113 protein-coding genes and 2 pseudogenes (2 of these 115 running past the window's edge) are annotated in these 111,525 nt (G+C 72.6%); 43 read left to right on the forward strand and 72 right to left on the reverse strand.

Features of this window, described 5'->3' with window-relative positions; all coding sequences use genetic code 11:
* The 9 genes from ABD976_RS05525 to ABD976_RS05565 all read right to left on the reverse strand — a co-directional run.
* Window positions 1–590: the beginning of a PLL family lectin gene (locus ABD976_RS05525; protein ID WP_486374961.1), read on the reverse strand. The gene continues 772 nt to the left of window position 1, outside the view; the window shows 590 of its 1,362 coding nt (coding positions 1–590); its start codon is at window positions 588–590; its stop codon lies off the left edge, out of view.
* Between the two features lie 98 nt (window positions 591–688).
* Window positions 689–1,816 (reverse strand): sensor histidine kinase, encoded by a 1,128-nt coding sequence (locus tag ABD976_RS05530; RefSeq protein WP_345358110.1) that lies wholly within the window; start codon window positions 1,814–1,816, stop codon window positions 689–691.
* Window positions 1,813–2,553: a response regulator gene (locus tag ABD976_RS05535; protein ID WP_345358112.1), complete on the reverse strand. Its 741-nt coding sequence runs from the start codon at window positions 2,551–2,553 to the stop codon at window positions 1,813–1,815. Before ABD976_RS05535 ends, ABD976_RS05530 begins: the two co-directional genes overlap by 4 nt.
* A gap of 249 nt (window positions 2,554–2,802) precedes the next feature.
* Window positions 2,803–3,591 (reverse strand): C40 family peptidase, encoded by a 789-nt coding sequence (locus tag ABD976_RS05540; protein WP_345358115.1) that lies wholly within the window; start codon window positions 3,589–3,591, stop codon window positions 2,803–2,805.
* 466 nt (window positions 3,592–4,057) lie between these two features.
* Window positions 4,058–5,194 (reverse strand): sialidase family protein, encoded by a 1,137-nt coding sequence (locus tag ABD976_RS05545; protein WP_345358118.1) that lies wholly within the window; start codon window positions 5,192–5,194, stop codon window positions 4,058–4,060.
* A gap of 53 nt (window positions 5,195–5,247) precedes the next feature.
* A complete protein-coding gene (locus ABD976_RS05550) occupies window positions 5,248–5,961 on the reverse strand; it encodes an N-acetylmannosamine-6-phosphate 2-epimerase (protein ID WP_345358121.1) in 714 nt (237 codons plus the stop codon).
* Window positions 5,958–6,869: an ROK family protein gene (locus ABD976_RS05555; protein ID WP_345358124.1), complete on the reverse strand. Its 912-nt coding sequence runs from the start codon at window positions 6,867–6,869 to the stop codon at window positions 5,958–5,960. Before ABD976_RS05555 ends, ABD976_RS05550 begins: the two co-directional genes overlap by 4 nt.
* Window positions 6,866–7,795, reverse strand: a complete 930-nt coding sequence (locus ABD976_RS05560) for a dihydrodipicolinate synthase family protein (protein WP_345358127.1) — start codon at window positions 7,793–7,795, stop codon at window positions 6,866–6,868. The genes ABD976_RS05555 and ABD976_RS05560 overlap by 4 nt, the downstream gene beginning before the upstream one ends.
* Window positions 7,796–7,822: 27 nt before the next feature.
* A complete protein-coding gene (locus ABD976_RS05565; RefSeq protein ID WP_345358130.1) occupies window positions 7,823–9,304 on the reverse strand; it encodes an MFS transporter in 1,482 nt (493 codons plus the stop codon).
* Between the two features lie 167 nt (window positions 9,305–9,471).
* Here ABD976_RS05565 and ABD976_RS05570 point away from each other — a divergent pair, with 167 nt between their 5' ends.
* Window positions 9,472–10,206: a FadR/GntR family transcriptional regulator gene (locus ABD976_RS05570; protein ID WP_345358133.1), complete on the forward strand. Its 735-nt coding sequence runs from the start codon at window positions 9,472–9,474 to the stop codon at window positions 10,204–10,206.
* A gap of 12 nt (window positions 10,207–10,218) precedes the next feature.
* On the opposite strand, the gene ABD976_RS05575 is transcribed toward ABD976_RS05570, so the two are convergent.
* Window positions 10,219–10,848, reverse strand: coding sequence for a TetR/AcrR family transcriptional regulator (locus ABD976_RS05575; protein WP_345358135.1), 630 nt, complete (start codon window positions 10,846–10,848; stop codon window positions 10,219–10,221).
* Window positions 10,849–10,997: 149 nt separating this feature from the next.
* Here ABD976_RS05575 and ABD976_RS05580 point away from each other — a divergent pair, with 149 nt between their 5' ends.
* Window positions 10,998–12,782, forward strand: a complete 1,785-nt coding sequence (locus tag ABD976_RS05580; protein WP_345358137.1) for a flavin-containing monooxygenase — start codon at window positions 10,998–11,000, stop codon at window positions 12,780–12,782.
* Entirely contained in the window at window positions 12,779–14,326 is a 1,548-nt protein-coding gene (locus ABD976_RS05585; RefSeq protein WP_345358139.1) for a hypothetical protein, read from the forward strand. The genes ABD976_RS05580 and ABD976_RS05585 overlap by 4 nt, the downstream gene beginning before the upstream one ends.
* Before the next feature lie 37 nt (window positions 14,327–14,363).
* Here the strand turns inward: ABD976_RS05585 and ABD976_RS05590 are convergent, their stop codons facing one another.
* From ABD976_RS05590 to ABD976_RS05600, 3 genes are read right to left on the reverse strand one after another with little or no spacing between them, the layout of a single operon-like run.
* Window positions 14,364–14,522 carry a hypothetical protein gene (locus tag ABD976_RS05590; RefSeq protein WP_345358140.1) on the reverse strand — a complete coding sequence of 53 codons (159 nt, stop codon included), beginning with the start codon at window positions 14,520–14,522 and terminating at the stop codon, window positions 14,364–14,366.
* 51 nt (window positions 14,523–14,573) lie between these two features.
* Complete coding sequence (locus ABD976_RS05595) at window positions 14,574–15,218, reverse strand: response regulator (RefSeq protein WP_345358142.1); 645 nt, start codon at window positions 15,216–15,218, stop codon at window positions 14,574–14,576.
* A gap of 9 nt (window positions 15,219–15,227) precedes the next feature.
* A complete protein-coding gene (locus ABD976_RS05600; RefSeq protein ID WP_345358144.1) occupies window positions 15,228–16,367 on the reverse strand; it encodes a sensor histidine kinase in 1,140 nt (379 codons plus the stop codon).
* Between the two features lie 298 nt (window positions 16,368–16,665).
* On the opposite strand from ABD976_RS05600, the gene ABD976_RS05605 reads away from it, so the two are divergent.
* Both ABD976_RS05605 and ABD976_RS05610 read left to right on the forward strand, forming a co-directional pair.
* Window positions 16,666–16,923 (forward strand): PLDc N-terminal domain-containing protein, encoded by a 258-nt coding sequence (locus ABD976_RS05605; protein ID WP_345358147.1) that lies wholly within the window; start codon window positions 16,666–16,668, stop codon window positions 16,921–16,923.
* A 180-nt stretch (window positions 16,924–17,103) separates the two neighbouring features.
* Window positions 17,104–17,934 carry a S1 family peptidase gene (locus tag ABD976_RS05610; protein WP_345358150.1) on the forward strand — a complete coding sequence of 277 codons (831 nt, stop codon included), beginning with the start codon at window positions 17,104–17,106 and terminating at the stop codon, window positions 17,932–17,934.
* Window positions 17,935–18,211: 277 nt separating this feature from the next.
* Here ABD976_RS05610 and ABD976_RS05615 read toward each other — a convergent pair whose 3' ends face one another.
* Window positions 18,212–19,447, reverse strand: coding sequence for a LacI family DNA-binding transcriptional regulator (locus tag ABD976_RS05615; protein WP_345358153.1), 1,236 nt, complete (start codon window positions 19,445–19,447; stop codon window positions 18,212–18,214).
* 459 nt (window positions 19,448–19,906) lie between these two features.
* Here ABD976_RS05615 and ABD976_RS05620 point away from each other — a divergent pair, with 459 nt between their 5' ends.
* Both ABD976_RS05620 and kamB read left to right on the forward strand, forming a co-directional pair.
* Window positions 19,907–21,097 carry an MFS transporter gene (locus ABD976_RS05620; protein ID WP_345358155.1) on the forward strand — a complete coding sequence of 397 codons (1,191 nt, stop codon included), beginning with the start codon at window positions 19,907–19,909 and terminating at the stop codon, window positions 21,095–21,097.
* Between the two features lie 504 nt (window positions 21,098–21,601).
* A complete protein-coding gene (gene kamB, locus ABD976_RS05625; RefSeq protein WP_345358157.1) occupies window positions 21,602–22,252 on the forward strand; it encodes a 16S rRNA (adenine(1408)-N(1))-methyltransferase KamB in 651 nt (216 codons plus the stop codon).
* On the opposite strand, the gene ABD976_RS05630 is transcribed toward kamB, so the two are convergent.
* The 4 genes from ABD976_RS05630 to ABD976_RS05645 all read right to left on the reverse strand — a co-directional run bounded on the left by ABD976_RS05630 (window position 22,239) and on the right by ABD976_RS05645 (window position 26,351).
* Window positions 22,239–23,336: a DUF371 domain-containing protein gene (locus ABD976_RS05630; RefSeq protein WP_345358159.1), complete on the reverse strand. Its 1,098-nt coding sequence runs from the start codon at window positions 23,334–23,336 to the stop codon at window positions 22,239–22,241. The two genes, kamB and ABD976_RS05630, sit on opposite strands and share 14 nt — an antisense overlap.
* A 2-nt stretch (window positions 23,337–23,338) precedes the next feature.
* Window positions 23,339–23,620 (reverse strand): metal-sensitive transcriptional regulator, encoded by a 282-nt coding sequence (locus ABD976_RS05635; RefSeq protein WP_345358162.1) that lies wholly within the window; start codon window positions 23,618–23,620, stop codon window positions 23,339–23,341.
* A gap of 191 nt (window positions 23,621–23,811) precedes the next feature.
* Window positions 23,812–26,079, reverse strand: coding sequence for a heavy metal translocating P-type ATPase (locus ABD976_RS05640; RefSeq protein WP_345358165.1), 2,268 nt, complete (start codon window positions 26,077–26,079; stop codon window positions 23,812–23,814).
* Window positions 26,080–26,141: 62 nt separating this feature from the next.
* Entirely contained in the window at window positions 26,142–26,351 is a 210-nt protein-coding gene (locus ABD976_RS05645) for a heavy-metal-associated domain-containing protein (RefSeq protein WP_345358168.1), read from the reverse strand.
* A 200-nt stretch (window positions 26,352–26,551) separates the two neighbouring features.
* On the opposite strand from ABD976_RS05645, the gene ABD976_RS05650 reads away from it, so the two are divergent.
* A complete protein-coding gene (locus ABD976_RS05650; protein ID WP_345358171.1) occupies window positions 26,552–28,183 on the forward strand; it encodes a hypothetical protein in 1,632 nt (543 codons plus the stop codon).
* A gap of 14 nt (window positions 28,184–28,197) precedes the next feature.
* Here ABD976_RS05650 and ABD976_RS05655 read toward each other — a convergent pair whose 3' ends face one another.
* Window positions 28,198–29,409, reverse strand: coding sequence for an RNA-guided endonuclease InsQ/TnpB family protein (locus tag ABD976_RS05655; RefSeq protein ID WP_345358174.1), 1,212 nt, complete (start codon window positions 29,407–29,409; stop codon window positions 28,198–28,200).
* A gap of 128 nt (window positions 29,410–29,537) precedes the next feature.
* On the opposite strand from ABD976_RS05655, the gene ABD976_RS05660 reads away from it, so the two are divergent.
* Entirely contained in the window at window positions 29,538–29,921 is a 384-nt protein-coding gene (locus ABD976_RS05660; RefSeq protein WP_345358177.1) for a hypothetical protein, read from the forward strand.
* A 3-nt stretch (window positions 29,922–29,924) separates the two neighbouring features.
* Here ABD976_RS05660 and ABD976_RS05665 read toward each other — a convergent pair whose 3' ends face one another.
* The 8 genes from ABD976_RS05665 to ABD976_RS05700 form a co-directional block, all read right to left on the reverse strand.
* Complete coding sequence (locus ABD976_RS05665; RefSeq protein ID WP_345358180.1) at window positions 29,925–31,133, reverse strand: macrolide family glycosyltransferase; 1,209 nt, start codon at window positions 31,131–31,133, stop codon at window positions 29,925–29,927.
* A 19-nt stretch (window positions 31,134–31,152) separates the two neighbouring features.
* Entirely contained in the window at window positions 31,153–31,980 is an 828-nt protein-coding gene (locus ABD976_RS05670; protein WP_345358183.1) for an ABC transporter permease, read from the reverse strand.
* Between the two features lie 14 nt (window positions 31,981–31,994).
* On the reverse strand, window positions 31,995–32,939 hold the full coding sequence (locus tag ABD976_RS05675; RefSeq protein ID WP_345358186.1) for an ATP-binding cassette domain-containing protein: 945 nt from the start codon (window positions 32,937–32,939) through the stop codon (window positions 31,995–31,997).
* Entirely contained in the window at window positions 32,932–33,555 is a 624-nt protein-coding gene (locus ABD976_RS05680; RefSeq protein WP_345358189.1) for a TetR/AcrR family transcriptional regulator, read from the reverse strand. The genes ABD976_RS05675 and ABD976_RS05680 overlap by 8 nt, the downstream gene beginning before the upstream one ends.
* Before the next feature lie 95 nt (window positions 33,556–33,650).
* Window positions 33,651–33,989, reverse strand: coding sequence for a hypothetical protein (locus ABD976_RS05685; protein WP_345358192.1), 339 nt, complete (start codon window positions 33,987–33,989; stop codon window positions 33,651–33,653).
* Between the two features lie 62 nt (window positions 33,990–34,051).
* A complete protein-coding gene (locus ABD976_RS05690; RefSeq protein ID WP_345358195.1) occupies window positions 34,052–34,288 on the reverse strand; it encodes a DUF397 domain-containing protein in 237 nt (78 codons plus the stop codon).
* Window positions 34,289–34,783: 495 nt separating this feature from the next.
* Window positions 34,784–35,650 carry a helix-turn-helix domain-containing protein gene (locus ABD976_RS05695; RefSeq protein WP_345358198.1) on the reverse strand — a complete coding sequence of 289 codons (867 nt, stop codon included), beginning with the start codon at window positions 35,648–35,650 and terminating at the stop codon, window positions 34,784–34,786.
* A gap of 127 nt (window positions 35,651–35,777) precedes the next feature.
* Complete coding sequence (locus ABD976_RS05700; protein WP_345358201.1) at window positions 35,778–35,981, reverse strand: hypothetical protein; 204 nt, start codon at window positions 35,979–35,981, stop codon at window positions 35,778–35,780.
* 159 nt (window positions 35,982–36,140) lie between these two features.
* Between ABD976_RS05700 and ABD976_RS05705 the strand changes: the two genes are divergently transcribed.
* Together ABD976_RS05705 and ABD976_RS05710 are read left to right on the forward strand one after the other, a co-directional pair.
* On the forward strand, window positions 36,141–36,815 hold the full coding sequence (locus tag ABD976_RS05705) for a response regulator transcription factor (protein ID WP_345358204.1): 675 nt from the start codon (window positions 36,141–36,143) through the stop codon (window positions 36,813–36,815).
* Between the two features lie 13 nt (window positions 36,816–36,828).
* The gene (locus tag ABD976_RS05710; protein ID WP_345358207.1) at window positions 36,829–38,154 is read left to right on the forward strand and encodes a sensor histidine kinase; all 1,326 of its coding nucleotides are present in this window, start codon (window positions 36,829–36,831) and stop codon (window positions 38,152–38,154) included.
* A 1-nt stretch (window position 38,155) separates the two neighbouring features.
* On the opposite strand, the gene ABD976_RS05715 is transcribed toward ABD976_RS05710, so the two are convergent.
* Entirely contained in the window at window positions 38,156–38,584 is a 429-nt protein-coding gene (locus ABD976_RS05715) for a VOC family protein (RefSeq protein ID WP_345358210.1), read from the reverse strand.
* Between the two features lie 95 nt (window positions 38,585–38,679).
* Between ABD976_RS05715 and ABD976_RS05720 the strand changes: the two genes are divergently transcribed.
* The 4 genes from ABD976_RS05720 to ABD976_RS05735 all read left to right on the forward strand — a co-directional run bounded on the left by ABD976_RS05720 (window position 38,680) and on the right by ABD976_RS05735 (window position 41,494).
* Window positions 38,680–39,477: an exodeoxyribonuclease III gene (locus ABD976_RS05720; RefSeq protein WP_345358213.1), complete on the forward strand. Its 798-nt coding sequence runs from the start codon at window positions 38,680–38,682 to the stop codon at window positions 39,475–39,477.
* 68 nt (window positions 39,478–39,545) lie between these two features.
* Window positions 39,546–40,022 carry a permease-like cell division protein FtsX gene (locus ABD976_RS05725; RefSeq protein WP_345358216.1) on the forward strand — a complete coding sequence of 159 codons (477 nt, stop codon included), beginning with the start codon at window positions 39,546–39,548 and terminating at the stop codon, window positions 40,020–40,022.
* Window positions 40,023–40,065: 43 nt separating this feature from the next.
* On the forward strand, window positions 40,066–40,374 hold the full coding sequence (locus ABD976_RS05730; RefSeq protein ID WP_345358219.1) for a nucleotidyltransferase family protein: 309 nt from the start codon (window positions 40,066–40,068) through the stop codon (window positions 40,372–40,374).
* A gap of 124 nt (window positions 40,375–40,498) precedes the next feature.
* Window positions 40,499–41,494 (forward strand): DUF2332 domain-containing protein, encoded by a 996-nt coding sequence (locus ABD976_RS05735; protein WP_345358222.1) that lies wholly within the window; start codon window positions 40,499–40,501, stop codon window positions 41,492–41,494.
* Here the strand turns inward: ABD976_RS05735 and ABD976_RS05740 are convergent.
* The 6 genes from ABD976_RS05740 to ABD976_RS05765 are packed head-to-tail and all read right to left on the reverse strand — an operon-like array spanning window position 41,491 to window position 47,775.
* Window positions 41,491–42,378, reverse strand: a complete 888-nt coding sequence (locus ABD976_RS05740) for an OmpA family protein (RefSeq protein WP_345358225.1) — start codon at window positions 42,376–42,378, stop codon at window positions 41,491–41,493. The two genes, ABD976_RS05735 and ABD976_RS05740, sit on opposite strands and share 4 nt — an antisense overlap.
* Window positions 42,375–44,906, reverse strand: coding sequence for an Hsp70 family protein (locus ABD976_RS05745; protein ID WP_345358228.1), 2,532 nt, complete (start codon window positions 44,904–44,906; stop codon window positions 42,375–42,377). Before ABD976_RS05745 ends, ABD976_RS05740 begins: the two co-directional genes overlap by 4 nt.
* Window positions 44,887–45,348, reverse strand: coding sequence for a hypothetical protein (locus ABD976_RS05750; protein ID WP_345358231.1), 462 nt, complete (start codon window positions 45,346–45,348; stop codon window positions 44,887–44,889). Before ABD976_RS05750 ends, ABD976_RS05745 begins: the two co-directional genes overlap by 20 nt.
* On the reverse strand, window positions 45,345–46,892 hold the full coding sequence (locus ABD976_RS05755; protein ID WP_345358234.1) for a hypothetical protein: 1,548 nt from the start codon (window positions 46,890–46,892) through the stop codon (window positions 45,345–45,347). Before ABD976_RS05755 ends, ABD976_RS05750 begins: the two co-directional genes overlap by 4 nt.
* Window positions 46,889–47,344 (reverse strand): hypothetical protein, encoded by a 456-nt coding sequence (locus ABD976_RS05760; RefSeq protein WP_345358237.1) that lies wholly within the window; start codon window positions 47,342–47,344, stop codon window positions 46,889–46,891. The genes ABD976_RS05755 and ABD976_RS05760 overlap by 4 nt, the downstream gene beginning before the upstream one ends.
* 41 nt (window positions 47,345–47,385) lie before the next feature.
* Window positions 47,386–47,775, reverse strand: coding sequence for a hypothetical protein (locus ABD976_RS05765; RefSeq protein WP_345358240.1), 390 nt, complete (start codon window positions 47,773–47,775; stop codon window positions 47,386–47,388).
* A 224-nt stretch (window positions 47,776–47,999) separates the two neighbouring features.
* Between ABD976_RS05765 and ABD976_RS05770 the strand changes: the two genes are divergently transcribed.
* Window positions 48,000–49,943, forward strand: a complete 1,944-nt coding sequence (locus ABD976_RS05770; RefSeq protein WP_345358243.1) for an AfsR/SARP family transcriptional regulator — start codon at window positions 48,000–48,002, stop codon at window positions 49,941–49,943.
* Between the two features lie 121 nt (window positions 49,944–50,064).
* On the opposite strand, the gene ABD976_RS05775 is transcribed toward ABD976_RS05770, so the two are convergent.
* Window positions 50,065–50,442, reverse strand: coding sequence for a VOC family protein (locus ABD976_RS05775; RefSeq protein WP_345358246.1), 378 nt, complete (start codon window positions 50,440–50,442; stop codon window positions 50,065–50,067).
* 307 nt (window positions 50,443–50,749) lie between these two features.
* Window positions 50,750–50,944: a helix-turn-helix domain-containing protein gene (locus tag ABD976_RS05780; RefSeq protein ID WP_345358249.1), complete on the reverse strand. Its 195-nt coding sequence runs from the start codon at window positions 50,942–50,944 to the stop codon at window positions 50,750–50,752.
* A 59-nt stretch (window positions 50,945–51,003) separates the two neighbouring features.
* Between ABD976_RS05780 and ABD976_RS05785 the strand changes: the two genes are divergently transcribed.
* Window positions 51,004–51,285 (forward strand): hypothetical protein, encoded by a 282-nt coding sequence (locus ABD976_RS05785; RefSeq protein WP_345358252.1) that lies wholly within the window; start codon window positions 51,004–51,006, stop codon window positions 51,283–51,285.
* A 10-nt stretch (window positions 51,286–51,295) separates the two neighbouring features.
* Here the strand turns inward: ABD976_RS05785 and ABD976_RS05790 are convergent, their stop codons facing one another.
* The 5 genes from ABD976_RS05790 to ABD976_RS05810 form a co-directional block, all read right to left on the reverse strand.
* A complete protein-coding gene (locus ABD976_RS05790; RefSeq protein WP_345358257.1) occupies window positions 51,296–51,886 on the reverse strand; it encodes a hypothetical protein in 591 nt (196 codons plus the stop codon).
* Between the two features lie 13 nt (window positions 51,887–51,899).
* Window positions 51,900–53,090, reverse strand: coding sequence for a hypothetical protein (locus ABD976_RS05795; protein ID WP_345358259.1), 1,191 nt, complete (start codon window positions 53,088–53,090; stop codon window positions 51,900–51,902).
* A gap of 10 nt (window positions 53,091–53,100) precedes the next feature.
* Window positions 53,101–53,397, reverse strand: a complete 297-nt coding sequence (locus ABD976_RS05800; RefSeq protein ID WP_345358262.1) for a hypothetical protein — start codon at window positions 53,395–53,397, stop codon at window positions 53,101–53,103.
* A complete protein-coding gene (locus tag ABD976_RS05805) occupies window positions 53,394–53,759 on the reverse strand; it encodes an SAV_915 family protein (RefSeq protein WP_345358265.1) in 366 nt (121 codons plus the stop codon). Before ABD976_RS05805 ends, ABD976_RS05800 begins: the two co-directional genes overlap by 4 nt.
* Before the next feature lie 623 nt (window positions 53,760–54,382).
* Window positions 54,383–54,556: a helix-turn-helix domain-containing protein gene (locus tag ABD976_RS05810; RefSeq protein ID WP_345358268.1), complete on the reverse strand. Its 174-nt coding sequence runs from the start codon at window positions 54,554–54,556 to the stop codon at window positions 54,383–54,385.
* A 146-nt stretch (window positions 54,557–54,702) separates the two neighbouring features.
* Here ABD976_RS05810 and ABD976_RS05815 point away from each other — a divergent pair, with 146 nt between their 5' ends.
* Complete coding sequence (locus tag ABD976_RS05815) at window positions 54,703–54,969, forward strand: hypothetical protein (RefSeq protein WP_345358739.1); 267 nt, start codon at window positions 54,703–54,705, stop codon at window positions 54,967–54,969.
* A gap of 27 nt (window positions 54,970–54,996) precedes the next feature.
* On the opposite strand, the gene ABD976_RS05820 is transcribed toward ABD976_RS05815, so the two are convergent.
* The 9 genes from ABD976_RS05820 to ABD976_RS05860 all read right to left on the reverse strand — a co-directional run bounded on the left by ABD976_RS05820 (window position 54,997) and on the right by ABD976_RS05860 (window position 62,592).
* The gene (locus ABD976_RS05820; protein ID WP_345358271.1) at window positions 54,997–55,305 is read right to left on the reverse strand and encodes a hypothetical protein; all 309 of its coding nucleotides are present in this window, start codon (window positions 55,303–55,305) and stop codon (window positions 54,997–54,999) included.
* 3 nt (window positions 55,306–55,308) lie between these two features.
* Window positions 55,309–57,075, reverse strand: a complete 1,767-nt coding sequence (locus tag ABD976_RS05825) for an alpha/beta hydrolase (RefSeq protein ID WP_345358274.1) — start codon at window positions 57,073–57,075, stop codon at window positions 55,309–55,311.
* Between the two features lie 6 nt (window positions 57,076–57,081).
* The gene (locus ABD976_RS05830) at window positions 57,082–57,354 is read right to left on the reverse strand and encodes a hypothetical protein (RefSeq protein WP_345358277.1); all 273 of its coding nucleotides are present in this window, start codon (window positions 57,352–57,354) and stop codon (window positions 57,082–57,084) included.
* 248 nt (window positions 57,355–57,602) lie between these two features.
* Complete coding sequence (locus tag ABD976_RS05835; RefSeq protein ID WP_345358280.1) at window positions 57,603–57,884, reverse strand: type II toxin-antitoxin system Phd/YefM family antitoxin; 282 nt, start codon at window positions 57,882–57,884, stop codon at window positions 57,603–57,605.
* Between the two features lie 120 nt (window positions 57,885–58,004).
* The gene (locus ABD976_RS05840; RefSeq protein ID WP_345358283.1) at window positions 58,005–58,496 is read right to left on the reverse strand and encodes a hypothetical protein; all 492 of its coding nucleotides are present in this window, start codon (window positions 58,494–58,496) and stop codon (window positions 58,005–58,007) included.
* 168 nt (window positions 58,497–58,664) lie between these two features.
* The gene (locus ABD976_RS05845; protein ID WP_345358286.1) at window positions 58,665–58,979 is read right to left on the reverse strand and encodes a hypothetical protein; all 315 of its coding nucleotides are present in this window, start codon (window positions 58,977–58,979) and stop codon (window positions 58,665–58,667) included.
* Between the two features lie 140 nt (window positions 58,980–59,119).
* The gene (locus ABD976_RS05850) at window positions 59,120–60,139 is read right to left on the reverse strand and encodes a trypsin-like serine peptidase (protein WP_345358289.1); all 1,020 of its coding nucleotides are present in this window, start codon (window positions 60,137–60,139) and stop codon (window positions 59,120–59,122) included.
* Between the two features lie 34 nt (window positions 60,140–60,173).
* Window positions 60,174–61,901, reverse strand: a complete 1,728-nt coding sequence (locus ABD976_RS05855) for a sensor histidine kinase (RefSeq protein ID WP_345358292.1) — start codon at window positions 61,899–61,901, stop codon at window positions 60,174–60,176.
* Entirely contained in the window at window positions 61,891–62,592 is a 702-nt protein-coding gene (locus ABD976_RS05860) for a response regulator transcription factor (protein WP_345358295.1), read from the reverse strand. Before ABD976_RS05860 ends, ABD976_RS05855 begins: the two co-directional genes overlap by 11 nt.
* On the opposite strand from ABD976_RS05860, the gene ABD976_RS05865 reads away from it, so the two are divergent.
* From ABD976_RS05865 to ABD976_RS05885, 5 genes are all read left to right on the forward strand, one after another.
* Complete coding sequence (locus ABD976_RS05865) at window positions 62,581–63,579, forward strand: NAD(P)-dependent oxidoreductase (protein ID WP_345358298.1); 999 nt, start codon at window positions 62,581–62,583, stop codon at window positions 63,577–63,579. The genes ABD976_RS05860 and ABD976_RS05865 overlap by 12 nt on opposite strands.
* Window positions 63,580–63,871: 292 nt before the next feature.
* Window positions 63,872–64,204, forward strand: coding sequence for an SAV_915 family protein (locus ABD976_RS05870; RefSeq protein ID WP_345358301.1), 333 nt, complete (start codon window positions 63,872–63,874; stop codon window positions 64,202–64,204).
* A gap of 16 nt (window positions 64,205–64,220) precedes the next feature.
* On the forward strand, window positions 64,221–64,505 hold the full coding sequence (locus ABD976_RS05875) for a hypothetical protein (protein ID WP_345358304.1): 285 nt from the start codon (window positions 64,221–64,223) through the stop codon (window positions 64,503–64,505).
* 65 nt (window positions 64,506–64,570) lie between these two features.
* Window positions 64,571–65,698 carry a hypothetical protein gene (locus ABD976_RS05880; protein ID WP_345358315.1) on the forward strand — a complete coding sequence of 376 codons (1,128 nt, stop codon included), beginning with the start codon at window positions 64,571–64,573 and terminating at the stop codon, window positions 65,696–65,698.
* Window positions 65,695–66,363: a hypothetical protein gene (locus tag ABD976_RS05885; protein WP_345358318.1), complete on the forward strand. Its 669-nt coding sequence runs from the start codon at window positions 65,695–65,697 to the stop codon at window positions 66,361–66,363. The genes ABD976_RS05880 and ABD976_RS05885 overlap by 4 nt, the downstream gene beginning before the upstream one ends.
* Window positions 66,364–66,383: 20 nt before the next feature.
* Here the strand turns inward: ABD976_RS05885 and ABD976_RS05890 are convergent, their stop codons facing one another.
* The 3 genes from ABD976_RS05890 to ABD976_RS05900 form a co-directional block, all read right to left on the reverse strand.
* Window positions 66,384–66,956, reverse strand: coding sequence for a dihydrofolate reductase family protein (locus tag ABD976_RS05890; protein WP_345358321.1), 573 nt, complete (start codon window positions 66,954–66,956; stop codon window positions 66,384–66,386).
* 423 nt (window positions 66,957–67,379) lie between these two features.
* Window positions 67,380–68,609, reverse strand: a complete 1,230-nt coding sequence (locus ABD976_RS05895) for an NAD(P)/FAD-dependent oxidoreductase (RefSeq protein ID WP_345358324.1) — start codon at window positions 68,607–68,609, stop codon at window positions 67,380–67,382.
* Between the two features lie 170 nt (window positions 68,610–68,779).
* Window positions 68,780–70,246, reverse strand: coding sequence for a S8 family peptidase (locus ABD976_RS05900; RefSeq protein ID WP_345358327.1), 1,467 nt, complete (start codon window positions 70,244–70,246; stop codon window positions 68,780–68,782).
* Window positions 70,247–70,443: 197 nt separating this feature from the next.
* On the opposite strand from ABD976_RS05900, the gene ABD976_RS05905 reads away from it, so the two are divergent.
* From ABD976_RS05905 to ABD976_RS05920, 4 genes are all read left to right on the forward strand, one after another.
* Window positions 70,444–73,014, forward strand: a complete 2,571-nt coding sequence (locus tag ABD976_RS05905) for a bifunctional FO biosynthesis protein CofGH (protein WP_345358330.1) — start codon at window positions 70,444–70,446, stop codon at window positions 73,012–73,014.
* Window positions 73,015–73,282: 268 nt separating this feature from the next.
* Window positions 73,283–73,522 carry a hypothetical protein gene (locus ABD976_RS05910; RefSeq protein ID WP_345358333.1) on the forward strand — a complete coding sequence of 80 codons (240 nt, stop codon included), beginning with the start codon at window positions 73,283–73,285 and terminating at the stop codon, window positions 73,520–73,522.
* A 47-nt stretch (window positions 73,523–73,569) separates the two neighbouring features.
* A complete protein-coding gene (gene trpS / locus ABD976_RS05915) occupies window positions 73,570–74,592 on the forward strand; it encodes a tryptophan--tRNA ligase (protein WP_345358336.1) in 1,023 nt (340 codons plus the stop codon).
* Window positions 74,593–74,784: 192 nt separating this feature from the next.
* Window positions 74,785–75,795, forward strand: a complete 1,011-nt coding sequence (locus ABD976_RS05920) for a YhjD/YihY/BrkB family envelope integrity protein (protein WP_345358339.1) — start codon at window positions 74,785–74,787, stop codon at window positions 75,793–75,795.
* 136 nt (window positions 75,796–75,931) lie between these two features.
* Here the strand turns inward: ABD976_RS05920 and ABD976_RS05925 are convergent, their stop codons facing one another.
* Window positions 75,932–77,206 (reverse strand): D-alanyl-D-alanine carboxypeptidase family protein, encoded by a 1,275-nt coding sequence (locus ABD976_RS05925; protein WP_345358342.1) that lies wholly within the window; start codon window positions 77,204–77,206, stop codon window positions 75,932–75,934.
* 84 nt (window positions 77,207–77,290) lie between these two features.
* Between ABD976_RS05925 and ABD976_RS05930 the strand changes: the two genes are divergently transcribed.
* Window positions 77,291–77,524: an SCO4848 family membrane protein gene (locus ABD976_RS05930; RefSeq protein ID WP_345358345.1), complete on the forward strand. Its 234-nt coding sequence runs from the start codon at window positions 77,291–77,293 to the stop codon at window positions 77,522–77,524.
* 52 nt (window positions 77,525–77,576) lie between these two features.
* Here the strand turns inward: ABD976_RS05930 and ABD976_RS05935 are convergent, their stop codons facing one another.
* From ABD976_RS05935 to sdhC, 4 genes are all read right to left on the reverse strand, one after another.
* Window positions 77,577–78,365 carry a succinate dehydrogenase iron-sulfur subunit gene (locus tag ABD976_RS05935; RefSeq protein ID WP_345358348.1) on the reverse strand — a complete coding sequence of 263 codons (789 nt, stop codon included), beginning with the start codon at window positions 78,363–78,365 and terminating at the stop codon, window positions 77,577–77,579.
* Window positions 78,365–80,152 carry a succinate dehydrogenase flavoprotein subunit gene (gene sdhA, locus ABD976_RS05940; protein ID WP_345358351.1) on the reverse strand — a complete coding sequence of 596 codons (1,788 nt, stop codon included), beginning with the start codon at window positions 80,150–80,152 and terminating at the stop codon, window positions 78,365–78,367. The genes ABD976_RS05935 and sdhA overlap by 1 nt, the downstream gene beginning before the upstream one ends.
* Before the next feature lie 76 nt (window positions 80,153–80,228).
* Window positions 80,229–80,645: a succinate dehydrogenase hydrophobic membrane anchor subunit gene (locus tag ABD976_RS05945; RefSeq protein WP_345358354.1), complete on the reverse strand. Its 417-nt coding sequence runs from the start codon at window positions 80,643–80,645 to the stop codon at window positions 80,229–80,231.
* A gap of 3 nt (window positions 80,646–80,648) precedes the next feature.
* Window positions 80,649–81,083: a succinate dehydrogenase, cytochrome b556 subunit gene (gene sdhC, locus ABD976_RS05950; RefSeq protein WP_345358356.1), complete on the reverse strand. Its 435-nt coding sequence runs from the start codon at window positions 81,081–81,083 to the stop codon at window positions 80,649–80,651.
* A 440-nt stretch (window positions 81,084–81,523) separates the two neighbouring features.
* Between sdhC and ABD976_RS05955 the strand changes: the two genes are divergently transcribed.
* The 6 genes from ABD976_RS05955 to ABD976_RS05980 all read left to right on the forward strand — a co-directional run bounded on the left by ABD976_RS05955 (window position 81,524) and on the right by ABD976_RS05980 (window position 88,684).
* Window positions 81,524–82,693, forward strand: coding sequence for a BMP family lipoprotein (locus ABD976_RS05955; RefSeq protein WP_345358359.1), 1,170 nt, complete (start codon window positions 81,524–81,526; stop codon window positions 82,691–82,693).
* A gap of 312 nt (window positions 82,694–83,005) precedes the next feature.
* Window positions 83,006–84,556 carry an ABC transporter ATP-binding protein gene (locus tag ABD976_RS05960; protein ID WP_345358362.1) on the forward strand — a complete coding sequence of 517 codons (1,551 nt, stop codon included), beginning with the start codon at window positions 83,006–83,008 and terminating at the stop codon, window positions 84,554–84,556.
* Window positions 84,553–85,623 carry an ABC transporter permease gene (locus tag ABD976_RS05965; protein WP_345358365.1) on the forward strand — a complete coding sequence of 357 codons (1,071 nt, stop codon included), beginning with the start codon at window positions 84,553–84,555 and terminating at the stop codon, window positions 85,621–85,623. The genes ABD976_RS05960 and ABD976_RS05965 overlap by 4 nt, the downstream gene beginning before the upstream one ends.
* Complete coding sequence (locus ABD976_RS05970) at window positions 85,620–86,867, forward strand: ABC transporter permease (protein WP_345358369.1); 1,248 nt, start codon at window positions 85,620–85,622, stop codon at window positions 86,865–86,867. Before ABD976_RS05965 ends, ABD976_RS05970 begins: the two co-directional genes overlap by 4 nt.
* Before the next feature lie 148 nt (window positions 86,868–87,015).
* Window positions 87,016–87,396 (forward strand): cytidine deaminase, encoded by a 381-nt coding sequence (locus ABD976_RS05975; RefSeq protein ID WP_345358372.1) that lies wholly within the window; start codon window positions 87,016–87,018, stop codon window positions 87,394–87,396.
* A gap of 10 nt (window positions 87,397–87,406) precedes the next feature.
* Entirely contained in the window at window positions 87,407–88,684 is a 1,278-nt protein-coding gene (locus tag ABD976_RS05980; protein ID WP_345358375.1) for a thymidine phosphorylase, read from the forward strand.
* A gap of 185 nt (window positions 88,685–88,869) precedes the next feature.
* On the opposite strand, the gene ABD976_RS05985 is transcribed toward ABD976_RS05980, so the two are convergent.
* Entirely contained in the window at window positions 88,870–90,069 is a 1,200-nt protein-coding gene (locus tag ABD976_RS05985) for a hypothetical protein (protein WP_345358378.1), read from the reverse strand.
* Between the two features lie 299 nt (window positions 90,070–90,368).
* On the opposite strand from ABD976_RS05985, the gene ABD976_RS05990 reads away from it, so the two are divergent.
* The gene (locus ABD976_RS05990; protein WP_345358380.1) at window positions 90,369–91,457 is read left to right on the forward strand and encodes an adenosine deaminase; all 1,089 of its coding nucleotides are present in this window, start codon (window positions 90,369–90,371) and stop codon (window positions 91,455–91,457) included.
* A gap of 69 nt (window positions 91,458–91,526) precedes the next feature.
* On the opposite strand, the gene ABD976_RS05995 is transcribed toward ABD976_RS05990, so the two are convergent.
* Window positions 91,527–92,750, reverse strand: a complete 1,224-nt coding sequence (locus tag ABD976_RS05995; RefSeq protein ID WP_345358383.1) for a primosomal protein — start codon at window positions 92,748–92,750, stop codon at window positions 91,527–91,529.
* A 271-nt stretch (window positions 92,751–93,021) separates the two neighbouring features.
* Here ABD976_RS05995 and ABD976_RS06000 point away from each other — a divergent pair, with 271 nt between their 5' ends.
* The gene (locus ABD976_RS06000) at window positions 93,022–93,600 is read left to right on the forward strand and encodes an SMI1/KNR4 family protein (protein WP_345358386.1); all 579 of its coding nucleotides are present in this window, start codon (window positions 93,022–93,024) and stop codon (window positions 93,598–93,600) included.
* A gap of 231 nt (window positions 93,601–93,831) precedes the next feature.
* Here the strand turns inward: ABD976_RS06000 and ABD976_RS06005 are convergent, their stop codons facing one another.
* The 3 genes from ABD976_RS06005 to deoC are packed head-to-tail and all read right to left on the reverse strand — an operon-like array spanning window position 93,832 to window position 97,135.
* Entirely contained in the window at window positions 93,832–94,701 is an 870-nt protein-coding gene (locus tag ABD976_RS06005; protein WP_345358388.1) for an aldehyde dehydrogenase family protein, read from the reverse strand.
* Window positions 94,694–96,130 carry an aldehyde dehydrogenase family protein gene (locus ABD976_RS06010; protein ID WP_345358391.1) on the reverse strand — a complete coding sequence of 479 codons (1,437 nt, stop codon included), beginning with the start codon at window positions 96,128–96,130 and terminating at the stop codon, window positions 94,694–94,696. The genes ABD976_RS06005 and ABD976_RS06010 overlap by 8 nt, the downstream gene beginning before the upstream one ends.
* Window positions 96,131–96,163: 33 nt before the next feature.
* Window positions 96,164–97,135 carry a deoxyribose-phosphate aldolase gene (gene deoC, locus ABD976_RS06015; protein ID WP_345358394.1) on the reverse strand — a complete coding sequence of 324 codons (972 nt, stop codon included), beginning with the start codon at window positions 97,133–97,135 and terminating at the stop codon, window positions 96,164–96,166.
* Window positions 97,136–97,298: 163 nt separating this feature from the next.
* Between deoC and ABD976_RS06020 the strand changes: the two genes are divergently transcribed.
* On the forward strand, window positions 97,299–98,432 hold the full coding sequence (locus ABD976_RS06020; RefSeq protein WP_345358397.1) for a glutathione-independent formaldehyde dehydrogenase: 1,134 nt from the start codon (window positions 97,299–97,301) through the stop codon (window positions 98,430–98,432).
* A 97-nt stretch (window positions 98,433–98,529) separates the two neighbouring features.
* Complete coding sequence (upp, locus tag ABD976_RS06025) at window positions 98,530–99,153, forward strand: uracil phosphoribosyltransferase (RefSeq protein ID WP_345358400.1); 624 nt, start codon at window positions 98,530–98,532, stop codon at window positions 99,151–99,153.
* 227 nt (window positions 99,154–99,380) lie between these two features.
* Here upp and ABD976_RS06030 read toward each other — a convergent pair whose 3' ends face one another.
* Window positions 99,381–99,965: a TetR/AcrR family transcriptional regulator gene (locus ABD976_RS06030; protein ID WP_345358403.1), complete on the reverse strand. Its 585-nt coding sequence runs from the start codon at window positions 99,963–99,965 to the stop codon at window positions 99,381–99,383.
* Between the two features lie 54 nt (window positions 99,966–100,019).
* Between ABD976_RS06030 and ABD976_RS06035 the strand changes: the two genes are divergently transcribed.
* Window positions 100,020–100,226: a type II toxin-antitoxin system VapB family antitoxin gene (locus tag ABD976_RS06035; protein WP_345358406.1), complete on the forward strand. Its 207-nt coding sequence runs from the start codon at window positions 100,020–100,022 to the stop codon at window positions 100,224–100,226.
* 14 nt (window positions 100,227–100,240) lie between these two features.
* The gene (locus ABD976_RS06040) at window positions 100,241–100,621 is read left to right on the forward strand and encodes a type II toxin-antitoxin system death-on-curing family toxin (RefSeq protein WP_345358409.1); all 381 of its coding nucleotides are present in this window, start codon (window positions 100,241–100,243) and stop codon (window positions 100,619–100,621) included.
* A gap of 61 nt (window positions 100,622–100,682) precedes the next feature.
* Here the strand turns inward: ABD976_RS06040 and ABD976_RS06045 are convergent, their stop codons facing one another.
* The 8 genes and pseudogenes from ABD976_RS06045 to ABD976_RS06080 all read right to left on the reverse strand — a co-directional run bounded on the left by ABD976_RS06045 (window position 100,683) and on the right by ABD976_RS06080 (window position 107,665).
* Window positions 100,683–101,018 carry a hypothetical protein gene (locus tag ABD976_RS06045; RefSeq protein ID WP_345358412.1) on the reverse strand — a complete coding sequence of 112 codons (336 nt, stop codon included), beginning with the start codon at window positions 101,016–101,018 and terminating at the stop codon, window positions 100,683–100,685.
* Window positions 101,019–101,303: 285 nt separating this feature from the next.
* A pseudogene (locus ABD976_RS06050) lies at window positions 101,304–101,548 on the reverse strand (flavodoxin family protein); the annotation flags it as partial.
* Between the two features lie 34 nt (window positions 101,549–101,582).
* A complete protein-coding gene (locus ABD976_RS06055) occupies window positions 101,583–102,251 on the reverse strand; it encodes a DUF4241 domain-containing protein (RefSeq protein WP_345358418.1) in 669 nt (222 codons plus the stop codon).
* 524 nt (window positions 102,252–102,775) lie between these two features.
* Window positions 102,776–102,919: pseudogene (locus tag ABD976_RS06060) on the reverse strand (IS5/IS1182 family transposase); the annotation flags it as partial.
* A 48-nt stretch (window positions 102,920–102,967) separates the two neighbouring features.
* A complete protein-coding gene (locus ABD976_RS06065; RefSeq protein WP_345358421.1) occupies window positions 102,968–103,420 on the reverse strand; it encodes a flavodoxin family protein in 453 nt (150 codons plus the stop codon).
* Window positions 103,421–103,422: 2 nt separating this feature from the next.
* Window positions 103,423–105,096, reverse strand: coding sequence for a phospho-sugar mutase (locus ABD976_RS06070; protein ID WP_345358742.1), 1,674 nt, complete (start codon window positions 105,094–105,096; stop codon window positions 103,423–103,425).
* A 2-nt stretch (window positions 105,097–105,098) separates the two neighbouring features.
* Window positions 105,099–105,908 carry a purine-nucleoside phosphorylase gene (locus ABD976_RS06075; protein ID WP_345358424.1) on the reverse strand — a complete coding sequence of 270 codons (810 nt, stop codon included), beginning with the start codon at window positions 105,906–105,908 and terminating at the stop codon, window positions 105,099–105,101.
* Window positions 105,909–105,988: 80 nt separating this feature from the next.
* A complete protein-coding gene (locus ABD976_RS06080) occupies window positions 105,989–107,665 on the reverse strand; it encodes a serine/threonine-protein kinase (protein ID WP_345358427.1) in 1,677 nt (558 codons plus the stop codon).
* A gap of 539 nt (window positions 107,666–108,204) precedes the next feature.
* Between ABD976_RS06080 and mbhE the strand changes: the two genes are divergently transcribed.
* The 3 genes in view from mbhE to ABD976_RS06095 are tightly spaced (at most 17 nt apart) and all read left to right on the forward strand, a layout consistent with a single transcriptional unit that may run on beyond the window.
* A complete protein-coding gene (gene mbhE / locus ABD976_RS06085; RefSeq protein WP_369774722.1) occupies window positions 108,205–110,574 on the forward strand; it encodes a hydrogen gas-evolving membrane-bound hydrogenase subunit E in 2,370 nt (789 codons plus the stop codon).
* Window positions 110,571–111,116, forward strand: a complete 546-nt coding sequence (locus ABD976_RS06090) for an MnhB domain-containing protein (RefSeq protein WP_345358433.1) — start codon at window positions 110,571–110,573, stop codon at window positions 111,114–111,116. The genes mbhE and ABD976_RS06090 overlap by 4 nt, the downstream gene beginning before the upstream one ends.
* 17 nt (window positions 111,117–111,133) lie before the next feature.
* A protein-coding gene (locus ABD976_RS06095) for a Na(+)/H(+) antiporter subunit C (protein WP_369774727.1) crosses the window boundary here: on the forward strand, window positions 111,134–111,525 show its 5' portion. It continues 7 nt past the right edge of the window; the window shows 392 of its 399 coding nt (coding positions 1–392); it begins with the start codon at window positions 111,134–111,136; its stop codon lies off the right edge, out of view.

A 111,525-nucleotide genomic window follows, 5' to 3' on the forward strand; every position in this document is an offset into this window, starting at 1 on the left:
AGGCCCCGCCACTCGCCGGGCCGCTCGGCGCCCGGGTCGACCTGCGGGTTGTAGCTCAGGCCGCCGTCGGTGCCGACCGCGAACGCCGCCATCCTGCCCTGCACGTCGGTGAGCACCACCGGATCGCCCGCGACGCTGCCGCCGAGGTCGGTCCACCCGGCGCCGGCGTCCGCGGCGGGATCGCTCTGGTGGGTCCGGACCACGGTGCCCAGCTCGCTCCTGGCCACGTGGGTGATCCGCCACGCGTTGTCCGGCATCGCGGCGGCCGCGTGCTGCTCGGAGTAGCCGTTCATCACCCCGCCGCCCGGGACGGAGGGCGTGGGCGCCGATTCGGCCGCGGGCGGGGACGCGGACCCGGGCGCGGCCGCGTCGGTGCCGCGGAAGAAGCCGACCAGCGCGATCGGTGCGGTGATCAGCAGCGCACCGACCAGGCAGACGACCAGCAAGCTCCGGCGTTCGACGCTGCGGGAGCGGACCTTGGGGATCGGGGCCGTCGGGAAGTCGTCGGGTTCGGGGGATCGCTGGGCGTGGGGAGGGCGGGACCCACCGGAGGAACCGCCGGACTGATCGTTGACCGAGTACAGAGGCACTCGCAACCTCCACCTTGCGTCACAAGATCATTGAACGTGAAACTACCACCGCCGCGCGGGGCGCGGTCCTGGACATCGCGTCCTCCCGGGCCCGGACGCTACTCGGACCTCCCGCCCACTCCGGCCAGCGGCAGCCGCACCTCGAAGCAGCACCCGCCGGGCACGTTGCGCACCGACACGTGGCCCCGGTGGGCCCGCACCACGCCCTGCGCGATGGACAACCCGAGCCCGCCGCCCCGCTCCGCGCCGGGCGTGCGGGGCGCACCCCGCCAGCCCACGTCGAACACCGAGCCGAGGTTCTCCCGGGGAATCCCGCCGCACCGGTCGGAGATCGCGATCACCGCCCAGCCGCGTTCGGCCCGCACGTCGAGCGTCACCGCCGTGCCCGTCGGGCTGTACTGGAGCGCGTTCGACAGCAGGTTGGTGAGCACCCGGGTCATCATCCGGTCGTCCACGGCGGCGGTGACCGGCTCGACGCGGTTCGGCCGGAGCTCGATGCCGCGCTTGCCCGCGAGGTCGTCGAAGTCCGCCACCGCGTCGCTGACCAGGTCGTCGAGGGCCACCTCGCGCAGCGTCAGGCGCAGCGTGCCGGACTGGAGCTGGGAGAGCTCGAAGAGGTCGTCGACCATGCCGGTCAGCCGGTCGGCGTCGCCGCGGATCTTGCGGCAGTAGTGCGGGAGGTCCTCGGCGACGCCGTCCTCCAGGGACTCGGTCATCGCCCGCAGACGGGCCAGCGGGCTGCGCAGGTCGTGCGAGATCCAGGCGACGAGCTGCCGCCGGGACGCCTCGATGGCCTGCTCCCGGGCCCGCGACTCCGCGAGCTTGTCGCTGGTGCGGCGCAGTTCCTCGGCGAGCTCGGCGAGCTCGGCGGTCGGCGGGTCCTCGGCCAGCCGGAACCGCTGGTTCCGGGCGAAGGCGCGGGTGGCGTCGGCGAGCTGCCTGCTGCCGCGCACCACCGAGCGGCCGAGCAGCAGGCCGATCCCGATGGAGACCAGCCCGGCCGCGGAGTTCACCGCCAGGATCGTCGACACCGGGAGCTGGACCGACGGTCCGACCAGCACGAGGGTGATCGTGCTGGCGTTCAGCGCGCACACGGTGATCACCACGACGGCGACCAGCGACACGTCCACCGAGTACCGCCGGAGGGCGCGCAGCACGACCGCGCCGATCAGCCCCACGCCGGCCGATTCGCACACCGCGATGAGCGCGACCAGCGCGGGGTTCACCGCGGGTCCCCCGGCGGGTCGAACCGGTACCCCACGCCCCACACGGTCACCAGCATCGCCGGCCGCGACGGGTCGTCCTCGATCTTCGACCGCAACCGGCGCACGTGGACGGTCACCGTGGAGGCGTCGCCGAAGTCGTAGGACCACACCTCGCGCAGCAGCTCGTCGCGCCGGACCACCCGGCCGGGGTGGTCCAGCAGGAAGACCAGGAGGTCGAACTCCTTGTTCGTCATGGTCAGCGCGCGCCCGGCCTTGGTGACCACCCGCGCGGCCTGGTCCACCACCAGGTCGCCGACCCGCCGGACCTCGTCGACGGGGGTGGGCGGCATCGCGGTGGTCCGGCGCAGCACCGCCTGCACCCGCATGACCAGCTCGCGCGGGCTGAACGGCTTGGTCACGTAGTCGTCGGCGCCGACCTCCAAGCCGCGCAGCCGGTCGTCCTCACCGCTCTTGGAGGTCAGCATGATGACCGGGGTCCGGCTGCTCGCGCGGAGCTGCCGGAGGACCTGGATGCCGTTCAACCCGGGCAGCACCACGTCGAGGATGACCAGGTCGGGGCTGGTCTGCCGGGCCAGCTCCAGCCCGACGGCACCGTCGGAGACCACCACCGCGCCGTACCCCGCGCGGTGCAGGTAGTCGGAGATCACCTGGGCCACCGAGTGATCGTCCTCCACGACGAGGATCCGCTCGGCGCGCGAACTGCCGTCCGCCGACCGGCCCGGCTGCGTCATCGTCATGTTCTGGACCTGTTCCCGCTCTTCGATCTCGCCGCGCACCGCTCGTCGCGGAGTGGTGACGCAGCGCAGCGACGATTCGCCATACGGGGCCGATCTTCCTCCTGCCGGGTAACGGGCAGCCGACCGGGTAGCAGCCGTTTCGTCACGGTGGTGGCATCCGCGCAGGTCGCCTCGAACACGACGGAGCCCCCACCGGTGGTCCGGTGGGGGCTCTCGTCGCGCGTCGCCGCGCTCAGCGGGTGGCGGGGATCACCAGGGGCTCACGCCGCCGTAGAAGGTGTCGGCGGAGAGGTCGCGCTGCTTGCGGTAGACCCCGTCGCCGTCGTTGCTGCCTTCGCCGTTGGTGTTGCCCTCGATGGTGGTCACGGTGCCGTCACCGTTGACCTTCTCGACGATGGCGATGTGGGTGCTGCTGCTGGCGGAGTTCGGGCTGGTGCCGAACAGCAGCACGTCGCCGGGCTGGGCCTGGGCGAGCTGGTCGCTGCCGTAGGCGGTGCCCTTCTGCTCGCCGGTCTTGTAGACGTTGCCGGTGAACGCGAACTCCTCGTTGTCGACGTCCACGCCCGCCTGCTGCCACATCTCCATCGCGAACAGCGAGCACCAGACGACGCACTGCTCGGAGTACTTGGAGCAGTTGTCGCCGGTCTCCTTGGTGCCGATCTCGGCACGCGCGACCTGCAGGATGCGCTCGCGCTGGGCCTGCTTGGCCGCGGCGGCCTGCTCGGCCGGGTCCGGGGCCTGCTGGGCCTCGGCCGGGGCGGGGGCGGCGGCCTGGGCCGGCGCCTCGGGCTTCTTCTCGTCCTGGCCGCCGAACAGGTCCCACAGCCAGGAGCCGAAGGACACGCCGGCCGCGGCGCCGGCCGCGTGCGTGCCGGTCTCGGGGGTCTGCGCCTCGGCGGCACCGGCGGTCAGGGGCTGGCCGACCGCGGCGAACGCACCGGCGGCGGCGAGGACCGTGACGGCCTTGCGCACGGGCTTGCGGTTGCGGGTCGGGGAGGTCCGCAGCGCGGAGGTGCGCTCCTCGTTGAAGTCAGTCATGAGCCACTTTCGTCTCGGGGGGCGTCCGGGCACGTGCTCCGCCGGGGGATGCGGAGGTGCCTCCGATGGGGTCCGGAGGCCCGGCCGTGACCGAACCGTGACATGGACAAAGGTAGCGGTGGGTAATCGCTGCATCAAGCAACCACCTGATCAGGTCGACATGTTGCCGAGATCAACCCCGAGATCAACACGCTGCGTGTTGGGATCTGGCTGCTGCCTCCCCCCGCCCTTCCGGGAAGCGGAACGACCCGAAGATCGGCTCGATGCCCATGGGGAATCGGGTTCCCGCTGGTCAGCAGTGCGCGGCGGCGTCGGCGGACGGGCGCGGCACCCGGCCCCGCGGGAGCCGCCCGGGATCGGACCCGCCCGCGCCGGAGCGGACGAGCGGGTCCCGCGGTGACCTCGCGCACAGCCCGGCGCGGGGCGGCCCCGCCGGTGCTCGTGGGCAGGGCCGCCGCGCGGTCCGTCAGCAGCGCCCGGCGAGCTCCAGGGGGACGGAGCGGAAGGTCAGCTCGTCGAAGCTGCCGCTCGTCCCGTTCTCGGCGAAGACGCCGACCCGGCCGTCGGGCAGCATCGTCAGCGCCGAGTACCCGGCGGGCCCGTCGTGGAGCACCTCGCCGTCGCTCCAGGTCTCGCCGTTGTCGCAGCTCAGCCGCAACGTCAGGGTGCGCCGTTCGGCGGGGTCGGCGGGGTTGCTGAACAGCAGCCAGTCGCTGCGCGCACCACCCGGCGAGGGGTCGACCCGGATCTCGTCGGCGTTGACGCCCGGATCGGGCAGGGCGGGGATCGGCGTCGCCTCGCCGAAGGTCGCACCGCCGTCCTGCGAAACCGAGCGCATCCGGGTGCCGCCGCCGACGGCCCTGCTGTTGTGCACGACGCGGCCGTCGGAGAGCTCGGTCACCTTGGTCTCGTCGGTGCCCGGGGACAGCAGTTCGCCGGTGCGCCAGGTGCGGCCGTGGTCGTCGCTGATGATGTTGCCGCTGCGGTGCCTGCCCTGGGCGTCGCGGACGACGATGGGCTGGAGCAGCCGGCCGTCGGCGGTCTGCACGCCGTGCCCGGAGGAGGCGAACACCCCGGCCCAGGCCACGTCCTTGATCTGCGAGGTGATGTCGACCGGGTCGCTCCAGGTCCGGCCGTCGTCCTCGCTGGTGCTGACCCGCACGTGCAGCGTGCGCGGATCGCTGTCGTCGGCGCTGCCGGGTTCGGAGCTGCCGAAGCCCACCTCGCCGTGGCTGAACGTGCAGAACAGCAGGAGCCGGTCGGCCACGCGGTCGGCGAGCAGGCTCGGGTCGCCGCAGCCCTGCGGCGCCGGGTAGTCGACGACGGTCCGCGGCTCGCTCCAGGTGGCGCCGCTGTCGGTGCTGCGGCGCACCACCGTGTCGATGTTGCCGGGCAGGTCACCCGCACCGTCGTTGCGCTGGTCGTAGGCGACGACGACGGTCCCGCCGGAGGTCGTCGTGATGGCCGGGATCCGGTAGGTCGTCGAGGAGTCGCTGACGGCGAGGTCGACCGCCCGGGGCGCGGCCTGGGCGGTGGTCGGGGTCAGCACCAGCGCGCTCAGCGCCAGCAGGACGATCGGCGTGCGGCGTGGTCTTCGGGCCATGACGCTCCTCCTTCTCCGGTGGTCCCGCCCGGGTGGCGGGACCGGGCAGGTGTTCAGCGCCCCACGTGCTCACCACCGGCGGTGGTGACCGCTTCCGCGAAGGAGCGGGTGATCCAGGTGGGGTCGGTGATGGCGGTGCCGACGACGACGGAGGCGGCCCCGGCGCGGATCGCCTCGGCCGCCTGCTCCGGCGCGTGGTACCGGCCTTCGGCCACGATCGGGACCTCGGGGAGCGCGGCGGCGAGCTCGCCGACCAGCGCGAGGTCCGGGCCTTCGGTCCGCCGGGAATTCGGGGTGTACCCGGACAGGGTCGTGGCGACGAGGTCGGCCCCGGCGTCGGCGGCGGCGATCCCTTCGGCCGCCGTGGACACGTCGGCCATCGCGAGCTTGCCGAGCTCGTGCACCGCCGCGATCCCGTCCCGCAGGGCGGAGCCGTCCGGGCGGGGGCGTGCGGTGCCGTCGAGCGCGACGACGGCGGCGGGCGTGGCGGCCACGGACCGGGCGGCCTCGACGGTCGGCGTGATGAACACCCCTTCGCGGCCGGACTTGGTCAACCCGATCACCGGCACGTCCACGGCCTCGGCCACGGCGGTCACGTCCGCCACCCCGCCGACCCCGCCGCACCGGATGGCGGCGGCGCGCCCGTCCGCGGCGGCCCGCGCGACCCGGGCGAGGGTGCCGGTGTGCCGGAGCGCGTGGCCCTCCGAGGCCTGGCACGAGACGATCAGCCGACCGGTGATGGCGCTGAGCAGGGCGCTGAGCTTCATCGGTGTTCCCCTTCGATCGCGGTGGTGAGCAGGGCCGCGCCGAGGACCGGACCGTCGCGCTGGAGCAGCGCGGGCAGGACCGGGGTGCGGCGCTGCGGCGGGCGGGTCTCGGCGTCCAGGGCGCGGGCCACCGGGTCCAGCAGCGCCGCGCCGAGCCGGGCGGCGCCGCCGCCCACGACGACGGCGTCCAGGTCCAGGGCGGTGACGAGGCCGGAGAGCACCCGCCCCAGGAGCGCTCCGGCCGCGGTGACGGCCTGCCGGGCCCGGTCGTCGCCCGCCCGCATCCGCCGCTCCACCTCGGGCAGCTCGACCGGCTCGCCCCCGGCGAGCGCGGTGTAGGCGGCGGCGATGGCGGGACCGGAGGCGACCGCTTCGAGGTGGTCGTCGCGTCCGCACCCGCAGGGCTTGGCCCCGCGCGTCGGCACCAGCAGGTGCGCGATCTCGCCCGCGGTCGCGCGCTCGCCGCGCACCGGAACGCCGCCGCGGCTGAACGCGCCGCCCACCCCGGTGCCCACCGAGACGTGCAGCACGAGGTCGTGCCCGCGGGCGGCGCCGAGCCGGCATTCGGCCAGCGCCATCGCGCGCACGTCGTTGTCCACCGCCACCGGCAGCCCGGTCCGGCGCGCCAGCTCGGCGCGGACCTCGGCGCCGTGCCACCCGGGGACGGTGTCGGTGGCCGAGCGGACCGTCCCGGTGACCGGGTCGACGATGCCGGGTGCCCCGATGCCCAGTGCCGTGACGGGCGGGCCGTCCGCGCGCAGCTCGGCGACGGCCCCGGCCACGGCGTCGAAGATCGCCGCGCTGCCCAGCCGCGGTGTCGCCCGCCGGGTGCGCCGGACGATCGCGCCGTCCACCACCAGCCCGGCGGCGATCTTGGTGCCGCCGATGTCCACCCCGATCGCGGTCACAGCAGCCCCGCCGAGATCAGCCGTTCCTTCACCAGCAGCACCTCGTCGGCGGTGAGCGGGAGCTGCGGGGGAGCGGTGACCGGGCAGTCGATCACCCCGCGCAGGTGCAGGGCCGCCTTGAAGGCGCCGAGCGCGGCCGAACTCGCCCCGATCCGCGCGGGGTCGCCCGCCTCCACCAGGCCGAACAGGTCGAACAGCCGCTCCTGCTCGGTGCCGGCCGCGTCCCACCGCCCGTCCGCGCAGTGCCGGAACAGGCGCGCGTAGCCGTCCGGGTCCACGTTGGCCAGTCCGGGGACGACGCCGTGCGCGCCGGTGCGCAGCGCGCTGTCCACGGTCAGCTCCGAACCGGTGAGCACGCTGCACGAGGTGATGCCGCGGTGGCGCAGGGCCAGCAGCAGCCGCCGCATCCCCGCGTCGTCCCCGCTGGAGTCCTTGACCCCGGCGAGCACGCCGTCCCCGGCCAGCCGGACCAGCAGGTCGGCGTCGAGCTTGGTGTGGACCGACACCGGCAGGTCGTAGGCGTACAGCGGCAGCTCGGTGCGCTCGGCCAGCAGGCGGAAGTGGTGCTCGACCTCCGCGGGGTGCGTCCGGGTGTAGAACGGCGCGGTGGCCACGATCCCGTCGCACCCCGCCTCCTCGGCGGCGCGCACGTGGTCGAGCACCCGCAGCGTGGTCATGTCGATCGCCCCGGCCAGCACCGGCACCTGACCGGCGACCGCGGCGGTGGTCGTGCGGAGCACTTCCGCGCGGTGCCGGTCCGGCAGGTACGCGGTCTCGCTGGTGGAGCCGAGCACGAACAGCCCGTCGACGCCGCCGTCGAGCAGGTGCGCCACGAGCCGTTCCAGGGACCGGTGGTCGACCTCCAGGTCCGGGGTCAACGGCGTGCACACCGGCGGGACGACGCCGCGGATCGGTCGGGAGTGCATGGTGCTTCCTCGTCTTTCTCGGTCGGGTCAGGTCTTGGCGCGGGACAGCGCGGCCCCGTCGAGGGCGTCGGCGGAGCGCACCGCGTCCGGGCGCAGCAGGCGCTGCAACCGGGTCGGGGCGTCGATGCCGATGAGCAGCAGGACGACGAAGGTCAGCCCGAACGACAGGACCGCCAGCGAGGTGCCCAGGCTCATCGAGGCGCCGAGCGTGGCCCCGAGCGCGGGCGCCACCGCGCCGCCGAGGGCGCCGACGTTGTAGCTGAAGCCCAGGGCCGCGGCGCGCTGGTGCACGTCGAAGTACCCGCCGATCCACTTCGGCAGCAGCCCCGAGATGCCCTGGCCGAAGACCTGCTGCACGAACAGCAGCACCCCGAGCAGCAGCAGGCTGTCGCCGCCCACCGCGAACACCGGCAGCACGACGACCTGGGAGATCAGCAGGCTGATCCAGTACGCGCGGCGGGTGCCCAGCCAGTCACCGGTGAACCCGGCGACCCAGCAGCCCACGGCGGCGCCGAAGCCGGAGAAGAACAGCACGTTGGCGACCTCGGCGGGGTCGTAGCCCAGGTCGATCTTGAGGTAGGTCGGCAGCAGCGACTGGATGGGCCAGGAGTACAGGAACGCGGCGAACACGATCAGCATCACCATGATCCCGGTCGGCCAGCGCGGTCCGGCGAACTGGACGACGTAGGAGGTGAACACCGCAGCGCACACCAGCGCCAGCGCCGCGATCAGCCAGGTCCGGTCGACGATCGGGGTGAAGATGAGCACCAGCGCGAGGAAGGTGATCGCCGCGGTGGTGAAGTTCAGCGGCGCGCGCTTGCCGGTGAACAGGGTGCCGAGCACCGAGGGCGCGGCGTCGTCGGCCCCGGCTCGGTTCGCCTGCTCCCAGTCGTCGGATTCGGGCAGCGCGCGCCGCAGCCACAGCGCGACGGCGATCGGCAGGATGCCCAGCAGGAACAGCGCGCGCCAGCCGAACGCGGGGACCACGACGCTGTAGGTCATGGCCGCCACCACGGTGCCGATCGAGTACCCGGAGATCAGGAAGCCGCTGGCCTTGTTGCGCAGGTGGCGCGGCCAGCTCTCGATGACGTAGGTGGAGCTGGCGGTGTACTCGCCGGCCATGCCGAGGCCGATCAGCAGCCGCGCCACGAACAGCACGCCGTAGGACGGGGCCAGGCCGCAGGCCAGCGTGCCGACGGAGAACAGGACGATGCTGAGCACCATCGCCGACCGGCGCCCGTAGCGGTCGCCGAAGCCCCCGAGGGCCAGCCCGCCGGCCCACCGCGAGATGAACGCCGCCGAGACCAGCGTCGCGGCCTGCACGGTGGTCAGCCCGAACTCGGCGCTGATCTCGGTGAGCACGAGGGTGATGAGGATGAAGTCGAAGCCGTCGAGCAGGTAGCCGACCCACGCGGCGACGAACGCCTTCCACTGCTGCCTGCTGATCTGGCGGTACCAGGGGCCCGGTGGTCTCCCGCCCGCCTCCGGCCGCGCCGACGCCGATCTCATGGGCCGCACCTCCGCTCCGGGCTGCGCTGCCCGAGTCGCGTGTCCAAGACGTTGGACGTCCAACGTCCATTGGCGGATGAACATAAAGTAGGATCGGATCGCTGTAAAGACCGCAGGGGCACGACCGCCGTGGTCGGAGTCGCCGGGCGGAAGAGAGGCGGGAACACGTGCGGGCGGCGGAAACCGGTGCTTCGGAGCCCTACCCTTCGACGCCCTACTCCTCGACGCTGGGGCCGCTGTCGCGGCGGATCCTCGACCTCATCCGCGAACGCGGGCTGCGCTCGGGCGATCCGATGCCCACGGAGGTGGAGCTGATCGACGTGCTCGCGGTGTCCCGCAACAGCGTCCGCGAGGCCCTCCGGTCACTGCGCACCCTGGGCATCATCGAGGTCCGGCACGGGTACGGCACGGTCGTCGGCGAGCCGTCGCTGCACGTGCTCTCCCCGTCGCTGGTCTTCCGCACCGTCACCACCACCTCGGGCGTGCTCGACGAGCTGCGCAACCTGGTCGAGATCCGCGAACTCATCGAGACCGGCGTCGTCGAGCGGTTGGCGGGGACCGTGCCGGAGTCCACGTTGGACGCCCTCGACGAGCTCTGCGACACGATGGCCCGCTCGCCGCTGGACCCCGAGACCGACCGCGCGTTCCACCGCCGCCTCTACGCCGAGGTGGACAACCCGCTGGTCGGCCAGCTCATCGACGTCTTCTGGGACGCCTACCACGCGGGCGGGGCCGCCCTGGACGCGCCGAAGGGCAGCGAGACCGCGCAGACCCTCCGCAGGCACCGGGCGATCGTCGCGGCGCTGCGCTCCGGCGACGGCACCGCGGCGCGCTCGGCGATGACCGACCACTTCGCCGAGATCAAACGCCGCCTCGACGCCGCCTGCTCCGCCGCACCGTGACGCGGCGCCCCGTCACGCCCGGCGGCGGACGGGGGCGAGGATGAGGCCGGTCAGGGCGTCGGAGAGGAAGGTGCCGACGCCGTCCCAGGCGGGGGTGCGGTCGCGGACGTGGATGTCGGCCTCGTGGTCGGCGCAGACATGGGCGACGGTGAGGCCGGCGAGCTGGGCGCGCTTGCGGACCAGGGACGGGTCGAGGTGCCGGGTGGTCTCCATCAGCCGCCGGGACGCCTCCAGGATGTGCGGGGACCGGGACAGCTCCTCGGCGACCAGGTCGCGCCACGGCGGGTCGACCATGACCTGCAGCGTGAACCGCGCGTACCAGGTGGGGGCGCCCAGTTCGTCGAGCAGCGCGACGATCGGCAGGTTGAGCGAGTCGATGTGGTCCTGCGGGTCGGTCGAGCCTGCGGTGCGCTCCAGCATCCGCACCCGGTGCGGCTCGGTCTGCTCGTTGCGGTGGCGCACGATGGCGAGCACCAGGTCGGTCTTGCCGCCGAAGTGGTAGCCGACCGCGGAGTTGTTCGCGGTGCCCGCCTCGGCCGCCACGGTCCGGTTGGACACGGTGGTGATGCCCTGCTCGGCGTAGAGGCGTTCGGCGGTGCGCAGCAGCGCCTCGCGCGTCGTCCTCGCGGTCTCGTCGCTCACCGGTACATCCTCTCGCAGGTCGTGGCGTCGCCGTCGCCCGGTTCGCCGGGAATCGGGCGGGATCGCTATCCTCGGGTTTTAAGTCAGGTGACTTCGGCGTCGTCGCGGTCGGCGGCCGGTGTCCGAGCACCCCCGTCGAAAGGATCCGCATGTCCGACGAGTCCGCACTCCTGGAGCAGCTCGAATTCGACCCGGACGAGCTCCGCGCCCGCTACCGGGCCGAGCGCGACCGGCGGATCCGGCCCGACGGCAGCAAGCAGTACCACCGCGCCACCGGTGAGTTCGGCTACTACGTCGAGGACCCGCACGCCGATCCCGCCTTCACCCGCGAGCCGCTGCACGACACCGTCGAGGCGCTGGTCATCGGCGGCGGCTTCGGCGGTCTGCTCGCCGCCGCGCGGCTGCGCCAGGCCGGGCTCCGCGACATCCGCGTGGTGGAGAAGGCGAGCGACTTCGGCGGCACCTGGTACTGGAACCGCTACCCGGGCATCCACTGCGACATCGAGTCCTACGTCTACCTGCCGCTGCTGGAGGAGGTCGGCTTCGTGCCGTCCTGGAAGTACTCCCCCGGCGAGGAGATCCGGCAGCACGCGCGGGCCATCGGGCGCACCTTCGACCTCTACGGCCAGGCCTGCTTCCAGACCGAGGTCACCGGCCTCACCTGGGACGACGACGCCTGCGAGTGGGAGGTGGCCACCGACCGCGGCGATCTGGTGCGCGCCCGCTACGTGGTCATCTCCAGCGGGCCGTTCAGCCGGCCGAAGCTCCCCGGCATCCCCGGCATCGAGGACTTCCGGGGCCACACCTTCCACACCAGCCGCTGGGACTACGACTACACCGGCGGCGGCCCCGACGGCGGGCTGCACCGGCTCGCCGACAAGCGGGTCGCGCTGATCGGCACCGGGGCGACCGCGATCCAGGTGGTGCCGCACCTCGGCCGCGACGCCGGGCACCTCTCGGTGTTCCAGCGCACCCCGTCGCTGGTCGACGTGCGGGACAACCGCCCCACCGATCCGGAGTGGGCGGCCTCGCTGCCCCCGGGCTGGCACCGCCGCCGCCGGGACAACTTCCTCACCCTGGTCACCGGCGGGCAGGCCGAGGAGGACCTGGTCGCCGACCGCTGGACCAGCAGCGCGCGGTTCCTGCAGGACCTGATCCCCAACGGTGCCGGCCGGGAGCAGGGCCTGGCCGCCGAGATCGCCGACTTCCGCAAGATGAACGAGATCCGCGCGCGGGTGGACGAGATCGTCGCGGACCCGGCGACCGCCGAGGCGCTCAAGCCCTGGTACCGCTACATGTGCAAGCGGCCCACCTTCAGCGACACCTACCTGCAGACCTTCAACCGGCCCACCGTGTCGCTGGTCGACACCGGGGGCCGGGGCGTCGAGCGGATCACCGCGAACGCCCTGGTGGTCGACGGCGTGGAGCACGAGGTGGACTGCATCGTCTTCGCGACCGGCTTCGAGGTCGGCTCCTCGCTGTTCGACCGCACCGCCATGCGGATCGCCGGTCGCGGCGGCACCACCCTGCTGGAGCACTGGCAGCGGGGTCCGCGGACGCTGCACGGCTTCTACAGCCACGGCTTCCCGAACCTGTTCCACCTCGGCGCGATGCAGAACGCCTCGTCGGTGAACTTCGTGCACGTGCTCGACGAGCAGGCCGTCCACGTCGGGGAGGTCGTCGCCGAGGCCGAGAAGCGGCAGGCCGCGCGGGTCGAGCCCAGCGCCGAGGCCGAGCAGCGGTGGGTCGCGCGGATCGACGCCCAGGACACCAGCGCCCAGCACGCCTTCCACGCCGAGTGCACCCCGAGCTACTACAACAACGAGGGCGCCCCGACCGGCCGCTCCTTCCAGTATGCGGGCGGACCGGTCGAGTTCTACGACCTGGTGGCCCGCTGGCGCGCCGAGGGCGGCATGGACGAGGTGCTCGCGTGACCGCCGCGGCGAGCCGGTTCGGACGTCCCGTCCAGGCCGGGGTCACCCGGGTGACGCCGCCGAGCCGGCTGTGGGGTTCCAACGGCGTGGCGTTCGGCCCGGACGGGCGGCTGCACGTCGCCCAGTTCCTCGGCGGCCGGATCAGCGCCGTCGACCTGGCCTCCGGGGATGTCGAGGTCGTGGTGCCGGTGGACGGCCCGGTCCGGGCACCGGACGACCTCGCCTTCGGCGCGGACGGTTCGATGTACATCGCCGACCTCGTCCCGGGGAAGGTGTGGCGGCGGACCCCCGCGGGCGAGTTCTCGCTGGTCTCCGACGAGCTGATCGCGCCGAACGGCATCACCTGCGTCGGCGACCGGCTGTTCGTCAACGAGATGCGCCCCGGCGGTCGGCTGCTGGAGCTGACCGCGGCCGGTCCCGCGCTGCTGGCCGAGGAGCTGGCCTGGGGCAACGCGATGCAGCTCGGGCCGGACGGCCACCTGTACTACCCGCACATGATGACCGGGCAGGTGTGGCGGGTGCCGGTCGACGGCGGGGCGGCCGAGCTGGTCGCCGAGGACCTCCCGCAGCCGGTGGCGGTGCGGTTCGACCGGGCCGGGACGCTGGTCGTGCTGTCCTCCGGCGCCGCGGGCGCGGTGACCCGCATCGACCTGGACACCGGGGGCCGCTCGACGTTCGTCACCGGCATCACCGGGCTGGACAACGCGGCGTTCGACGCCGGGAACCGGATGTTCGCCTCCAGCTTCGCCAGCGGCGGCATCGCGGAGGTGCGCGTGGACGGGCGGTTCCAGGAGGTGGTGCCGCGCGGGTTCAACGGCCCGTTCGGCGTGGCGGTGGACCGGGGCGGCGCGGTGCACGTCGCCGACCACTTCAGCCTCGCGCGGCTCGGCGAGGAGGTGACCCGCGAGCTGCTGGTCTTCTCCCGCGGGGTGGCGACCGAGGCGGAGCTGCTGCACGTGACCACCGGGCGCGGGGAGGTCCGCAGCCACGACCCGGCCACCGGGACGAACCGGGTCCGGGCCACCGACCTGCGGGAACCCACCGGCATCGCGGTCGCCCCGGACGGCGCGCTGGTGGTCGCCGAGACGGGGGCGGGCCGGGTGCTGCGGATCGACTCCGCGGACGCGGTGTCGGTGCTCGCGGAGGGCCTCGGCGGGCCCGTCGACGTGGCCCTCGACGCCGACGGCCGCTGCTACGCCGCCGACGAGGCCACCGGTGCGGTGCTGCGGCTCGACGCCGAACCCGTGGTGGTCGCCGACGGGCTCGACGCGCCGCACGGCCTGGTGGTGCGCGGCGGCGAGCTGGTCGTGGTGGAGACCGGGCGGCGCAGGCTGCGCGCGATCCCGCTCGACGGCGGCCCGGCGCGGACGGTGGTCGAGGACCTGCCGGTCGGACCGCCGCCCGGCACCTCGCCCCCCGAGCCGGACCCGTCGTCGGGCGTGACGATGCAGCCGCGCGCGTTCGCCGGTCTGGCGCTGGACCCGTCGGGCGACCTGCTCGTCGCCGCCGACGGGGAGGGCAGCGTGCTGCGCGTGCCGCGCTGACCGCCCGGGGAGCGCGGGTTCCGCCGCGCTCCCCCGGTCACGGCAGCCGCAGCGGCTCCCGGGCCGGCCGGGAGAGGCCCTGGTCGGTGGCGGCGGGGTCGAACGGCTCCCCGCCGAGCCGGTCGAGGTAGTCGTCGTGGTCGGGGTGCGCCGGGTGCACGACCTCGATCCGGAAGACCTCCGCGTTCGCCGTCACCCTTCCCGCCACCACGCCACCGTGCTGCCAGCGGCGACCGGCCGCGCCGCCTCACGCCAGTCCGGCGTCGTGGGTGATGATCGCGACCTGGGTGCGGTTGGCGGCGTCGAGCTTGGCCATGATCCGGCTCAGGTGCACCTTCACCGTGGATTGGCTCATGAACAGGTCGCTCGCGATCTCGGCGTTGCTGTGGCCCTGGGCGACGGCGACCGCCACCTCGCGCTCGCGGGCCGTCAGCTCCGCCACCCGCGATCGGGCCTGCGGCGCGGCGGTACTGGCGGAGAAGGTGGCCAGCAGCTTGGTGGTGATGCGCGGGGAGAGCATCGCCTCGCCGCGCGCCACGACGTGCACCGCGTTCGCCAGCTCGCGCGGCGGGGTGTCCTTGAGCAGGAAACCCGCCGCGCCGTGCTGGAGCGCGGCGTAGACGTACTCGTCGAGGTCGAACGTGGTGAGCACCGCGATCGCCGGTGGCTCGGGCAGCGCGGCGAGCCGCCGGGTGACCTCCAGGCCGCCGACGCGCGGCATCTGGATGTCGGTCAGCACCACGTCCGGGCGGTGCTTGGTCACCAGGTCCACCGCCACCGAGCCGTCGCCGCCCTCCGCGACCACCTCGATGTCCGGATCGGCGTCGAGGATCAATCTGATGCCGCCGCGCACCAGTTCCTCGTCGTCCAGCAGGACCACCTTGACGGCCACGCCATCACCTCATCCGAGCGCCGGGAACACCGCCCGCACACGGTATCCGCCGTCCTCGGTGCGCCCGGCGCGCAGTGCCCCTCCGGCCAGCGTCACGCGTTCCCGCATCCCGATCAGGCCGTAGCCGGAACCCGGGACGGCCTCGGTCCCGTCGTCGCGCCCGGGACCGTTGGTCACGGTCACCTCCACGTCGTCGTCGGCGGTGATGTCGACGCGCACCGGGGCGCCCGGGGCGTGCTTGCCCGCGTTGGTCAGCGCTTCCTGCACCACGCGGTAGGCGGCCCGCCCGACCTCGGTGGAGGTCTCGGGCATCGGGTCGGGCCGGGTCAGCCGGACGTCGGCGCCCGCGGCCGCGGCGTCCTCGACCAGGCTCGCGATGCCCTCGGCGGAGGCGTCGTCGGCGAGGTCCCCGGTCGCCTCGTGGCCGTCGTCGCGCAACACCTGCAACATGCTGCGCAGCTCGGTGAGCGCCGTGGCGCTGGTGCTGCGGATGACCTCGGCGACCTCGCCGGTGCGCTCGTCCGGGGCGGTCATGGTGAGCGCCCCGGCCTGGAGGGTGATCACGCTGCACCGGTGGGCGACCACGTCGTGCATCTCCCGGGCGATGCGCCTGCGCTCGGCGGTGACGGCCCGTTCGGCCAGCAGGTCCCGCTCGCGCTCGGCCTGCTCGGCGCGTTCCCGCAGGCTGGCCAGCAACTGCTTGCGCTGGAACACCCACAGGCCCAGCAGCAGCGGGAACGCGGTGATGAGCAGCAGGCCGAGCACGACGGGCACGACGTCCATCGGTTCCAGGTTCTTCGCGCCCAGCATGGAGGCGCCGAAGGCCACCGCGTAGGCCGCCCAGAGCTGCACCGACGGCCCGCGGTACCGGGCCATCGTGTACACCGCGACGAAGACGGCCGGGCCGGGGTCGCTGACGATCGACAGCGGCACCAGCAACGCGATCGGCACCCACGGGAACCGCCTGCGCACGAGGAACGCGGCGAGCACCACGAGGATCTGCGCGGCGTTGCCGACCACCGAGTCGGTGGGGATGCCCCAGTCCCCGGTGGGGATGCAGAGGAACGCCACCGCGAGGTCGAACAGCAGGGACCGGATCCGGCCGTCCCACCAGGACAGCCATCGCCGTCGGGACTTCAGGAAACGCACGGCCCCACGGTAGTGCTCCTCCACGCCGCCTCCTGGCAGAGCCCGGTACCCGTGGCCGGGACCGGACGTGTCGTGCGCGTTCGCGCGCTGCGGTGGGCCGGGAACGGCCCGCTTGCCCCGCCATGGTCGGCCGGGCGGTGCCCCGGGCGCGTCCGGAATCCGGCCGGTGCGCCCTAAGACTTTCGGCCAAGTCGGCCCGAGCGGGAAGGGTGACGTGCGGTCGGGGCCCGCGGGGCAGGATGGAACGCGTCGGGGCCGGAGGGTTCCGATGTGGACTGACGAGAGGACAGTGGGAACGATGTCGATGCTGCTCGCGCACGGCGGCGCCGCCGCGGAGGCCGGGGGCCAGATCTTCGGGATGGCGCTCCTCGGCGCGCTCGCGCTGGGGCTGCTCGCCTACGCGGTGCTGTTCATCGCGGCGCTGATCAGCATCGTGGCTTCCCCGCACGGGATGGGGATGAAGGTGGTGTGGATCGTCTTCGCCTTCATCGCCCCGTTCATCGGGAGCGTCCTGTGGTTCGCCCTCGGCAGGCGGGACGCCTTCCGGACGGCCTGACCGATCGGCCGAGGCCGGACGTCGCCACCTGGCCGGAAGTACGAGACCGAACCCGGCCCCGCGGCTGAGGCGGGGCGCGGGGTGACCCGCATACGGTCGGCAGCACCGAATCGCACGACGGTCGGCGTCCGAGGCGCGCCGCCGCGGAACGCTTTTTCGCACGCAATTCAGGAGGACGACATGATGGTGGACTTACCGAGCAGCGGTCCTTCCCGGCACCGGTCGCCCCGCGGCGGTCGGCACCGGTCGTGGCTGTACGGCCTGCTGGGTGCGTTCGCGCTCACCGGGGCGCTGGTGCCCACGGCCGCGGCGGACGTCGGGGCGAAGATCATCGGCGGGGACGACGCCACCGAGCCGTACCCGTTCATGGTGTCCCTGCAGCAGGCGAGCAACGGGATGCACTTCTGCGGCGGCTCCCTGGTGGACGACGAGTGGGTCGTCACCGCCGCGCACTGCGCGGCCGGCTGGGCGCCCGGCGACATCACGACCCGCATCGGCAGCAACGACCGCTCCAGCGGCGGCACGGTGACCGGCGTCAGCGAGATCGTGGTGCACCCGGAATACAGCACGTCGCCGTTCCACGCGGACATCGCGGTGCTGAAGCTCGACCGGCCGGTCGAGCACGAGCCGATCGCGATCGCCGAGGAGACGGGGCCGGTCGGCACCCCCACCCGCGTCCTCGGCTGGGGGACGACCTGCGAGAACGGCGCGGAGTGCCCGGAACCGCCGGAACGGCTCCAGCAGCTCGACACCGAGCTCGTCGCCGACGAGAACTGCACCACGGACTTCGACGGGGCGACCGAGCTGTGCACCGACAGCCCGCGGGAGAACGCCCAGGCCTGCTACGGCGACTCCGGCGGGCCGCAGCTCCAGGGCAGGCCCGGCCAGTGGGAGCTGATCGGCGCTACCAGCGGCGACGGTGACGACAACCCGATCTGCGCCACCGGGCCCGGGATCTGGACCGACGTGACCGCCTACGCCGACTGGATCGAGCAGCACGTGGCGGCCTGACCCGGCGACGGACGCCGCGCCACCTCCCGGGTCAGTCGATCCGGGAGGTGGCCCCCACCGCACCGACCGGCGGTGTCCCGGGGGTCGTCGACAAGCGCGTCGACGACCCCCGGGACACCACCGGCGTTGCGGTACAGCTCCCGCTTGCGCCACAGCTCGGCCCGGGTCCGCCCGGTCGGTCAACGTGAGCACCGAGCACGGGCGACCGTCCACCCGGGAGTCCGCGACCGTGACGGGGGCCCGCCCCGCGCGGCAGTCAGCGCCGCGCGGGGCCGGGTCACCGCTCGTGGTCGCCGTTCCCGTGGCTCTTGCTCTCGTGGTCCCTGCCCCCGTGGTCCCTGCCCCCGTGGTCCCTGCCCCCGTGGTCACCGTGCCCGTCCCCACCGGGTGCGGCGGCGTCCGGGGGCGGGCCGGTGCTGCTGCGCACGGCGAGGGTGGGCGCGAGCACGATCGCCTCGGTGTCCGTCCGCCCGTCGTCGAGCCGCTCGGCCGCGGCCCGCACGGCGCGTTCGGCCATCGCGGTGGCGTCCTGGCGAACGGAGGTGAGGGACAGGAACGACAACCGGGCGGTCCTGCTGTCGTCGTAGCCGACCACCGAGAGGTCCTCGGGGGCGTGGACCCCGGAGCGCACGAGGGTCTCCAGCAGGCCGCAGGCGCAGAGGTCGTTGCCCGCCACCACGGCGGTGGGCAGCGTCGGCTCGGCGAGCAGCGTCCGCGCCGCGCGGGCGCCGGACTCCTCGGTGTAGTCGCCGGGGAGCACCCGGAGGTGCGCGCCGAGACCGCGCGCCCGCATCTCCCGCAGGTAGGCCTGCCGCCGCTCGGCCGCGCCGGGGAGCTCACCACCGTCGACGTGCACGATCTCGCGGTGCCCGAGCTCGACGAGGTGGTCCACGGCGAGCCGGATGCCCTCGGAGTCGGAGGTGCGGACGCTGTCGGCGCCCGCCGCTCCGGTGCGCTGCCCGATCTCCACCACCGGTACCTGCTGGGACACCGTGGCCAGGTGCGCGGGTGCCTCGGCGGACAGGCCGATCAGGATGAGCGCCTCGCACCGGAGACCGAGCAACTCGTCGATCGCCTCGCGGACACCGCGGCTGGGCAGCATCGCGCTGAGCACGATGCTGTAGTCCAGGCGCGCGGCGGCCGGGTAGAGCGCCTCGACCAGGTGCGGGTCGAGCGAGTGCTCCATGGTGAACAGCACCCCGAGCTGTCGGGTGCGGGCGCGGCGCAGCAGCCGGGCGGCGGTGTCGGCGTGGTAGTCGAGGTCCTCGGCGGCGCGCAGGATGCGGTCGCGGGTGCCCGCGTTCGGGCCAGGTCGGCCGGCCAGCACCAGGGAGACGAGCTGGCGGGACACCCCGACGCGCGCGGCGACGTCGGCCATCGTCGGGCGCTTGCCCCGAACCGGCCCCTCGCGCTCCGGCGCCTCGCGGTCGGGCGCCTGGCGGTCTGGGGGCGGGCCGTCCGATCGCGCGCCGCCCGGTCGCGCGGGGTCCGGACCTCCCGGCGGACTCGACATCTACGTCCCTCCTGCTCCCGGAACCCGGCGTTTCCCACCGCGGGAACCGCCCCGATCCGGTGCCCGCGCCGTCCCGGCGCCAGGCCCGCACGCGACGGCCCTGCGCCGACTGCCCGGCGCCGCCCGGTCCTGCGCCGCCCGGCTCGGGTTTCCCCGGTCCGTGCGCCGCCCGGTCCGGCGCCGACCGCTCCCGCGCCGTTCGGTCCGTGCGCCGGCCGATCGCGGGTCCGGCCCGCCAGGCGGGCGGTGTTCGGCACCAGTTCTACCGCGTTCCCGGTCGCGGGACGGCGAGGTGGTGCGGGTCAGCTCACAACGCCGACCGATTGAAGGCGCGGGGGACGCCTGCGACCCTGGATTTAGCACGTGCCAAACGGGATGCCTGCGGGCTCCGGGCGCGTGCGTTCTCCGGCGAGCGCCGATGCCGCCACCCCGTTCCCACGTCTGAAAGGTCCGCGCGTCATGGCCTTGGCCCTGTTCGCTCTCGCTCTCGGAGCGTTCGCCATCGGCACCACCGAGTTCGTCATCATGGGCCTGCTGCCCGAGGTGGCGGTCGGTCTCGACGTCTCGATCCCCGCCGCGGGCAGCCTGATCTCGGCCTACGCGGTCGGTGTGGTGCTCGGCGCTCCGCTGCTGACCGCGCTGAGCACGCGGCTGCCGCGCAAGTCGGCCCTGCTGCTGTTCCTGGGCGTGTTCATCGCCGGGAACCTCGTGACCGCGCTCGCCCCGTCCTACCCGACCGTGTTCCTCGCCCGGCTGCTCGCCGGTCTCCCGCACGGCGCGTTCCTCGGGGTCGGCACGCTCGTCGCCGCGAACCTGGTCGGCCCGGCCGGGAAGGCCACCGCGGTCTCCCGGGTGCTGCTGGGGCTGACCGTCGCCAACATCGTCGGCGTCCCGGGCGGCACCTTCCTCGGCCAGGTCTTCGGCTGGCGGGCGGCCTTCCTGGTGGTCGCGGCCATCGGTGCGGTCGCGGTGCTCGGCGTGCTCGCCTACGTCCCCCGGATGCCCGCCCCGGAGGGGGTCGGCCTGCGCCGGGAGATCGCGGCCCTCGGCCGCCGCCAGGTGGTGCTCGGCCTGACCACCGGCGTGTTCGGCTTCGCGGGCGTGTTCGCCGTCTACAGCTACATCTCGCCGATGATGACCGAGCTGGCCGGGATGCCGGCGGGCGCCGTGCCCGTGGTGCTGGCGCTGTTCGGCGTCGGGATGACCGCCGGGTCGCTGGTCGTGGGACCGCTGGCCGATCGCGCGCTGCGCCCGACGATCTACGCCTCGCTGGCGCTGCTGGCCGTCGTGCTCGTGCTGTTCACCTTCGCGGTGCACAACCCGTGGACGGCGGCGATCGGGGTGGTGCTGCTCGGCGGGGCGGGCTTCGGCGTCACCGCGCCGCTCCAGGTGCTGGTGATGAACGAGGCCCGCGACGCCCCGACGATGGCGGCGGCGTCGAACCACTCCGCCTTCAACCTCGCCAACGCCGGGGGCGCGTGGCTCGGCGGCGTGGGCATCAGCGCCGGGCTCGGCCTGATCTCCCCGGCCCTGATCGGCGCCGTGCTCACCGTCGTGGGCCTGGCCCTCGCGCTCACCGCCGGACGCAGCGCCCGGCGCCCCGGCACCACCGCCACCCCGGACCGAGAACCGGTCGAAGCCACGCGCTGACCTCCCACCGGACACGACCACCCACCGACAGGCCACCCACCGGCGCGCCACCTCGTATGGCCACCCCACCCGCTCGATCAGGTGGTCTCGATCCAGGTGAGGGGCACCCTTGTCCCAGTAACTTGGGCAAGGGTGCCCCTCACTCACTCCCCTTCCGGGTGAAACGCGGCACCCGCGCCCAGCCATCGCGTTCGGTGGGCGCGATCGTTCGCGGGTGACCGGAGGGCGCCGAGCGCCGGGGCGGTCCCGGCGGAGTCCGGTGTGGACGGACGGGGCGGTGTTTCGGTCGCCTCGTCGAACCCCGTCCGGTCGATCCGGGGCGCCCTGCCGGGCCGACCCGGCCGGGCTGTCCTCGGCCGGGCCGATCCCGGGCCGCCGACCTCGGGCGGCTGGTCCGTCCGGGCGTCGACCCGGGTGGTCGGCCCGTTCGGGCGATCCGGGGTGTCCCGGTGCGGAGGTGTGCGCGCGTCCGGCTCGGGTGGGGGCCGCACGTAGACTGCGCCGGTGCGACGCGTGACCGGTAAGCAGGTGGTCGAGGTGGGGGCCGCCGAGTTCGACGCGATGGTGGAGCGCCACGACGGCGTGGTCCTGGACGTCGGCACCGGCGACGGCAAGCACGCGTTCCACCTCGCCCGCGAGCGGCCCGGCGAGCTCGTGGTGGCGCTGGACGCCGCGAAGGACAACATGCGCAAGGTCGCGACCAAGGCGGCGGCGAACCCGAAGAAGGGCGGGCTGCCGAACCTGCTGTGCGTGTGGGCCGCGGCGGAGCGGTTGCCCGCCGAGCTGCGCGGCGTGACGGAGCTGCACGTGCTGATGCCGTGGGGCAGCCTGCTGCGCGGGGTGCTCGGTTCCGATCCGGCGATGCTGTCCGGCCTGGCCGGGGTGTGCGTGCCGGGCGCGAAGCTGCTCATCACGCTGAACCTGCACGCGTGGCGACCGCCGGTGCCGGAGGTGGGGGAGCACCCGGAGCCGACGCCGGAGTCGGCGCTGGTGGACCTCGCGCCGCGCTTCGCCGCCGCGGGGTGGCGGCTCGACGACGCCCGCTACCTCGACGCCGAGGCGGTCGCGGCGCTGTCGACCTCGTGGACCCGGCGGCTGAACTCCTCGCGCGAGCGGTTCGACGTGCTGGAGCTGACGGGGGTCATCCCTTCTTGAGGGCGAGCACCGCGTCGTAGGCCAGGCGCCGGGTCCAGCCGGGTTGCGCGGCCAGCGCGGCGGCCAGCGTCTTGGGGGAGACGTCCTGGTCCAGCAGCGATTCCAGCAGGGCGGGCCACCGCGCGTCGGGGTGCTCGGCGGTGCTGGTCGCGGTCGCCACCGGTTCGAGGCAGCAGACCAGCGCGCCGCCGCCCGGCTCGGCGTCCTCGACCGGAGCGCGCCGGGGGCGTTCGGCGCGGCCCGGCGCGGTCGGGGCGAGCACGGCGGTGCGGGTGCCGAGCAGCCGGCGCGCCTGGTTGAGCAGCTTGGGCAGTTCGGCCGCCGTGGTGCGCAGCACGATCCGCGCGGCGTGGTGGGTGCGCAGCAGGTCGGGCAGGGTCCGGCGGTCGACGGCTCCGGCGAGCACGACCGGTGCCGGGGTCGGTGCGGCGGCGGCGACGGCGAGCTCGGTGGGCACGCCGAGCAGTTCGACGTGCTCGGGCGCGTCGGCGGGCAGCGGGGTGGTCGGGTCGACGCCGGTGACCACGAGCGTGCGGCCGGGCGCGGGCGCGCGGTGTTCGGGGGCGTGGTCGCGGACGGCCTGCTCGGCGATCGGGTCGGCGCTGATCACCTCGTCGGCGGCGGCGAGTTCGGCGGTCAGCCGGGGGTCGGCGCCGGGTCCGGCGTGGTAGCGGATCAGCGCCGGTGCGGCGTCGGGGTCCCGGCGCACCGCCACGTCGATCTCGGCCGCCGGGTCGGCCAGCAGCTCGACCAGGTCGCGGGGCAGCGCCGAGGCGGCGAGCCCGGCGTCGGTGGCGAAGGTGGTGGGCAGCCGTTCGGCGCTGCGCCGGACGATCGCGGTGCCGCCGGGGCGCCAGCCGGAGTGGGCGAGCGCGCGGAACTCGGTGCTCAGCGCGCCGCAGCGGATCTCGATGCGCACCGGTCCGGCGACCGGGTGGGCGGGCGCGGCGGTGGTGCCGACCCCGAGGACGCAGGTGGCGCGCGCGGTGATCTCGGCGTCGGTGGTGAACTCCAGGGTCTTGCCGTGGGTGGCCCGGACGTCGTGGTGGCCCCGGGCGCGCAGCCGCAGCAGTTCGGCGGGCATGGTCAGGAGCGCACCAGCCGGGCGATGGCCTGGTTGGCCTCGCGGAGCTTCTCGTCGGCGACCTCGCCGCCCTCGGCCAGCGCCTCGGCCACGCAGTGCTCCAGGTGGTCTTCGAGCAGGCCGAGCGACACCGCCTGCAACGCCTTGGTGACCGCGCCGACCTGGGTGAGCACGTCGATGCAGTACTCGTCCTCGTCGATCATCCGCTGCAGGCCGCGGATCTGGCCCTCGACGCGGCGCAGCCGCTTGAGGTAGGCGTCCTTGTCCTCCGCGTATCCCCGCATCAGCCCTCCGATCGGTTCCGGCGGTCCACGATACCGGCGCGCCCGCCGCTGCCCGGCCAGGCGCCTCCCGGGCCTCGCCACGACGAGCCCCGCGAGCGCCCCGGCAGCCAGCACCTGAGTGAGGGGCACCTTCATCCGACTGTGCCGGATGAAGGTGCCCCTCACCTGGAACGGGTTACCCGACGGGGGTATCAGGTGTCGGTGTTGCCCGGGAGGGGGCGGAAGCTCCGCAGCCGGAGGCTGTTGGAGACCACGAACACCGAGCTGAACGCCATCGCGGCCCCGGCGATCATCGGGTTGAGCAGCCCGGCCGCCGCCAGCGGCAGCGCCGCGACGTTGTAGGCGAACGCCCAGAACAGGTTGCCCTTGATGGTGCCGAGGGTGCGCCGGGACAGCCGGATCGCGTCCGCGGCGGCGCGCAGGTCGCCGCGCACCAGCGTCAGGTCCCCGGCCTCGATGGCCACGTCGGTGCCGGTGCCCATCGCCAGCCCCAGGTCGGCCTGGGCGAGGGCCGCGGCGTCGTTCACGCCGTCGCCGACCATCGCCACCGCGCGGCCGTCGCGCTGCAACCGGGCCACCGCCTCGACCTTGTCCTGCGGCAGCACCTCGGCGATGACCTCCTCGATGCCCACCTCGGCGGCCACCGAGCGCGCCACCGCCTCGTTGTCGCCGGTGAGCAGCACCGGGCGCAGGCCGAGGTCGCGGAACTGCCGGATCGCCCGCGCCGAGGTCGGCTTGACCACGTCGGAGACCACCAGCACCCCGCGCGGCACGTCGTCCCAGGTCACCACGACGGCGGTGGAGCCGGCGCGTTCGGCGGCCGACTTGACCTCGGCCAGCGCGGCGGGCAGCTCCCGGGCCGCGCCCGGAGCGGTGCGGCCGACGACCACCGCGCGGTCCTCGACGGTGCCGCGCACGCCCAGGCCCTCGTCGTTGCCGAACCCGGTGACGGCGGGCAGCGCCCCGACCTGGTCCCGCCCGCCGGTGGCGATGGCGCGGGCGATCGGGTGCTCGGAGGCGTCTTCCACGGCGGCGGCGAGCCGCAGCACCTCGTCGGCGTCCTCGCCGTCGGCGGCGTGCACCTCGGTCAGGGTCATCCGCCCGGTGGTGACGGTGCCGGTCTTGTCCAGCACCACGGTGTCCACCCGGCGGGTCGACTCCAGCACCTCCGGGCCCTTGATCAGGATGCCGAGCTGCGCGCCGCGACCGGTGCCGACCAGCAGCGCGGTCGGCGTGGCCAGCCCGAGCGCGCACGGGCAGGCGATGATCAGCACCGCCACCGCCGCGGTGAACGCCGCCGTGGCCGTGCCCCCGGTGAACAGCCAGAACGCGAGCGTGCCCAGGGCGAGCACGATGACGATCGGCACGAACACCGCGGAGATCCGGTCGGCGAGGCGCTGCACCGCGGCCTTGCCGTTCTGCGCCTCCTCGACGAGGGCGGCCATCCGGGAGAGCTGGGTGTCGGCGCCGACGCGGGTCGCCCGCACCACCAGCCGCCCGCCGGAGTTGACGGTGGCGCCCACCACGGTGTCGTCCGGGCCGACCTCCACCGGCACCGATTCGCCGGTGATCATGCTGGCGTCGACCGCCGAGCTGCCGTCCTCGACCACGCCGTCGGTGGCGATCTTCTCGCCCGGGCGGACCACGAAGCGGTCCCCGACGGCGAGCCGCTCCACCGGGATGCGCTCCTCCCGGACCTCGCCGTCGGCCCCGGTGCGCAGCACCGCGACGTCCTTCGCGCCGAGTTCCAGCAGCGCCCGCAGCGCCGCCCCGGCGCGCCGCTTGGACCGGGCCTCGAAGTAGCGGCCGGCCAGGATGAAGGTGATGACGCCCGCCGCGACCTCCAGGTAGATCGCGCTGGTGCCGGACATCGCGTCGGCGCCGAACTCGAACCCGTGGGTCATGCCCGGGTGCCCGGCGGTGCCGAAGAACAGCGCGTAGAGCGACCAGGCGAAGGCGGCCAGGGTGCCCATCGAGATGAGCGTGTCCATCGTCGCCGCGCCGTGGCGCAGGTTGGTCCAGGCGGCGCGGTGGAACGGCAGCCCGGCCCACACGACGACCGGCGCGGCCAGCGTCAGCGACAGCCACTGCCAGTAGGTGAACTGCAGCACCGGGATCATCGCCAGCAGGATCACCGGGATCGACAGCGCCGCGCTGACCAGCAGCCGGGTGCGCAGCCCGGTCTCGTCGCGGTCCTCGGCGGCGGGTTGCTGCTCCGGTTCCTCCGGTTGCGGGAGGGCGGCGCCGTAGCCGGTCTTCTCCACCACGGCGACCAGGTCCTCGGGCGCGACGGACCCGGGGTAGCTGACCTTGGCCTTCTCGGTGGCGTAGTTGACGCTGGCCTCCACGCCGTCGAGCTTGTTGAGCTTGCGCTCGATGCGGGCGGCGCAGGAGGCGCAGGTCATGCCGGTGATGGCCAGCTCGATCCGCTGGTCGGTGCGCTCGGTGACCGCGCTCATCGGTTCTCCTCCAGGTCGGGTGGTGCGGTCGGCGGTGCGGGCCGCCGACCCGGTCGCGCCCGTCACGATCGTCCCACCAGTTCGTATCCGGCCTCGGCGACGGCCTCCCGCACGGCGTCCTCGTCCGGGGTGGTCTCGCTGGTCACGGTGACGGCCCCCGAGGGCAGGTCGACCGCGACGCCGGTGACGCCGGGGACCTCGCCGACCTCGGAGCGCACCGCCGACGCGCAGTGGTCGCAGGTCATGCCGGTGACGGTGTAGGTGATCTCCACGGTTGGCTCCTTCGTCGGTGTGCTACTGCGTTCATACCATACCCCCCTAGGGTATGAAGTCAACCCGCCGCGCCGGACGACCGCCGCCCCCGATGTTGGGCCGTTCGAGCGAATTCCGCCGGACCGGGGCCCGCGGCGGCCCGGCTCCGGCAAGCTGCGTGACCAGCGGGGCGGACCGCCCCGGGACCAGGAGGAGCACCGTGGCCGTCCAGCACGCCGGCAGCGGGCCGGTGCAGGCGCCGGCGGAGGAACACGACACCACCCGCCACCTGTCGGCCGCCGTGCACGTCGACGAGGTCTTCGCCGACGCGCTCATCGAGGAGTGCCTCGCCGAACCCACCCGGGCCATCCCGCCGTCGCCGGGCATCGACCCGGTCGCGGTGCTCGCCGAAGCGCTCGCCGGACGCCGCACCCGCGTGCTCCGGGACTCGGTGCTGCTCGGCCTGTTCGGCTTGGCGCTGCTGACCAACTTCCCCCTGGTCCTCGGCTGGGCCGTCGTGGGCGGCTTCGGGTACGGCACGTACCGGGCGTTGCGGCGCCTGGGCGGCCGGGACCGCCTCCGGCCCGGCGCGACGGTGCTGGTGGGCGTCCTCAGCGGTCAGCTGGTGCTGGCGGTGCTGGTGTTGTCGCTGCTGATCACGACGCTGGCCTACCTCGACGGCGCGGCCTTCGGCGCGGCGGTGGTGGGCACCCTGGCGGCGCTGGCGGTCGCGGCGATGCTGGGCGTCGACCGGTTCCAGGTGCGCGCGCTGCTGCGCGACCGGTTCGCCCCGGAGAAGTACCCCGCCCAGGGACCGGCGATCCCGTGGCCCCCGGCGCCGGACGCCTGGTACGCGCCCCGGCTCGGCCTCATCGCCGCCACCGCGAACCGCTCCAACGTGCTGGTCCACGACGGCTTCGACCCGTTCGTCGGGTCCGGTGAGCTGGCCCACGCCTGGTCCATCGCGATCCAGCTCCGGCCGGCCGGTTCGGCGACGCCGACCCCGCTCACGGCGGGCGCGATCCTGGAGAAGGTGCGCACCGAGATCGCCGACCTGGCGCATCCGGGCACGCTCGCCCCGGGCGGCCGGTTCAGCGGCCTGCAGCATTCGGAGGAATACCTCACCTCGGCGACCTCGCTGCTGCGGCACGGCCGCGAACCGGCCGGGACCGTGGTGCTGCCGGACCCGGAGCAGCCGCCGCGCGCGTGGGTCGACCCCGACCAGCCGCCGGTCGGCGCGGCCTCCGAGTGGCTCCGGCCGTACCAGGTCTTCCGGGTGGCGTCCTGGCAGCAGGACCTGGTGGTCTCCAGCTACCTGCACGTGGCCTGCGACGACCGGACGCTCTACCTGGAGTGGAACGCCTGCGCGCTGAACCCGATCAAGGAGGAGTACCGCTACGAGCGGATGTGGCTGCGCGGCGGCGGGTTCGCGCTGCTGAGCGGTCTCGCCGACGCGGTCGCCTTCCCGGTGACCGTGCCCCGGCGGGCGCGCACCCTGTTCCGGGCGGCGCGGGACGCGGCGGGGTGGCGGCGCCGCACGCCGGACGACCCGTCCCGCTACGGCGCCCGGTTCAGCGTCCGCGAGCTCGCCGCCGACGAGCACCGGCACACCTACCTCCAGGAGGTCGACGGCCTCCGCTACACCAAGTTGATGGAGCGCCGCACGCTGGCCGCGGTGGACCACGTCCTCGCCGAGCACGGGCTGGAGACCGAGGAGTTCGCGAACCAGGCGACCACGGTGGTGCAGTCGACGGTGATCAACGGCGGTCAGTTCTCCGGCACCACCGTCGTCGGCCAGGACAACACCACCCGCGTCGACAAGGGCAAGGAACAGCGCAGGGAGCAGCGTTGACTTCCTCCCCACGCCTAGAGGTGGGGGATTCCAACCCTCACAGGTTGGGTTTCCTGCTTCCCGGCCGGTTGCGTCGCCGAGTTTCCTCGGTTCGGTCTCACACCGGCTCCACAGGCCGACACCGCCAGCCCGGCGGCCAGAATGTTGCGGGCTGCGTTGACGTCCCGGTCATGCCGGGCGTGGCAGCCGCCGCAGGTCCATTCACGAATGTTCAGCGGCATCGACTTGGCGAGCCTGCCGCAGGACGAGCACGTTTTGCTGGACGGGAACCACTGGTCGACCGCGATCACGTCACGGCCGTACCAGGCGGCCTTGTACTCCAGCATCGTGCGGAACTCCGACCACGAGGCGTCGGAGATGGCGCGTGCGAGCTTGCCGTTGGACAGCATGCCGCGCACGTTGAGGTCTTCGATCACGACCGTTTGGTTCTCGCGGACGAGTCGAGTGGTGACCTTGTGCAGATGATCCCGCCTGCGGTCGGTGATGCGTGCGTGCACGCGGGCGACCTTGCGGCGGGCCTTGTCCCGGTTGTTCGAGCCCTTCTGCTTGCGGGCGAGTTCCCGCTGGGCTTTCGCCAGACGCTTGCGGTCCCGCTTCTCGTGCTGGGGGTTGGCGATCTTCTCGCCGGTCGACAGGGTGGCCAGCGAGTTGATGCCCGCGTCCACGCCCACGGCCGTGCCGGCCGGGACGTGCTGCTCCACGCTGGTTTCGACGAGGATGGACACGAACCACCGGTCGGCCGCGTCGCGGGACACGGTGACCGTGGACGGCTCCGCGTCCTCCGGAAGGGGGCGCGACCACACGATGTTGAGGGGTTCGGGCATCTTGGCCAGCGTCAACGTGCCGTTGCGCCACTTGAACGCGGACTTGGTGTACTCCGCCGACGCCCGGGACTTCTTGCGGGACTTGAAACGCGGGTACTTGGCGCGCTTGTCGAAGAACGACGTGAACGCGCCCTGAAGGTGCCGCAACGTCTGCTGCAACGGCACCGACGACACCTCACCAAGGAACGCCAGGCCGTCGGACTTCTTCCACGCGGTGAGCATCGCGGATGTTTCGTTGTAGTTCACGCGGCGTTGCCCGGTGAACCACGCACGTGTCCGTGCTTCCAACGCGAGGTTGTAGACCTTGCGGACACAGCCGAACGTGCGCAGCAGCTCGCTGCGCTGCGCATCGGTCGGATAGAAGCGGTACTTGTACGCCCGCTTCACCTGCGCCCCGCCCATGTCTCACAATCTATCACGCTGGTTTGTGAAGGATGCGTGGTGGTGGTGACCGCTGGGCACTTGACCAGGCATTTAATGTGCTTCCTCCCCACGGCTAAAGCCGGGGGTCTCCGCACTACGGAGGAAAGATGAGCGACGGGACCGAACCGACCCCGGCCACCCCGGGCCAGTCCGCCTCGGTCAGCGGCGGCACCTTCCACGGCGTCACCGTGGTCGGCCAGGGCAACCAGGTGCACGCCGCGGTGGGCGGCGACGGCGCGCCGGACCGCGAGGAGCTCCGGCGGCTGGTGGCCGAGCTGGCCGAACGCCTCGGCGACCCGGAGCCGGTCGACGCCGAGCGCGCCGTGGCCCGGGACCGCGCCGAGCAGCTCGTCGAGGAGCTCGACGGCGACGCCGAACCCCAGCAGATCGGCAAGCTGTGGAACCGGTTGTCGCTGGCGTTGCAGGCGGTGCGGGTGAGCATCGACGTGGCCCGGATCGGCGACCTCGTCGCGAGCGTCACCGGCGGCTGACCGTCACCCGGGCGTCGCGACCGGACCGGTCGGCTCGGGAGCCCGGGCGAACCGCTCGATCGCCTCGGCCGCGGCCGGTGGTCCGCCGGTGGCCCGCACGACGTCGCGCATCGCCGCGGTGCGGGCCCCGATGGCCGGGTCGGCCGCGACCTCGTCGACGGTGTCGCGCAGCACCGCGGCGTCGAGCCCGGTGGCGGGAAGTTCCACGCCGAGGCCGAGTTCGACGACGCGGCGGGCGTTGGCCGCCTGCTCCGGCATCTGCGGCACGGCGACCAGCGGCACCCCGAAGTGCAGCGATTCCATCGTGGAGCCCATCCCGGTGTGGGACAGGAACACCGTCGCCCGCCGCAGCACCGCGGGCTGCGGGAAGTACGGGCGGATTTCCACGTTGTCCGGGACCGGGCCGAGGTCCTCGGCGGTCACGTGCTCGCCGATGGCCATCGCCACCTGCCACCGGGTGTTGCCGAAGGCCTCCAGGCACAGCCGGAAGAAGTCCGGGCGCGCGTTGAACGCGGTGCCCAGGGAGATGAACAGCACCGGGCCGTCCCCGGCGGGCCACCAGCTCGTGTCCTCGCCGCGCGCGCCCAGCGACGGCCCGACGAACCGGAACCGCTCGTCGAAGGTCGCACCCTCGTACTGGAACTCGCGCGGCAGGAACACCACGTTGTGCTCCGCGGGGCGGCCCAGGTCCGGGGCGGACACGCCGCACTCGGCGGCCAGCCCGGCCAGTTGCGCCTGCAACGCGCCGAGCAGCCCGAGCGCCGGGTGGTCCGCGCCGCCGGGCGAGATCCGCTCCAGCAGCTTGAACTCCTCGTTGCTGGCGTGCGACGGGTGCAGCGCGATCGAGCGCGTCCCGGTCCGCTCGGCGGCCATCCGCCCGGCCTCGGTCATGGTGTCGTAGCACAGCGCCTCGGCCGGATCGCGCCGCAGCAGCGCCTCCAGGGTGCCGAAGTCCTCCCGGGCGCCGGCGATCATGGTGTCCAGCGCCTCGCGGAACAGCGCCGGGTCCGGTGCCGAACCGGTGGTGGGCGGCGGTCCGGGCAGGTGGGTGGCCAGCGGCAGCAGGGTGGCGCCCGCGGCCTCCACGGCCCCGCGCCACTGCTCGCCGGTGCCGTAGGTGACGCGGTGGCCGGCGCGGACCAGTTCCGCGACGACCGGCAGCGTCGGGTTCACGTGCCCGGTCGCGGGCACGCTGGCGAAGACGAAGTGCACCGTTCTCCTCCCAGGGGAATCACAGCGGACGGCGGAAGCCCTTGACGGCCAAGGCGATGGCGAGCGCGCACAGCGCACCGCTGGTGATCACCGCCGAGAGCACCCCGGTGCCCAGCGGCAGCGCCAGCGAGAGGTTCCGGGAGGCGTCCACGGCGTAGGTCAGCGGGTTGACCGTGGCGACCGCCCCGAGCCAGGCGGGCAGCGAGTCGATCGGCACGAAGGCGCTGGAGGCGAACATCAGCGGGAACATGGCCAGGAAGCCGATGCTCTGCATCACCTCCTCCTTGCGCACCCACACCGCGATGGCGAGGAAGACCCAGCTCAGCGCCCAGCTCACGAACACCGACAGCAGCAGCGCGCCGAGCGCGCCGGTGATGCCGCCCGCCGGGGAGAAGCCGAACAGCACCGCGCCGACCAGCAGCAGGAAGGCCAGCTGCACCGCGGTGCGCACCAGGTCGGAGAGGCTGCGCGCGAGCAGGATCGAGCTGGGCCGGATCGGCATCGTCCGCAGCCGCCGCAGCACGCCGTTCTTCAGGTCGGTGATCAGCCCGACGCCGGATTGCAGCGCCGCGCCGATCCCGGTGGTGACCAGGATCGCGGGCATCAGGTAGTTGATGTAGCTGCCGCTGTCGGTGGCGACGCTGCCCATCATCGCCTTGCCGAAGACCTGGCTGAACAGCGCGAGCATGATCAGCGGTTGCAGCAGGCTGAAGATGAGCACGCGCGGGTCCTTGACCAGCGCCCGCAGCGAACGCCCGGTGAGGACGAGCACCTGGGTGCCGAATCCGGCGCCGCGCCAGCTCCTCGGGTGGCTCGTCCGGGCAGGCGGGGTCGCGGTGGTGGTCATGGCCGTCCTCTCCGTCAGGCCGTGGTCGGCGCGGGGTGGGCGAGGCTGAGGTAGACGTCGTCCAGCGTCGGTTCGCCGAGGCCGAGGTCGCCGACCTCGACGCCCGCTTCGTCGAGCGCCCGCACCACGCCCGCCAGCTCCCGCGAGGCGCCGACCGGGATGGTGAAGGCGCCGCGCTCGGCGTCGTGGGCGGGGTGGAACCCGGCGCCGGACAACGCCCGCGACGCCCGGTCGGCGTCGGCCGGTTCGGCCAGCCGCGCGGTCACCGTCCGCTGCCCGACCTGCGCCTTGAGCTCCGCCGACGTGCCGGAGGCGACCACCCGGCCCGCCGAGAGCACGGTGATCGAGTCGGCCAGCCGGTCGGCCTCGTCGAGGTACTGGGTGGTCAGCAGCACGGTGGTGCCGTCGACGACCAGCGACTCCACGATCGACCACAACCCCATCCGGCTCACCGGGTCCAGCCCGGTGGTGGGCTCGTCCAGGAAGATCACGTCCGGGTGGCCGACCATGCCCGCCGCCAGGTCCAGCCGCCGCCGCATCCCGCCGGAGTAGGTGCGGGCCTGCCGCCCGGCCGCCTCGCTGAGGTCGAACAGCGACAGCAGCTCGTCGGCGCGCTCCCGCGCCTCGCGCTTGCCCGCGCCGAGCAGCCGGGCGATGAGCACCAGGTTCTCGATCCCGGAGAGCTGCTCGTCGACCGAGGCGAACTGGCCGGTCAGGCCGATCCGGGAGCTGACCTCGCGGCTGCGGCGCACCACGTCGAACCCGGCGATCCGCGCCGTGCCGCCGGTCGGCGGGCGCAGCGTGCTCAGGATGTCGATCAGGGTGGTCTTGCCCGCGCCGTTGTGCCCGAGCAGCCCGAGCACGGTGCCCGCCGGGACCTCCAGGCTCACCTCGTCGAGCGCGAGCACCTCGCCGAAGCGCATGCTCACGCCCTCGACCTCGATGATCGGGTCAGCCATCGTCGTCCTCCTCGTGCCGGGCCAGCGCCCCGCGCAGCAGCACGTCGATGCGGCGGCGCACGGCGTTCCGGCGGTCCTGGTCCTGGTCGAGGTGCAGGCCCATGAGCTGCCCGAGCAGCATCGCGGCGAGCTCCTCCGGCTCGATCCGCAGCGCGGCGGCCTCGGTGCCGGTGGCCTCGGCCAGCGCCGCGCGCATCTCGCGGAAGTAGGCGGTCCGGGCGCTGCCCGGATCGTCGTCGGGGTCCAGCTCCCGCAGGTCCTGGCCGGTGGTGACCAGGGCGTGCATGAGCTGCCCGGCGCGTTCGAAGTGCGCCAGGAACAGCTCGGCGGCGTCGGTGAGCCGGTCGGCGAGCGCCGCGTCGGCGGGCAGCGCGCGGATCTCGGCGGTCACCGCGCCGGTGTCGAGCAGGGCGCCGACGCAGGCGCGCAGGATGGCTTCCTTGTCGGGGAAGACGCGGAACAAGGTGCCCTCGGCCACGTCGGCGGCGAGCGCGATTTGGCGGGTGGTGACCGTGGCGCCGTGCTCGGCGAGCAGCGGCAGCGCGGCGTCCACGATCGCCGCGCGGCGCTTGTCGGCGCTCATCGCGGGGGAGCGCCGCCGACGTGCTTCGGTCACGCTCGCCAAGATATGAGTGAGTGCTCGCTCAGGTCAATGAGCGAGCACTCACTCATTCGGGGGCGCCAGTGCTGTCTCGTGGTCGCGGGGCTCCGTCAGGCGGAGGCCGCGAGCATCGCTGCGGTGTCCCTGGTGCCGGTGACCCACAGGCCGTGGTCGTGGTTGCCCAGGTGCAGCATCTCGTGGATCACGTCGAGCGCCCGGCCGCTGGTCCGCCACAGCGGGCGGCGCGGCGAGAGCACGTCGTGCTCGTCGGCGGAGACCCGGGCGGCTTCCGCGTCGTCCTCGGCGAAGAGCTGCAGGACGTCGATCGTGCCTCGCCGGTGCACCCGGAGGCCGAGCACGGCGACCAGCTCGCCCGCGTCGTCGCGCGGGTGGGCGAACTGGAAGCCCGTGGCCACGAGTGCCTGCAGACCGTTCGTAATCTCTCTCATCAGCGCCACCGGTTTCTTTCGAGGGCGGGCCGCCGGCCGTGCGCGCCGGGCCCGGCACGAGCTCAGACGATCAGGTCGTCGAATTCGCCGTCCTTCGCTCCGCTGAGGAACGCGGCCATCTCGTCGCGGCTGTAGACCAGAGCCGGACCGTCGGGGTAGCGCGAATTGCGGACTGCGATCCCGCCGTCGATCAGCGGGGCCACTTCGACGCAGTTGCCCACCGATCCGCTGTACCGGCTCTTGCGCCACGAGAGGCCCGGAAGGTGCTGCGCGGGCATCCCGTTGTGGATCTTCGTCATGCTCGGCGTTCCGCCCTTTCCCCCGACGTGTTGCTGCACGGCCATCTGCACGTGCAGATGATCGTGCGGTCACCGTATCAGGCGATCTTGCACGCGTGAATGCACGTGCATCTGCCCAGGATGTTGATCACTCAGCCGGTCGATCAGGGAAAACGCAGCGTGATCGACCCACGACCCAGCGCAGAGGAACCCGGGAGAGCGGCACCCCGACGGCCGTCCACCACGAGCACCAGCACCCGCACCGGCCGCGCCGTCACCGGCCCACGTCACCCGTCGGTGTGCTGAGTGAGGGGCACCTTCATCCGGCTATGGTCCGGATGAAGGTGCCCCTCACTCGGAAAAGGGACCACTCGAACGTGTGGGACCAGCGCGCGTCACCCGGTCCGGCCCCCGGCGCGTCACCCGGAAGGGAATTGAGTGAGGGGCACCCTTGCCCAAGTAACTTGGGCAAGGGTGCCCCTCACCTGGATCGCCTGGGTCGGCGTGTCGTCCGGGTCAGAGTTCGCGGAGGGCGGCGCTGAGCGAGCGGCGGGTGGCCTCCGGGGTCAGGGCGTCCACCGCGAGGCGGTGGCTGACCTTGCTGTAGACCTCGACGTCCTCCTGCTTGTCGAGGTACAGGGCGCCGCAGAGGTGTTCCAGGTAGACGATGTCCGGGATCTCCGGCTCGGCGAAGCGCAGGACGGTGAACGCGCCCTCGGCGGCCGAGCGGCCGAGCTCGAACGGCACGATCTGCAACGAGATCGTCGGCAGCGCGGTCACCTGGAGCAGGTGCTCGATCTGCGCCCGCAGCACGGCGCGACCGCCGATCGGCCGGTGCAGCACGGCTTCGTCGATCACCGCCCACAGCCGGGGCGCCCGCGGCTGGGTGAGCAGCCGCTGCCGGTGCAGCCGCAGCCCGACGCGGCGGTCCACCTCGGCGTCCGGTGCTTCGGGGCGGCCCTGCGAGGCGACGGCGCGGGCGTAGGTCTCGGTCTGGAGCAGTCCGGGCACGAACTGGATCTCGTAGGTCTGGATGCGCGAGGCCGACTCCTCCAGGCCCACGTAGTCCTGGAACCAGCTCGGCATCAGGTCGTTGTAGCTGTTCCACCAGCCGGGCTCGTTGGAGCGGCGGACCAGGTCGAGGAACGGTTCGCGCTCGGACTCCTCGGTCACGCCGTAGAGGCTCAGCAGGTCGGCGACGTCGCGTTCCTTGAACCCGACCCGGCCCAGTTCCAGGCGGCTGATCTTCGACCCGGAGCCGCGGATCGAGTAGCCCGCCTCGTCCCGGCTGATCCCGCTGGCTTCGCGCAGTCGCCGGAGCTGGGCGCCGAGCACCAGCCGACGAGCGGTGGGGCCGCTGCCTGCGGCACCATCCGTGGCCACGTCGAGACCTCCTGGGCTTTGTTCGGCGTGCTGTCGGGCGACAGCGGTCGGTCAACGTCGGGGGATCTTAGTAGAACGCGAATCCGCGTCCACCACGTCCGCGCGACCACGCGTCCGACCACGGCTTCTACGCCTCGATTTCACCCGTTCGTGAGGCGCTGACCGGCGCGTTCGCCCCCTCGCCGAGCGCGACCGCCGGGCCGAGCGGTGCGGACGGGAGCGGCGTGTCGCCGGTGCCGTGCACGAGGTCGCGCACGCCGAACCAGACGAGGGCGATCGCCACCGCGGTGGCGGCGAGCCAGGCGGCCAGGTAGCCGAGGACGCGTGTCACGGATGGGTGATCCTGACCTAGTGCGGTGCTCCGGCGCAAGTCCCGATCGGTCCGGCGCATCGGTCGGGGTGAAGTCGCCGCGCCGCCCGGCGGTGTGCTCCGGTTCACCCGCCGCAGGAAGGTGAAAATCGTTCAAGGAGCCCTGTAGCGTCGGTCCACATGGCTGTGGTTCTGGTAGTCGAGGACGATCCGGTCGTGCGGGCGGCGATGATCCGCGACCTGAGCGCCCGCGATTGGGTCGTGCGCAGCGTGGGCACCGCCCTCGAATCGCTGCGCGAGGTCGCCGAGCACCCGCCGGACGCGATCATCCTCGACCTCGGCCTGCCCGACCTCGACGGCGGCGAGACGCTGAAGATGATCCGGGGCATCTCCAACGCGCCGACGATCGTGGCCACCGCCCGCGACGACGAGTCCGAGATCGTCCGGCTGCTGCGCGCCGGGGCCGACGACTACGTCGTCAAGCCGTTCTCCAGCGAGCACCTGCACGCCCGGATCGAGGCCGTGCTGCGCCGCTACCGGGGCGCCCAGCCGTCGAAGGTCGTCGAGGTCGGCGGGCTGCGCATCGACCTGGACAGCCGGGTGTCCACGTTGGACGGGGTCGAGCTGGAGCTGACCCGCCGCGAGTTCGACCTGCTCGCCTACCTCGCCGCGCGGCCGGGCAAGGTGGTGCCGCGCCGCGAGCTGCTCGCCCAGGTGTGGCGGCAGTCCTACGGCGACGACCAGACCATCGACGTCCACCTGTCGTGGGTCCGCCGCAAGCTCGGCGAGACCGCCGCCGCACCCCGCTACCTGCACACCGTGCGCGGGGTCGGCGTGAAGCTGGTGGCGCCGTGACGCGGGCCCGCCGATGAGGCGTGCGCTGGTCCTGGTGGCGCTCGCGATCACCTCGGCGGTGGCGCTGGCGTTCCTGGTGCCCTTCGGCGCGGTCCTCCGCGAGCTGGCGCGCGACCAGGCGTTCCAGGACGCCGAGCGGCAGGCGGTGGCGCTCGCCCCGGTGCTGGCCACCGGCGGCGACCACCAGCGCGTCCAGCGCGCCATCGGCGGGACCGAGGCCGGTCGCGCGGGCCGGCTCGCGGTGTACCTGCCCGACGGCGGGGTGGTCGGCCCGGCGCGCGCCGGAGCGGGGGACGTGCACCTGGCGACCGCCGAGGTGCGCACCGCGGTGCTCCCGCTCGACGGCGGATCGGCGCTGCTGCGCCCGATCCCGCTGGCCGGTGGGCGCACCGCGCTGGCCGAGGTCTTCGTGCCCGCCGAGGCGCTGCACCGGGGCCTGCTGCGCTCCTGGGCGGTGCTGGCGGCGGTGGGGCTGCTGCTGGTCGGCGGCTCGGTGCTGGTGGTCGACCGGCTCGCCGCGCGGGTGGTGCGCTCGGCGACCCGGCTGGCCGACGCCTCGGCCGCGCTGGGCGGCGGGGACCTCACCGTCCGCGTCGATCCCAGCGGACCCCGCGAGCTGGTCGAGGCCGGGCGGGCGTTCAACGCGATGGCCGACCGGGTGCGCCAGCTCCTCGCCTCCGAACGGGAGCTCTCCGCCGACCTGTCGCACCGGCTGCGCACCCCGCTCACCGCCCTGCGGCTCAACGCCGAAGCGCTCGGTGACGACCCGGCGGCCGAGCAGACCCGGCAGGCGGTGGACCGGCTGGAACGCGAGATCGACCTGGTGATCGCCAGCGCGCGGCGCACCGGCCCGTCCGAGGACGTCGACACCGACGTGGCCGAGCTGCTGCGCGAGCGCGTGGAGTTCTGGTCGGCCCTGGCCGACGACCAGCTCCGGCCGTGGAACCTGCGCGGTGCCGACGAGCCGCTGCCCGTGCCGGTGTCGCGCGCGGAGCTGGCGGCGGCGATCGACTCGGTGATCGGCAACGTCTTCCGGCACACCCCGGAGGAGACCGAGTTCGTGGTGTCGGTGCAGCGCAACGACGGGGTGGTCGGCGTGGTCGTGGAGGACGCCGGGCCCGGGGTGGCCGAGCTGTCGCAGGCGGTGCGGCGGGGCAGCAGCAGCGCCGGATCGACCGGGCTCGGGCTGGACATCGCCCGCCGGGTCGCCGAAGCGACCGGCGGCCGCCTGTCGGTGGACCGCTCCAGCCTCGGCGGCGCGCGGGTCTGCCTGTGGCTGTGGCAGCGCCCGGCCGCACCGAACCGGGCCCGCCGCCGCCACCGCAGGCGCCGCCGCTGAGCTAGCCGAAGCCGACGACCTCGCCCCGGGGACCGAGTTCGGCGACGGCCGCGTAGGCGATCTCCCATCGGTTGCCCTCCGGGTCGGCGAAGTACGCCGACCGCCCGCCCCACGGGCGTTCCTGCGGCTCGGCCACCGCGCGGGCGCCCGCGTCGAGCGCGGACGCGTACGCCTCGTCCACCGCCGCCCGGCTGTCGACGTTGATCGCCAGGGTCACGCCCCGCCACGCCCCGGCGGTCTCGCCCGGTGCGGCCTCCGCGGCCAGCGACTGCTCCGGGTAGAGGGCGAGCACGGCGCCGCCGAGCAGGAAGCCCGCCCACCGGTCGCCGCTGCCGGGCACCTCCGGCCAGCCCAGCCGTCCGTAGAACGCGCGGAGTTCGCCGACGCTGCCCGCCGCCAGCGTCACCACCGAGAGCCGAGCCGGGACCATGCCCGGAGACTACTGGTCCCCGCCGCTGAGCCGGGCGTCACGCCGCGCGCCGCCGGTGCCGGATCGCCCGGCCGGTCGTCGTTACCCTCGGCGGCGTGCTGACTGTGTCGACCGCGAACGTCAACGGCCTGCGCGCCGCCGCCAAGAAGGGCTTCGTCGAATGGCTGGCCGCCACCGGCGCCGACGTCGTCTGCCTGCAGGAGACGCGCGCCGAGGCCGACCAGCTCACCGCGGCGGTGCGCGAACCCGAGGGCTGGTACCCGGTGCTCGCGCCGAGCAACGCCAAGGGCCGGGCCGGGGTGGCGCTCTACACCCGCGCCGAGCCGGAGGCGGTGCGGATCGGGTTCGGCTCGGCGGAGTTCGACGAATCGGGCCGCTACGCCGAGATCGACCTGCCGGGGTTGGTGGTCGGCAGCCTCTACCTGCCCAGCGGTGAGGTCGGCACCGCCCGCCAGGACGAGAAGGAACGCTTCATGAAGGAGTTCCTCGCCTACCTGGTGGACCGCCGCGAGCGCGCCGCGGCCGACGGCCGGGAGGTGCTCGTCTGCGGCGACTGGAACATCGCGCACCGCGAGGCCGACCTGAAGAACTGGAAGGCCAACCGCAAGGAAGCCGGGTTCCTGCCCGAGGAGCGCGCCTGGCTCGACGAGGTCTTCGCCGCCGGTTACACCGACGTCGTCCGCGCCCTGCACCCCGACGTCCAGGGCCCGTACTCCTGGTGGAGCTACCGGGGCAAGGCCTTCGACAACGACAGCGGCTGGCGCATCGATTACCACATGGCCACCGGGGGGCTCGCCGCGCGGGCCACCGAGGCGCGGGTGGAGAAGGCCCCCAGCTACGACCAGCGCTGGTCGGACCACGCCCCGGTGACGGTCGTCTTCGACGAGGGCTGAGCAGGTCCGGACGTTTCGGGCGCGGTCGCCCCTGTCCTCGCCGCGCCGGACGTGGAAGTCTTCCGGCCGTGAAGAACTCGATGAGGGCGCTCGGCACGCTCGTGGTCGGTGCTGCGTTGGCGGCCTGCACGGTCCAGGGATCGGCGCCGCAGCGCCCGCCGGCCCCGACCGTGCCGCTGGCCGGACACGACCTGTGCGGTGACCACGTCGGGGTCTTCTTCGACACCGACGAGGAGATGCACCGCCGGGCGGCGGCCGTGGCCGCCGACGACCGGGTGCGCCAGGTCTACACCGAGACCAAGGAGCAGGCGTACGTGCAGTTCAAGGAGATGTTCGCCGACGACCCGCACCTGGTGGAGCTGGCCAGTCCGGAAGCCCTGCCCGCCGGTCTGCAGGTGCTGCCGCTGGCGGGTGCGGACGTGCGCGCGTTGGCCGATGACCTCCGGCAGGAGCACCCGGGGGCGCGGATCGAGGTGTTCGTCCGGCCTCCCTTCGTGCCGGGCCAGCCGCCGTGCCCGCCGAACGGGCTGTGGCCGACCCGGTGACCGGCCGGATCGGATCGCACGATCAGGTCGGGAGGTGGGGGTGGTGCACGAGCTGATCGAGGCGAACAGGCACGAGATCGAAGAACTGTGCCGCACGCTCCCGGTGCGGCGGCTCGATCTGTTCGGCTCCGGTGCGGACGACTCGTTCGACGCCACGACCAGCGACGTCGACGTGCTCGTCGAGTTCGACGTCGGACCCGGGTTCGACCACTTCGGCACCTACTTCGACCTGAAGGAGGGGCTCGAAGGCATCCTCGGCCGCCCGGTCGACCTGGTCAGCGCGGACAGCGTCCGCAACCCCTACCTCCAGCAGCGGATCCTGGACACCAGGGAACTCCTCTACGCAGCGTGACACCCGGGCGGTACGCGACCGTCGACGCGCTCTGGTCCGGCAGGTGCTCACCGAGGGGCTGCCGTCCACGGTCGTTCGGTGGGGCGGATGGACGGGCGGGTGGTGGCTCGGCAGGATCGTCGGGGTGGGCGACGATGCTGAGGGCTCCGCCGGGGCGATGCGCGGGCTGGACTCGCGCTTGGGGACCGCCGAGAACTTCCGGCGGTTCGGGGAGGCGGCGCGCGGGCGGTCGCCCGCGTACGGCCGCCTGGCCGAGGCGGTCGCCGCGGACACCGGGGTGCTGGACTTCCTGGACGGGTTGCCGGTGGCCAAGCGGCAGCCGAACCTCCTGTTCGCCGCGGCCCGCTACCTGCTCGGGACGCCGCCGGGGATCGACGCCGTGCGCCGCCTGGTGCGCGAGCGCGCCGACGAGCTGGCGGCGGTGCTGCGGGCGAGGCGGACCCAGACCAACGAGCCCGCCCGGTGCGCCACGCTGCTGCCCGCGCTGGCCGGGTTGCCCGAGCCGCTGGCGCTGCTGGAGGTCGGCGCCTCGGCCGGGCTGACGTTGCTGCCCGACCACTACTCCTACGACTACGCCGGGCATGCGCTGGCGGGTGATCCGGGGGCGCCGACGCTGGCGTGCCGCCCGCACGGGCCGGTTCCGCTGCCGGACCGGCTGCCGACCGTGGCGTGGCGCAGGGGGCTCGACGTGAACCCGCTCGACCCGGCCGACGCCGACGACGCCCGGTGGCTGGAATGCCTGGTGTGGCCGGGGGAAGGCGACCGCGAGGCGCGGTTGCGGGCGGCGCTGGACCTCGCCCGCCGCCACCCGGTGCCGGTCCACCGCGGGGACCTGGTGGACGACCTGGCCCGCGTCGCCGCCGACGCGCCGTCCGGGGCCACGCTGGTGGTCTACCACTCGGCGGTGCTCGCCTACGTCGACGCCGGGACCCGCCGCGCCTTCGCCGCCGCGGTGCGCGACCTGGGCGCGGTGTGGCTGTCCAACGAAGCGCCCGGGGTGCTGCCGGGCACCGAGGCGACCGGGCGCCACGAGGACCCGTTCCTCCTGGTCCGCGACGGGCGCGAGGTCCTCGCCGCCACGGATCCGCACGGCACGTGGATCGACTGGTCGGCGCGCTAGCGGGGGCGCAGCACGACCGTGACCGTCCGGTTCCGCGCTCGGCCCTCCGGGGTCGCGGTGGGGAACGGGCGGTCGGCGGTGCCGGAGCTGAGCAGCGCGAACACCGACAGCGGCAGGCCGCCGGCTTCGGACATCCGCTCGGCGGCGGTGCGCGCGCGGGCCAGGCCGAGTTCCGCGTCGGTCGGGGAGCGGGACGTCTGCACGTCCGCGGTGTGCCCCACCACGGTGATCGACGTGTCACCGGTGAGGGGGCCGAGCCGGCGGGCGAGGTCGCCCAGCGCCGCGGACCCGGTGCGCGACAACGACGTCCCGCTGCGGAACACGCCGGTCGGGAACGTGACCACCACCGCGTCCGCGTCCACCCGGGCGAGGAACGCGGGATCGCCCGCGAGCACCGCGCCGAGGGCGTCGAGCGCCCGCTGCCGGTCGAGCCGTTCGCCGCGGGAGCCGAGGCGTTCGGCCTGGTCGCGCTGGCCGTCGCGGACCTGGGCGAGCGCGGCGAGCACGGTCGGGTCCGGGCCGGGCGGCTGCTCGACCAGCACGCCGACGGCCACGCCGGTGCCGGTGAACAGGACCGCGGCCAGCGCCGCCAGGGCGACCCGACCGCCGCGCGGGCGCATCCGGCGGGCCACCAGCGCCGCGATCCGCTGCCGACCGGCGCGGGCCGGGGCGAAGTCGGCGTCCAGCCGCAGCGCCAGCGCCCAGCATTCGTCGGCGTCGAAGAGCTCACCGCGCTGCGCGTGGATCCGCGCGAGCAGGTCGAGCACCGCCGGGTCGGTGCTGCCGCGACCACCCAGCTCCCGCAGCAGCTGCTCGGCCTCGGCGTAGTCGCCGTCGCCCGCCAGCCCGGTGGCGCGGGTGAGGGTGGTCGGTGCCCCGCTCACCGGTCGCCCGCCCGGACCGTGCTGCCGAGCCCGCCCGCGGCGTCGGCGCCCTCCACCGCGCGCGGCGCGGCCTGCTCCAACTGGGCGTTGACGCTGGTGAGCAGGGCGTCGTCGCCGCGGTCCAGGCCGCGCCTGCCCTGCTGGAGCAACTCCTGGACGCGCGGGTCGGGGTGGTCGGCGAGGGTGCTCTCCCGCACCGCGAAGATCACCGCGGCCAGCTGACCGCTGTCCTGGAGCACCTCCCGGAAGATGTCGCGGAGCACGTCGATCCGGCGTTGCAGCACCGTGCGGTCGCCGGCGGCGATGGCCGACTCCACGGCCCGCGCGGCGTCGTGGAACGCGCTCCGGTGCCGCGCGGTGCCCGACTGGGCGACGAGCCCGCGCAGGTCCGCCACCATCGCCCGCCCTTGGTCGACCAGTGCCGGGAACTCCAGCGCCGCCTCGATGTCGTCCAGCGCCGTCTGCGCGTCCCGCAGCCGGTTCTCGCAGGTCGACGCGGCGTCCGCGTCGACGCTGGCCGCGTCGGCGAGCCGCCGGACGTCGGCCACGACGTCCTCGTCGCGGAACCGGTCGGCCAGCTCGCCCGCCTCGCCCGGGTCCACGCCGCGCGAGCGCAGCTCGTCGAGGCGGTCGGCCAGCTCCTGGAACCGGCCGGTCAGGTCGTCGGCGGCGCCGCGGAAGTCGGCGCCCGACCCGGTCCGGCCGAGCTCCACCTGGATCGGGAACTCCTCGTCGAGCAGCGGCACGTAGGCGTCGGCGCGCGGGCTGAAGCTGGTGTCGATCCGCAGCGCGACCTCGACCTCGCTGCCCGCGGGCACGTCGCGGTCGACCTGGGTCGGCACCAGGTCGAGTTGGCCGATCAGGGTGTTGCGGTCGGCCTTCGGCCGTTCACCCTCCACGATGGGCACCCGGACCAGGCCGGTCCGCTCGTGGCGCCGCACCGCCACGGTCGAGTGCAGGACGGCCCGCGCCTTGGCCGGGAGCTCGGCGCCCTTGCGCACCAGCCACAGCACCTCGTTGTTGTCCAGGGCGACGCCGAGGGAATGGCTGAGCGTCGGCGCGGTGCCCATCTTCGCCGCGTGCCGGTAGGAGATCCGTTCCGGCTCGGTCGTGACCAGGGTGCCCCGGGCGTCCCGCAGTGCGAGGTCGTAGGTGTTGACCGCGTGCTCGTCGGCGCGCAACCGGGTGGTGAACGTGCCGTCCGGGTTGAGCGGGACCTGCCCGCTGCGCCAGGGCGGTTTGCCGTCCGGGTGGACGAACTCGACGGTGGCGCCGGTCCAGTCCCGGGGCTGGGCGGTGCGCGGCGGCAGGCCGCCCACCAGCGGTTCGACGTCCGAGCCCGCCGCCGGGTACCGCAGGTCCAGCACCACCCGCCCTTCGCTCAGCGCCTGCTCGGCGCGCTGCGGCCGGGCGGGCAGCCGCTGGATGCCCGCGAAGATCGCCGCTCCCTTGGCGACCACCGCGACGGGGTCGAGGCCGTGGTCCAGCGGGATGCCGAGGCCCTCCTCCGGGTCGGCGAGCAGGTCGCGCAGGGCCGGTGCGATCGTGGCGCCCCCGACGAGCAGGACGCGATCGATGTCGCCGGTGTGCAGGCCGGCCTCGGTGATCGCCCGGCGGCACAGGTCGATCGACCTCCGGTAGTGCGCCAGCGCGTACCGCTCGACGTCCGCCCTCGTCAGCTCGTGCTCGAAGTCGAACGCGGGGGTGCCGTCGGCGTCGTTGAGCAGCAGGTTGATCGGCGCGCTCGTGGTGTGCGACAGCGCGATCTTCGCCTTCTCCGCCGCCGTCTTGAGCTTCGCCAGGTTGCCCGCCGATCTGCGGTGGCCGCGGGCCAGGTCCGGCAGCGGGAACTGGTCGCGCACCGCCGGGATCAGCACGCCCTCCACCAGGCCCCAGTCGATCAGCTTGCCGCCGAGGAAGTTGTCGCCGGCGTGGTTGATGGTGCTGAACTCGCCATCGGCGACCTTCACGATCGCGGCGTCGAAGGTGCCGCCGCCGAAGTCGTACACGAGCCAGAAACCGCGGTCGGTCGCGAGGTGCGCGCTGTAGGCCCACGCCGCCGCGCTCGGCTCCTGGATCAGCGGCGCGAGGCCGAGGCCGGCGAGTTCGGCGGCCTTGCGGGTGGCGTCGCACTGGTCGAGCTCGAAGGCCGCGGGCACGGTGATCACCGCGGCGCCGATGTTCTGGCCCCTCTCCCGCTGCACGTCACCGCGCAGCGACTTGAGCACCTCGGCGGACATCTCCACCGGTGTCATCCGCCGACCGGAGTCCTTGAACTCCCGAAGCGCGTCGCGGTCCCCCATCTGGAGCTTGAACTCCGCGTGCGCGTTGTCGGGCTTCTCCTCCAGCAGGCCTTTCGCGGGCTCGCCGACGTGCACCGCGCCGGAGCGGGTGATGTGGACCGCGGATGGCGTGGTCGCCGACCCGTACACGGTCGGGATCACGGTCGCGTCGTCGGCGGTGGCCGCCGCGATGATGCTGGTGGTGGTGCCGAGATCGATGCCGAAGTCAATGGTTTCCGGTGCCATCGCCCTGTCCTTCCTCCGGTACTCCGATGATCACGTGGCCGAACTGGATGCACCGCTCGCCGCGGTAGATCGTCGGCCGTTCGGTTTCCACCACGGTTTCCCGCTCCAGGTGCGGCCGTGGCTCGTAGGCGAGGGCTTTCAACGACATCCCGGGGTCCCACGAGATCCCGTCGTGGCCCTGCACGTGGACCCCGGCCTCGCCCAGCCGGTCCGAGATCGCGGTGAGGTCCCGGACCGCCATGCGCTGCGCCCTGGACTCCTCGTCGCCGCTGAACCTCTTGAGTACCCGCCACATCCGGGTGGCGACCTCGGCGACCGTCCGGTCGTCCAGGTCCGCCGGAGCGGGCTCCGGCTCGCCCACCGCCGCCGTCGGCTGCTCCTGCGGCGGGTGGATGCGGAATTCGGGCGGGAAGCGCCGCTGCCTGCGACGGGGGCCGGTCACGTGTCGACCCGCGCGGCGGCCCACGCGGTGAGCCGGTACCGGCGCAGCCCGAGGACGGCGGCACCACCGGCCACGACCGCGAGGAAGACCAGCAGCCGCGGCGCGCTCGGGAACGGCTGCACGAGGGCGAGGGCGAGCAGCAGGGCCGCCACCAGCCGCCACCACCTCGCCGCCCGGCTCAACGGCACCTTCCCGTAGAGGTAGTCCGCGTCCCGCAGGTAGGCCGCCATCGGGAAGACCGGGATGAACAGCGCCGTGAGGTAGTGCGTCGTGACGTACGTGCCGGGCTCGGTCGTCGCCCTCGCCCCGTACAGGTAGGCGCCCCAGCCGAAGACCGACCCCTGGAAGGGCATCCCGTTCGGCGGCGTGCGCAACGCCTGATCGGCGAGCACCGCGTCGATCCGCCGCCGCAGCGCCTCGTCGTCGGTGCGCCCGCGCCACGCGCGGAGCCGGTCGGCCGCCGCGTCCACCTTCCCGGCCGCGCAGAGCTCGTCGACCTCGCCCAGGATCTCCTTCCCGCCGAGCACCGCGGTGTTCTGGTCGATCAGCTCGATCGCGGTGCGTTCGCGGGCCAGCTCCCGCGCCGAGCGCAGCAGGTCCAACGCCGGGTCGCACGCGCCGGAGTCGTTGTGGTGGGCCACCGCGCACAGGTTCACCGACCTGGCCACCTCATCGTGGGCGGCGGTGGTGACCGGGTGGTCCGCGCTGAGCAGCCCGGCGATGGTCCGCAGCGGCGCCGCGGTCCGCTCCAGCAGCGCGTGGCCCGCCTCGGCCGCGTCGCGCGGCGCGGTCTCCGCGATGCGGTCGGCGGTCTCGCAGGCGGCGCGCACCCGTTCCTCCGCGGGGCGCACCGCGTCCCGCAGCGCCGCGTCGACGAGGTCGTCGTCGAACGACGAGTCGTCGAGCACCCGGAGGTGCCGGTCCGCGGCGTCGCCGCCGAGCTCTTCGGCCGCCGCCGCCGCGAGCGCCAGGTGCACGTCCACGAGGTGCCTCGGCAGCCGGTCGCGCAGGCGCCGGACGGTGCCCGTGGTCAGCCGGGGGTCGTCGATCTCCCGCACCCGCTGCCGCGCCCGGTCCCAGATCCGCTCACCGGAGAGCACCTGCGCCCACGCCTCGACGGCCGCGAGCCACCGCTGCCCGAGCGGGTCGCCGGGCACCTCCGGACCGGTGAGCGGCTCGCCCTCCAGCACGGCGCAGTGCCGGCGCACGGCGGAGTCGTGGTCGTCCTCCGCACCCCACGGCCACAGCAGCTCGTGCACCAGCCGCAGCACGGGGCTGCGCAGCGACTCGAACGCGGCATCGACCGCGTCCCAGTCGGGCGCCGGTGCGAGCGGGAGCTCGTCGGACGCGGCGGGCGGGGTGCCGAGCTGCGCCAGCAGCGCGGCCTCCTCCCGGCGGCGCCGGATCTGCGTCGGGGACGCGGTGACCGGCAGCGCGGTCAACCGGAACACGTTGTTGCGGTACAGCCGGGTCCCGCCGAGGCCCCGGAGGACCTCGTCGAGCTCGTCGTCCTGCACCGCGCCCTCCGGCGTCCCGGTCCTCATCGCGGTGCGGGGGTGAGGACGACGACCGTCGTACCGTCGTCGAGCGATTCCAGCTTCACCTGGACCGTGGTGTGGCCCCGGGACCCGAAGGACCCGCCGCCACCCGGGCCCAGCCTGGACAAGATCGCGACGCCGCCCGCCGGGGAGGTGACGTCGTAGGCCAAAAAGTCCGGCGTGACGGACCGGACGGACATCTCCGGGTAGTGGAAGCGGGCCGGGTCGAGCGGAATGGTGATCGGGCCGGTCACCGCCAAGGTGCAGTCGGCGTCGAAGCACTCGGCGACGTCCGTGCTCGGCGGCTCCGGCGTAGGCGGCGGCGCGGGGGCTTCGGGCGCGGCCGGAGCGGTCGGCGGCGACTCGACGGGTCGCGGGGCGCCTGCCTCGGGCTGGGCGCATCCGGTCAGCGCCCAGGTGACGGCGCAGGCGCCGAGAACGGCGGTTCGGGACGGCATGTCTTCCCCTTCGGCTCGTGGTGGTCAGCGGATCGGCGCGATCACTCGTCCACCGCGTCCCGGTGGTAGAGGTGGGCGAACACGAACAGCCCCGCGAGCAGGGGAGTCAGGCCCACCATCGACCCCCGGTACAGCGCGTACGCGCCGATCGCCATCGCGAACACCTGGGTGACGGCGGTGGGCACCGCGGCCGTCGCGGAGCCGCGCGCGGTCAGCAGCGCGCAGGCGCCGGACGCGACCCCGACCGCGACCACCACCACGGGGGCGAGGTAGTCCACCGCCCCGTAGCCCTGGTCCGCCGCGTCGGCCAGCATCAGGGCGAGCCACAGCCCGCCCAGCCCGATTCCGAGCACCGCTTGGAGCCCGAGGAAGCAGACCGCGTTGATGACGCGTCGGCGGCCCGCTCCCCGCTCGTCAGTCGTGGTCCTCATCCGAACCCTCCGTTCCTCGTGTGCGTGCGGTCCACCGGCCCGCCTCCACCCCCAGTCGCGGAGGCGGGCACCGGTGGCCGGACCGAGTTTCCGGACGCGGGGTTCAGCGCAGGTCAAAGCCGGTTCATCAGCGGTACATCCGAAGAATCGGGTATTCGGTACACGCACGGTGATCGCCCGCTTACACTGCTCTTGCCCGTCCGGAGCCGTGCGGAGGAGCGGACATGTCCGAACCCGAGACCAGGCACGTCAGGTACTTCGTGCTCGGTCCGCTCCAGGTGCGCGATGCCGACGACGCGGTGGTCGCGGTCAACGCGGAGAAGCCCCGCCTGCTGCTCACCGAGCTGTTGGCGCGCCGCAACCGCTGGGTCGACACCGACGTCCTGGTCGACGCCCTCTGGAACGGGCGCACCCCGCCCGCTTCGGCGCGCGGCAACCTGAAGACCTACGTGCACCAACTGCGGCAACTGGTGGCCAGGGACGGCGCGGAGTCGCCGATCTCCAGCCGGCGCGGCAGCTACCAGCTCGCGGTCGACCGGGGCGAGCTCGACTGCGACGTCTTCGAGGACCTGATCGAGCGGGGCCGGGAGGCGCTGGGCGGAGGTGACGGCGCCGCCGCCGAACAGGCGCTGCGCGCGGCGCTGGAACTGTGGCGCGGCGATCCGGGCCGGGTCGCCGCGAGCCAGGGGACCGCCGCCGAAGCGACGCGGCTCCGCGAACTGCGCTGGGTGGCCCGGGACGCCCTCGCCGACGCCCTCATCGCCGACGGTCGCCCCGAGGAGGCGGTGGCCACGCTGCGGGCGCTCAGCGTCGAGGAGCCGCTGCGCGAGGCGACGTGGGCGCGGTTGGTCACGGCGCTGCGGGACGCCGGGCGACCCGCCGACGCGCTGGCCGCGTACCAGAAGATCCGCGACGACCTCGTCGCCGAGTTCGGGGCCGAACCCGGGAGCAGGCTTCGCGGGCTGCACGCGGAACTGCTCGCCGAGACCGAGGGCGACCCCGAGCCGCCGCCCCGGCGCTTCGACGATCCCGCCGAGGGCCTGGCGGTGTCCGCGCCGGTCCCGGCGCGGGTCTCGGCCGGTCCGGCGCGGTGGTTCCGGAGCCGGTCGCTCGCCGTCCGCGCCGCGGCCGTCGTCAGCGCGCTGGCCCTGGTCGTCGTCGGCACCGTCCTCGTCAACCGCACGACGGTGCCGGCTCCTCCCACCGAGGTGGCCGCGCACCTGCGGCTCGACGCGATCGCCCCGAAACGCCCGGTCCCGGGAATTCCGGCGGGGACCAGCGAGCACCCGAAGCTGTTGTTCGGGTTGGGCGACGAGGCGACCGAGGCGGCCCGGCAACCGCTGGTCCACCAGGCTCCCGTCGGCATGCTGACCACCTGGTACGACGGGCCGGACGAGCTGGCCCAGTACGAGAGCTGGGGTCCGCAGGTGATCCCCGGGCACTACGCCGCGGGCACGGCGCTGCACCTCATCCTGATCCCCACCTACGACGACCCGGAACCGGTCGACACGAAGTACGGGCCGGGCTGCGGCAAGGCCTATCCGCTGTCGCCGGAATTCCTGGACCACGTGCGCGTGCTGGCGAAGGCGTTCGCGGGCGAGGCCGACGGCCCGCCGCTCTACGTGTCGGTGTTCAACGGCATGCTGAAGGTCGTCTGCACCGAGGAGGGCTACCACGCCGATCCGCTGACCACGAACTACTACCGGGCGCTCAAGGACCGCTACCTCGAAATCCGGCAGGTCTTCCACCGGCACGCGCCCAACGCCAGGGTGGCGCTGAACTGGGACGGCTGGCAGGCGGAGAAGGACGATCCGCAGCTCGGTTCGGGCCGGTCCCTGATGGACCTCTTCTCCGACGCGCTCGCCGTCTCGGACTTCCAGAGCTTCAACGCCTTCCAGGACGAGGACAACGCCGCCGACGTCGAGCGGATGGTCGCCGAACTGGGCAAGTACGGGCCGGTCATGGTGTCGAACTTCGGCCCGTACAAGGACCCCGCGGGGACCCGCCTGCGCAGCGACCTGACCAAGGTCTTCGCGCCGGAGCAGATCGCGGACCTGGCGTCACGAGGACTGTTCGCCTGGAGCTTCTGGACCCACGACTACGTGGACGTCACCCCGGAGTCCTACGCCCTGGTCAAGGACGTCGTGACCCGCTACGGACGACGCTGACCGGCAGTGGTTCCCAGGTGAGGGGCACCCTTGTCCAAGTAACTTGGGCAAGGGTGCCCCTCACTCACTGCACCAATGGGTGACCAGAGGTGGGTGGGTGATCAGAGGTAGGGCTGGGTGATCAGAGGTAGGGCTGGGTGATCATCTCGAAGAAGTGGCCCGCCGGGTCGCGGAAGTAGACGCCGCGCCCGCCGTGGCCGTGGTTGATCTCGCCGGGGTGCCGCATCTGCGGGTCGGCCCAGTGCTCGACGCCCCGGTCCACGAGCCGTGCGTAGGCGCGGTCGAAGCGCTCGTCGTCGACCAGGAACGCGTAGTGCTGGGGCTGGATCTCCTCAAGGGGAGGCGCGGCGAACTGGATCAGCACGCCCTCGTCGAGCTGGACGTTGGTGAACGGACCCCAGGAGGGCGCTTCGGCTGCCTCGAAGAGCTCGCGGAAGAAGCGCGCGGATTCCGCGCCGTCCTTCGCGATGATGATGGTGTGGTTGAACGTGATCGGCATCGGTCTCCTCGCCGTGCGCGCGGGCGTTCGAGCCCGCGACAGGGATGTCTAGGGGCTCGTGGTGCGGAGTTCCGCGCGTCTCAGGAGGGCGGCGAGATCACCCCCTCTCGTCAGGAGGGGGCGGGGCGGGTCCAGCGCCCGCCGGGAGCTCAGCGCTCCACCGGATCGCCAATCCGTGCGTGGCTGCGCGCCGGTCCGGTGTTCACGCGCTCGAACCTAGCGGCCGACCCGGACGGGCACAACGGGTTTTCCGGGCCTGCCGGAGGGAGGGAGCGCAGGGCGTGGGTGGCGAGGGTGCGGTCTGCTGTCAGCCTTGTTCCCGGGTGCGGCGCGAGTGTTCGCGCAACTGCTGCTTCGCGTCTTCCAGCCTGAAGCGCGACTGACCGCCGGGCGTGTACAGCTCGGGCACCAGGATTCCCGCCGCCACGTACCTCGCGATCGACCGACGGCTCACGCCGAGCTCGTCCGCGAGCTGGCTGCTGGTCAACAACTTCGGCGCCATACCACGAACGTGGCACGGATGGCGCGAGTTGGCTCCGTTTGTGTCCCAGTGTGGGATAGTTGTCCCAGTTGGCTCAGTTCTGGGAGGTGCTGATGCGGGCAGGGCACTACTGGTTGCCGGTAGCGGTGGGCGAGGGCGGTGTGCGGCATGCGTTCCGGGGTCGGCGGTGGGAGGGTGAGTTGGCGGCGGAGGCGGTGTGCGGTGAGCCGTTGGCGTTGGCGAAGCCGTCGGAGATGGACTGGATCACCTTCCGGTCCTGCCACGGCTGCCGCTGCGCGCTGCTCATCGAAGCGGGGATGCGGCCCGAGGAGGTGTACGCCGGTCGGCCGCCGACGGCCTAACGGCGTGCGTTCACGGCCGGAGTCGCAGCTTGTCCAGCGCCCGCTTGTTCGTCTTGGCGCTGCCGTGGTGGACGGAGTGCTGGATGCCGTTGTAGACGAGATCCCAAAGCTGTTGGTTGGCCTGAACCTTCGCTGCGTCGACGGACATTTCGGTGCCCTTCTTGTCCGTCAGTTCGATCGTCCAGGAAAGTCCACCGCTGGCGCCTTCCACCGTGACCTCGGTGAGTTCGTAGAGGTCCACGTGCCCCTTCTTGACGGCGAGCCAGTCGGCCCCGGCCGAGATCCCGTACTGGCGCCCCATCAGCGCCCACATCGGGATGGGGATGACGACGAAGATCCAGAGCCACCACGTGCGCATCCAGTCGAAACCCCAGTCCATCAGGCACACCAGCGCGAAGATGATGATGGACGCGAATACGCCACCGAGCAGGTAGCCCGAAGGCGTGCCTTGATACCACTCCAGGACCGGACCGCGTCCCTCGGGAGCAGCAGGGTAACGGGCCTTCTTCGCGCTGTTGCGCTCCAGCTCGCCCCACACGCTGAACACCGGGGCCTTCGGCGGCCGCGGTTCGCCGGTCTGAGGATTCGGGCGGGTGGTCACGTGGTCCTCGCTGTCATCGCGTCATCTTCGGGTTGATCTCGCTGAGCCGTTCTCCGACGTGGACGATGCCATCCCAGAACTCGTCCACGGCGAATCCGACTCCGAGGCCGACCAAGCCACCGGCGACCGCCCCTGCTGGACCGCCGATAGCTGCCCCGACCACGGCGCCTGCGACGAGACTGGACCCGCCGCTGGCGACGGCTTGGGTCGGGTCCTTGCCCTGGTTGATGTCGTATCCGATGCCGACCCCGGTCGCCGCGAGCCCCAGACCCGGAATGATCTTCCCGAACTTGGTCGCGCCCTGTAGCCACGGGTTCGCCGTCTTCACCGATTGCGGGATCAGCTTGCCGTCGAGGGTCTGGATTGCGAACTTCACCTTCGGCGGGAACCGGTCGATGACCCGGGCCGTGCGGGTGGCGGTGGCCGCGTCCGCGTAGTCCTTCGCCCGCAGGTCGCTCCCGATCTCGATCATCGCGGCCTTGGTGCGGTTCGCGATGCTCAGGTTCTGGCTGGTCGTCAGCTTCGCGGCCCGTTCGGACTTGAGCATCTCGGCTTCGGCGAACTCCTTGAACTTGCTGGTCCGGACAGCCGTCGCGCCGAGCACGCCGCCGGTGACGTCGGTGAGCGTGAGGGACAGCTTCACCGGGTCCAGAACACCGGCGAGGAACCGGACGAGGACGTGCTGCGATTCGGACTCGTGCTTGCGGGCGGCGTTGACGATCTGGCTCGCCTGCGCGTACGCGGTCGCCTTCCGCTGGAAGGCGTCCTGCGCGGCGGTCGCGGCGGCGTGCTCCCGCTGCTGCTCGGGAGTCGCCGGGCGGTCCTTCGGCAGCGCGGCGGGTTCGGCCGGAGCCGGTCCCGGCTCCTGGATCTTGAACCCGTCGATCTTCAGGCCGCCTTGCAGCGCGACGTCCCGGGCCTGCTGCATCCTGCTCCGGACGGTTCGGAGATCGTCGGCGTGCGTCTGCAAGGCCCCGCAGAGGTCCTGCAACGCCCGCACCTCGGTGTCGATCATCCGGCCGGTGAAGCTGAGGACCGACCGGAATCCCTCGCCCGCTGCGTGCTGCCAGCCCGCCTCCGACTCGCCGCGCGCGCCGAAGACTTGGGAAGCGGCCTGCTCGGCTCCCGCTTCCTGCCGCTTCGCCCAATCGCACACGGCGGTGAGGCTGTCGGGGTCGCCTTTGACCTCGGTGTCCAACGGCATGGTGACCCCCTCAGCCCGGTTGTTCGGCGTCCAGCTCGGCGGCGCGGAGCGCGGTCGCCTGCTCGTAGTCGGTCTCGACGTACAGGGCGCGGCTCTCGGCGGTCGCGTCGGCCACCGACGCGATCCCCGTCGAGATGTTGCCGAGGCCATCGGTCAACAACGCGAGCGCGCTCGTCACAGCACCCGTGACCACTCCGGCCTCGACGTCCGGTGGCGGTGCCGCGCCTGATTCGAGGTCGTCGCTCGCGTTGCGCAGCTTGCTCGCCAGGGCTTCGAGCACGCCGGGATCGGCGTGGACGCCGGTCACCGACGGGCCTCCTGGTACCGCGTGCGCCGGTCCTCGACCGGCAGCGCCGCATCCCAGAGCACGACATCAGCACCGCTGCGGGCCTTGATGTCGTCGACGTGCCCGCCCGGAACCGCGACCCACGGTTGGCCGTCCCCGCAGCCCTGGACGAGCTGTTCGAGCGACGTGAACACCAGCAGCGCCCGGTTCCCGTCGTCGGCGTCGCGCAACTCCAGCTCCACGTCCGCGTCCGTGCTCGCCCGGTTCGTCGGCAGGTAGACCGTCGGCGGTAGCTCGTCCTCCGCCGCCTCCAGCGGTGCGTCGATCACCGACGGCGCCACGTTCTCGTGCGCGCGCATCACGTGGTCGTCCCCGTAAGCCATGGCTGATCTCGTGCTCCCCCTCGGTAGCCGTCCGCGCCGGGGACGGTATCGAACGGGTGCCGACGTGGTGACGGGGTTTCTACTCAACCGGGCCGCGTCACTCGTTCAGCCCAGCGCCGGTCAGGTCGAGGGCCAGCACGTCCGGGGAGTCGCTGCGGAGCGCGTCGCCCGACTGCCGGAGGGAGGGAGCGCAGGGTTTGAGCCCCCGGTCCGGGCATGGGGGTGCCGGACCAGGGAGGGGTGACTGCCGTCGGTCGGTCGCTTCGGCATCACCCGCGGACGTCGTTGCTCGTCCGCCGGGCCGGGGTGGCAGGGCAGAGCCGGGGGAGGGGTGTCCTGCACTCGCACCCCGCGCTTCCAAACCTGCTGAGCCGGGTACCGCCTTCGCACAGACGTCGGGGTGCACGCTCGCGCGGTCCCTCTCACGGACGCTGCACGGCTGTGAACCATGACCAGGGCGAACACCGACCCACGGCCTGCCTGGAACGGCCGTGGCGGGGAGCGCATCTGCTACGCTCGGCTCTGCTGTTTTGTTCGTTTGGCGACTGCAAGATAGCACGAAGCCCCGACCTTCCCGGTCGGGGCTTTCGTATGCGCCGCAAAGGTTTTCACGTTTTCCGGAGCTACGGCTCGCGCTGGCCGCCGTGCTCCCGCAGTTGCCTCTTGACCTCGTCCAGCCGGAACCGGTGGTGGCCGCTCGGCAGCGTCATGTCGGGCGTGATCCAGCCGCGTTCGACCCAGCGCGCCACCGTGCGCGGGGATACGGCGAGCGCCTTCGCGACGTCGCGTGTCGTCACCAATGGCTGACTTGGCTCGGAGGGCACGCCTCGACGTTAAGTAGACCGGGTGACTTCGGCATCTGCCATGTAGCCCAATGACGAATGGGTGATCTAAATTCTGCGGAGTGACGTAAAGTCTCGGAAGTCCGATTTTGGGGGTGCTGATGCGGATGGGGCACTACTGGCTACCGGTGGCGGTCGGCGACGGCGGTGTGCGGCACGCCTTCCGAGGGCGGCGGTGGGAGGGCGAGTCGGCGGCTGAGGCGGTGTGCGGTGAGCCGCTGGCGCTGGCGAAGCCGTCGGAGATGGACTGGATCACCTTCCGCTCCTGCCACGGCTGCCGTTGCGCGCTGCTCATCGAAGCGGGGATGCGGCCCGAAGTCGTGTACGGAGATCGAAGTCGCTCAACGGTCGGGAAAGGGCAGTTCTGATCGGGTATCCCGCAACCGCTTTGGGGGTCACGCGCGAAGGTTCAACGAAATCGCCACCGCTGCCGCGAGCAACAGGAAGATGCCGTAAACCCAACCTGCCGCCTTCCGGGACCGGTGTTCACTGTGAAGGACGGCGCTGAGGCCGAGCGCTCCCACGATTCCGTAAAAGACGGCGGCGAACGCGGCGAACCCGGCTTCGATGCTGACTTCGCTCGCGAACAGCAGTGCGGAGCTGGTCAGCGGAATGATCAAAACCCACACGCACAGCGCTAGTGAGAGGGTGATCCAACCGACGACCGTCCCCGCCGTTGCCGGTTTCCTCCGGTTGGTCTCCATTGCTCAGTCGCCTCCCTGTTCGTTGGCCGCTGAGCTGCCCACTCCACCGGCCACTACTCGTGCCATCCCGTCCAACGACTCGTCGTATTTCCAGTAATCGGAGTGATACGACTGGTCGCGGACAGGGAGCTCACGTGCCCCGAAGGAAGGATCCGACGGGTCCCTCCCGAACCAGTGATCGTCGAACGGGTCATGGTAGTCGAGCGGGTTCGGAGACGGCGTGGCGTATTCGATGATGTCGAGGGAGGAGGTCCCTGACCAGACGTGGCCCGGAGCTGCCCCTAGTTCGCTGGCGTGGTCGACACCCACGCCGGGCGACCCGATGAAAATGATGTTGTCAGCGTGGACTCCGTGATCACGCGCTGCGTATCCCACCTGAGTGGATCCGTACGAGTGACCGATGATCGTGTTGTTGCTCGGTTGCTCCAGTTGGTGGCTCGCGCGAAGCCCTTCCTGGAAGCGGGACAAGCCAAGGCTGCCGTCCTCGGCGTACTCCCCGTCCGCGGCATCGGCGAGGCTCGGCGGGGATTCATATCCGGCATAGGTGATCGAGGCGACGGATTCGTTCGCCCCCAGGTCCTGTGCTCGACGCATCACCTCATCCCCGCGGTCCACGTAGTCCATCACATCGCCAAGGTCTGAATAGGTTCCCGGGACGGTGGTCACCACGTTCTGGGCGGTATCAGGGTTTCCATTGGCTATGATCGCCTGCCCCCGACCGCCGGATGCCGTTGAGTCGATTCCGAGCAAGTAGTAATCAGGATGGCGGACCTTCTCCTCGAGTTCTCGAAGGCCGGAGAGGGCTTGTTCGATCTCCGCGGCCTGGGACTCCAGGCGTTGCTTCTCCGCTGCCATCCCTTCGCCGGGGCGAATGCCAGCAATGTGGTTGCGAACGGATCGTTGTTTCGCTTCCAGCTCGCGTCGCTGTCCGGCGAGCAAGGCCATGTTCGCCTGGTCGCGTGCGGTGGTGGGGACGCCGTCCGCGCTGCCGACGAGCTGCGGGAAGCGGTCGATGAGATCGGCGCGTTGAGCAGTGGACAGCGACGACCAGCAGCCGTGCACCGCTGCTGGGCCCTGCGTCATGGCCTGCTCGAACATGCCTCGGGTCGCGTCGGCGGCGCGGCCTTCCACGGCTGTCGCGGCATGTGCGAGGGCAGCCCCCGCCGGGTTCGTCGGGTGCGCTCCGGCCTGAGCCCACTCCGCACCCTGCGGGAGGCCTTGGAGAGCGTCCTTCGCCTCGTTCAGCGCGTGGACGAGCTTCTCGTGCGCGGCGCGCTCCAGGCCCCGGGCTTGCTCGACGGTGGCCCTGGCTTCGGCGAACGCGGACTCCTGCGCGGCTCGCCGCGCTCGGGCCGCCTCTGCTTCGGCGGCTGTCCGGGGGAGTTCCGCCGAGGGCATTCCGGTCGGTTCCGGGCGTGCGGCAGCCGGTGGGTGGATCAGGTCACCGAGGACCATCAATCGACCTTCGGCGGCTACCTGCTTGGCTTGCTCCATGCGCGCTCGCACGGTGTCGATCTCGTCGGACCACGCTTCGACCGCCCGTGCGGTTGCTACGAAAAGCTCGGCGAGCGTGTCACCGCCACCGGCTTGCTCCGTCGCCCAGCGTTGGAAAGCTTCGGACGCTTGCCCTTCCCACGCGGCGGCTGCTGCGGTGCGGACCTGATGCTGTCCCGTGGCGACCCGCTCGGTATTCGTCCCGAGGAGGTGTACCTGCTCCGCGTAGCCGCGCATCGCAGCCGGATCGCCTGCGACCCAAGTGTTCAGCGCCACGGCTGATCAGTGCCCCATCCGTTGGAACAGGCCGGAATTGGCGTCGTCGGTGGAGGCGTAGTCCGCGCTGTTGGCATCGAGGTCGGCCGCGCCACGATGCACCACCTCGACGTACCCGGCGGCGGCGCGCAGCAGGTCGGCGGCGGTCGCCGAGACAGCGGCGCTGGACGGCCCCGCGTCGGCCGGTGGCAGAGGGCGTGCCTCACCCAGGGCCTCGGTCGACTGTTCCAGGTCACCGGCCATGCTTCTCAGGGTCGCCGGATCGATTCGCACGGTCACGGATCATTCCCCCTCGGTAGCCGTCCGCGCGGGCGACGGTATCGAACGGGTGCCGACGTGGTGACGGGGTTTCTACTCAACCGGGCCGCGCCACTCGTTCAGCCCAGTAGCCCAGGCAGGGCGAGAACGGTGCGACCGCGAAGCTGACAAGGCGGCCGATTCGTGCATTCCCCGTCGCACCGGTTCGTCCGGCTTGGCCAGCGCTGTGACCGCGTCCGTGGTGCGCTCGTCCTGCCGACCGCCCAGGTTCACCCGCGGCCGCCTTCGAGTTCGCGGATCGCTTCTTCCCACGACACGGTGCCGGACGGCTCGGCTTCCCACGCCCGGCGGGACCAGTAGGCGTCCTCCTCCTCCGCGATGTGGTCGGCCGCGTCGGTGGACAGCAGAGCGGCGAGCCGGGTGCCGCACTCGGTCACGTAAACCCGGTAGCCGTCCTGCGCCATGCGCGCGAACTTGCCCGGGGTCGCCTTCAAATCGGAAAGGGTTACCTCGACCTCATCGTCGTGGGAGGGCACGGGTCCAGCCGTCATGGCCACATCATGCCGCTCGACCACTCCGACCAGTTCGCCCGCCTGTACCACTCACGCCCGGTCGGGGAGGAGAGGTCGTCGACGCGACGGGGGCGATGCGGTGGTCGAAGTACCGGGGTCTCATCGTTCCCGGCCACGTGGTCTGCTGGAGTCGGCGGGACCGCGGCGTTTCGTCCCGATGGTGAACGGGCTGAACTTCGATCGGCGAGTGGGTGCGTCGGTCGCCGGGAGTCGCCTGGCGCTCGGTGCGCGTCGTCGCCGGGAGGGCGCCCGCCGCCGGTTCGGGCGGGCGAATTTCTCGTACCGGTCGGCGACCTTGCCCCACGAGGGGCTCATCATGCGTGCCAGGAGCAGTCCGATCGCGACCAGCACGGCTGCGACCACGAGGCCGATTTCCTTTTCCAGTTCGGCGTTGGGGCCCTGGGAGAACACGTCCATGGCGACGGATCCCATCATCGCGCCGCCGAGTGCGATGAGGAATTCACCGGAGAGGAGATGCCCGTTGCTCCGGGACTTCGCGAGCCTGGCGTAGGCCTTCGCTTCTTCGTCCGTCCGCGTTTCGTCGGGCTTGGGCCACCGCCGTCCGGCTGGGTGCCAGTCCTCCGGGAGCATCCACGCCGAGGTGACGTACCGGAACGCCGAGGGCTGCACGTCGCCGAGTATCGGGCTCCGGCGGGTGCGGGACCACTGCCGCCACCAGCGAGCGGACCAGTAGGCGAAGACGGCGAAGAGAACGAAGGAGAGGGTTGTCGTCAGAATTGCCATGGCGGAACGCGCCCTCTATTCGGTCTTCCGCCGGCGACTGATGCGCGGGGGTGAGGTCGGGCCGGCCAGGGCGATGAACATCGCGCCCACGGTGAGAAGACCCACCGGTACGAGGATGAGGACCCGGGCGACCACCGGGGAAATGGTTCCGGTCATGGTCAACACGTTCACGATGCCGATGGAGAGGAACGTCGCGGAGATCAGCGTCAACGCGAGCGCGACGAAGAGGTCGTGGGCCTTGTTCCGCGGCTTTCCCCCGCGTGGTCCGCCCCGGTCCGGGCGCACGATTCCGAGGGTTCGGGTTGTGGCCGGAATTCGTCGTTCGTGCATGGAGCACAGGGTATTCGGGCGCGATGGAGGTCGTGCCCGTTCTCGACATCCTCCTCGTGCCTTCGTGATCCCCGCCGACCGCACGGCGGAAGGGACGCAGCCCCGGAACGCGATCCGGGGCTGCGCCGGTCGGTGGTGGGTCACCAGGCGTGCTGGGCCGTCTGGTGGAGGGGCAGGGTGATCTCCTCGGTGAACTGCGGCCCCACGAGGTACCGGGTGCAGCCCTCCTGCTCGCCGAGCGGGCACGGGTTGCCCGCGCCGTCGAAGTACGCGCTGCGGGTGTTGGTGCCGACGACCGTGCCGATGCCGGTCTCCGGGGACAGCGCGGCGAACCGGGGGCCACCGCTGGAACCGCCGCCCATGACGCAGGCGACGCCCCACAGCCCGGGCGCGGCGGGGTTGTCGGGAGTGCCGGGGTACTCCTTCGCCGGACCCCGGCAGAAGGCGAGCCGCTCGCCGATGTACTCGGGCAGCCCTTCCCGCTCGGGATCGGACGCGGCGCGCGGGTAGCCGAACGCCGTCGCGGTGCCCGCGCCCGGCTTGTCGAAGCCGATGCGCTGGGCGGCGCCGACCGCGTCCTGGACCCGCTGCCCGCGCTCGTTCGGGTTGAGCACCACGGTGGCCTGGTCGTAGGCGCCGTAGATCTCCCCGTGCTGCTGGTCGTTGTCCAGCCAGGTCGCGTCGACGAAGCTGATCCGGCCGGTGAACCGGCCGAAGGGCTCCCGCCCGTCGTGATAGGCGGGGATGAACAACACGTTGCGGGTCCACTGGTTGTCCTCGCCGAGGAGGTTCGTGGCGTTGACGCAGTGCCCGGCCGTGACGATCGTGCTGCGGTTGGCCGCCTGGACCACGGTCGCGGTGCAGCTCGCGTCCTCGCCGTGGTCGGTGAAGAACAGCCGCCCCACGGTTTCGTTCAGCGCGTTGCGGTTGGTCCACGGGGCCCCGTCCGGCCCGGCCTTGGGCGGGTTGTCCGAGGCGGGCTCGGTGAGCGCGGCGATGCGCTCGGGCGTCCAGTAGTCCTGCACCGCTCGCTGCTCCTCGGCGCTGGTGGCCAGGCGGTGCTCGGCGACGGACTCGGCCGCGGCGGGCGCGGCGGTCAGCGTGCCCACCGCCAGCGCCGCAGCCCCGACGACCAGGCCCTTCCACTTCGTGCTCATCATGCGGCCAAGCTAGGCGGCGGTTGTCAGGAACTTGTCAGCTTCCCGCGGGCAGCCGCACGGTGAACGTCGACCCGACGCCGGGCGTGCTCGTCGCGGTGACGCCGCCGCCCTGCGCCTCGGCGAGCTTCCGGGCGATCGCCAGGCCCAGCCCGCTGCCCCCGGTCTCCCGGTTCCGGGACTTCTCCGCGCGCCAGAAGCGGTCGAACACGTGCGGGAGGTCCTCGGGGTCGATGCCCGAACCCGTGTCGGCCACCTCGATCACCACCTCCGCACCGTCCTGCCTCGCCCGCACGGTGATCGAACCGCCCTCCGGCGTGTGCCGGACCGCGTTGGCGACGAGGTTGCCGACCACCTGCCGCAACCGCACCGGATCGGCCACCAGCTCCAGGTCCGCGGGGGCGGAGACCTCGACCGGCGCGGTCGCCACCTGGTCGAGCAGGTCGGCGAGCCGCACCGCCTCGGGGTGCAGCGCGAGCTGTCCCGCGTCGGCCATCGCCAGGTCCTGCAAGTCGTCGATCACGCGTTGCAGCAGCAGGGCCTCTTCCAACAACGACGTGATCAGGGCCGGGTCCCGGTCGCTGACGCCGTCCTCGGCCGCTTCGAGCCAGCCGCGGATGTTGGACAGCGGGGTGCGCAGCTCGTGGGCCACGTCGCCGACCATCACCTTGCGCAGTGCTTCGGTCCGCTGGCGGGCCGCGGCCATGTCGTTGAACGCGGACCCGAGCCGCGCGACCTCGTCGCGGCCGTGCACCGCGACCCGGGCGTCCAGCTCACCGCCCGCCATCCGCTGCGCGGCGTCGGTCAGCGCGTGCAGCGGGCGAACCAGGCGTCGTCCCACGAGCACCGTGACCGCCACGGCCAGCACCAGCACCCCCGACGCGACCACGGCGATGCGGACCTGGTTGGCCGGGGAGAGGTCGAACGCGTTGGGCGCCTCCCCGGTCCCGGTGGTCACGAACAGCAGCGCGGCCGGAGCCACGAACGGCGCGAGCTGCTCGTGCCGGGCGCCGTCCAGGCAGGTCCGGACCCGGTCGGCGGGCACCGCCGGGGCGGGCGAGGTGCCGGCCTGGGTCCAGGTCAGGTCGAGCGCCAGGTGCACCGGCGGCAGGCCCTGCCGCCCGAGGCAGCCGTTCACCAGGCCCTGCAACGCGTCCAGCGCGGTGCGCTCGGTGGGCGTCGCCGCGCCGAGCGCGCCCGCCCCGCACCGGGCCAGCACCTGCGGGGACGCGCCGACGACGCGCGGCCGGCCGCCGGGGTCCGCCGCGATGGCCCCGCGCTCGCCCGCCGACCGGGCGCAGCGCAGGACCCGTTCGGCTCCCGCGTGCAGCCGTCGCCGCTCCGCCGCGGTGAGCCGGAAGGGACCCACCGCCGCGGGGGCGATCCGGTCCGCGGGCGCGTCCGGGACGAGCGCGGCGTCGACCGCCAGCGGATCGACCACCGCGGAGGCGGTCGCGGGCAGCGGCGCGCCACCGGCGGCCGAATCCGCGATGGGCGACCGGTCCTGGGTCACCAGCACGACCCGCCGACCGGTCTCCGCGGCGAGCGACCGGACCAGCGGGCCGACGCCGGACCAGTCCGGGTGGGTCGCCGCGAAGTCGAGCAAGGCGCTGTAGACGCGGGTTCCGTCGGTGAGGACGACGCCCTGCTCCTGCCGGATGGCGCCGCTGGTGGTCCGGGCGGCGAGCCACGCCGTCGCCGCGACGGCGGCGACCGCCACCAGCACCGAGGCCGCCAGCAGCCGCGCGAGCAGGCTATGGCGCATCGGCCGGCCCCGCGGTGAGCTTGTAGCCGACGCCGTACACCGTCACCAGCCGGACGGGTCGGCGCGGCCGCGGTTCGATCTTCTTGCGCAGGTTCGTCACGTGCACGTCGATCGCACGCCCGGTGATGTCGCGGTCGTACCCGTGCAGCCGCTCCAGGAGCTGTTCCCGGGTGAACACCCGCTCGGCCTGCGCCGCCAGCGCTTCGAGCAACCGGAACTCGCCCGGCGTGCAGTCCACCGCGCGGCCGTCGACGTGCACCTCGTGGCGGACCGGGTCCACCGCGAGCGCCCCCACCCGGTGCACCCGGCTGCTCGCCTCGGCGGGACGGCGCGCCCGGCGCAGCAGCGCGCGCACCCTGGCGACGAGCTCCCGCGGGCTGAACGGCTTGGTCAGGTAGTCGTCGGCGCCCGAATCCAGGCCGCGCACCATGTCGTCCTCAGTGGACCGAGCGGTGAGCATCAGCACCGGCACGCCGGACTCGCGGCGCAGCGCCCGGCACGCGTCCAGGCCATCCAGCCGCGGCAGCATCACGTCGAGCACGAGCAGCTCCGGCTCGTGGCGGCGCACCTCCCGCAGCGCCGCGTCGCCGTCGGCGACCACGGCCACCGAATGCCCCTCCCGGACCAGGTACCGGCGCACCAGCTCGGCCTGCTTCGGATCGTCCTCGGCCAGCACGATATGCGCGCACATCGCGCGATCATAGGTCGTCCACCGGGCGGATCCCGGCGAAACGATCAACGGCGGCGGCGTGCTCCGGTCGCGTGCTGGGTACCCCGGCGGGAACACGAGCACGAGGAGGTGTGGATGACCACCGTGGCTTTCCTGGGGACCGGCGCGATGGGGGCGCCGATGGTGCGCAACCTGCTCCGCGCCGGGTTCACCGTCCGCGTCTGGAACCGGACCCGGACCAAGGCCGAGGCGCTGGCCGAGGACGGCGCGGTGGTCGCCGACAGCCCCTCCGAGGCCGCCCGCGACGCCGACGTGCTGGTCACCATGCTGATCGACGGCGAGGCCACCGCCGGTGCCGGGCGGGAGGCCGTCGGCGCGCTCGGCGACGAGGCGCTGTGGTTGCAGATGGGCACGATCGGGGTGCGGGGCATGGCCCAGGTGGTGCCGGTGGCCTCGGGCGTGCACCTGGTGGACGCGCCGGTGCTGGGCACCGTGCGCCCCGCCGAGCAGGGGACGCTCACCGTGCTCGCCGCCGCGCCCGAGGCGGTCCGGGACCGGGCCCGGCAGGTGTTCGACGCGCTGGGCCGCACGATGTGGGTCGGTGCGGACGCCGCCGGGGCGGCGGGCACCCGGCTCAAGCTCGCGACCAACGCCTGGGTGCTGGCGCTGACCAACGCGGTCGGGGAGTCAATGGCGCTGGCGGATTCGCTCGGCGTGGACCCCCGCGACTTCCTCGAAGCCCTCGACGGCACCCCCACCGACTCCCCGTACGCGCACGTCAAGGGCACCGCGATCCTCGACGGCGACTACGCCCCGTCGTTCACGGTGCGCGGCGCCTTCAAGGACGCCACGCTGATCGCCGAGGTCACCGGCGGACCGCTGCGCCTCGACGTCGCCGAGGCCTGCCGCGAGCGGTTCCGCCGGGCGGTCGAGGCCGGGCACGGCGACGAGGACATGGCCGCCGCCTACTTCGCCTCCTTCTCCGGGGAGAACGCCCCGCGCCGGTAGGTCAGGTGCAGGACTCCGCTCCGGACGGGTGGTTCTCGCGTCGGTGGCCGTCGCCATTCGGTTGCCGAAGTGTGATCCGGTTCTGTTGGAACGGCTCGGGAAATACCAGATGCGAGTGTGCGGAACTACCGCCGCGAGATTCATTTCTCCGTCCTGCAATAGATGAGTAGCGCAACGACGCACTCCATCTAGCGGATCCATGACGGGAACCCGATCATTATCCTGTTCACGCGTGGGTCGGGAAATGTAGTTGGCTCCCCGCGGGGGAGCGGCCGTTGGGGGCGGCGAGCGCATGGCGGAGCGCGGCGACTCGGAGGAGCGCGAGATGGTAGCCCCGGCTGTGCTGGATTCGGCCTCCGGTGTGGACGAAGAGCACGGTGAACTCGCGTACGTCCCGTCGAAGAAGTTCACCCGCGGCGACCGCGAGGCGGTTCTTGAATTGCGGGCCACCGAGGACGGCCAGATCGCGGTACTCGCCTATTCGTCCTTGGCCCTGCTCGTCGAAGCCTGTGGAGAACGGCAACCCTGGGTGTCGCTGCGCTGGGCAGCGCTCCAGGAATTGCAACGACGTGGCGACGCCGACGTGATCCTGTGGAACGTCGAAATCCCGAAGGACTTGCGCTGACCGGAAGGGGAACGTGGTGGAACGCCTCTACGCGAAGGACCCGGAACTGGGATTCGTCGCCACCAGGATGCGTGATGCCGCGACGGATCTCGAGGAATCGATAGATGATCCGCCGGAGGTCGAGGCCGGCTCCGTCACGGTATTGATCCGAGCGGTGCTGTCCCTCATGACCGAGGAGTTGGGTGACGTGGTCGTCGGCCTCTCCGCAGGCGCTGAAGCTGTCGCCGACGGACGCGACGTGTACCGGGAATCGGACGAGGTGGCCGCCGGCGAATTCCTGCGACGGGGTTCACCAGGCTGAACGGGGGAGACGTGGGAGGGCAGCTGAACATCGCGGTGCGTGCGCGACCGCGCAGCATTCGCGCGGTGGCCGACTGGATGCGCGATGCGGGTGAGCAGTCCGCGACGACGGCGGGCCAGGTCCAGTCCGCGCGTTCGGTGTCCGAGGGCGCGTGGGCGGGCACGGCCGCCGAGGCCGCCCGCGCCTTCATGGCGAAAGCCGGTGGCCAGATCGAGGACATCGCCGCCGCCTTCGCCGATATGGCGGCGGCGATGCGGGTGCACGCCGACGACATCGACACCGTGCTCACGAAGATGGAGGAAGCGAGGCGAGTAGCCATCGAGGGCCGGTTGGTCATCAAGGGCGATTACATCCTCGGGCCGGGTGCGGCACCCGCGGCCCCGCTGGAGCTGCCCTCCCAGCCGACGCCTTCGGACGAGCTCGCGCACAGCGCTGCTGTTCGCGCACAGGCCGTCTACCTCAAGCAGGTGAAGAGTTTCGTCGAGGCCACCGAGATCGTGGATGACGCTCGGAAGAAGGAGAACGAGTCGCAGGGCGTGTTGGCGAAGTACTTCGACAACTACTGGGAGAAGAAGTACTTCAACGCCGCCGACACGCTCACCGCCGCAGCGGGCGGAGTGGTGGCCCGGACGAGCAAGTTCGTAGGAATGGCCGCCAGGCTCGAAGCGCAGTCCAACGCGTTGGGAACGTGGGCCAACGATGCGAAGTTCAGCGCCGCGGCGCGGCTGCAGATGTCGATCCTGCAAGTCGGCAAGCTCGTCGAGAAGCAGGAGGCGACGCGTCGGGCGTTCGCCGGTTATCCGGCCAGGTTCCTCGGCAAATCCCCGAAGTGGCTGAAAGTGGCCGTGACGGCGAGCGTTGTCCCGAAGCAGTCGCGCATCGCGAACGCCCTCCCGCTCCTCAAACGCGTTCCGGTGATCGGTGCGGCGCTCACGACGACCACGTCGGTGCTCGACATCGTTGACGGCAAGAACCCGGTCCAAGTCATTGCCGCCGGTGTCGGATCCCTCGGTGCTGGTGCCCTCGCTGGTGCCGCCTTGGCGAGTGCGCCGGTCACCGTTGCGGTGCTTGCCGGTGCGGTGGTCTCCACTGGCGTCGGCTTCCTCGTGGAGGAATACGGCGACGAAGCCTACGAATGGATGGCAGGAGTGGGGGACAAGCTCGCCGAAATCAATCCGAAAATGACCAGGTGATGTCGATCGTGAACGCAGAATTCGAGGGAAATGTTGTACTTCCTCCCCGTCCGGATCGTGAAACCGGTGAACCGCATCCGCCGACCGCTCCCAGGGTCGGGCATTTCGACGCCGCTGATGATGACGAGATGACCGTTCCCCGAAGACGAAGACCTCCGTCGGGTTTCGGTCCGGTGCACGAGGTCTACGTGGTGGGGCGGGGGACCGCTATCGGTGCGTCCGCCTTCATCGCCGCGTCCTGCGCGCTCGTCGTGACGCTGCACTTCGGTGGGTTCGGCTGGGTCGGTGCGTACCCGTGGATGGTTCTGCTGATCCTCCTCTTCTTCGTCTACCCGCTCTACGTCGTCGTCAGGGACAACGCCTTGTTCGCCGGAGCCGATTGGCTGGCGTCGTCCAAGCGATGGGTCAGCACGTACGAGCTGACCGACATCGCGATATCCCGTGGTTGGGCGACTTACTTGCTCGACATCACCGACGTGCACGGCAACCGGTTCACGGTCGGCCTCCGGCAAATCCAGGCGAATTATCGGATGTGGAACCTCGTCTTCAACGGAATCCTGCATTCGGTGCACCGCAACGGAGCACGGATCAATGACCGGGCGTGCGAAGAACTCGGCTTCGCCGCTGGTGGCGGTCGCGGGCAGCACTCCCACCCGGCTTCGTAGTGTGATGTTGGTCCTGGTCGTCATGGCCGGTAGGTCAGGTGCACGACCCCGCTGTCGAAGGGCTGCGTGCGGGTCAGCCGGAACCGGGTGGGGGAGAAGTCCCCGCCGAACAGCGGGATCCCGTCGCCCGCGACGACCGGGTGCAGCTTGACGACGATCCGGTCGATCTCCGGCAGCAGCGCCGCGGCGAGCTTCCCGCCGCCGCAGAGCCAGATCCCCGCGCCGGGTTCGCGCTTGAGCTCGCGGACCTTCGCGACGGGGTCGGTGCGCACCAGTTCGACGGTCGGATCCGGGCTTTCGGCCATGGTCCGGGAGAACACGATGCTGCGCAGGTGCCGGTAGGCGTTGGTGATGCCTTCGCGCAGCCCGATGTCGTAGCTGCCGCGTCCCTGCAGGACGGTGTCGAACTGCTCGTTGGGCACGTCCACCATGCCGAGCATCGGCCGCAGGTGGGTCGGGATGATCTCGGGGAACTCGTCGCGGATGGGTTGGGCGTGGTCGCCTTCGAGGAGGAAGAAGTCCGGGTTGTCGTTGGCCGGACCCGTGATGCGTCCGTCCAGTGTGGACGCGACCAGGTAGGTGAGTTCGCGCAAGCGGGCCTCCGGAGCACTTCGGTGGAGTGGACCGAACGTACTCCGGAAGGAGTGGTCGGCAAACGCCTTTTCCGGCAGGGGCCTGGGTCCGCAACCCGCACCGCCGCAGACCGCACCCCCCGGCTCCGCCCCCGCCCCCGGCGCACCCGACCAGGTGAACTTTTCCCAGGTGAGGGGCACCCTGTACCAAGTAACGCGGCTAAGGGTGCCCCTCACTCACCACCCTTTCAGGTGAATCGGCGCAGGGGTCGGCGTGCGGCGGCGGGTTCCGGCGCGGCGAGCAGCTCGGGTGCTGCCGGACACGCGGATCCGGTGGCCCGGCCGGGTGGAGTTTTTCGAGGTGAGGGGCACCCTTGTCCCAGTAACTTGGGCAAGGGTGCCCCTCACTCACGTCGCTTTCGGGTGACGCCCGGTGGGGAGCCTTCAGCGGGCGATGAACTCGTCGAGGTGCACGTCGGGGTCGGCGAGCCTGGCGGTGTCGACCATCGCGCCGGAGCTGATCAGAGTGCCGATCTGGTGCCCGACGTCGGGGGTGTTGACGTTCATCCCCGCCAGCACCCGCCCGTTGTCCAGCCAGAACGCGATGAACTCCTGCCGGTCCACGTCGCCCCGGAACAGCACCTGGTCGTAGTCCCCGGGTGCGGCGTGGCCGAGGTACTCCATGCCCAGGTCGTACTGGTCGGTGAAGGCGTACGGCAGCTCGGCGTAGCGGCCCGCGCCGCCGAGCATGGTCGCCGCCGCGGTGGCGGGCTGGTCGCGCGCGGTCGCCCAGTGCTCCACCCGCAGCCAGCGGCCCAGCACCGGGTGGAAGGCGTTGGCGACGTCCCCGGCGGCCACCACGTCGGGGTCCTCGGTGCGCAGCGCGGAATCCACCACGATGCCGTCGTCCACCCGCAGCCCGGCGCGCTCGGCCAGCCCGGTCTCCGGTTCGACGCCGACCGCCACCACCACCGCGTCCGCCGCGAGCCGCAGCCCGCCGGACAGCCGCACCCCGGTGGCCCGCCCGTCGTCGGTGGTGATCTCCTCGACGCCGGTGGCCAGGTGGAAGTCGACGCCGTTGGACTCGTGCAGCCGGGCGAAGACCTCCCCGACCTCCCGGCCCAGCGCCGGTTGCATCGGCAGCTCGGCGATGTCGACGACGCTCACCCGCACCCCGTTCGTGCGCGCGGCGGCGGCGACCTCCAGCCCGAGCCAGCCCGCGCCGACCACCACCAGCCGCCGGATCTGGGCCAGGGTGGCGCGCAACCGCTCGGAGTCCAGCCCGGTGCGCAGGTGCAGCGCGGACCCCGCACCCGGGACCGGCAGCGTCCGGGGACGGGCACCGGTGGTGAGCAGCAGCTTGTCGTAGTCCAGCGCGGAACCGTCGGCGAGCGCGAGCCGGTGCGCGGCCCGGTCGAGGCCGGTGACCTCGGTGCGGGTGCGCAGCTCCACGTCGTGCTCGGCGTACCAGTCGGGGCGGTGCACGTGGGCGACCTCGAAGTCCTCGGTGCCCATCAGGTAGCCCTTGGACAGCGGCGGGCGCTGGTACGGCCGCCTGCGCTCGGCGCCGAGCAGCACGATCCGGCCGTCGAAGCCCTGCTCGCGCAGCGCCTCGGCGCCCTTGGCCCCGGCCAGTCCGGCACCGACGATCACGAAGGTCTCGGATTTCGCCACGGTGTTCCGCCCAGAGGTAGACGACGCTCCTCTGCGAGCGTGCGGCGCCGCCGGGGCACCGGCAACTCACCGGCTGGCAACCCACCGGCTGGCAACTCACCGGCTGGCAACTCACCGCCGAGAACCACCGGGCGTCGGGGCGCTCCCGCCGGGGGAGCGCCCCGCGCCGGTCAGCGGACCGCGTCGAGCGCGTCCACCATGCCCGCGCCGTAGAACCCGGCGCCGGTCGCGCCGCCCGCGCACACCGCGTCGACGGTGCCGTCGCCGTCGGGGTCGTAGCGCACCGGGCACTCCAGCGTGTCGGCCTGCTGCTTCAGCGCGCCGACGACCCGCTGCGCGGGCCAGTCCGGGTGGGTGCTGCGCAGCAGCGCCACCACGCCCGCGGCGTGCGGACCGGCCATCGAGGTGCCCTGCATCCAGCCCCAACCGCCGCCGGGGACGGTGGACAGGACGCGGCCGTTGGCCGACGGCGTGTCCGGGATCTGCCGGGAGTCGCCGCCGGGCGCGGTCACGGTGATGGAGTTCAACCCGTAGCTGGAGTAGTAGGACTTCACCGACTCCGCGCCGACCGCCGAGACCGACACCACGCCGGGCAGCTCACCGGGCAGCACGTGGCAGTCGTGCCCGGTCCGGCGGTCCTGGGTGGGCCCGCCGTTGTTCGGGCTGTTCGTGTCGTGGATCGGCTTGGACAGGTCCCAGTTGCTGTTGCCCGCCGACACCACGTTCACCACGTCGCGGGACTGGGCGTAGGCGACCGCGCGGCGGACCGCCTCGGCCCCGGCGCGCTGGTCGGGGTCGCTCTCGCACCACAGGTACCAGGGGTCGACGAAGTAGGAGTTGTTGGTGACGTCGATGCCGTGCTCGGCGGCCCAGATGAACCCGCAGACCGCGAACTCGGGGTAGATGAAGCCCTCGTCGCTGATCACCCGGATCGAGGCCAGCGAGACGTCCGGGGCGACCCCCGCGATGCCGACGCCGTTGCGCGCCGCCGCGATGGTGCCGGCCACGTGGGTGCCGTGGTCCTGGCTCTGGTTCTCCGGGGCCCACTTCGCCGGGTCGGTGTCCGGCGTGCCGCCGCCCTCGACGCAGCTCACCGAGCGCGAGGTGTCGAGGTTGGCGCGCAGGTCGGGGTGCTCCGGGTCGATGCCGTAGTCCAGCACGCCGACGGTGATGTCCTCGCTGCCCTGGGAGATCTCGTGCGCCTCGGCGGCCTTGATCAGCGGCAGGTCCCACTGCTCGGGCTCCAGCGGCTCGGCACCGGGTGCGGCGGCCAGCGGGGCGGCGTCGACGGTGCCTTCGAGCTGCTCGAAGCGCTGCGGCTTCGCGGGCGGGAGCTGCTCGGCGAGGTTGCGGCTGGCACCGGCCTGCTGCACCCCGGGCATCCCGCGCACCGCCTCGGCGAAGGCCGGGTCGGTGGAACTGGCCACCACGACGCCGATCTGCGGCCAGCTCTGCAGCACGGTGCCGCCCGCCGAGCGCACCGAATCCTCGGTCGCGTCGAGGCCGTCGCCGTAGGGGCCGATCACCACGAAGTGCGCGGGCGCGGCGGTGGACGCGCTCGTCGGCTCCGAAGTCCCGACGACGCCGGCCGGGACCAGCAGCGCCAGGGTGAGGGCCGAGCCGGCGATCTTCGCCACTCGACCTCTCATGCGTTTGTGGGACACATGTCCTCCCCAGGACGGCAAATTGGACACAAAGACATTGCCGGAGGATTTTGCGCCTGATCTGGGGACGCCCGGTAGAGCGCAACGGAGTAATTAGGTAGCCGAGAGTGATGTTCTGGTACGCGATCGCGGACTCGGCAGCGCGCCGCCGCCCGACCTAGAGTCGGGGGGTGTCGGTAGATCAAGAAACATCCGAACCGGTCCCGAGCGCATCGGCGATGCGCCGGGCACTCCGCCGCGCCACCGACGGGGTCGCCCTCGACGCCACCGAAGCCGCCGTCCTGCTGCACGCGCGGGACGACGACCTCGACGTCCTGCTCGCCGCCGCGGCCCGGGCCCGCGACGCGCACCTGGTCGCCGAGGGGCGCGCGGGCCTGATCACCTACAGCCGCAAGGTGTTCGTCCCACTCACCAGACTGTGCCGGGACCGCTGCCACTACTGCACGTTCGCCACCGTCCCGCACCGCGTGGAGGCCGCGTTCCTGGAGCGCGAGGAGGTCCTGGAGATCGCCCGGCAGGGCGCCGCCGCGGGGTGCAAGGAGGCGCTGTTCACCCTCGGGGACCGGCCGGAGGAGCGCTGGCCCGCCGCCGCCGAGTGGCTCGACGCCCGCGGCTACTCCTCGACCATCGACTACCTCCGCTCCTGCGCCATCGCGGTGCTGGAGGAGACCGGCCTGCTGCCGCACCTCAACCCCGGGGTGCTGAGCTGGTCGGAGCTGACCAGGCTCAAGCCGGTCTCGCCGAGCATGGGCATGATGCTGGAGACCACCGCGGAGCGGCTGTGGTCGGAGCCGGGCGGGCCGCACTACGGCAGCCCGGACAAGGACCCGGCGGTGCGGCTGCGGGTGCTCGCCGACGCCGGGCGGGTCGCGGTGCCGTTCACCAGCGGGGTGCTGCTGGGCATCGGCGAGACCCGGACCGAGCGGGCCGAGTCGCTGCTCGCGCTGCGGGCCAGCGCCCGGCAGTACGGCCACCTGCAAGAGGTCATCGTGCAGAACTTCCGGGCCAAACCGGACACCGCGATGCGCGGGACCCCGGACGCCGACCTGCACGAGCTCGCCGCCGCGGTCGCGGTCGCCCGGCTGCTGATGCCCTCCGGGGTGAGCGTGCAGGCACCGCCGAACCTGGTCGGCGAGGAGCACCTGCTGATGCTGCGCGCCGGGATCGACGACTGGGGCGGGGTGTCGCCGGTGACGCCCGACCACGTCAACCCGGAACGGCCGTGGCCGCACATCGACGAGCTCGCCGCGGTCACCGCCGAAGGCGGGTTCACCCTCCGGGAGCGGCTGACCGCCTACCCCCGCCACGTCCGCGCCGGGCTGGCCGGGGACAGCACGCAGTGGCTGGACCTGCGGGTCGCCGGGCACGTCGCCGCGCTGGCCGACGCCGACGGGCTGGCCCGCGAGGACGCCGTGCCGCAGCCCCGGGAGTGGCAGGAGCCCGACGGCGGTTTCGAGTCGATCGGCCGCACCGACCTGCACCGCAGCATCGACACCGCCGGGCGCAGCGAGGACCGGCGGGGCGACTTCGACACCGTCTACGGCGACTGGGACGAGCTGCGCAAGCAGGTCCCCGCGGCGGCACCGGAGCGGCTCGACGCCGACGTGCGCGGGGCGCTGCGCCTGGCCGAGCGCGACCCGGCCGCGCTGCTGGCCGACGACGCCGCCGCGATGGCCCTGATGACCTGCGACGGCCCGGCGATGGAGGAGCTGGCCCGGATCGCCGACGGGTACCGCCGCGAGGTGGTCGGCGAGGACGTGACCTACGTGGTCAACCGCAACATCAACTTCTCCAACATCTGCTACGTCGGCTGCCGGTTCTGCGCCTTCGCCCAGCGGGAGCGCGACGCCGACGCCTTCCGGCTCTCCCCGGACGACGTCGCCGACCGCGCCGAGGAGGCGTGGCGGGCCGGGGCCACCGAGGTCTGCATGCAGGGCGGCATCGACCCCCGGCTGCCGGTCAGCGGCTACGCCGACCTGGTGCGCGCGGTGCGGACCCGGGTGCCGGAGATGCACGTCCACGCCTTCAGCCCGATGGAGGTGGTCAGCGCGGCGGCCAAGGCCGGGGTGAGCATCGCCGACTGGCTCGCCGAGCTGAAGGAGGCCGGGCTGGGCAGCATCCCGGGCACCGCCGCCGAGATCCTCGACGACGACGTCCGGTGGGTGCTCACCAAGGGCAAGCTGCCCGCCGCCGAGTGGATCGAGGTGGTGAGCACCGCGCACCGGCTGGGCATCCCGTCCTCGTCGACGATGATGTACGGCCACGTCGACAACCCGGAGCACTGGCTGGGGCACCTGAAGACGCTCGCGCGGGTGCAGGACCGCGCCCGCGAGCACGGGGCGGCCGGGTTCACCGAGTTCGTCCCGCTGCCGTTCGTGCACCGCAACGCGCCGATCTACCTGGCCGGTCTGGCCCGGCCCGGGCCGACGCGGCGGGACAACCGCGCGGTGCACGCGATGGCCCGCCTGCTGCTGCACGGGCGGATCGACAACGTGCAGTGCTCGTGGGTCAAGCTCGGCGACGAGGGCACCGGGGAGGTGCTGGCCGGGGGCGCCAACGACCTCGGCGGCACCCTGATGGAGGAGACGATCAGCCGGATGGCCGGTTCCGAGCACGGCTCCGAGCGCAGCGTCGAGGAGCTGCACGAGCTGGCGGGCCGGATCGGCCGCCCCGCGCGGCAGCGCAGCACCACCTACCAGCCGGTGGGGCGGCGGCAGTTGGGCGTCACGGCCCTCCGGTGAGACGCCCGGCCTAGGCTCGCTTGTGACTCATGTCACACTCGGTTGACGGCGGAGGTCGGGCCTGCGCGTCCGGCCTCCGCCCCTGGCCAGCGGCATTCCAAGATCAAAATACCCGCTCGGGTGACCCTCGCGCCGGTCACTATGCTCCCCTCCGTCGCGGCCGGTTCACGCGATGCGACCCCGCTCGCCATCCGCGGTCGCTACCGTCCGCCGTGAGCTCCGCCGAAAAACGTCGACCTGGAACGGGTCTGTCAAGGGAGGCACGCTCGTGCGCAGCCGAACCACCAGTGGGTACGCGCGCCTGACCGCGCTCGGTGCGGCACTGCTCGCCATGCTCCTGACGGCGCCGAGCGCCGCCGCGGCGCCCGCCGTGCTCGCGCAGTCCACCGCCGTGGACAAGCTGAACATGCCGGTCGGGGTGACGGCCGTCGGCCTCGGCATCGTCGGCATGGTCGCCGGGGTGTTCCGGAAGAAGAAGATCCAGCCGGAGAACCAGCGCAAGAACTGAAGCGGACCCGCTCCCGCGCACCGTCCGCGCACTGGGAGAATCGGGCCGTGAGCAGCGAAAGCCAGTCCGCGGCCAAGCCGCGCGTGTTCTCGGGCATCCAGCCGACCGCCGACTCCTTCCACCTCGGCAACTACCTCGGCGCCCTGCGCGAGTGGGTCACCATGCAGGACACCGCCGACGCCTTCTACTGCGTCGTCGACCTGCACGCGATCACCGTCGCGCAGGACCCCGACGAGCTCCGCCGGCGCACCCGGGTCTCGGCCGCCCAGCTCCTCGCCCTCGGGATCGACCCGGAGCGCTCCACGCTGTTCGTGCAGAGCCACGTCCCCGAGCACGCCCAGCTGAGCTGGGTGCTGGAATGCCTGACCGGCTTCGGCGAGGCCGGCCGGATGACGCAGTTCAAGGACAAGTCGGCGCGGCAGGAAGCCGAACACGTCGGCGTGGGGCTGTTCACCTACCCGATCCTGCAAGCCGCCGACATCCTGCTGTACCAGACCGACGCCGTGCCGGTCGGCGAGGACCAGCGGCAGCACCTGGAGCTGACCCGCAACCTCGCGCAGCGCTTCAACTCCCGCTTCGGCCCGACCTTCGCGCTGCCCACCGCGCACATCCCGAAGGACACCGCCAAGATCCAGGACCTGCAGGACCCGACCGCGAAGATGAGCAAGTCGGTCCCGGCGGGCGTCGTGGAGCTGATGGAGAGCCCCAAGCGCTCGGCCAAGAAGATCCGCTCCGCGGTCACCGACCTGGAGAAGGAGATCCGCTACGACGTCGAGAACAAGGCGGGCATCAGCAACCTGCTGGTGATCTACTCGGCGCTGACCGGCCGCTCGATCGCCGAGCTCGAAGCCGCCTACGAGGGCAAGGGCTACGGGGACCTGAAGAAGGACCTCGGCGAGGTCGTGGTGGACTTCGTCACGCCGTTCCAGGAGCAGGTGCAGGGCTACCTCGACGACGTGGCCGAACTCGACAAGGTGCTGCGCAAGGGCGCGGAGCACGCGCGCGAGGTCGGCGCCGCGACGCTGCGGACCGTCTTCGACCGCATCGGCTTCCTCGCTCCGACGAGCTGAGCTGATCATCCGCCAGTAGCCTGCTGCCAGCGTCGACGATGCGGCAGGAGGTCCCGGGTTGGTTGCAGAGCGGCTTGCGCCGCGGTGCGGGTGGCGGGACCTCGGCGCCCCCCTCGCTCCGGGCGCCCAGGGCACGGCATCGGGGCGTCCTCGCGAGGACGCCGCTGAGAACGCGCCTGGAAGGACCCCGTAGTGGCGGAACCGGGACGGCTCGACCGGCTGCGCCGCAGGTACCCCTGGCTGGACCGGCTGATCCGGTCCGCCGGGCGGTACCAGCGGCAGTACGGCGACTACTACGCGGCCGCGGTTACCTACTTCAGCGTGCTCGCGCTGGTCCCGCTGCTCATGATCGCCTTCGCGGCGGCCGGGTTCGCGCTGGGCGGCAACCCCGAGCTGCTCGACCGGCTGCGCGCCTCGATCACCGAATCGGTGCCCAGCCCGGCCATGCAGGAAATGCTCAACCGGGTGGTCAGCCAGGCCATCGAGAACGCGGGCGCGGTCGGCGTCATCGGCCTGCTCGGCGCCCTGTACTCCGGGCTAGGCTGGATGACCAACCTGCGCGAGGCGGTCACCGCCCAGTGGACCCAGCAGCCGACGCAGCCGCCGATGCTCAAGCGGCTCGCCGCCGACCTCGGCTCCCTGGTCGGGCTCGGTGCCGCGATGGCGGTCTCGTTCGCGCTCAGCGCGCTCGGCGGCGGCGTCGGGCGGTGGCTGCTCCAGCTCGCCGGGGTCGAGCGGACCACCGGCGCGGCGATCGGGCTCACCGCGCTGTCCGTGCTGCTCTCCCTGGCGGCGAGCTGGCTGGTGTTCCTGTGGGTGCTGGCCCGGCTGCCGCGCAGCCCGGTCGCGGTGCGCAGCGCGGTGTGGGGCGCGCTGTTCGCGGCGATCGGCTTCGAGGTGCTCAAGCAGGTCGGCGTGATCTACCTGAACAGCGTGACCGGTTCGCCCGCCGGGGTCGCCTTCGGGCCCATCCTCGGTCTGCTGGTCTTCGCCAACCTCACCTCGCGGTTCGTCCTGTTCGTCACCGCCTGGACCGCCGCCGCGCCGGACAACGAGCGGGCGGAGCCGGTCACGACGCCCGGACCCGCGGTCATCCGGCCGGTGGTGCGGGCGGGCGGGCCGCCGAACGGGCGGACGCTGGCCGGGGCCTTCGGCCTCGGCGCGCTCCTCGGCTGGGGCTGGCACCGACGGCACCGGCGCTGATCTCGAGCCGCACCAGCCACCGCCGGTTTCACCCGAAATGGTGGTGAGTGAGGGGCACCCTTGCCCAAGTATGTGGGGCAAGGGTGCCCCTCACTCCGATGAGGTTCACCTGGTCCGGTGGCTTGGGGGTCGGGGGTCAGAGGTAGTCGTCGCCTCGGCGGCGGCGGTTCACCGCTCCGCGGGCCCGGCGTCGCCGGACGGTGAGCGCGCTCGCGAGACCCAGCGCGGCCGCCGCCAGCACCGCGCCCGCCGCGGCCAGGACGCCGATCCCCGCGGTGTCCTGGCCGGTCGGCGTCGTGTCGGCCAGCGGACCGGCCCCTCGGGGCGTCGGTGCCGGGGGCGTCGTGGTGCGGGGTTCGGCGGTGACCAGCTCGCCGACCGGTTCGTCCAGCCGGAAGCCGTAGTCCAGCAGGTCCATCACCTGCCCCGAGAGCCGCTTCGGCTTGTTGTCGCCGCGCAGCGCCACCGCGACGAGCCGGCGGCCGTCGCGCTCGGCGGCGCCGATGAAGGTGTGCTGGGCGTCGTCGGTGTACCCGGTCTTGCCGCCCAGCGCGCCGGGGTAGTTCAGCAGCACCGCGTTGTCGCTCCACACCTCCAGCGGCGGCTGCCCGGGCGGTCCGGGCAGCACGGCGTGGCGGGCGCCGACCGCGGCGGCGAACTCGGGGTGCTGCATGGCGGTCCGGAAGATCAGCGCCAGGTCGTAGGCCGAGGTGCTCATCCCCGGCCCGTCCAGGCCCGACGGGGTGGCCGCCCGGGTGTCGTGCGCGCCGAGGCGGGCGGCCAGCTCGTTCATCCGGTCGACCATCGCGTGCACGCCCCCGGCCATCCCCGCCAGCGCGTGCGCCGCGTCGTTGCCGGACTGCATGAGCAGCCCGTGCAGCAGGTCCCGCACCGAGTAGGTGACGCCGGGGCGCAGGCCCACCCGGCTGCCCTCCCGGTCGGCGTCGGCCTGGGTGGCCACCGCGGTGTCGGTGAGCTCGAACTCGCGGAGCGCGACCAGCGCGGTGAGCACCTTGATGGTGGAGGCGGGCCGGTGCCGGGCGTGCGCGTCGTCGGCCGCCAGCACCGCACCGGTGTCCAGGTCGGCGATCACCCAGCTCGCGGCCGTGATCCCGGACGGCGGTTCGGGCGCCCCGTCGGCGCGGACGCCCCCGCAGCCGCCGAGCCGGTCCCCGCCGATCGGCTCGGACGGCACCGGCAGCGGCCCCGGCGAGGGCACGCCCGGGGGCGGGACCTCCGAGGAGTCCACCGGCGGCGGTGGCACCGCCCCGCTGGAGCACCGGGCAGGCGGCTGCTGCGCCAGCGCGGGACCGCCACCGGCCAGCAGCGCGACGGCGAGCACGACCACCGAGGCGCGGCGGGCGGAGGCGGAGAACGTGCGGCCGACCGGAAGGCGGGAGCTCACGGGCACGTGCAGCAGGTTAACGGGTACTCGCAGGTAGTGACCCCGGGACCGCCCTGACCCGGTCAGGTGAACCAGGTCGATACTGGGGCCGTGACACTCACCCGACGCACCTCGCTGTTCCTGCTCGCCTTCGGCGTCTGGACCTACCTGCTGTGGCCGAACTTCATCCGCAACATCTGGGGCAGCGACCGGTCCTGGGTCGACGGTGCGCCCACGTCCTACCTGATCGTCCACGTCGTCATCGCGGCCGTCTCCCTCGTCCTGGGCACCGCCATCGGAGTCCTCGGCTGGCGCGGCTTCCGGGCCTCCCGCAGGACCTCCTGAAACACGACGACGGCGCCCGTCGGGGGGACGGGCGCCGTCGTGCGCGGGTGGGTCAGCGGCCGCGGAACATCAGGGCTCGCTTGACCTCCTGGATGGCCTTGGTGACCTGGATGCCCCGGGGGCACGCGTCGGTGCAGTTGAACGTCGTGCGGCAGCGCCACACGCCCTCGACGTCGTTGAGGATGTCCAGCCGCTCCTCGGCGCCCTCGTCCCGGCTGTCGAAGATGAACCGGTGGGCGTTGACGATCGCCGCCGGGCCGAAGTACGACCCGTCCGACCAGTACACCGGGCACGAGGTGGTGCACGCCGCGCACAGGATGCACTTGGTGGTGTCGTCGAACCGCTCGCGCTCGGCGACCGACTGGACGCGCTCCCGGGTCGGCTCGTTGCCGGTCGCGATCAGGTAGGGCTTGACCGCGCGGTAGGCCTCGAAGAAGGGCTCCATGTCGACCACGAGGTCCTTCTCCACCGGCAGGCCCTTGATGGCCTCGACCGACACCGTGGTCTCGCCGCTCTTGCCGAACAGGTCCTTCATGAGGACCTTGCAGGCCAGCCGGTTGACGCCGTTGATCCGCACCGCGTCGGACCCGCACACGCCGTGCGCGCAGGACCGGCGGAAGGTCAGCGTGCCGTCGATGTACCACTTGATGTAGTGCAGCAGGTTCAGCACGCGGTCGGTGGGCAGCGCAGGCACCCGGTAGGACTCCCAGTGCGGGGCCTCGTCCTGGTCGGGGTTGTACCGCAGGAGCTTGACGGTGACCATCGTCGCGCCCTCGGGCACCGGCGGCGCGTCGTCCGGGAGGTCGTGGGTCTCGTTCTGGGTGGTGGTGGCTGCGGTCATCAGTACTTGCGCTCCATCGGCTGGTAGCGGGTGACGACGACGGGCTTGTAGTCCAGGCGGATGTCGGACTGGAACCCGGTGAGGCCGAGCGGCGCGTTCGGGTCTTCGCGGTCCGGCAGCACCTTGTACTGCATGCTGTGCCGCATGAAGTTGACGTCGTCCCGGTCGGGGTAGTCCTCGCGGGCGTGACCGCCGCGGGACTCCTTGCGGGCCAGCGCGGCGTTGACCAGGGCCTCGGCCAGGTCCAGCAGGAAGCCCAGCTCGATCGCTTCCAGCAGGTCCGAGTTGTACCGCTTGCCCTTGTCCTGCACCGCGATCCGGCCGTAGCGCTCCTTGAGCGCCTGCACGTCCGACAGCGCCGTCTTCAGCGTCTCCTCGGTGCGGTACACCGACGCGTTGGCGTCCATCGTCTGCTGCAGCTCGGTGCGGATGGTGGCCACCCGCTCGCCGCCGTGCGCCGTCCGCAGGTGCTCGACCATGCCCTCCACGAGCTTCGCGGGCTCCTCCGGGAGCTCGACGTGCTCGTGGGCCAGCGCGTGCTCGGCGGCGGCGATGCCCGAACGGCGGCCGAAGACGTTGATGTCCAGCAGCGAGTTGGTGCCCAGCCGGTTCGACCCGTGCACCGACACGCAGGCGACCTCGCCCGCCGCGTACAGGCCCGGCACCACGGTGTCGTTGTCCCGCAGCACCTCACCGGTGATGTTGGTCGGGACGCCGCCCATCGCGTAGTGCGCGGTCGGGTAGACCGGCACCAGCTCGGTGGTCGGCTCCACACCCAGGTAGGTGCGGGAGAACTCCATGATGTCCGGGAGCTTGGCCTCCAGCAGCTCCTCGCCGAGGTGCGTCACGTCGATGTAGACGTAGTCCTTGTTCGGACCGGCGCCGCGACCCTCCAGGACCTCCAGGGCCATCGCGCGGGCCACGATGTCGCGCGGCGCGAGGTCCTTGATCGTCGGGGCGTAGCGCTCCATGAACCGCTCGCCGTCGGCGTTGCGCAGGATGCCGCCCTCGCCGCGGACGCCCTCGGTGATGAGGATGCCCAGCCCGGCCAGGCCGGTCGGGTGGAACTGGTAGAACTCCATGTCCTCCAGCGGCAGGCCCTTGCGGTAGACGATGCCCATGCCGTCGCCGGTCAGGGTGTGCGCGTTGGAGGTGGTCTTGAAGACCTTGCCGAAGCCGCCGGTGGCGAACACCACGGACTTGGCCTGGAAGACGTGGATCTCGCCGGTGGCCAGCTCGTAGGCCACCGCGCCGCTGCACACCTGCCCGTCCGGGCCGTCGCTCATGATCACGTCGAGGACGTAGAACTCGTTGAAGAACTCCACGTCGTGCTTGACGCAGTTCTGGTACAGCGTCTGCAGGATCATGTGGCCGGTGCGGTCGGCCGCGTAGCAGGCCCGGCGCACCGGGGACTTGCCGTGGTCGCGGGTGTGCCCGCCGAACCGGCGCTGGTCGATCTTGCCCTCGGGGGTCCGGTTGAACGGCAGCCCCATCTTCTCCAGGTCGAGGACCGCGTCGATGGCCTCCTTCGCCATCACCTCGGCGGCGTCCTGGTCGACCAGGTAGTCACCGCCCTTGATGGTGTCGAAGGTGTGCCACTCCCAGTTGTCCTCCTCGACGTTGGCCAGCGCGGCGCACATGCCGCCCTGGGCCGCGCCGGTGTGCGACCGGGTCGGGTACAGCTTGGTCAGCACCGCGGTCCGGGCGCGCTGCCCCGCCTCGATGGCGGCGCGCATCCCGGCGCCTCCGGCGCCGACGATGACCACGTCGTACTTGTGGAATTGCATGGTCGTCTCCTCGGGGCCGACGGGCCTGCTACTGCCTACCGGGGCAGGACCCGCCGGTGCTCGTCTCAGGTCGGGGTCAGCCGATGTTCGGGTCGAACGTGAACAGGACGAAGGTGCCCAGACCGACGGTCAGGATGACCGAGACGTACAGCAGCATCTTCAGCCAGAAGCGGGTGCTGTCCTTGCGGGAGTAGTCGTTGATCACCGTGCGCAGGCCGTTGCCGCCGTGCAGCCCGGCCAGCCAGAGCATCGCCAGGTCCCAGAACTGCCAGAACGGCGAGGACCAGCGGCCGGCGACGAACGCGAAGTTGATGCGGTGCACGCCCCCGTCGAGGAACAGCATGATCAGCAGGTGGAACAGCACCAGGAACAGCAGCACCACGCCCGACAGCCGCATGAAGATCCAGCTGTAGAGCTCGAAGTTGCTGCGTCGGGCGGCGGGCCGCGTCGAGGAGCGCGGCTTGTCCACGGACAGCGGAGCTTCGGTGGTCATGGTTCACAGCCCCCCGAACAGTTCGGTCGCGGCACGGCCGAGCAGGCTGATCGATGCCGGGATCATCAGCACCAGCCACAGGCCCACAACGGTCCACAGCATCGGCTTCTGGTACTTGGTGCCCTTGGCCCAGAAGTCGACGAGCATCACGCGGATGCCGTTGAACGCGTGGAACAGCACCGCCGCCAGCAAGCCCAGCTCGAACAGGATCATCAGCGGGTGCTTGTAGGTCTCGATGACCGTGTCGTAGGCGTTCGGCGAAACCCGGACCAGGGCCGTGTCCAGGACGTGTACGAACAAGAAGAAGAAGGTGAGTACGCCCGTGATCCGGTGGGCGACCCACGACCACATGCCCAGATCGCCGCGGTAGATCCCCTTGGCGCGCGGACTGCCCGTGCGCTCCGGGGTATCGGCCGCGGAGGCGGTGGTGCTGGCCATGGTGAAGGGCCTCCAACCTCGCTGGTGGACTGACGGCCCCGGTCGGGAACCTGGCGACCGGGGCCGAGTCGCAGTGGTTCCCCGTCGCCGGGGCGTACGCCCGTCACCGGCCGCTTGTGCTGGGGCCTTGACGTCTCGGAATGCTAGTCCCGTCCCTGATGCCGGGCCTACTCGCCTGTGCCGTCTGTGATCGACCAGACAAGCTACGTGCGGCTGTGGATCGATGTAGAAATCATTTCGTGACTCCAACCGATGCGCATGGGGCGGCGTCAAGACCTAGTTTCGAGAGCCACGTCACCGGATGGCGTGAACCGCGTCCCGATCGAATTCGTCCGAGGACGACACCATCGGGTGGATTTCGTCCTGCGTCGTGGTCTTCCGGGGAGCCCGGGGGTCCGATCAGGAGGTCGCGGTGAGATCGACTGGGAAAGGGGAACGGCATGCTGCGAACGCCGACAGGGCGCTCGGGTGCCGCAACGACGCGCCGCAGGCGCACCGCCGCGCTCGCCGCGCTGCTGGCCGGCGCGCTCGCGCTCACCGGCTGCGCCAAGGACGCCGGCGGCCGGGACGGCGGCAGCGCCTCCGGGCAGGGCTGCCGCCTGGCGCCGCCGCCCGCCGCGGCCCCGGCCACCACGACGTCGAGCGAGCGGACCCGGCAGCCGCTCCCGGACGCCTCCCAGCTGCGCGTCGGGCTCGCCTTCGACATCGGCGGCCGGGGTGACGCCTCGTTCAACGACGCCTCGGTGGCCGGGCTGGACCGGGCCAAGGCCGAGATGGGCCTGGCCGAGGTCAAGGAGCTCGACGCCGGGGCGGGGGAGTCCGAGGACGCCAAGCTGACCCGGCTCCAGCAGCTCGCCCGCGAGGGCTACGACCCGGTGATCGCCGTCGGCTACGCCTACGCCGGCGCGGTCCGGACCGTGGCGCCGCAGTTCCCGGACACCCGGTTCGCCATCGTCGACGAGAACGTCCAGGGCATCCCCAACGTCACCCCGCTGGTCTTCGCCGAGGAGCAGGGCTCGTTCCTGGTCGGGGTCATCGCCGCGCACCGCTCCCAGAACTGCCACGTCGGCTTCGTCGGCGGCGTCGAGACCCCGCTGATCGGCAAGTTCGAGGCGGGCTTCGTGCAGGGCGCCCGGGCCGCCGCGCCGGACATCGAGATCGAGCGCGACTACCTCACCCCGGCCGGGGACTACAGCGGCTTCCAGGACCCGAACAAGGGCGCCGAGATCGCCCAGGGCCAGCTCGACGCGGGTGCCGACGTGCTCTACCACGCCGCCGGGGCCTCCGGGAAGGGCGTGTTCTCCGCGGTGCACTCCGCCGAGGCCCAGGCCATCGGGGTCGACTCCGACCAGTACCACCAGCCGACGGTCGCGCAGTTCAAGGACGTGATCATCAGCTCCATGCTCAAGCGGGTCGACCTCGCGGTCTTCGACTACGTGGCCGCCGTCGCCCGCAACGATCTGAGCACGTTCCCCACCAAGTTCGACCTGTCCATCGACGGTGTGGGGTATTCCACTTCCGGGGGCATGATCGACGACCTGGTCCCGACGGCGGACGCCTACAAGGCGGCCATCGCGCGGGGCGAGATCCAGGTCTCCGACACCCCCTGACGCGCTGAGAGCTCGTCGTGAACCCGGTTTGCGGCGCGGTGCGGGTGGCCGGAACCTCAGCGGTCTTCTCGCTCCGGGAGCTCCTCGTCGCGAGAAGACCGCTGAGAACCCGCGGCGGGGCCGGTCGGGTGCATGGACCGAGCGGCTGCGCCGCTGCACGAGAAAAGAACCAGACCGACGTCCGATCGGGTTCCGCGCCGGTGGTGGCGGGTTCACGCCAACGCCGGGCCCGCCACCGCAGCACCCGGCATCGTCGGACGGCCCGGCGCCGCCGGACCACCGCGGTCGGCCGTCCCCTCCCCACGGAGCTCCATGAACACCTCCACCGAGCCGGATCCCGGCGGCCCGCCCGCTCGCGCGGGCACGCCCGCCGTCGAGCTCACCGGCATCACCAAGACCTTCCCCGGGGTCGTCGCCAACTCCGACGTGAACCTGTCGGTGGCCCCCGGCGAGGTGCACGCGCTGTGCGGCGAGAACGGGGCCGGCAAGTCCACCCTGATGAAGATCCTCTACGGGATGCAGCCGCCGGACTCCGGGACGCTGCGCGTGGACGGCGCCGAAGTCCGGTTCCGCACCCCGGCCGAGGCGATCCGGGCCGGGATCGGCATGGTCCACCAGCACTTCATGCTCGCCGACAACCTCACCGTGCTGGAGAACGTCGTGCTCGGCGCCGAATCCGCGCACGGCATCGGGCGGAAGGCCCGCGCCCGGGTGCTCGAACTCGCCGCGGGCGCCGGGTTCGACGTGCGCCCCGACGTGCCGGTGGAGCGGCTCGGCGTCGCCGACCGGCAGCGGGTCGAGATCCTCAAGGTGCTCTACCGGGGCGCCCGGATCATCATCCTCGACGAGCCCACCGCCGTGCTGGTGCCGCAGGAGGTCGACGAGCTGTTCGCCACCCTGCGCACCATGCGCGAGCAGGGCTTCACCTTCCTGTTCATCTCGCACAAGCTCGACGAGGTCCGGGCCATCGCCGACACCGTCACCGTGCTGCGCCGGGGCACCACCGTCGGCACCGTGCCCGCCGCCGAGGTCAGCTCCCGCCGGCTCGCCGAGATGATGGTCGGCAGCGCGCTGCCGGTGCCCGAGCGCGGCCCGTCCACCGTCACCGAACGCCCGGTGCTCACCGTGCGCGGGCTCGGCGCCGTCGAGCAGGACCGCGCCGTGCTCAGCGACGTCGACCTCGTGGTGCGCGCCGGTGAGGTGCTGGGCATCGCCGGGGTCGAGGGCAACGGGCAGACCGAGCTGGTCGAGGCCGTGATGGGGATGCGACCGCTGCGCGGCGGTTCGGTCCACCTCGGCGAGCGCGACCTCACCGGGCTGTCCACCCTGGCCCGCCGCGAAGCCGGCATCGGCTACGTCCCCGAGGACCGGCACCGGCAGGGGCTGCTGCTCGACGAGTCGCTGTGGTTCAACCGCATCCTCGGCCACCAGACCCGGCCGCCCGCCGCCCGCGGCCCCTGGCTCGACCTCGCCGGGGCCAAGGCCGACACCCGCCGCATCGTCGCGGAGTTCGACGTGCGCACCCCGGGCATCGACGTCGACGCCGCCGCGCTGTCCGGCGGCAACCAGCAGAAGCTCGTCGTCGGGCGCGAGCTCGCCGGTGATCCCGCCCTGCTCATCGCCGCGCACCCCACCCGGGGCGTGGACGTCGGCGCGCAGGCGGGCATCTGGGAGCACCTGCGCGCCGCCCGCGCCGCCGGGCTCGCCGTGCTGCTCGTCTCCGCCGACCTCGACGAGCTGATCGGGCTGTCGGACACCATCAAGGTCATGTTCGGCGGGCGGCTGGTCGCCGACGCCGACCCGCTGACCGTCACCCCCGAGGAACTCGGGGCCGCCATGACCGGAGCGGGGGAGAGCGCATGAACACCTGGCGCGCCCGACTGCTGCCCCCGGCGCTGGCGATCGTCTTCTCCGCCGTGCTGTGCAGCGCGGTGCTGCTGTTCTCCGGCGCCGACCCGGTCGCGACGCTGGCCGAGATGATCGGTCGCGTCGGCCGGGGCGGCACCGCCGTCGACATCCTCAACACCGCCGCGGCCTACTACCTGGTCGCCATCGCCGCCGCCATCGGATTCCAGATGAACCTGCTCAACATCGGCATCGAGGGCCAGTACCGGCTGGCCGCCTGCGTGGCGGCCATCGTCGGCGGCGCGATCAGCCTGCCGTTCGGGCTGCACGCCGTCGTCGTGGTCGTCGTCGGCGCCGCCACCGGCGCCCTGTGGTGCGGGATCGCGGCGCTGCTCAAGGTCTACCGCGGCGTGTCCGAGGTGATCTCCACGATCATGCTCAACACGCTGTCCATCGGCGTCATCGCCTACCTGGTGCAGACCTTCGGCGAACTGCGCGGCAACACCCTGGGCACCGCCGCCATCCCGCCGTCCGGCCAGGTGCCGGGGTTGTCCTTCGGCAGCGCGGGCACCGTCTTCGGGCTGGTGCTGCTGTCGGTGGCGATCGGCGTCGGCTACGCCCTGCTGCGCGACCGCACCCGCTACGGCTTCGACCTGCGGGCCACCGGGCTCTCGCCGACCGCCGCGCGGGCGGGCGGGGTCGACTCCAAGAAGATGGTGCTCACCGCGATGCTGCTCTCCGGCGCCATCGCGGGACTGGCCGGGCTCCCCGAGATCCTCGGCCGGGACCACACCTTCACGATCAACTTCCCCACCGGGTACGGCTTCGCCGGGCTCGCCATCGCGCTGCTCGGCCGCAACCACCCGGTCGGCGTCGCCTTCGGCGCGCTGCTCTGGTCGTTCCTGGACAAGAGCTCGCTCACGCTGGACAACATCGGAGTCCCCAAGGAGATCGTGATCATCCTGCAAGGCACCATCGTGCTGTCCGTGGTGGTGGCCTACGAACTGGTCCGGCGGCGCGAGCTCGCCGCCGAGCAGCGCCGGGTCGGCCGCGCCCTCGCCACCACCGGAGGTGACCGGGCATGACCAGCGCCTTCATCGAGACCGCCGCGGCCCCCGCCCGCCGCCCGATGCCCGGCTGGGCGCGCGCGGCGCTGTGGGTCGGCATCGCCGTCGTCGCGGTGTCGTTCACCTCGTACCAGACCGGGCTGCCCGAGCTCACCGCCTCCGGCACCGTGCAGTCCGCCGTCCGGCTCGGCGTGCCGATCCTGTTCGCCGCCCTCGGCGGGCTGTGGGCCGAACGCGCCGGGGTCATCAACATCGGCCTCGAAGGCATGATGATCCTCGGCACCTGGGGCGGTGCCTGGGCCGGTTACCAGTGGGGACCGCTCGCCGGGCTCGTCGCCGCGGCCGTGTTCGGCGCGCTCGGCGGCCTGCTGCACGCCGTGGCCACCGTGACCTTCGGCGTCAACCACATCGTCTCCGGCGTCGCCATCAACCTGCTCGGCGCCGGGACCGCGCAGTACCTGTCCACCCTGGTCTTCGAGCCGGTCTCGCAGAACCCGCGCGAATCGCCGCCGGTGCCCAAGTTCGACACCTACTCCGCGCAGCCCTTCGGCGACTGGTTGCAGTGGCTCGAAGACCTCCAGCGGGTCGGCATCTCCGACGTGGCGGGCATCCTCGGCGGCCTGCTCACCGGCGTCTCGCCGATCACCCTGCTCGCCTACCTGCTGGTCCCGGTCAGCTACCTGGTGCTGTGGCGCTCGCCGTTCGGGCTGCGGCTGCGCTCCTGCGGCGAGAACCCGGTGGCCGCCGAATCCCTCGGCGTCAACGTCTACCTCTACAAGTACTCGGCGGTCATCATCTCCGGCGCGCTGGCCGGGATCGGCGGTGCCGCCCTCATCCTCAACCCCGGGCAGGCCGGGTACCTCGAAGGGCAGACCAACAACCGCGGCTACATCGGACTCGCCGCGATGATCTTCGGCAACTGGCGTCCCGGCGGGCTGCTCGGCGGCGCCGCGCTGTTCGGCTACTCCGACGGGCTCCAGCTCCGGGACGGCGAGATCACCGTGCACGCCCTGTTCTACGCCGCCGCGCTCGTGCTGCTCGCCGTCGTGCTGCTGCAGATGTGGCGGCGGAACTGGTTCGCCGGGGGCGTGGCCCTGGTCGCCGCCGCGATCGTCTACTCGATCTACTGGTACACCGACGAGCTCCCCGAGGTGCTGACCGCCTACACCCCGCACCTGGTGACCCTCGTCGTGCTCGCGGCGGCGTCGCAGCGGCTCCGACCCCCGGCGGCCAACGGCCTCAGCTACCGCCGGGGCAGTTGACCCGAACGGGAACGGAGTGAGGGGCACCCTTGCCCAAGTAACTCGGGCAAGGGTGCCCCTCACTCACGTCCCGAACGGGTGACGGCCTGCCCCGGGCCTGTGGAACCCGGGGGTTGACGCGGGGGTGCGGTGGCGGTGTGGTGGTGGAGTGGGTGGTGCGGTCGACTGGGAGGCCTTGCGGGCGGCGGCGGTGCGGGCCGCCGCTTCGGCGTACTGCCCGTACTCGGGCCTGCGCGTGGGAGCCGCCGCGTTGTGCGACGACGGCCGGGTGGTGGTCGGGTGCAACGTCGAGAACGGTTCCTACGGGCTGACGTTGTGCGCCGAGTGCACGATGGCCGGTCAGCTCCGGCTCACCGGGGGCGGCCGGTTCGTCGCGGTGGCGTGCCGGAGCGGGGACGGCGACCTGCTGATGCCGTGCGGCCGCTGCCGCCAGCTCCTGCACGAGCTCGGCGGCCCGGACTGCGCGGTGGACACGCCGCGCGGCGTGCTGCCGATGCGCGAGGTGCTGCCGGACGCGTTCGAGCTGTGACGGGAGGGCGATGGTGTTCGCGGCGACCGACGTGATCCGCGCGAAGCGGGACGGGCAGCGGCTCACCGACGACCAGATCGACTGGGTGATCGACGCCTACACCCGGGGCGAGGTCGCCGAGGAGCAGATGGCCGCGCTGGCGATGGCGGTGCTGCTGCGCGGCATGTCGGGGCAGGAGACGGCGCGCTGGACCGCCGCGATGGTCGCGTCCGGCGAGGTGCTGGACCTGTCCGGGGTGCGGCGGCCGACCGTGGACAAGCACTCCACCGGCGGTGTCGGGGACAAGATCACGCTGCCGTTGACGCCGCTGGTGGCGGCCTGCGGTGCGGCGGTGCCGCAGCTGTCCGGGCGCGGGCTCGGCCACACCGGCGGCACCCTGGACAAGCTGGAGTCGATCCCCGGGTGGCGGGCGGAGCTATCGATGCCCGAGATCCGCGCCCGGCTCGACGACGTGGGCGCCGTGGTCTGCGCGGCCACCGCGGGACTCGCCCCGGCCGACCGCAAGCTCTACGCGCTGCGCGACGTCACCGGCACCGTGGAGTCCGTCCCGCTGATCGCGGCCTCCATCATGAGCAAGAAGCTCGCCGAGGGCGTGCGCAGCCTGGTGCTCGACGTCAAGTGCGGTTCCGGGGCGTTCATGAAGGACCTGGACAGCGCCCGCGAACTGGCCACCGCGCTGGTCGGCATCGGCACCGCGAACGGCCTGCGCACCAGCGCCCTGATCACCGGCATGTCGACGCCGCTGGGACGCGCGGTGGGCAACGCGCTGGAGGTCGCCGAGTCGGTGGAGGTGCTGCGCGGTGGCGGGCCGCCCGACGTCGCGGAGCTGGTGGTGGCCCTGGCCCGGGAGATGCTGGCGCACGCGGGGTTGTCCGATGTGGACCCGGCGGAGGTGCTCGCCGACGGCCGGGCGCACGAGACGTGGTGCCGGATGATCGCCGCCCAGGGCGGGGACCCGGACGCGCCGCTGCCCACCGCGCGGCACGTCGAGCACGTCACCGCCGCGGAATCGGGCGTCCTGGCGCGGCTCGACGCGATGGCCGTGGGACTGGCCGCGTGGCGGCTCGGCGCCGGGCGCGCCCGCAAGGAGGACCGGGTGGACCACGCCGCCGGGATCGTGGGCCTGGTCGAGCCGGGCGGGCGGGTCGAGGCCGGGCAGCCGCTGCTGGAGCTGCACACCGACCGCCCGGAAACCCTCCCCGCGGCGCGCGCCGCCCTCGACGACGCCTGGACCATCGCCGCCGAGGCCCCGGCGCCACCCCCGCTGATCCTCGACCGCATCACCTGACCCCGAGCCACCCGACCAGGTGGTTTCGACCTGAGTGAGGGGCACCCTGTACCACGTAACGGGGTACAGGGTGCCCCTCACTCAGCTCACGAACGGGTGAACCCGTGTTGGGGGCGCAGCGCGACGCCCCGCTCGCGGGTGCGGGCGGGGCGTCGCGGGGTGCGGGGGCTCAGGCGGTCTCGGGCTCAGGCGGTCTCGGCCGGGAGCTCGCCGCCGTCGTCGTCGGAGGCGATGGCCTTGTCCGGCTCGCGCTTGGCGCTCTTGGACCGGTTGCGCCGCTGCTGCTGCCGGGGCAGCGTGGTCGGCGGCGGCGGGGCGGACGGGGCGCCGCCGCCGAGGATCAGCTCGGCGAAGGTCGCCATCGCCTCGTCGAGCTGACCGGCGTGGCGCCGCTCGCTCTCCTCGTTGGCCTGGCGCACCATCGCGTCGACCGCCTCGGAGTCGGGCCGCGACGAGAGGGTGCCGCCGAGCTGCGAGAGGTTCTTCGACAGCGTGCCGCCGAGTTCCCCGAGCCCGGACTTGACGCCTTCCTCGACGGTGTTGATCCGGTCGCCGAAGCCCTGCTCGACCGCGTCGATCCGGCCGTTGACGTTGGTCTCGACCCGGTCCAGCCCGCCGGCGACCTCGTCGAGCCGGTTGGTGAGCTGCTCCAGCCGCTCGGCCAGCTTGTCCAGCCGGTCGGTCGGGTCCACCGCGGGGCGGGAGGCCAGGTGGTCGAGCTTGCCGTCGAGCTGGTCGCGGGACTGCGACACGGACTCGGACACCGAGCTCTGCACGGTGCTCGCGGACTCGGTGACGGCGCGCTGCAGCGCTTCGCGGGTGCCGTCGAGGTGCTCGTGCACGCCCTCGTCGATCTCGGCGAACCGCCCGCGCAGGCTGGTCTCCAGGGTGTCGACGCGCTCGCGGACCGGGCCGTGCACCGCCGCGGGCAGCGACTCCAGGCGGCCGTCCTGCTTGTCGAGGTGCTGGCCGAGCTCGTCGATCCGCTTGTGGATGTGGCCGAGCTTGTCCTCCAGCCCGTCCATCCGGCCGGAGACCCCGTCCATCCGGCCGACGACGCCGTCGAGGCGCCCGTCGAGCTGCGCGAAGGGGGTCGCCAGCTTGTCGACCAGCCCGTCGACGGAGGTCTTGAGCTCGCCGAGCGATCCGTCGTGGGACTCCAGCTTGGCCAGTGCCTCGTCGAGTCGTTCGGCGAGCACGCTGACCTCGGTGCGGTCCGGCAGCTCGGACAGCCGCTTGCGCACGGAGCCCAGGGACTCCAGCGGCGACAGCCGGGCGTGGATCTCGTCGAGCGCGTCGAAGATCTGCTGCTGTTCGCTTTCGCGAATCTCCGCCGCACGCGTGAGCATGTTGCGCATGCGGTCGAACGACATGTTCTCGGTCACGGCTAGGGGTGTCCTTCGTCGAGGGGAAGGTGAGGACTAGGGGAGCGTAGCTACTCGTTCCGGACGTGCCCAGCCGCCCCCCGATCTTCGTCCGCATCCCGATTTCGGATTCGCCGCCGTTCGGACCTGCACCGCAGGCCCGAACGGACCTGTCCGGGGTACGCCGAATGCGCATCTGGCGGAGCGTGCCGCCGTTCGGGTGAGATTCGGTGCGCAGGGGCCCGCGGCCCGACCGGCCGCGACGTCGCGACCCGGCCGGGCGATCCAGGTGCGCGGGGGTGGGCGAGTAGCGTGGTGCCATGTCGACACCGGTGAACCTGGACACGATCCGGCTTGCGCCGAAAGTGCTGCTGCACGACCACCTGGACGGCGGATTGCGTCCGGAGACGATCGCCGAGCTGGCCGCCGAGTGCGGGTACGCGGACCTGCCGCACGACGACCCCGTCGCGCTGGAGGAGTGGTTCGCCAGCGCGGCCGACTCCGGCTCGCTGGAGCTCTACCTGCAGACCTTCACGCACACGGTCGCGGTGATGCAGACCCCCGAGGCGCTGTCCCGGGTCGCCGCCGAGTGCGCCGAGGACCTGGCCGCCGACGGCGTCGTCTACGCCGAGGTGCGCTACGCCCCGGAGCTGTTCCAGGAGCGCGGCCTGACCCTCGACGAGATCGTGCGCGCCGTGCAGGAGGGCTTCCGCGACGGGGAGCGGCGCGCGGCGGCGGCGGGCCGCACCATCCGGATCGGCACCCTGCTGTGCGCGATGCGGCAGAACGCCCGGTCCGGCGAGATCGCCGAGCTGGCGGTGCGCTACCGGGACGCCGAGGTGGTGGGCTTCGACATCGCCGGTCCCGAGGCGGGCTTCCCGCCCACCCGCAACCTGGACGCCTTCGAGTACCTGCGCAGGCAGAACGCGCACTTCACCATCCACGCGGGCGAGGCCTTCGGGCTGCCGTCGATCTGGGAGGCGCTCCAGCACTGCGGGGCCGAACGGCTCGGCCACGGGGTGCGCATCGTCGACGACATCCGGGTCGACGACGACGGCGAGGTCCACCTGGGACGGCTGGCCTCCTACGTCCGCGACCGGCGCATCCCGCTGGAGATGTGCCCGTCGTCGAACCTGCAGACCGGCGCGGCCAAGTCGCTCGCCGAGCACCCGATCGGCATGCTGGCCCGGCTGCGCTTCCGCGTCACGGTCAACACCGACAACCGGTTGATGAGCCACTGCTCGATGTCGGGCGAGTTCGCCGCGCTGCACGAGACGTTCGGCTACGGCTGGGCGGACCTGCAGTGGTTCACGGTGAACGCGATGAAGTCGGCGTTCCTCGGCTTCGACGAGCGCTTGGAGATCATCAACGACCAGATCAAGCCCGGGTACGCGGCGCTGCTCGGATGAAGCCGCGGGTCCACCGGTGCGGGCTGCCACCGGTGGACCCGCACCCGCCGTGCGGGCGCGGCCGGCGGCTCAGTGCTTCCGGAAGCGGGCTTCCAGCGCGTCGACCACGCCGCGCCAGGCGTCGACCTCCGCGTCGAACGGCGGGCTCGGCGGCAGCCGGTTCGGGGTCGGGCGCAGGATGTAGGAGATCAGCCAGCCCAGCCGCTCCGACGAGCGCAGCGCGGTGACCTCCTCCCCGGCCCACGCGGCGGCGTCGAGCACCAGCTCCTCGGCCAGTTCGAGCTGCAAGGCGTCCACTTCGGACGGACCTTCGGCCAGGTCGGCGTCCAGCCCGGTGAGCACGTAGGTGTTGTCCGGGTCCACCTCGACGTCCAGCTCGCCGGCCACCGCCTTGTCCCGCACCTGCGACCAGGTCGCCACCTGCGCCAGGTCGGCGTCCTCCGCGGCGTCCTCGTCGGCCAGGAAGCGGGCCAGCGCGCGCGGCGAGCCGAACACGTCGATCCGGCCGTCGGAGCCCAGGAAGACCGGGTCGTCGCCGAGGTAGCAGCGCAGCGAGTAGTACTCGCCCTCGCTCGTGATGATCCGGATCGGGTCGATGCCGACCTCGCCCCAGAAGCCGACCTCGACCTCCTCGATGTCGTCCACTTCGGACGCCTCGGCGTCGGCGGGCTCCTCGTCGGAGCCGTCGGTCTCCAGCGCCTCGGCGAGCTCGGCCTCGGCGGTGGCCACCGCGTCCTCGGACACCTCCGGCTGGGTCACCACCCCGTCGATGGCGTCGAGCAGCTCGTCCCAGCGCTGCGCGACCACGGTGCACAGCTCGGTCCAGCGGCGCTGCCCGTCCTTGCCGGAGAACGCCAGCATCCCCTGGTCCAGCACGGCGAAGCCGTCCGCGGCGTCGAGCACCTCGTGGACCTGCTCCAGCTCGCAGACGTCGGCCAGCGAGCGGGCGATCTCCACGATGTCGGAAAGCTCGCCGAGGGTCCAGGTGTCCAGCGGCTCCGCGACCAGCTCCGGCACCCCCACCAGGTCGAACTGGTGGTCCTCGCCGGGGTTGAGGTCGCCCGCCGAGAGCTGCGGGACGACGTGCCACGCCGGGTGGTCGTCGAGGTCGTGCTCCCGGGCGGAGCGGACGAAGGCCGCCAGGCGGGCGGCGTCGGGGAAGGCGTACAGGCTTTCCTCGTGGCCGAGGAAGGCCTCCCACTCCTCGTCGTCCTCGCGCCAGCGAGGCGCCCACAGGGTGACCACGTCGCCCTGCGGCAGCCCGAGCTCGATGGGGACGATGTCCTGCGCCATCTCTCTACCTCCGGTCACCGAACCAGACGGCGCAGAAGCCTACGGGTTCGCGGTCGCTGCCTTGTCGCCCGGGCCGACTCCCGAGCCGCCCGCCCCCACCGTATCGACTCCCGCCCCGGCGCAGGCGCGGTGCACGGCCAACGGTCGGCCGGAGCGGTCCCGCGCCGGTCGCCGCACCCGGGATCGCCCGTCCGGGGCAGTCCGCTGTGGTCGGTGCCGAGGTCCCGGTTGGCGGTACCCGAACGGCCCGCCCGCCCCGATCATGATCGGAATGGATGTCACGGAGCTGTGGACGAAGATCGTGCTCTGGTTGCGCGAGTACGCCCCGGTGACCGCAGCGGCCCTGCGTCCTCCCGACCCGCCGGATCTCGCGCTGCTCACCGCCGAGTTCGCGATCGACCTGCCCGCCGAACTCACCGAGTGGTGGTGCTGCTGCAGCGGCACCGACCCGGACGTGCTCGCCGACGTGCTGCCGCCGTTCTACACGCCCTACGGCCCCGACGGCGCGCTGCGCGCCTGGCGGGCGCACCGCGAGGAGTGGACCGCGCAGTGGGCCCGCCCGGCCTGCGACTACTACGCCGGTTCCCCCGGATCCAGCTACCACCCCGCGTGGATCCCGATCGCGGGCGACGGGTTCGCCGACGAGCTGGTGGTCGACCTGCGGCCCGGCCCGCTGCGCGGCTGCGTGCTGGAGTGGGAGCAGGAGGCCGCCCAGGTGCTGCGCCCCGAGTGGCACGGGGTTTCGGCGATGCTCGCCGCCGTCCACCGCGCGCTCGTGGAAGGCGTTCCGGCGGGGCACAGCTATGCCACGGTCACAGAAGATGGCCGCCTGGACTGGCAGATCCGGTGAGTTCTTCTGGTGTTGTGGTCGGGTTGCGTGGCGGTGCGGGTGGCGGAACCTCAGCGGCCTTCTCGCTCCGGGCGCCCTTCCTCATGTACAAGCGCGTACACAGCGTCAGGGCGTCCTCGCGAGAAGGCCGCTGAGAACCCGCAGCGGTGCCGGTTGCTTGGGTGGGGCAAAGCGGAAGCGGCTCGCGCCGCTTGCCTGACGGTGGTTGGGTGAGTGGGCGGGTTCCGAGGATCAGGTGCCGATGGGGTGCCAGACGGTTTTGATCTCGGTGACCGCGCGGAGGCGGTGCAGGCCCGGGTCGCGGTACCAGTCCGGCGTCCCGCGCACCGGCAGCACCCGCTTGACGGTGCCCGCGGCGGTCCGCTCCAGCTCGGGGCGCAGCTCCTCCGACGCCCCGGTGAGGTCCAGGGCGTTGACGTCGGCGTGCGCGGCCAGCCAGGGCGCCAGCTCGGCCACCCGGCCGGTGAGCACGTTGACCACCCCGCCCGGGACGTCGGAGGTGGCCAGCACCTCGGCGAAGGTGATCGCGGGCAGCGGGGCGTCCTCGGCGGCCAGCACCACGCAGGTGCAGCCGGTCGCGATCACCGGCGCCACCGCGCTGACCAGCCCGAGCAGCGGTGACCCGGTCGGGGCCAGCACGCCGACGACGCCGGTCGGTTCCGGGACGCTGAACGAGAAGTACGGGCCCGCGACCGGGTTCGCCGACCCGAGCACCGCGGTGATCTTGTCCGTCCAGCCCGCGTACCAGACCAACCGGTCGATGGCGGCGTCCACCGCCGCCGTCGCCGCGGTGCCGGTGGCGGCGGTCAGCTCGGCGGCGAACTGGTCCCGGCGGCCCTCCAGCACCTCGGCGATCCGGAACAGCACCTGGCCGCGGTTGTAGGCGGTGGCGCCGGACCAGCCGCCGAACGCGCCGCGCGCGGCGGCCACGGCGTCCCGGACGTCCTTGCGGGACGCCTGCGCGGCGTTGGCCAGGAACGCCCCGTCGGCGCCGCGCACCGGGAAGACCCGGCCGGATTCGGAGCGGGGGAAGGCCCCGCCGATGGCGAGCTTGTAGGTCTTGGCCACGGCCAACCGCTCCCGGGTGTGCTCGTCAGACATCGAGGTACGCCTCCAGTCCCGCGCGTCCGCCTTCCCGGCCGAAGCCGGATTCCTGGTACCCGCCGAACGGCGCGGTCGGGTCGAACCGGTTGAAGGTGTTCGCCCACACCACGCCCGCCCGCAGCCGCTGCGCCGCCCACAGGATGCGGGAACCCTTCTCGGTCCAGATCCCCGCGGAGAGCCCGTAGGGCGTGTTGTTGGCCTTGCCGATCGCCTCCTCCGGGGTGCGGAAGGTCAGCGTCGACAGCACCGGGCCGAAGATCTCCTCGCGGGCGATCCGCATCGACTGCTGCACCTCGGAGAACACCGTCGGGGCGAAGAACCAGCCCCGCTCCGGCAGCCGGCACGGGCTGGTCCAGCGCTGCGCGCCCTCGGCCTCGCCGCTGTCGGCGAGCTCGGTGATCCGCGCGAGCTGCTCGGCGGAGTTGATCGCGCCCACGTCGGTGTTCTTGTCCAGCGGGTCGCCGACCCGCAGCGTCCGGATCCGGTCGCGCAGCTTGGCCAGCACCTCCTCGGCCACCGACTCCTGCACCAGCAGCCGGGAACCCGCGCAGCACACGTGGCCCTGGTTGAAGAAGATGCCGTTGACGATGCCCTCGACGGCCTGGTCGAGCGGGGCGTCGTCGAAGACGACGTTGGCCGCCTTGCCGCCGAGTTCGAGGGTGAGCCGCTTGCCGGTGCCCGCGACGGCGGCCTGGATCCGCTTGCCGACCTCGGTGGACCCGGTGAACGCGACCTTGTCCACCCCGGGGTGGTCCACCAGCGCCGCGCCGACGTCCCCGGCGCCCGGCAGGACGTTCACCACGCCCGGCGGCAGCCCGGCCTGGCGGCAGAGGTCGCCGAACACCAGCGCGGTCAGCGGGGTGGTCTCGGCGGGTTTGAGCACCACGGTGTTGCCGCAGGCCAGTGCGGGCGCGATCTTCCAGGCCAGCATCAGCAGCGGGAAGTTCCACGGGATCACCTGGCCGGCCACGCCGACGGGCCGCGGATCCGGCCCGAACCCGGCGTAGCCGAGCTTGTCGGCCCAGCCCGCGTGGTGGAAGAAGTGCGCGGCGGCGGTCGGCACGTCGGAGTCCCGGGACTCCTTGATCGGCTTGCCGTTGTCCAGCGTCTCCAGCACCGCCAGCTCCCGGGCGCGCTCCTGGATCAGCCGCGCGATGCGGAACAGGTACTTGGCCCGCTCGGCGCCCGGCATCCTCGACCACACCTCGTCGAAGGCCCGCCGCGCGACCCGCACCGCGCGGTCGACGTCGGCGCCGGACGCCGTGCTCACCTCGGCCAGCGGCTGCCCGGTGGCCGGTTCCAGGGTGGTGAGCGGCTCGCCGGAGCCCTCGACGAACTCGCCGTCGACGAACATCCGGTAGCTGTCGCGGAGACCGGCGACGTCCCGCGATTCCGGGGCGGGCGCGTAGTCCCACGGTTCGGTCATGCTCGGGGGTCCTTTCCGGGATGCGGCGGGCACTCAGTCCACCGCCACGTGGTGCGCGGCGCTGTAGCGGCCTTCGAGCTGGGTGCGGCGCTGCATCAGCAGGTCGCCGAGCAGGCTCGACGCGCCGAACCGGAACAGCTCCGGGGTCAGCCACTCCGGACCGGCGACCTCGTGCACCGCCACCAGGTAGCGGATCGCGTCCTTCGTGGTGCGGATGCCGCCGGCCGGTTTGACGCCGCGAAGCTGCCCGGTGGCGTCCCGCCAGTCCCGCACCGCCTGCAGCATCAGGTGCGTCACCGGCAGCGTCGCGGCGGGGGAGATCTTGCCGGTGGAGGTCTTGATGACGTCGCCGCCCGCCAGCAGCGCCAGCCAGCTCGCCCGGCGCACCGCGTCGAGCGAGGCCAGCTCGCCGGTCTCCAGGATGACCTTGAGGTGGGCGTCCCCGCAGGCCCGCTTGACCGCCCGGATCTCCTCGAAGACCTGGCCGTAGCGCCCGGCGAGGAACGCGCCCCGGTCGATCACCATGTCGACCTCGTCGGCCCCGGCGGCGACCGCGTGCTCGACGTCGGCGAGCTTCACCGGCAGCGCGGCCCGGCCGGAGGGGAACGCGGTGGCCACGGAGGCGACCCGGACGCCGCTGCCGCGCAGCGCCGCGACCGCGGTGGCGGCGAGGTCGGGGTAGACGCAGACCGCGGCGACCGGCGGCACGTCCGGGTACCCGGGTTCGGGGCGGCGCGCCTTGGCGCACAGCGAGCGGACCTTGCCCTCGGTGTCGGCGCCCTCCAGCGTCGTCAGGTCCACCATCGAGATCGCGGTGTCGATCGCCCACCGCTTCGCGTCCTTCTTGATGCTGCGGGTGGCGAGACCGGCGGCGCGCTGTTCGAGCCCGACCCGGTCGACGCCGGGCAGGCCGTGCAGGAACCTGCGCAGCGAGCGGTCGTCGCGGGTGGCGTCGGCGAGTTCGGCGGGCAGCGCCTCGGCCGGTGTCGAGGGCGGGGTGACCATGACCGGAGTCTAGGGAGTGCGGGGGCCGTGGGGCGCGCCGCGACGCGGCGGGTTCTCGCCACCACCGGCGCGCCGCGCACCGCGTTGCCCGCTCCCGGCGGTTCGGCGACCCTGCCATTGGAGCGGAATATTCCTCGCGGGATCGGCTAGGAGGTGGTCGGCGATGAAGGCAGTCGTGTACCAGGAGCCCTTCGCAGTCGCGGTCGAGGAGGTCGACCGCCCCGGGCTGCGGCACCCGGCGGACGTCGTCGTCCGGGTCACCTCCACCGCGATCTGCGGGTCCGACCTGCACATGTACGAGGGCCGGACCGCCGCGCAACCGGGCATCGTGTTCGGCCACGAGAACCTCGGCATCATCGAGGAGGTCGGCTCCGGGGTGCTCGGCCTGGGGCGCGGCGACCGGGTGGTGATGCCGTTCAACGTCTCCTGCGGCGCGTGCGCGAACTGCCAGGCGGGCAACACCGCCTTCTGCCTGGTCGTGAACCCCGGTTCCGCCGGTGGCGCCTACGGCTACGTCGGGATGGGCCCGCACCAGGGCGGCCAGGCGGAGTACCTGCGGGTGCCGTTCGCCGACGTCAACTGCCTCCCGCTGCCCGCCGACGGCAGCCACGAATCCGACTTCGTGCTGCTCGCCGACATCTTCCCGACCGGCTACCACGGGTGCGAACTGGCGGGCGTCGGCCCGGGCGACGTGGTGGCCGTCTACGGCGCCGGACCGGTCGGGCTGATGGCGGTGTACTCGGCGCTGCTGCGCGGCGCGTCCCGGGTGTTCTGCGTCGACCAGGTGCCGGAGCGGCTGGCGCTGGCCGACGACATCGGCGCCGAACCGGTCGACTTCAGCGCGGCGGACCCGGTCGAGGTGATCCGGGAGCGCACCGGCGGGCGGGGCACCGACGCGGGCGTCGACGCGGTCGGCTACCAGGCGCGCTCCGCCGAGGCGGGCGGGGAGGAACCGGCGCTCGTGCTGAACTCGCTGATCGAGACGGTGCGCCCGACCGGCCGGATCGGCGTGCCCGGCCTCTACCTGCCCGACGACCCGGGCGGGGTGGACGAGGACGCCCGGCGCGGGCTGCTGCGGGTCGCCGTCGGCCGGTTGTTCGAGAAGGGGCAGGTGATCGGCACCGGCCAGGCCAACGTGAAGCGCTACGACCGCAAGCTCCGGGACCTGATCATCGCCGGGCGCGCCGAGCCCTCGTTCGTGGTCTCCCACGAGCTGCCGCTGACCGAGGCGCCGCAGGCCTACCGGATGTTCGACCAGCGGGCCGAGGGCTGCACCAAGGTCGTCCTCCACCCGTGACCGGCAGGTCCCCGCCGGTCCGCCCGCGTGCGATGGACGCCACGTCGGGGCCCGGCGGGGGCTTCCCGGCGCCGCCGGGGCGGTTACTGTGCCAGGCATGGATACCCGGGTCGTGGAGCACCCCCTGGCGAAGTCGAGACTGTCCACGATGCGCGACGCGCGCACCGGCAGCTCGGCGTTCCGGGCGGCGCTGCAGGAGCTCACGCTCATGCTCATCTACGAGGCGACGCGGGAAGCCGAGGTGATCGCCGAGCCGATCCACTCCCCGGTCGCGCGCACCAACGGCTACCGGCTGGCCCACCCGCCGCTGCTGGTCCCGGTGCTGCGGGCCGGGCTGGGCATGGCCGACCAGGCGCACAAGCTGATCCCGGAGGCCCAGATGGGCTTCGTGGGGCTCGCCCGGGACGAGGAGACGCTGCAACCCACGCCCTACCTGGAGTCGCTGCCCGCCGACCTCTCCGACCGCCCGGTGTACGTGCTGGACCCGATGCTGGCCACCGGCGGTTCGATGGTGCACACGATCCGGCTGCTGGTCGAGCGCGGCGCCACCGACGTCACCGCGATCTGCACCGTGGCCGCCCCGGAGGGCCTGCGCAGGCTCGACGAGTCGGGGCTGCCGGTGCGGGTGGTCACCGCCAGCGTCGACGACCGGCTCAACGAGTCCGGCTACATCGTGCCGGGGCTCGGGGACGCGGGCGACCGCGCCTACGGGGCAGTCTGAGAGTCCGTGCCCGCCCTGCGTGGCGGTGCGGGTGGCGGAACCTCAGCGGCCTTCTCGCTCCGGGAGCCGCTCGGCGATGTACCAACGACGTACACGGCGTCGCGGCTGTCCTCGCGAGAAGTCCGCTGAGAACCCGCGGCGGTGCGAGCTGACGGCCGCACCGCAAAGCGGCTCCGCCGCTTTCTGAAATGCTGAGTCCGTGCCCGCCCGGTGGGCGGCGCCGCCGGTCAGCGGCGCCAGCCCGCGAGGCCGTTGCGCAGCGCCCGCTCGTAGCGGGCGTCGTCGGTGCGGGGCGCCGAGCCGCTGAGCTCCAGCGAGACCAGGCCGTGCACCAGGCCCCACGCGGCGTAGGCGATCTCGGCGGTGGGCGCCTCGATGAGCGCGCCGTCGGCGATGCCGCGGTCGATGACCGCGCGCAGCGCCCGCATGTGGCGCACCGACTGCTCCAGCGCCTGCTCGTCCGGGGTGAAGTCGGGCACCGCGCGGCCGAACATGATCGCGTAGAGGTGCGGGTTGGCCAGCGCGCCGTGCCGGTAGGCGTGGCCGAGCGCGACCAGGTCGGCGATCGGGTCGCCGGTGCGCGCGGCGCCGTCCAGCCGTCGGCCCAGCCGCGTGAAGCCCTCCACGTACAGCTCGCGGACCAGCCCGGGCTTGCCGCCGAACAACGAGTACACCGCGGTGGTGGAGGTGCCCACGTCGGTGGCCAGCCTGCGCAGGCTCAGCGCCTCCGGGCCGTCCGCGGACAGCAGTTCGCCCGCCCGGTCGAGCAGCCGGACGCGCAGGGCCTCGTCGTGCACGCGGGGTCTCGCCACGCGGGGGAAGCTACCGCTTGGGCCGAGTGGTACCAGAGCGATACCATCCCGGGCATGGCCATGACCCTGCGCCTCACCGACGAAGAGAACCGGCGGCTGGCCGAGCTGGCGGCGGCCGAGGGGCGGTCCAAGCAGGAGGTCGTGCGCAGCGCGCTGGCCGAGCGGTGGGCCCGGCAGCAGAAGGAGCACCAGCTCGACGAGGTCGTCCAGCGGGTGCTGCCGCGCTACCGGGGATTGCTGGATCGCCTCGGGCCCGCATGACCCACCATTGAGCGGTGATCGTCTACCTCGACACCGCGGACCTGCTGCTGCTCGCCACGGCCGTGACCGATGGCGACCTGGTGGTCCGGGACAGCGGTCTGCTGGACGCGGCCGCCTACCGCCCGCACGCGGAGGTCTTCGGCGTGCCCTCTTACGGGACGCTGTGGCTCAAGGCCGCGTCGCTGCTGGATTCGATCGTGCGCACCCGGCCGCTGCGGCAGGGCAACTGGCGGCTGGGCTGGGTCGCCGCCGTGACGATGTGCGACATGAACGGCTGGTCGGTGGAGGCCGAGGAGGACGCCGCGCTGGCGCTGGTCCGCGGGGTGGGGCGGGAGCGGTGCCCGCTGCCGGACGTGGCGGAGAGCCTGGCGGACTGGTCGAAGCCGAAGCCGTGATCGGCCCCGGACGAGACCGGGCCCGTTCGCGCCGAACGGGCCCGGTCTGCGGGACGGGAGGTCAGCTCGCTGCGCCGCTGCGCAGTCTGCGGAGGGCGATCGGGGCTCCGGCCAGGTCTTCCTCGTTGCAGAGCAACTTCAGGTCGTAGTACGGGGCGCCGTCGCGGTCGTCGTAATCGAGGTGGACGGCGATGACGTCGACCGGCTCGCCGAGCCAGTCCTGGGCTTCGCGGAGCCATCGGGCCGACCGTTCCAGGGCGGCTGCCAGATCATCGTCGCGGAACTCGACGGGGCGGTAGGGGACGCCCTGAACTTGATCGTTCGGATTCGGGGGCTGTGGGAGATCCACGGAGACGCCGTAGTCGTCGAGTTCGAGTCGGATCGTTTCCTCACTCACCGTCGCAGGGTAACCCCTCCGGCTGCCGGAATGCTGCCTCAGGGGCCGCTCGGGTTCCGAGGGCGCGGAGCGCGCCGCAGGTCAGGCGATAGGCGGGAGGGGAACGCCGGAGAAGTCGGCGGGAGAAGCGCGGGGCGCCCTGGACATCGCACGTTGATGAGGGAAGGCGAGCTCAATCCAGGGCACCCCACGGTCGCCAAGGGGCGCGCCCCAGCGACATGATCAGGTTACCGTCCGTGCTTCGACCAAGATCAACTGGGGGCCTGTTCACTCGTTCGGAGGTATTCAGGGCAGGAGACCGGCCGCCACCGTCGCGCCCAGTTCCCAGCACGCCTCCAGCGACTCGGGGTCCGGACCGCCCAGCACGGTCAGCGGCTCGGCGACCTGCTTCCAGCCGAGCCCGGTGGTGATCGACGCGATCGCCGCGGCGCGCCCTCGTTGCCGTGCGCGGAGCAGCCGAACGGCCGACCGCGGGTGGCGTCCGGGCACGGGTGGTGGGCGGTGTCGAAGAAGTGCTTCAGCGCCCGGCTCCCGCGTGGTTCCCGGAGCGCAGGGCGCTGAGGACTACTCGTCGTCGTTGTCCTCCTCGTCGTCGGTCAGGACGAAGAAGTCGGTGAGGAAGCAGGCCACCTCGCCGTCGGCGGTGCGCCCGACCCAGGTCGGGTAGTGCCCATCCGCGCTGCCGGAGGAGAACGCCACCAGGCACGGCCTGCCTTCGTCGTCGGTCAGTGTCGTGGCTGCGGCGTCCTCGGTCCCGGCGATCTCCGAGAACATCCGGTCGGTGACATCGTCGTCCTGCAGCAAAGCAGCGTTCGCCGCGTCGATGAAGCCACCGGTGGCGCTGTCGACCGCATAGCCGAAGAACTCGTCGTCGTCCAGTTCGGCGAGGTCTTGGCCGTCGAGCAAGGCCATTTCCCACGAGACGACGGGTTCGTCCCGGATCACCAGCTTCGCCGCCGCGACGTCAGCCTGCGTGGGCCGATCTTCCGGCATGTCGTACGCGGCGATCACCAGCACCAGCGGGTACCGGCCCGGCTCCACCCGTTGGACGAATGCGCGGTCGGATCCCTCCTCCACGCCGAGCATGGCCGGCTCGCCCGCGACGACCCGGCCGGTCGGCAGCCACAACCAGGCGTCCTGCCGCAACCGGACGGTGGCGACCATGCCGAAGGACAGGTCATGACGCGTCCCGGGAACGAAAAGTCGCTCGAAATCGGGAGCGTGGAGTGGCATGGATTCTCCTTCCGATCCGGCCGACCGCGGACGGGTCGGCGACGGGAATGATGGCGACGGCAGCACCGGTGCGACCCGTCCAGCGACGACTGCCCGCATGCGCCCGCGCGGACGCCCGAGAGGGCTCAATGTTCGAGCAGTTCGCTTCGGAGTCGTAATCGATGGCCTCGTCGTGCGAAGCGAGTGCGGTGCCGGCGCCCGCCAAGTGCGTCGGCGCTGGTGGCGCAGCGAACGGGGGCAGCCATTCCCTTGCGGATCCTGGTGAAATAGTAGCTCGACAATCGGGAATCATGTGCGAATGACATCTTCCGCCTTGCGCGACAGCATACGAAAGCGCCGTGATCATGCGCAACCGAAAATCGAGGAACAAGCCCGGTCGAGGGGAAACCCTCATTTGATCGTGCACATGTGGGGCGTGGAAATCGTCCGCCGCTCTCATCGGCCTATCGATCCGGCGGATTCGACATTGCCCCGAACGGTGTCGATCGAAGGAATCCCGCTCCGTTGAGGGCTCGCCCCAACTCGCTGGACAGCACACGCGGAATCGCGCGGAACACCATCCGAGCATCCCCACCGCCCTGCGGAGGCTCTCCGGCCCGCGGGATCAGCGGTCCGGCCGGCAGCCATCGCTCATCAGGAACCAGCCGCCGCGACAACGCATCAACCACGAATCACGATCCTGCCAGCAGACCCGGCCAAGATTCTGCGACGAGTTCTCAGGGCATCAGTCCCGCCGCGACGGTTGCACCGAGTTCCCAGCACGCTTCGAGGTCTTCCTTGCGCGGCTCTCCGGTGGTGGAGACGTTCTGGGTTGCCTTTTCCCAGCCGAGTCCGGTGGTGATGGATTCGATGCCTCGGACGGCGCCGGTGGTGTCATTGTTGCCGTGCACGTAGAGGCCGTAGGGGTGTCCGCGCGTCGAGTCCAGGCACGGGTAGTAGACAAGATCGAAGAAGACCTTGAGCGCTCCGCTCATCATGCCGAGGTTGGCGGGTGTGCCGAGGACGTAGCCGTCCGCGCCGAGCGCGTCGGCGGGGGTGGCTTCCAGGGCGGCGCGTCGCACGACCTCGACGCCCTCGATCTCGTCGGTGGTGGCGCCCGCGACGACAGCTTCGAACATGGCTTGCAGGTTCGGCGACGGGGTGTGGTGCACGATCAGCAGCCTGGGCACGATCAATCTCCTCCCACCAGGTCCGACACCGCCTCCCGCAGCTCGGCCAGGCGGCGGTCGGCCGCCGCCTTCGCCTCGGCGAGGGTGCCGCCGACCTGCTCGACGACTTGGAAGTAGCACTTCAGCTTCGGCTCGGTCCCGGACGGCCGCACCACCAGCCGCAGCCCGCCCGCGCCGGTGACGAGCAGCGCATCGGTGTCGGGCAGCAGGTCCTCGGTGCGCACCGGGACCCGCGCCAGCGCGGCCGGCGGTTCGGCGCGCAGCCGCGCCATGATCCCGGCGATCACGGTCAGGTCGGTGACCCGCACCGAGAGCTGCCCGGTCCGGTGCACGCCGTGCTCGGCGAACAGCGCGTCGAGCAGCCCGGGCAGGTCCCGCCCGGCGGCCTTCGCGGTGGCGGCGAGGTCGCAGCCCAGCACGGCGGTGGAGATGCCGTCCTTGTCGCGCACCCGGTCCGGGTCCACGCAGTGCCCGAGCGCCTCCTCGTAGGCGTAGACCAGCCCCGTCCCGTTGCCGTCGCCCGCCCGCACCAGCCACTTGAACCCGGTCAGCGTCTCGTCGAACCGGACGCCGCGGCGCTCGGCGACCGACCGCAGCATGCTCGACGACACCACCGTCGTGGCCACCAGCGGATCGGGGTGGGCGGTGCGGTCCAGGTGGGACAGCAGGTGGTCGCCGAGCAGCACGCCGGTCTCGTCCCCGCGCAGCATCCGCCACCGGCCGTCCTCGCGGACCCCGAGGGCGCACCGGTCGGCGTCCGGGTCCAGCGCGACGGCCAGGTCCGCGTCGACCTCCTCGGCCAGTTCCAGCAGCAGGTCGGTGGCCCCCGGTTCCTCCGGGTTCGGGAACTCCGCGGTGGGGAAGTCCGGATCCGGCTCGGTCTGCGCGGCGACCAGGTGGACGTCGTCGAAACCGGCTCGCCGCAGCGCCTCCACCAGCGGTCTCGCCCCGACGCCGTGCAGCGCGGTGGCGGCGATCCGCAGCCGCCTGGCTGGACCCTGTGCTGAACCCCCGGCCGGACCTCGCGGCAGCACCGCGACCCGCGAGAGGTAGTTCTCCAGCGCGTCGTGCTGGGTGGTCCAGGACTCCGCGCGCGGCACCTCGGCCGCCGGTGGCGCCGCCGCGATGGCCTCCTCCACCTCGGTGTCGGTGGGCGAGACCAGGTGGATGCCGCCGCGCAGGTACAGCTTGTACCCGTTGTCCCGCGGCGGGTTGTGCGAGGCGGTGATCTGCACGCCCGCCACCGCGTCGAGGTCGCGCACCGCGGCGGCGAGCACCGGCGTGGGCAGCGGACCGGGCAGCACCCGGACGTCGAAACCGGCCGCCGCCAGCACCCCGGCCGCGTCGGCGGCGAACTCCGCCGAGCCGTGCCGGGCGTCCCGGCCGACCACCGCGGTGCCGCCGCCGAAGCCGTGGTCGGCGAGCCAGGAGGCGACCCCGGCGGTGGTGCGCACGACGACGGCCCGGTTCATCCCGTTGGCCCCGGCGCGCACCGGGGCGCGCACCCCGGCGGTGCCGAAGCCCGGCTGCCCGGACATCCGCTCGTCGAGTTCCCGCACCGCGTCGGTCGAGCCCGCTTCGGCGGCGGCGAGCAGCGCCCGCAGCTCTTCCCGGGAGCCCGCGTCGACGTCGTGGTCGATCCACCGCCGGGTGGCCGCGGCGAGTTCGGCGCGCATCGTCACGCCCGCGCCAGCAGGTCGGCGAGCAGGCCGCCCATCCGGCTGGCCGAGGCCCGTCCGGCGTCGAGGACCTCCTGGTGGCTCAACGGTTCCCCGCTGAGCCCGGCGGCCAGGTTGGTCACCAGCGACAGGCCGAAGACCTCCATGCCCGCCGCGCGCGCGGCGATCGCCTCCAGCACCGTCGACATGCCGACGAGGTCGACGCCGAGCCCGCGCAGCATCCGGATCTCGGCCGGGGTCTCGAAGTGCGGGCCGGGCAACCCGGCGTAGACGCCCTCGGCCAGCGTCCCGTCGACGTCCTGGGCCAGCGCGCGCAGGCGCGGCGAGTACAGGTCGGTGAGGTCGACGAAGTTCGCGCCGACCAGCGGGGAACGCGCGGTGAGGTTGACGTGGTCGCTGATCAGCACCGGCTGGCCGACCTCGAAGCCCTCGCGGAGCCCGCCCGCGGCGTTGGTCAGCACCGCGGTCCGGCACCCCGCCGCCGCGGCGGTGCGCATCGCGTGCGCCACCGCGTTCTCGCCGCGCGCCTCGTAGAGGTGGGTGCGGCCGAGGAACACCAGCACGCGCCGGTCGCCGAGCGGGACCGACCAGATCCGGCCGCTGTGCCCGACGGCGCTGGGCGGCACGAATCCGGGCAGCTCGGCCATGCCCACTTCGGCGGCCGGGCTGCCGATCTCCTCGGCGGCGGGCTGCCATCCGGAGCCGAGCACGACGGCGATGTCGTGCCGTTCGGCACCGGTGGTCTCGGCGATGCGGGCGGCGGCGGTGTCCGCGGCGGCGAACGGGTCGGGCGTAGTCGAAGACGTCACGGCCGCGCAGCTTAGTGCGTGATCGGCGCTCGCGTGGCGGTGCGAGCCGGTGGTGGCGGGAAAGCGGCCGGTGCGGGTGCTCAGCCCATCGGGCGGAAGCCGGGCAGCACCGCGGCCAGCAGGGACTCGGCCCGCTTCTGCAGTTCCGGCGGGGTCGTCACCCGCAGCGCCCACAGGTCGTCCCCGTGGCGCACCAGCCGCATCGCCGTCGTCCGCGCGAACCCCTCCGCCGGCGAGCCGTACCGGTACACCGCCGTGTCGTAGGGGTTCGCGGGCATCCGCGGCACCTCGAACGAATCGCCCGGGGACAGCGCGGGCAGCGCCTCGAAGTAGTCCTCGGCGGTGTGCCCGGCGGCGAACAGGCCGCCGAAGCGCTGCACGGACATCTCGGTGCGCCCGTCGGGCGAGACGAGGGAGACCCGCTTGCTGTTGACGAGTTCGAGCCGTTCGGAGTGGAAGGTGGTCCAGCCGGCCGGGGCCATCACGACGAACTCGCCGCGGCCGTCGTCCCCGGTGTGGTCGGTGTCGTCGGTGTAGGGCGCCAGCGCGGGCAGCGAAACCCCGGCCTCCGCCGGGACGCCGCTGCGCTCGGCGGGCAGCAGCGGTGCGCCCGCGGCGAGCCGGGTGCCCGCGAACCCGGCGACCGCGGCCGCGCCGAACAGCACCAGCGCGGCGAGCACCAGCGCCGCGGTCCGCCACCGGGACCGATCAGGCCGGGCGTCGCGCAGCTCGAACGGCAGCGCGCCCGGATCGGCGGCCAGCGGTTCGGCGGCCAGGGGTGCCGCGGCGAGCGGTTCGGCTGCCAGCGGTGCGTCGTGGGCCGTGGACTGCCGGTCGGCCTCGGGCGCGGGGCGGCGCACCCGCACCGTGGGGGCGTCCGGGTCGAGCAGCATCGCCAGCGGGCGCGAACCGTGTTCCGGCAACAGGTGCTGGAGCCGCTTGCGCACCTCGGTCAGCGGCATCCGGGCCGCGGGCTCCTTGACCATCAGCCCGGCGATCACCTCGCCGATCGGACCGCTGCGCTCGGCGTCCGGCACGGGTCCGCGGACCACCTCGGTGATGGTGTCCAGCGGGTTGTCGTCGACGTCGTAGGGCGCCCGGCCCGCGGCGGCGGCGAACAGGGTGGCGCCCAACCCCCACAGGTCGGCGGCGGTGGTGACCGGTTCGCCCGCGGCGATCTCGGGGGCGATGAACGCCGGGGTGCCGAGCAGGATGCCGGTGGCGGTGATGGTGTGCTCGGAGATGTCCCGCGAGATGCCGAAGTCGCTGAGCTTGATCCGGCCGTCGTCGCCGATGAGCACGTTGCCGGGCTTGACGTCGCGGTGCACGATTCCGGCGCGGTGCGCGGCTTCCAGGGCCGCCGCGACGCCGTCGACGATGACCGCGAGCTCGTGGTCCTCCAGCGCGCCGTGCTCGGTCAGCACGGTGGCCAGGCTCTGCGACGGCACCAGTTCCATGACGACGAACGGCTCGCCGTCCTCGCGCGCCACGTCGTAGAGGGTCACGACGTTGGGGTGGGTGAGCACCGCGATGGCCCGGGCCTCGCGCAGCGCGCGCTCGCGGAGCTCGGCGGCCTGGGCCTCGGGCATCCCGGGGGCCAGCCGGATCTCCTTGACCGCGACCGGCCTGCGCAGCAGTTCGTCCACTCCGGACCAGACGGTGCCCATCGCGCCGCCGCCGAGGCGGGTTTCCAGGCGGTACCGCTCCGCGATCAGCCGTTCGGAGCCGTGGTCGTTGTCGGGGGCTTCGGTGGGCACGTCCCCATTGTCCACTGCCGATCGATCCGGTAGGGGTGGAACCGGCGAGTCGTCCCCCGCGATCACCGGTACGGGCACGTGCGGTCGCGCTTCGATCACTCAGCGTTGCGCAACGGTGTTACCAATAGTGAAGTTCTTCACGGGATCGATTTTTCCGGCGACCGCGTTCCCGATGGCAAGGTCATTCCGCCGCAACGACATTCGCCGTCGACGTCCGCGCCGCGCTCGCCCGGCGCGCTGATGCACTGCTGTGCATAAGTGCCGCCTTTCGGATAAGTTGGGCACCGATCGGGCCTCGCCGGATGACCAGGACCGGGCCTTCCTCGGTCGGCATTCGCGCGGCGATCGCGGTATCGGACGCGTGCGTCACGGTGCGCCTGCGGTGGCGGTGACGAACAATCTTGGTGGTTGGGATCGGTGGGGCCGCCGATCGCTGGTGGTGATCGTCGCGCACCGCAGCGGTCGACCGGGTGCGGGTGTCCCGCCGGACGCAGCAGGACACAGCGGATCCACGTCCAACCGGCGTCGAGGAGGTGCTCTTGCTCGCGTTCGTCATCGCGCACCTTCTGGTGGCCTTGGCGCTCCCGATCATCGCCAGGCGAAGCACGCGTGCCGCGTTCCTGATCGCGGCCGTGCCCCCCGCCGCGGCCCTGGCCTGGGTGCTGAGCAAAGCAGGTTCGGTGCTCGACGGGCAACCCGTGACGCAAGTCGTGGAGTGGGCCCCGCTGCTCGGGCTGGGCTTCGCCTTCCGGCTCGACGCGCTCGCCCTGCTGATCACCATCCTGGTCTCCGGGATCGGCGTGGTCGTGCTGCTGTACTCCGACTACTACTTCAGCCGGGGCAGCGGTGACGCGCGGCGCTCCGCACCGCTGCTGCTCGCCTTCGCCGGCGCGATGCTCGGCCTGGTGCTGGCCGACGACCTGATCACCGTCTACATCTTCTGGGAGCTCACCACCGTCTGCTCCTTCCTGCTGGTCGGGCAGGCCGGGATCAGCCGGGAGTCCCGCCGCTCGGCCCTGCAGGCGCTGATGATCACCATCCTGGGCGGCCTGGTCATGCTGCTCGGCTTCGTGGTGCTCGGCGAGACGGCGGGCACCTACCGGATCTCCGAGCTGCTGGCCGACCCGCCGGGCGGAGCCGCCGTCGGCGTGGCCGCGGTGCTGGTGCTGATCGGCGCGTTCACCAAGTCCGCGCAGATCCCGTTCCACAACTGGCTGCCCGCCGCGATGGTGGCGCCGACGCCGATCAGCGCCTACCTGCACGCGGCGTCGATGGTCAAGGCCGGGGTGTTCCTGATCGCCCGGCTCGGCCCGGTGTTCGTCGGCCTCCAGCAGTGGTGGATCACCGCCGTGGTGATCGGCCTGGTCACGATGGTCGTCGGCGGCTGGCGGGCGCTGCACGAGCACGACCTCAAGAAGCTGCTGGCCTACGGCACCATCAGCCAGCTCGGCTTCCTGACCGTGCTGTTCGGCGCGGGCACCCACACCGCCGCGATGGCCGGGGCCACGATGCTGCTCGCGCACGGCTTCTTCAAGGCCACCCTGTTCCTGGTCGTCGGCATCGTCGACCACGAGACCGGGACCCGCGACATCCGGGAGCTCTCCGGGCTCGGCCGCCGGCTGCCGGTGCTGGCCGCGATCGCCGGTCTCGCCGCCGCCTCGATGGCGGGCATCCCGCCGCTGCTCGGCTTCGTCGGCAAGGAGGCCGCGTTCGAGGCCTTCCTTCACGGCGGCACCGGGGACCTGCTCGTCGACCTGTTCCTGGTGGTCGGCTCGGTGTTCACGATGGCCTACAGCGTCCGGTTCCTGTGGGGCGCGTTCGCCGCCAAGAAGGACCGGCCGGACACCGAGGCCGAGTCCCCCGGACCGCTCGGGCTGCTGCCCGCCGCGCTGCCGTCGCTGGCCGGGCTGGTGTTCGGCCTGGCCTACCCGCTGGTGGACGAGCTGGCCGCGGCCTACGCCGACGGCGCCTTCGCGCCCGGCCCGCACCCCTACCACTTGGCGCTGTGGCACGGCCTGAGCCCGCCGCTGCTGCTGTCGGCGATCGCCGTCGCGGGCGGTGCCGCGCTGGCCTACGGCTCCGCCCGGGTCACCGAGTTCCGCCAGCGGCTGCCGCGACCGCTGGACGCCCAGCGCGGCTACGAGCGGATCATGGCCCTGCTGGAGCGCGTCGCGGTCGGCGTCACCGGTCGCACGCAGGTCGGTTCGCTGCCCACCTACATCGGGATCATCCTGATCACGGTGCTGGTGGTGCCCGGCTCGGCGCTGCTGCTCGGCACCGCGATGCCGGGCGACCTGCGGGCCTACGACAACCTGCTGCAGGTCCCGCTGGCGGTCGTGGTGATCGTCGCGGCCATCGCGGCGGTGATGTCCCGGCGGCGGCTGACCGCGGTGCTGATGGTCGGCGTGGTCGGCTACGGCATCGGCGGCCTGTTCATCGTGGACGGCGGGCCCGACCTGGCGCTGGCGCAGTTCCTCGTCGAGACGCTGACCGTGGTGGCGTTCGTGTTCGTGCTGCGCAGGCTGCCGGTGCGGTTCAACCAGCACGACACCCGCGCCTTCCGCATCCCCAAGATGATCCTGGCCGGTGCCGCCGGGGTGTTCATCTCGGTGGCCGGGCTGGTCTTCAGCGGGGCGCGGCACGCGCCGCCGACCGCGAGCCAGGAGTACATCGCCAACGCCGAGTACGGCGCCGGGGCGACCAACGTGGTCAACGCGATCATCGTCGACTTCCGCGCCTTCGACACCGTCGGCGAGATCTCGGTGCTCGCGGTGACCGCCACCGGCGTGGCCAGCCTGATCCTCGCCTCCCGGCACGAGCGCAGGCGCCGCAGCACCCGGACCGCGAAACCGCCCGAACCGGCCCAGCAGCAGGAGCCCGCCCAGCAGCAGGAGGAGGTGCGCGAATGAGAGGCACGACGCCGACCCCCAAGTCGTGGACGACCTGGGACAACCCGGCCGAGCGGTGGCTGCTCTCCGGCTTCCCGAGGGAGGCCAAGGAACGCACCGTGCTGCTGGAGCTCGCGGCCCGCATCCTGTTCCCGACGGTGCTGGTGCTGTCGATCTACCTGCTGTTCGCCGGGCACGACCGGGCGGGCGGCGGCTTCAGCGGCGGCCTGGTCGCCGGGCAGGCGTTCGTGCTGCGCTACCTCGCCGGTGGCCGGATGGACGACAGCGCCGTGGTGTCGATGCGCCCGCCGGTGCTCATCGGCATGGGGCTCACGCTGGCCGTGGCCACCGCGTTCCTGCCGCTGCTGTTCGGCGGCGAGCTGCTGGAGAGCGCGATCTACAAGTTCGGCGTGCCGCTGCTCGGCGAGATCAAGTTCGTCACCAGCCTGGTGCTCGACGCGGGCGTGTACCTGCTGATCGTCGGTGTGGTGCTGGACCTGCTGCGCACCCTCGGCTCCGGCATCGAAGCCGATGCCGCCGCCGACGAGAGGGGGCAGCGGTGACCACCATCAACCTGACGATGGCGCTGGTGCTCGCCGTGCTGTATTCGGTCGGCTTCTACCTGCTGATGCAGCGCTCGCTGATGCGGATCCTGCTCGGCACGGTGATCCTCGGGCACGCGTCGAACCTGCTGCTCCAGGTGGCGGGCGGTCCCCCCGGGCGGGCGCCGATGCTCGGCGAAGCCCGGCCGGAGGACATGACCGATCCGCTGCCGCAGGCGATGGCCCTGACCGCCATCGTCATCACCTTCGCGCTGACCACCTTCCTGCTCGCGCTGGCCTACCGGTCCTGGTCGCTGCTCGGCGACGACGAGGTCCGCGACGACGTGGAGGACCGGCGGATCCAGCGGCTGGAACGCCAGCTCGCCGAGTCCGAGGAAGACGCGGAGGAAGAATTCGGGAAGGAGGCGAC

It is taken from the genome of Saccharopolyspora cebuensis (assembly GCF_039542665.1).
Lineage (GTDB): Bacteria > Actinomycetota > Actinomycetes > Mycobacteriales > Pseudonocardiaceae > Saccharopolyspora > Saccharopolyspora cebuensis.

Excerpts from the sequence above, each read along its gene's own strand:
- ABD976_RS05715 (WP_345358210.1), bottom strand. The coding sequence starts at position 38,584 with ATGGTCCCGGCTCGGCTCTCGGTGGTGACGCTGGCGGCGGGCAGCGTC.
- ABD976_RS05755 (WP_345358234.1), bottom strand. The coding sequence starts at position 46,892 with ATGAGGACCGGGACGCCGGAGGGCGCGGTGCAGGACGACGAGCTCGAC.
- ABD976_RS05760 (WP_345358237.1), bottom strand. The coding sequence starts at position 47,344 with ATGCCGTCCCGAACCGCCGTTCTCGGCGCCTGCGCCGTCACCTGGGCG.
- ABD976_RS06070 (WP_345358742.1), bottom strand. The coding sequence starts at position 105,096 with ATGCGCGCCGAACTCGCCGCGGCCACCCGGCGGTGGATCGACCACGAC.
- ABD976_RS05630 (WP_345358159.1), bottom strand. The coding sequence starts at position 23,336 with ATGCCCGCCGAACTGCTGCGGCTGCGCGCCCGGGGCCACCACGACGTC.
- ABD976_RS06010 (WP_345358391.1), bottom strand. The coding sequence starts at position 96,130 with ATGACCGAACCGTGGGACTACGCGCCCGCCCCGGAATCGCGGGACGTC.
- ABD976_RS05580 (WP_345358137.1), top strand. The coding sequence starts at position 10,998 with ATGTCCGACGAGTCCGCACTCCTGGAGCAGCTCGAATTCGACCCGGAC.
- ABD976_RS05955 (WP_345358359.1), top strand. The coding sequence starts at position 81,524 with ATGCTGCGAACGCCGACAGGGCGCTCGGGTGCCGCAACGACGCGCCGC.
- ABD976_RS06035 (WP_345358406.1), top strand. The coding sequence starts at position 100,020 with ATGGCCATGACCCTGCGCCTCACCGACGAAGAGAACCGGCGGCTGGCC.
- ABD976_RS05560 (WP_345358127.1), bottom strand. The coding sequence starts at position 7,795 with ATGCACTCCCGACCGATCCGCGGCGTCGTCCCGCCGGTGTGCACGCCG.
- ABD976_RS05845 (WP_345358286.1), bottom strand. The coding sequence starts at position 58,979 with ATGCACGAACGACGAATTCCGGCCACAACCCGAACCCTCGGAATCGTG.
- ABD976_RS05670 (WP_345358183.1), bottom strand. The coding sequence starts at position 31,980 with ATGACCACCACCGCGACCCCGCCTGCCCGGACGAGCCACCCGAGGAGC.
- ABD976_RS05565 (WP_345358130.1), bottom strand. The coding sequence starts at position 9,304 with ATGAGATCGGCGTCGGCGCGGCCGGAGGCGGGCGGGAGACCACCGGGC.
- ABD976_RS05970 (WP_345358369.1), top strand. The coding sequence starts at position 85,620 with ATGACCAGCGCCTTCATCGAGACCGCCGCGGCCCCCGCCCGCCGCCCG.
- sdhA (WP_345358351.1), bottom strand. The coding sequence starts at position 80,152 with ATGCAATTCCACAAGTACGACGTGGTCATCGTCGGCGCCGGAGGCGCC.
- ABD976_RS05685 (WP_345358192.1), bottom strand. The coding sequence starts at position 33,989 with ATGAGAGAGATTACGAACGGTCTGCAGGCACTCGTGGCCACGGGCTTC.
- ABD976_RS05655 (WP_345358174.1), bottom strand. The coding sequence starts at position 29,409 with ATGGGCGGGGCGCAGGTGAAGCGGGCGTACAAGTACCGCTTCTATCCG.
- ABD976_RS05745 (WP_345358228.1), bottom strand. The coding sequence starts at position 44,906 with ATGGCACCGGAAACCATTGACTTCGGCATCGATCTCGGCACCACCACC.
- ABD976_RS05995 (WP_345358383.1), bottom strand. The coding sequence starts at position 92,750 with ATGGCGCAGGACATCGTCCCCATCGAGCTCGGGCTGCCGCAGGGCGAC.
- ABD976_RS06090 (WP_345358433.1), top strand. The coding sequence starts at position 110,571 with ATGAGAGGCACGACGCCGACCCCCAAGTCGTGGACGACCTGGGACAAC.
- ABD976_RS05775 (WP_345358246.1), bottom strand. The coding sequence starts at position 50,442 with ATGCCGATCACGTTCAACCACACCATCATCATCGCGAAGGACGGCGCG.
- ABD976_RS05540 (WP_345358115.1), bottom strand. The coding sequence starts at position 3,591 with ATGACTGACTTCAACGAGGAGCGCACCTCCGCGCTGCGGACCTCCCCG.
- ABD976_RS05605 (WP_345358147.1), top strand. The coding sequence starts at position 16,666 with ATGTCGATGCTGCTCGCGCACGGCGGCGCCGCCGCGGAGGCCGGGGGC.
- ABD976_RS05850 (WP_345358289.1), bottom strand. The coding sequence starts at position 60,139 with ATGATGAGCACGAAGTGGAAGGGCCTGGTCGTCGGGGCTGCGGCGCTG.
- ABD976_RS05805 (WP_345358265.1), bottom strand. The coding sequence starts at position 53,759 with ATGGCTTACGGGGACGACCACGTGATGCGCGCGCACGAGAACGTGGCG.
- upp (WP_345358400.1), top strand. The coding sequence starts at position 98,530 with ATGGATACCCGGGTCGTGGAGCACCCCCTGGCGAAGTCGAGACTGTCC.
- ABD976_RS05615 (WP_345358153.1), bottom strand. The coding sequence starts at position 19,447 with ATGTCGAGTCCGCCGGGAGGTCCGGACCCCGCGCGACCGGGCGGCGCG.
- ABD976_RS05965 (WP_345358365.1), top strand. The coding sequence starts at position 84,553 with ATGAACACCTGGCGCGCCCGACTGCTGCCCCCGGCGCTGGCGATCGTC.
- ABD976_RS06005 (WP_345358388.1), bottom strand. The coding sequence starts at position 94,701 with ATGTCTGACGAGCACACCCGGGAGCGGTTGGCCGTGGCCAAGACCTAC.
- ABD976_RS05770 (WP_345358243.1), top strand. The coding sequence starts at position 48,000 with ATGTCCGAACCCGAGACCAGGCACGTCAGGTACTTCGTGCTCGGTCCG.
- ABD976_RS05980 (WP_345358375.1), top strand. The coding sequence starts at position 87,407 with ATGGTGTTCGCGGCGACCGACGTGATCCGCGCGAAGCGGGACGGGCAG.
- deoC (WP_345358394.1), bottom strand. The coding sequence starts at position 97,135 with ATGGTCACCCCGCCCTCGACACCGGCCGAGGCGCTGCCCGCCGAACTC.
- ABD976_RS05795 (WP_345358259.1), bottom strand. The coding sequence starts at position 53,090 with ATGCCGTTGGACACCGAGGTCAAAGGCGACCCCGACAGCCTCACCGCC.
- ABD976_RS05765 (WP_345358240.1), bottom strand. The coding sequence starts at position 47,775 with ATGAGGACCACGACTGACGAGCGGGGAGCGGGCCGCCGACGCGTCATC.
- ABD976_RS05550 (WP_345358121.1), bottom strand. The coding sequence starts at position 5,961 with ATGAAGCTCAGCGCCCTGCTCAGCGCCATCACCGGTCGGCTGATCGTC.
- ABD976_RS05690 (WP_345358195.1), bottom strand. The coding sequence starts at position 34,288 with ATGACGAAGATCCACAACGGGATGCCCGCGCAGCACCTTCCGGGCCTC.
- ABD976_RS05620 (WP_345358155.1), top strand. The coding sequence starts at position 19,907 with ATGGCCTTGGCCCTGTTCGCTCTCGCTCTCGGAGCGTTCGCCATCGGC.
- ABD976_RS05840 (WP_345358283.1), bottom strand. The coding sequence starts at position 58,496 with ATGCTCCCGGAGGACTGGCACCCAGCCGGACGGCGGTGGCCCAAGCCC.
- ABD976_RS05705 (WP_345358204.1), top strand. The coding sequence starts at position 36,141 with ATGGCTGTGGTTCTGGTAGTCGAGGACGATCCGGTCGTGCGGGCGGCG.
- ABD976_RS05545 (WP_345358118.1), bottom strand. The coding sequence starts at position 5,194 with ATGGCCCGAAGACCACGCCGCACGCCGATCGTCCTGCTGGCGCTGAGC.
- ABD976_RS05860 (WP_345358295.1), bottom strand. The coding sequence starts at position 62,592 with ATGTGCGCGCATATCGTGCTGGCCGAGGACGATCCGAAGCAGGCCGAG.
- ABD976_RS05855 (WP_345358292.1), bottom strand. The coding sequence starts at position 61,901 with ATGCGCCATAGCCTGCTCGCGCGGCTGCTGGCGGCCTCGGTGCTGGTG.
- ABD976_RS05640 (WP_345358165.1), bottom strand. The coding sequence starts at position 26,079 with ATGAGCGCGGTCACCGAGCGCACCGACCAGCGGATCGAGCTGGCCATC.
- ABD976_RS05660 (WP_345358177.1), top strand. The coding sequence starts at position 29,538 with ATGAGCGACGGGACCGAACCGACCCCGGCCACCCCGGGCCAGTCCGCC.
- ABD976_RS06055 (WP_345358418.1), bottom strand. The coding sequence starts at position 102,251 with ATGCCACTCCACGCTCCCGATTTCGAGCGACTTTTCGTTCCCGGGACG.
- ABD976_RS05710 (WP_345358207.1), top strand. The coding sequence starts at position 36,829 with ATGAGGCGTGCGCTGGTCCTGGTGGCGCTCGCGATCACCTCGGCGGTG.
- ABD976_RS05815 (WP_345358739.1), top strand. The coding sequence starts at position 54,703 with ATGCGGATGGGGCACTACTGGCTACCGGTGGCGGTCGGCGACGGCGGT.
- ABD976_RS05610 (WP_345358150.1), top strand. The coding sequence starts at position 17,104 with ATGATGGTGGACTTACCGAGCAGCGGTCCTTCCCGGCACCGGTCGCCC.
- ABD976_RS05835 (WP_345358280.1), bottom strand. The coding sequence starts at position 57,884 with ATGACGGCTGGACCCGTGCCCTCCCACGACGATGAGGTCGAGGTAACC.
- ABD976_RS05960 (WP_345358362.1), top strand. The coding sequence starts at position 83,006 with ATGAACACCTCCACCGAGCCGGATCCCGGCGGCCCGCCCGCTCGCGCG.
- ABD976_RS05535 (WP_345358112.1), bottom strand. The coding sequence starts at position 2,553 with ATGACGATGACGCAGCCGGGCCGGTCGGCGGACGGCAGTTCGCGCGCC.
- ABD976_RS05820 (WP_345358271.1), bottom strand. The coding sequence starts at position 55,305 with ATGGAGACCAACCGGAGGAAACCGGCAACGGCGGGGACGGTCGTCGGT.
- ABD976_RS05935 (WP_345358348.1), bottom strand. The coding sequence starts at position 78,365 with ATGACCGCAGCCACCACCACCCAGAACGAGACCCACGACCTCCCGGAC.
- ABD976_RS05945 (WP_345358354.1), bottom strand. The coding sequence starts at position 80,645 with ATGACCACCGAAGCTCCGCTGTCCGTGGACAAGCCGCGCTCCTCGACG.
- ABD976_RS05870 (WP_345358301.1), top strand. The coding sequence starts at position 63,872 with ATGGCGGAGCGCGGCGACTCGGAGGAGCGCGAGATGGTAGCCCCGGCT.
- ABD976_RS05865 (WP_345358298.1), top strand. The coding sequence starts at position 62,581 with ATGCGCGCACATCGCGCGATCATAGGTCGTCCACCGGGCGGATCCCGG.
- ABD976_RS05990 (WP_345358380.1), top strand. The coding sequence starts at position 90,369 with ATGTCGACACCGGTGAACCTGGACACGATCCGGCTTGCGCCGAAAGTG.
- ABD976_RS06000 (WP_345358386.1), top strand. The coding sequence starts at position 93,022 with ATGGATGTCACGGAGCTGTGGACGAAGATCGTGCTCTGGTTGCGCGAG.
- ABD976_RS05635 (WP_345358162.1), bottom strand. The coding sequence starts at position 23,620 with ATGCGGGGATACGCGGAGGACAAGGACGCCTACCTCAAGCGGCTGCGC.
- ABD976_RS05675 (WP_345358186.1), bottom strand. The coding sequence starts at position 32,939 with ATGGCTGACCCGATCATCGAGGTCGAGGGCGTGAGCATGCGCTTCGGC.
- sdhC (WP_345358356.1), bottom strand. The coding sequence starts at position 81,083 with ATGGCCAGCACCACCGCCTCCGCGGCCGATACCCCGGAGCGCACGGGC.
- ABD976_RS05780 (WP_345358249.1), bottom strand. The coding sequence starts at position 50,944 with ATGGCGCCGAAGTTGTTGACCAGCAGCCAGCTCGCGGACGAGCTCGGC.
- ABD976_RS06020 (WP_345358397.1), top strand. The coding sequence starts at position 97,299 with ATGAAGGCAGTCGTGTACCAGGAGCCCTTCGCAGTCGCGGTCGAGGAG.